Here is a 115343-nt window from a genome sequence, read left to right as displayed (position 1 = left end):
CTACGGGCGCTTCCTGATCCGCCTGGAGGAGATGCGCCAGTCGCTGCGGATCATCGAGCAGTGCCTGGACCGGCTCCAGCCCGGCCCGGTCATGGTCGCCGACAAGAAGATCGCCTGGCCCGCCCAGCTCGCGCTCGGCCCCGACGGTCTCGGCAACTCCCTCGACCACATCAAGAAGATCATGGGCACCTCCATGGAGGCCCTGATCCACCACTTCAAGCTGGTGACCGAGGGCTTCCGCGTCCCGCCGGGGCAGGCCTACGTGGCCGTCGAGTCGCCCAAGGGCGAACTCGGGGTGCACGTCGTCTCCGACGGAGGCACCCGCCCCTACCGGGTCCACTTCCGCGACCCGTCCTTCACCAACCTGCAGGCCATGGCGGCGATGTGCGAGGGCGGCCAGGTCGCCGACGTCATCGTCGCCGTCGCGTCCATCGACCCCGTGATGGGAGGCGTCGACCGGTGACCACCACCCCCGAGGGCGTCAGCCTGGGCATGCCCCAACTGCCCGCGCCCGACTACCCGGCCGACGTCCGGGCCCGGCTCGAGGAGGACGCGCGCGAGATCATCGCCCGCTACCCCGACTCCCGCTCGGCGCTCCTTCCGTTGCTGCACCTCGTGCAGTCGCAGGAGGGCCACGTCACGCGCACGGGACAGCGGTTCTGCGCGGAGGTACTGGGCCTGACCACAGCCGAGGTCGCCGCGGTCGCGACCTTCTACTCGATGTACCGGCGCAGGCCGAGCGGTGACTACCAGGTGGGTGTCTGCACCAACACCCTGTGTGCCGTGATGGGCGGCGACGCCATCTTCGAGGCCCTCCAGGACCACCTCGGCGTCGGCAACGGGGAGACCACCGGTGACGGCAAGGTCACCCTGGAGCACATCGAGTGCAACGCGGCCTGCGACTTCGCCCCGGTCGTGATGGTCAACTGGGAGTTCTTCGACAACCAGACCGTGGACTCGGCCAAGCGGCTCGTCGACGACCTGCGCGCGGGCGCCGACGTCGACCCGACCCGCGGCGCCCGGCTGTGCACGTTCAAGGAGACCGCCCGGATCCTGGCGGGCTTCCCCGACGAGCGCGAAGGCGCGGTGGAGGCCGGCGGCAGCGCGGGCCCCGCGTCCCTGGTGGGCCTGCGTCTGGCCAAGGGGGAGAGCGCCCCCGCGCGCGTGGTGCATCCGCGGGGCGGAGGAGCACCTCAGAACCAGCGGCCCGCCGAGCACCCCAGCTCGCACGACGCGCCGCAGGACACGTCGGCCTCCGACCCGTCCCACCCGGCGGGTCCCGTGGCAGAGGAGGGGGAGTGATGACCTTGGCAGCCGAGATCAACGAGACGAGTCCCGAAAAGCTGCTCGCACCCGTGCTGTCGGCCTTCTGGGACGAGGACAGGTCCTGGTCGCTGGACGTCTACCGGAGGCACGAGGGGTACGAGGGCCTGCGCAAGGCACTCGCCATGTCGCCGGACGACCTGATCGCCTACGTCAAGGACTCCGGACTGCGCGGCCGCGGCGGTGCCGGCTTCCCGACCGGAATGAAATGGCAGTTCATTCCCCAGGGAGACGGCAAACCTCACTATCTAGTTGTCAACGCCGACGAATCCGAGCCGGGAACCTGTAAAGACATCCCGCTCCTCTTCGCGAACCCGCACAGCCTCATCGAGGGCATTGTGATCGCGTGCTACGCCATTCGGTCTTCGCATGCCTTCATCTATCTCCGTGGTGAAGTCGTCCCCGTACTGCGGCGGTTGCACGAGGCCGTACGCGAGGCCTACGCCGCCGGCTACCTCGGCGAGAACATCCTGGGCAGCGGGCTCGACCTCCAGCTCACCGTGCACGCGGGCGCGGGCGCGTACATCTGCGGTGAGGAGACCGCGCTGCTCGACTCGCTCGAAGGCCGCCGTGGTCAACCGCGGCTCCGTCCCCCTTTCCCTGCTGTCGCTGGCCTCTATGCGTGTCCGACTGTTGTGAATAACGTCGAGTCCATCGCGTCAGTTCCCGCAATTCTGCAAAAGGGCAAGGAATGGTTCAGGTCGATGGGCAGCGAGAAGTCCCCGGGCTTCACGCTGTACTCGCTCAGCGGCCATGTCGCCAGCCCCGGCCAGTACGAGGCGCCCCTCGGCATCACCCTGCGTCAACTCCTCGACATGAGCGGCGGGATGCGCCCCGGCCACCGGCTGAAGTTCTGGACGCCGGGCGGCTCCTCGACCCCGATGTTCACCGACGAGCACCTCGACGTCCCTCTTGACTACGAAGGAGTGGGCGCCGCGGGTTCCATGCTCGGCACCAAAGCACTCCAGTGCTTCGACGAGACGACCTGCGTCGTCCGCGCCGTCACCCGCTGGACCGAGTTCTACGCCCACGAGTCCTGCGGCAAGTGCACGCCCTGCCGCGAAGGCACCTACTGGCTCGTGCAGTTGCTGCGCGACATCGAGGCCGGCAAGGGCGTCATGTCCGACCTCGACAAGCTGAACGACATCGCCGACAACATCAACGGCAAGTCCTTCTGCGCCCTCGGCGACGGCGCCGCCTCGCCGATCTTCTCCTCGCTCAAGTACTTCCGCGAGGAGTACGAGCAGCACATCACGGGCCGCGGCTGCCCCTTCGACCCCGCCAGGTCCACCGCCTGGGCGGACAAGCACACGGAGGTGAACGCATGACAGTGACCACCAGCGCTCCCTCCGGAGGCGGGGAAGCACCGGTCCCGCCGGAGGATCTCGTCTCGCTGACGATCGACGGCATCGAGATGAGCGTGCCCAAGGGCACCCTGGTCATCCGGGCCGCCGAACAGCTCGGCATCGAGATCCCCCGGTTCTGCGACCACCCGCTCCTCGACCCGGCCGGCGCCTGCCGCCAGTGCATCGTCGAGGTCGAGGGCCAGCGCAAGCCCATGGCGTCCTGCACGATCACCTGTACGGACGGGATGGTCGTCAAGACTCAACTCACCTCCCAGGTCGCCGAGAAGGCCCAGCACGGTGTGATGGAGCTGCTGCTCATCAACCACCCGCTGGACTGCCCGGTCTGCGACAAGGGCGGTGAGTGCCCCCTGCAGAACCAGGCGATGTCCCACGGCAACGCCGAGTCCCGCTTCGAGGGCAGGAAGCGGACGTACGAGAAGCCGGTCCCGATCTCCACGCAGGTCCTGCTCGACCGCGAGCGGTGCGTCCTGTGCGCCCGCTGCACCCGCTTCTCCAACCAGATCGCGGGCGACCCCATGATCGAACTGGTCGAGCGGGGCGCGCTCCAGCAGGTCGGCACCGGTGACGGCGACCCCTTCGAGTCGTACTTCTCCGGCAACACGATCCAGATCTGCCCCGTGGGCGCGCTCACGTCGGCGGCCTACCGCTTCCGCTCGCGGCCCTTCGACCTCATCTCCTCGCACTCCGTGTGCGAGCACTGCTCCGGCGGCTGCGCGACCCGCACCGACCACCGGCGCGGCAAGGTGATGCGACGGCTCGCGGCACCGGACCCCGAGGTCAACGAGGAGTGGGTCTGCGACAAGGGCCGGTTCGGGTTCCGGTACGCGCAGCAGCGCGACCGCCTCGACACCCCCCTGGTGCGCAACGCCGACGGTGTCCTCGAACCCGCCTCCTGGCCGGAGGCCCTCGAGGCGGCCGCGCAGGGACTGACGGCGGCCCGTGGCCGCGCCGGCGTCCTCACCGGCGGCCGGCTCACGATCGAGGACGCCTACGCGTACAGCAAGTTCGCGCGCGTGGCCCTCGACACGAACGACATCGACTTCCGCGCGCGCGTGCACAGCTCCGAGGAGGCCGACTTCCTGGCCGCCCGGGTCGCCGGGCACGGCCGGGACCTCGACGGCACCGGTGTCACGTACACCTCCCTGGAGAAGGCGCCGGCCGTCCTGCTGGTGGGCCTGGAGTCGGAGGAGGAGGCCCCTGGCGTCTTCCTGCGGCTGCGCAAGGCCTGGCGCGGGCACGGCCAGAAGACCTTCTCGCTCGCCACGCACTCCACCCGCGGCCTGGAGAAGGCGGGCGGCACGCTGTTGCCGGCCGCGCCCGGTACCGAGACCGAGTGGCTGGACGCGCTCGCCAGCGGCGTCGGCCTGGACGAGGACGGGGTCAGGGCCGGCGAGGCGCTGCGCACCGAGGGCTCCGTCATCGTCGTCGGCGAGCGGCTGGCCGCCGTGGCCGGCGCCCTGACCGCCGCCGTGCGGACCGCCACCGCCATCGGCGCCCGGCTGGTGTGGATCCCGCGCCGCGCCGGGGACCGCGGCGCGATCGAGGCCGGCGCGCTTCCCTCGCTGCTGCCGGGCGGACGTCCGGCCACCGACCCGCGCGCACGCGAGGAGGTCGCGGCCGCCTGGGGCGTCTCCGAACTCCCGCACCGCTACGGCCGCGACACCGGCCAGATCGTGGAGGCCGCCGCCGGCGGCGAACTGCGGGCGCTCGTCGTCGCGGGCGTGGAGGTCGCCGACCTCCCCGACCCGGCACGCGCGCGTGAGGCCCTGTCGGAAGTCGGCTTCCTGGTGTCGCTCGAACTGCGGCCCAGCGAGGTCACCGAGTACGCGGACGTCGTCCTGCCGGTCGCCGCGGTCGCCGAGAAGGCCGGAAGCTTCCTCAACTGGGAAGGCCGCGTCCGCTCCTTCGAGGCCGCCCTCAAGCCCGACCAGATGACCCGGCGCCTTGCACCCGCCGACGCGCGCGTCCTGCAGATGCTCGCCGACGCCATGGACGTGCACCTGGGGCTGCCGGACCTGCGCACCACACGCGGGGAACTCGACCGCCTCGGCGCCTGGGACGGCCCGCGGGCCGACGCACCCCGCGAGACCGGCGTGCAGATGCCCCGCCCGGACGCCGGCGAGGCCGTACTGGCCGGACACCGCCTGCTGCTCGACCAGGGGCGGCTCCAGGAGGGCGACACCGCGCTCGCCGGGACCCGGCACGCGGCACGCGCGCGTGTCTCGGCCGCCACCGCCGCCGAGGCCGGGGTCAAGAACGGCGACGTCCTCGCCGTGACCGGTCCCGCCGGAACGGTCGAACTCCCGCTCCAGATCACCGAGATGCCCGACCGTGTGGTCTGGCTCCCGCTGAACTCGACCGGTGGGGGCGTCGCCTCCGACACCGGGGCGCTGCCCGGCGCACTCGTCCGCATCGGCCCGGCGACGATCGCCGCCGAGGCCCCCAAGGAGGTGGAGGCATGACGCCGTACCTCGCCGCTGAAGACCTGTCGATGTTCGGCCACGACCCCTGGTGGCTGGTCGTCGTCAAGGCGGTGTTCTGCTTCGCCTTCCTGATGGTGACCGTGCTCTTCTCCATCGTGTGGGAGCGCAAGGTCGTCGCCTGGATGCAGCTGCGCATCGGCCCCAACCGGCACGGGCCCTGGGGCATGCTCCAGTCCCTCGCCGACGGCGTGAAGCTGATGCTCAAGGAAGACGTCATCGTCAAGCGCGCGGACAAGGTGGTCTACGTCCTCGCGCCGATCGTCGCGGCCATCCCGGCCTTCATGGCGATCGCGGTGATCCCCTTCGGGCCCGCCGACAACGAGGTCTCGATCTTCGGCCAGCGCACCACGATGCAGCTCACCGACCTGCCGATCGCGATGCTCTACATCCTCGCGGTGGCCTCGGTGGGCATCTACGGGATCGTGCTCGCCGGCTGGAGCTCCGGATCCACATATCCGCTGCTGGGCGGACTGCGCTCCTGCGCCCAGATGATCTCCTACGAGATCGCCATGGGCGCCGCGTTCGCCTCGGTGTTCCTCTACTCCGGTTCGATGTCGACCTCGACGATCGTCGAGCAGCAGCAGGACCGCTGGTACATCGTCCTTCTCCCGGTCTCGTTCCTCATCTACATCGTGACGATGATCGGCGAGACCAACCGCGCCCCGTTCGACATGCCGGAGTCCGAGGGCGACCTCGTCGGCGGCTTCAACACCGAGTACTCGTCGATCAAGTTCGCGCTGTTCATGCTCGCCGAGTACGTGAACATGGTGACCGTCTCGGCCGTGTCCACGACGCTCTTCCTCGGCGGCTGGCGGGCACCGTGGCCGATCAGCAGCTTCTGGGAGGGCGCCAACCACGGCTGGTGGCCGATGCTCTGGTTCGTGGTGAAGGTGCAGCTGCTGCTGTTCTTCTTCATCTGGCTGCGCGGCACGCTGCCGCGCGTCCGCTACGACCAGCTGATGAAGCTCGGCTGGAAGGTGCTCATCCCGGTCTCCGTGGTCTGGCTGATGCTCGTCGCGACGGTGCGGGTCCTGCGCAACGAGCACTACGGCTTCTCGGACATCGCGCTGTACGTCGGCGGAGGCGTCCTCGTCCTGCTGCTCCTGTCGTTCGTGGCGGACATCTTCCGCGACAAGCAGGGCCAGGAGACGCCCGCCGAGCCCGCCGCCTTCGACCCGATGGCCGGCGGATTCCCCGTGCCCCCGCTGCCCGGCCAGGAGCTGCCGCCGGTACCCCGGCGCCGCCCGCGCCGGGAGCGGGAGCTCATTGTCAGTGGCGGGTCCGATACTGCGAGTGATGGAACGGTCACCGGATCTCGTGACGGAAAGGAGGGGTCCGATGGCTGAGGAGCCGAAGGAGACCAAACCCGGTTTCCAGAACCCCGTCGCCGGCTTCGGCGTGACCTTCAAGGCCATGTTCAAGAAGCGGCTGACCGAGCAGTACCCGGAACAGCAGAAGACCACCGCACCGCGGTTCCACGGCCGGCACCAGCTCAACCGCCATCCGGACGGCCTGGAGAAGTGCGTCGGCTGCGAGCTGTGCGCCTGGGCCTGTCCCGCGGACGCCATCTACGTGGAGGGCGCGGACAACACCGAGGAGGAGCGCTACTCCCCGGGCGAGCGCTACGGCCGCGTCTACCAGATCAACTACGCCCGCTGCATCCTGTGCGGCCTGTGCATCGAGGCGTGCCCCACGCGCGCGCTGACGATGACGAACGAGTTCGAGCTCGCGGACAGCAGCCGCGCCAACCTCATCTACACCAAGGAGCAGCTGCTCGCCGGACTCCAGGAAGGCATGGTCGACACACCGCACTCGATCTTCCCGGGCACGGACGAGCAGGACTACTACCGGGGTCTGGTGACCGAGGCGGCGCCCGGCACCGAGCGCCAGGTGGCCGTCTCCAAGGGCGAGTTGCACCCCTCGGCGAGCCCCTCGGGCCCGTCGGGCACGCCCGCCGGAGAGGGGGCGGAGGCATGACCGCCAACCTGGCCGCGTACTCCACCTCCACCGGCGAGGCCTTCCAGTTCTGGGTCCTCGGCACCGTCGCGGTGATCGGCGCCCTGTGCACCGTCTTCATGCGCAAGGCCGTGCACAGCGCGCTGTGCCTCGCCGGAACCATGATCGTCCTGGCGGTGTTCTACCTCGCCAACGGCGCCTACTTCCTGGGCATCGTCCAGATCGTCGTCTACACCGGCGCGATCATGATGCTGTTCCTCTTCGTCGTCATGCTCGTCGGTGTCACCGCGGCGGACTCGCTGAAGGAGACCATCAAGGGGCAGCGCTGGCTGGCCCTGCTCTGCGGGCTCGGCTTCGGCATCCTGCTGTTCGCCGGCATCGGCCACGCCTCCATCCAGGACTTCGACGGCCTGGCCAAGGCGAACGCGGGCGGCAACGTGGAGGGCCTGGCGGCCCTCATCTTCACGAAGTACGTCTTCGCCTTCGAGATCACCGGCGCCCTGCTCATCACGGCCACCATCGGCGCCATGGTGCTCACGCACCGCGAGCGCACCGAGCGGGCCAGGACCCAGCGCGAGCTGTCCGAGCAGCGCGTGCGCGAGGGCAAGCACGTCCCGCCACTGCCGGCGCCGGGCGTCTACGCCCGGCACAACGCGGTGGACATCGCGGGCCTGCTGCCCGACGGCACCCCCTCCGAGCTCACCGTCAGCAAGACGCTGCGCGACCGCGGCCAGATCCGTGACGTGTCGGCCGACGCGCTCAGGGACCTGAAGGCGCTGGAGCAGCGTGCCGAGGAGCGCCTGGAGCGCACGAAGCCGGAGGAGGCGTCCAAGTGAATCCGGTCAACTACCTCTACCTCGCCGCTCTGTTGTTCACGATCGGCGCCACCGGCGTCCTGATCCGACGGAACGCGATCGTGGTGTTCATGTGCATCGAGCTCATGCTCAACGCCTGCAACCTCGCCTTCGTCGTCTTCTCCCGGATGCACGGCAACCTCGACGGCCAGATCATCGCCTTCTTCACGATGGTCGTCGCCGCCGCGGAGGTCGTGGTCGGGCTCGCGATCATCGTGTCGCTGTTCCGTTCCCGCCACTCGGCCTCGGTCGACGACGCCAGCCTGATGAAGCTGTAAGGGGTCGCTGAATCGTGGAGAACCTGATTGCGCTGCTCATCGCGGCGCCTCTGCTCGGAGCGGCCGTCCTGCTGTGCGGCGGACGGCGGCTGGACGCCGTCGGCCAGTGGATCGGCACCGTGCTCGCGGCCGCCTCCTTCGTGGTCGCGGTCGTGCTCTTCGCCGACATGCTGGGCAAGAGCCCGGAGGACCGGACGTTCACCCAGCATCTGTACAGCTGGATCGCCGTCGGCAACTTCCGCGCGGACGTCGGCTTCCAGCTCGACCAGCTGTCGATGACGTTCGTCCTGCTGATCACCGGCGTCGGCTCGCTGATCCATGTGTACTCGATCGGGTACATGGAGCACGACGAGCGCCGCCGCCGTTTCTTCGGCTATCTGAACCTGTTCCTGGCGGCGATGCTGCTGCTCGTCCTCGCCGACAACTACCTCCTGCTGTACGTCGGCTGGGAAGGCGTCGGTCTCGCCTCCTACCTGCTCATCGGCTTCTGGCAGCACAAGCCCAGCGCGGCCACCGCCGCGAAGAAGGCGTTCCTGGTCAACCGCGTCGGCGACATGGGCCTGTCCATCGCCATCATGCTGATGTTCACGACCTTCGGAACCTTCGCCTTCGGGCCGCTGCTCGGCACCGAGGGGCACCCCGGGATTGCCGGGGACGCCACCGAGGGCAAGCTCACGGCCATCGGGCTGATGCTGCTGCTCGCCGCGTGCGGCAAGTCGGCCCAGGTGCCGCTGCAGTCCTGGCTCGGGGACGCGATGGAGGGCCCGACCCCGGTCTCGGCCCTCATCCACGCCGCCACCATGGTCACCGCGGGCGTGTACCTGATCGTGCGCTCGGCCGCCGTCTTCAACGCGGCGCCCGACGCACAGCTCGTCGTCACCGTCGTCGGAGGCGTCACGCTTCTGTTCGGTGCGATCGTCGGTTGCGCCAAGGACGACATCAAGAAGGCGCTCGCCGGCTCGACGATGTCGCAGATCGGCTACATGGTGCTGGCCGCCGGCCTCGGCCCCATCGGCTACGTCTTCGCCATCATGCACCTGGTGACGCACGGCTTCTTCAAGGCCGGGCTCTTCCTCGGCGCCGGTTCGGTCATGCACGGCATGAACGACGAGGTCGACATGAGGAAGTTCGGCGGCCTCAGGAAGTACATGCCGGTCACCTTCGTGACCTTCGGTCTCGGCTACCTCGCGATCATCGGCTTCCCGGGCCTGTCCGGCTTCTTCTCCAAGGACAAGATCATCGAGGCGGCCTTCGCCAAGGGCGGCACCGAGGGCTGGATCCTCGGCGGCGTGGCCCTGCTGGGCGCGGCGATCACCGCGTACTACATGACGCGCGTGATGATCATGACCTTCTTCGGCGAGAAGCGCTGGCAGCCCGACGCGGAGGGCCACGAGCCGCACCCGCACGAGTCGCCCAGCTCGATGACCATCCCGATGATCGTGCTGGCCTTCGGGTCGGTGTTCGCGGGTGGCTTCTTCAGCATCGGCGACCGCTTCCTGCACTGGCTGGAGCCGGTCACCGGGCACTCTGAGGGCGACTCGCCCGTCAGCGCGCTCACCGTCACCCTGGCCACCATGGTGCTCCTGGTCGTCGGCGCCGGCATCGCCTACCTCCAGTACGGACGCAGCTCCGTCCCGGTCACCGCCCCGCGCGGCTCCCTGCTCACCCGCGCCGCCCGGCGCGACCTCTACCAGGACGACTTCAACCACGTCGTGCTGGTGCGCGGCGGTGAGCACCTCACCCGCTCCCTGGTCTACGTCGACCACACCCTGGTCGACGGAGTCGTCAACGGCACGGCGGCCTCCGTGGGCGGCCTCTCCGGACGGCTGCGCAAGCTGCAGAACGGCTACGCGCGCAGTTACGCGGTCTCGATGTTCGGCGGTGCGGCGATCCTCGTCGCCGCGACCCTGCTGATGAGGGCGGTCTGATACCGATGTCCTTTCCCCTCCTGACAGCGACGGCGGTGCTCCCGGCCCTCGGGGCGATCGCCACGGCCGCCGTGCCGGCCGCGCGGCGCGTCGCCGCCAAATGGCTGGCGCTGCTCGTCTCCCTCGGCACCCTGGCGCTCGCCGCGGTCACCCTCGCGCGGTTCGACCCGGACGGCGCCCGCTACCAGCTCACCGAATCCCACGCCTGGATCCCGGACTTCGGGGTGCGCTACCAACTGGGCGTGGACGGCATCGGGGTGGCGCTCGTCGCGCTGACCGCGCTGCTGATGCCGTTCGTGATCCTGGCCGGCTGGCACGACGCCGACCCGCACGAGACCGGAAGCAGGCGCTGGCGCCCGACCCAGGGCTTCTTCGCCCTGATCCTGGCCGTCGAGGCGATGGTGATCATCTCCTTCGAGGCCACCGACGTCTTCCTCTTCTACATCTTCTTCGAAGCCATGCTGATCCCGATGTACTTCCTCATCGGCGGCTTCGGGGACCGTGCCCACGAACACGGCGACGAGGCGGCGGCCACGCAGCGCTCGTACGCCGCGGTGAAGTTCCTCCTCTACAACCTGGTCGGCGGCCTGATCATGCTGGCCGCCGTGATCGGCCTCTACGTGGTGGCCGGAAGCTTCTCCCTCCAGGAGATCGTCCACGCGCGGGCCGACGGCTCGCTGCACATGGCGACCAGCACCGAGCGGTGGCTGTTCCTCGGCTTCTTCTTCGCCTTCGCGGTGAAGGCGCCGCTGTGGCCCCTGCACACCTGGCTGCCCAACGCCATGGGCGAGGCCACCGCGCCGGTCGCCGTGCTGATCACGGCGGTCGTCGACAAGGTCGGCACCTTCGCGATGCTCCGCTTCTGCCTCCAGCTCTTCCCGGAGGCCAGCAAGTGGGCGACGCCCGCGATCCTCGTCCTGGCGCTGATCAGCATCGTCTACGGGGCGCTGCTCGCGGTCGGCCAGCGCGACATCAAGCGGCTGGTCGCCTACGCGTCGATCTCCCACTTCGGGTTCATCATCCTGGGCATCTTCGCGATGACCACCCAGGGCCAGTCCGGCGCGACGCTGTACATGGTCAACCACGGGATCTCGACCGCCGCCCTCATGCTGGTGGCCGGCTTCCTGATCTCGCGCCGCGGCTCGCGCCTGATCGCCGACTACGGAGGGGTGCAGAAGGTCGCCCCGGTGCTCGCCGGCACCTTCCTCATCGGCGGCCTCGCGACCCTCTCGCTCCCGGGCCTCGCGCCCTTCGTGAGCGAATTCCTGGTCCTGGTCGGCACGTTCACGCGCTACCCGGTGGTCGGCATCATCGCCACCTTCGGCATCGTCCTCGCCGCGCTCTACACCCTCGTCCTCTACCAGCGGACGATGACCGGCCCGGTCAAGGCCGAGGTGGCCGAGATGCCCGACCTCAGGGTGCGTGAGCTCCTGGTGGTCGCCCCGCTGATCGCACTGCTGATCTTCCTGGGCGTCTACCCGAAGCCGATCACCGACATCGTCAACCCGGCGGTCAAGCAGACCATGTCAGACGTCCAGAAGAAGGACCCCCAGCCCGAGGTGGAGGCGGCCAAGTGAGCGCATCAGCCGTCCACAGCCTGTGGACAACAGCGGCCGAGCCGATCTCCAAGATCGACGCACCGAAGATCGAGTACGCGCAGCTGTCGCCCACTCTGATCGTCATCGGCGCGGCGGTCGTCGGGGTCCTGATCGAGGCCTTCGTGCCGCGCAAGTCCCGTTACTACGCGCAGGTGTTCGTCGCCGTCGTCGCGCTCGCCGCCGCGTTCTCCGCGGTCGTCGCGCTCGCGGCGAGCGGATACGGCACCACCAAGGCGCACATCGCTGCCATGGGCGCGATCGCCGTCGACGGACCCGCCCTGTTCCTCCAGGGCACGATCCTGCTCGCCGGAATCCTCGGCGTCTTCACCTTCGCCGAACGGCGCCTGGACCCCCAGGCCCACGGAAACCGGGTCGACGCCTTCGCCGCGCAGGCCTCGGCCGTGCCCGGCAGCGACACCGAGAAGGCCGCCGTGAAAGCCGGGTTCACCACCACCGAGGTGTTCCCGCTGCTGCTCTTCGCGATCAGCGGCATGCTGGTCTTCCCCTCGGCGAACGACCTGCTGACGCTGTTCGTCGCCCTGGAGGTCTTCTCCCTGCCGCTGTACCTCCTGTGCGCCGTGGCCCGCCGCAAGCGGCTCATGTCGCAGGAGGCCGCCGTCAAGTACTTCCTGCTCGGCGCCTTCGCCTCCGCGTTCACCCTCTTCGGCATCGCCCTGCTGTACGGCTACGCGGGTTCCGTGTCGTACGCGACCATCGCGCACGTCGTCGACGGCACGATCACCAACGTCGACCCCGCCCTCGCCGGCACGATGGGCAACGACGTCCTGCTGCTCATCGGCACCGCCCTGGTCGTCATGGGCCTGCTCTTCAAGGTCGGCGCGGTGCCCTTCCACATGTGGACGCCCGACGTCTACCAGGGCGCACCGACCCCGGTCACCGGCTTCATGGCGGCCGCGACGAAGGTGGCGGCGTTCGGAGCGCTGCTGCGCCTGCTGTACGTCGTCCTGCCCGGACTGCGCTGGGACTGGCGGCCGGTCATGTGGGCCGTCGCGGTCGTCACCATGCTGGGCGGCGCGATCGTCGCGATCACCCAGACCGACATCAAGCGGCTCCTGGCCTACTCGTCGATCGCGCACGCCGGCTTCATCCTCGCCGGTGTCATCGCGACCTCGCCGGACGGCGTCTCCTCCGTCCTCTTCTACCTCGGCGCGTACTCCTTCGTCACGATCGGCGCCTTCGCCGTCGTCACACTCGTACGCGACGCGGGCGGAGAGGCCACGCACCTGTCCAAGTGGGCGGGTCTCGGACGCAGGTCCCCGCTGGTGGCCGCGGTGTTCGCGGTCTTCCTGCTGGCCTTCGCCGGCATCCCGCTCACCTCGGGATTCGCCGGTAAGTTCGCCGTGTTCAAGGCGGCGGCCGAAGGCGGCGCGGGCGCGCTGGTCGTGGTCGGTGTGATCTCCTCGGCGATCGCCGCGTTCTTCTACATCCGCGTGATCGTGCTGATGTTCTTCAGCGAGCCGAAGCCCGAGGGGCCGACGGTCGCCGTGCCGTCGCCGCTGACGATGACGGCGATCGCGGCGGGTGTCGCGGTCACGCTGGTGCTCGGTGTGGCGCCGCAGTACTTCCTGAACCTGGCGAGCCAGGCGGGCGTCTTCGTGCGCTGATCAGGACCCGCGACGGCCTGGGCCCCGTTCCCTTCGAAGGGAGCGGGGCCCGAGTCGTTCTCAGTGGCCGGAGTGGGCCATGCCCATGGAGCCGGTGTGGGCGGTCCCGGAGGAACCGGCCGGCTTCTTGCCGGACGAGCCCGCGGGCGCCTTGCCCGACGAACCGGTGTGGCCGGTCCCGGAAGAACCCGTGTGGGAGGTCCCGGACGAACCGGTGTGGGCCGTGTCCGTCTTGCCGGGGTGGGTCGTGCCCGCCGGACACTTCACCGTGGGGTTCCAGCGGTCGAACAGCCCGTTGGGGTTGTCCTTCCACAGCCAGACGTGTAGGTCGTAGTGGATCGGCATGCCCGGGTAGTGGCCCGGCATCGGCCCGTCGAACTTCTGCCCGCCGAACATCGACGGCCGGTCCTTGCTCGTCTTCAGGTTCTGGTCGGAGTCCAGCACGATCCACTCGACCCCGGCGAGCCTGCGCCTCCCGTCCTTGCCGTCCTCGAACAGGAGCGCCGAGGGCTTCGCCGGATCGAGTGAGCCGTACCGGGCTTCGTTGAAGTAGTGGTAGCCCATGCTTCCGTGCCCCGCGGGATCCGAGGAGCACTGGTGGGGCACGTAGCCGTCGGCGAGAGCGGTCTTCTCGTCGAGGTACTTGGCGCTGGCCACGTACGCCCTGACCAGATCCCGAACGGTTCTCGGATCGGACGGACGGGCCGTGGCCGGGGCGGCGGAGAGGGTGAGCGACGCCGCGGCGGCCGTCATGAGGGTGAGGGCGGTCCTGAGAGGACGCTGGGACATGCGAAGACTCCTAGCGGAACGAGAGAGGCGTACGGACTGCACGGGTCCGTCGGCTGCGGGCCCCCCTCCTCCCGCCCGAGCAGCATGGCCCTCGGCTCCGAAACGCCGCCATGCGAGCGGGGCCAACGGGTTGAACCCCGCCGGGGCGCGCCGCGCAGCGGAGTGAGACGGGACGAGCACCGATACGTAGGGAAGCCGGTCCCTCGCAGCCTGTGGACAACTCTCGGACTGTCGGCGCGGCCCCCTATCGTGGACGCAGTGGTCGAGGCGCGACGTACGGGGGACAGGACGATGGGCGGGACGGGTGTGATGACCGAAGCGGACGCGACGGAGACGCTGGGCGAGAGCGAGGCACTGGCCACCCTCCACCGGGTCTTCGGATACGACGCCTTCCGCGGCGAGCAGCAGGCGATCATCGAGCATGTGGTGGCGGGCGGTGACGCCGTCGTCCTGATGCCGACCGGCGGCGGAAAGTCCCTCTGCTACCAGATCCCCTCCCTGGTCAGACCGGGTACGGGTGTGGTGGTCTCCCCGCTCATCGCGCTCATGCAGGACCAGGTGGACGCGCTGCGCGCGCTGGGCGTGCGCGCCGGGTTCATGAACTCCACGCAGGACTTCGACGAGCGGCGCGTGGTCGAGGCGGAGTTCCTGTCCGGCGAGCTCGACCTGCTCTACCTGGCCCCCGAGCGGCTGCGACTCGACAGCACGCTGGACCTGCTGTCCCGCGGGAAGATCTCCGTCTTCGCGATCGACGAGGCGCACTGCGTGGCCCAGTGGGGCCACGACTTCCGTCCCGACTACCTGGCGCTCTCCCTGCTCGGCGAACGCTGGCCCGACGTCCCGCGGATCGCGCTGACGGCCACCGCCACCCGCGCGACGCACAAGGAGATCACCCAGCGCCTGGGCATGCCCGCCGCCCGCCATTTCGAGGCGAGCTTCGACCGGCCCAACATCCAGTACCGGATCGTCCCCAAGGCCGACCCGAAGAAGCAGCTGCTGACCTTCCTGCGCGACGAACACGCGGGCGACGCGGGCATCGTGTACTGCCTCTCCCGCAACTCCGTGGAGAAGACGGCCGAGTTCCTCACCCGCAACGGCATCGAGGCCGTGCCGTACCACGCGGGCCTGGACGCCGGCACCCGTGCCGCGCACCAGTCCCGCTTCCTGCGGGAGGAGGGCCTCGTGGTCGTCGCCACGATCGCCTTCGGCATGGGCATCGACAAGCCGGACGTCCGGTTCGTCGCCCACCTCGACCTGCCCAAGTCGGTAGAGGGCTACTACCAGGAGACCGGCCGCGCCGGCCGCGACGGACTCCCCTCCACGGCGTGGATGGCCTACGGCCTCCAGGACGTGGTCCAGCAGCGCAAACTGATCCAGGGCTCCGAGGGCGACGAGGCGTTCCGGCGCCGTGCCGCCTCCCATCTGGACTCGATGCTCGCCCTCTGCGAGACGGCCCGGTGCCGGCGCTCACAGCTCCTGGCCTACTTCGGCCAGGACCCGGACACCCCGGCCTGCGGCAACTGCGACACCTGTCTGACGCCCCCCGAGACCTGGGACGGCACCGTGGCGGCGCAGAAGCTGCTGTCCACCGTCGTACGGCTCCAGCGCGAGCGGGGGCAGAAGTTCGGGGCGGGACAGATCGTCGACATCCTGCTCGGTCGCAAGACCGCCAAGGTGATCCAGTTCGACCACGACCAGCTGTCCGTCTTCGGTATCGGCGAGGAACTCGCGGAAGCCGAATGGCGCGGGGTCGTACGGCAGTTGCTGGCCCAGGGACTGATCGCGGTCGAGGGCGAGTACGGCACGCTGGTGCTGACCGACGCGAGCGGGACCGTGCTGCGGCGCGAGCGGGACGTGCCGCTGCGCAAGGAGGCGCCGAAGCCGGCCTCCTCCCGGTCGTCGGGGTCCAAGGGCGAGCGCAAGGCGAAGGCGGCGGCGGCCGAGCTGCCCGCCGAGCTGGTTCCGGCGTTCGAGGCGCTGCGCGCCTGGCGCGCGGAGCAGGCACGGGAGCAGGGCGTCCCCGCGTACGTCATCTTCCACGACGCCACGCTCCGGGAGATCGCCACGGTGTGGCCGACCTCCGTGAAGGACCTGGGCGGCATCAGCGGGGTGGGCGAGAAGAAGCTGGCGACCTACGGGGAAGGGGTTGTCGGGGTGCTCGCCTCGCTGGGCGGCGGCACGCCCGCGGAGCAGCCCCCCGCCGGCAGACCCGAGGCGGCGCCGAGTCCGTCGGCGGCCGCGGAACCGGACCCCGACTGGCCCGAGCTGGACCAGGAGCCGGAGCCCGACGACTGGTTCTAGCGGGCCCGGAGCGACGTCCGAGCGCCCGGGGATTCCGCGGGGCACGGTGGCCAGGGCCCTGGCCACCGTGACACGGACCCCTACACGGAGACGGCCGGCGTGATCCGGCCCCGGACCTCGCCGAGGCCCACCCGGGTGCCGCCGGGACCGGGGGCCCAGGCCGTCAGGGTGACCTCGTCGCCGTCCTCGAGGAACGTGCGCTTGCCGTCGGGCAGCTCCAGCGCGTCGCGGCCGTTCCAGGTGAGCTCGAGCAGGGAGCCGCGCTCGCCCTCGGAGGCACCGCTGACCGTCCCGGAGCCGTAGAGGTCGCCGGTGCGCAGGGAGGCGCCGTTGACCGTCATGTGGGCCAGCTGCTGGGCGGCAGTCCAGTACATGGTGGAGAAGGGGGGCTCGGAGACGACGTGGCCGTTGATGGCCACGGAGATCCGGAGGTCGTAGCCGCCCGGCTCCTCGGAGGCGTCGTCGAGGTAGGGGAGAAGGGGGTGCGTGCGGACGGGCGGGGCCACCAGAGCGTCGTCCAGGGCGTCCAGCGGGGTGATCCACGCCGACACCGAGGTGGCGAAGGACTTGCCGAGGAACGGGCCGAGCGGGACGTACTCCCAGGCCTGGATGTCGCGGGCCGACCAGTCGTTGAGGAGACAGAGGCCGAAGACGTGGTCGCGGTAGTCGCCCAGCGGCACCGGGCGGCCCTGCTGCGAGGGGGTGCCGACCACGAAGCCGACCTCCGCCTCGATGTCCAGGCGGATCGAGGGGCCGAAGACCGGGGCGGCGTCCGCGGGGGCCTTGCGCTGGCCCGACGGGCGGACGACATCCGTACCGGAGACCACGACCGTGCCGGAGCGGCCGTGATAGCCGATCGGCAGGTGCTTCCAGTTGGGCGTGAGGGAATCGGCGGCGTCCGGACGGAAGATCTGCCCGACGTTCCGGGCGTGGTTCTCGGAGGCGTAGAAGTCCACGTAGTCCGCGACGGTGAACGGGAGGTGCATCGTCACATCGGAGAGCGGGTGGAAATGGGGGGCGAGGGTCTCCCGGTGGGCGGGGACGGTCACCCAGGCCGTCAGCGCGCGCCGGACGTCGGACCAGGCGGTGCGGCCCGCGGCGAGCAGCGGGTCGAGGGACGGCTGGGCGAGCAGCCCGGCGTAGGGAGAGCCGAGCGCACGGGCCGCGGCACCCGCGTCGAGCACGTGGTCGCCGAGCCGTACGCCGACGCGCCGCTCGGAGTCGCCGCCCGGGCCGGCCAGGGAGAACACGCCGTACGGCAGGTTGTGCGGACCGAAGGGATCGCCCTCGGGGACATCGAAGGGGGGCATCGGTTGGTGCCTCGCTTTCGGATTCGTACTCGCCATGTGGTGCATGCGTTCCACGCGTTTTATGTGGTCGGGGCCCACGTTACGGGGGAGGGGCCCTGCTGTGGCAGGGCCTAAAGGGTTTGTGATGTCCGTATTGTTCTTGCGCGTTCGGTAATTCCCGGTTGGGGTTGTTCGGGGGTGGGGGAGGGGTTGGGGGGTGGGGGGGAGGGGCCCCCAAGGCCCGGTTTCCCGAGCTCGCCCCGCGTGACCCACCGGCCCGCCCCGCGCAACCGACCGCTCCGCCCGACGCGCCCCATCGGCTCGCCTCAAGCGCACGTCGGTTGGAATTCCGGTCGGCGCAGGCGCCCGTACTGAAACCGAGTTGGAGGCGCTGAGCTCAACACCCCTGTCTCGTGCCCCACTTGTGCCTGCCGCCGGCGTCCGCCCCGACATGTACCGGCGCCGCACCGGCTCGTTGGCGAGTTGGCCTTTTTTCAGGGGGTGTTGGGGTGTTGTGGTGGGTCGTGTGCGGGAAAGTGGGTGTGGGCGGAAGCGGAGCCTGGGTGATCCAAAATGGTCGCAACGCGCCTACCACCGTGCGGTGAACGGCGTTGCTGACGGGATACCGGACGTCGTCCGGTTCACGCCGGGCCGATGAGTCGTTCGATCCGTATTCTTCGGATCATGGCCGCTCCGACTGCATATTCACTCATCGCCACTGACCTGGACGGAACGCTGCTGCGCAGCGATGACACACTCTCCGACCGGACCCATACCGCGCTGGCGAAGGTGACCCGGGCAGGTGCCCGGCATCTCGTGGTCACGGGCCGACCCGCACCACGCGTGCGACCGCTCCTGGACGAACTCGGCGGCGAGGGGCTGGCGGTGTGCGGTCAGGGGGCGCAACTCTACGACGCAGGCGCGGACCGCATGCTGTGGTCGGTGACCCTGGACCGGGAACTGGCGGAGACGGCGCTCGGCAAGATCGAGGCCGAGGTCGGGATGCTGTACGCGGCGGTCGACCAGGACGGGGTGGACGGGCTGACGCTCATCGAGCCGGGGTACGTGATGCCGCATCCGACGTTGCCGGCGGTGCGGGTGCCGCGCCGGGACGACCTCTGGGCGGAGCCGATCAGCAAGGTGTTGCTCCGTCACCCGTCTTTGTCCGACGACGAGTTGGCGTCGGCGGCACGAGGAGTGGTCGGTTCGCTGGCGACGGTCACCATGTCTGGGCCGGGGACCGTCGAACTCCAGCCATGCGGGGTGACCAAGGCGACGGGGCTCGCCCTCGCCGCGGCGCACCTCGGACTCATGCCGTCCGAGACGCTCGCGTTCGGTGACATGCCCAACGACATCCCGATGTTCGACTGGGCGGCCCGGGGGGTCGCGATGGCCAACGCGCATCCGGAACTGAAGGCGGTGGCCGACGAGATCACCCTGTCCAACGAGGACGACGGGATCGCCGTGGTCCTGGAGCGCCTCTTCGGCTTCTGTACGCACTCTCGCCTCACCGGGCGAAAGCCCAAGTACATCCAGTACGAGGGCTTCCGCCCGGCACGCCGAGAGCACGCACCTGACGCCGCCCGGCCCGCCCTTCGGGCGAACGGCGGGACTTTCGCAACACGCCCTAGCGGAGGGTGCCGGCGGCGGGTGGCACCGCGCCCACCTGCCACCAGCCGGCGAGCACCAACACCGGCACCCGCCCCCCACGCACCCGCCCCCCCACGCACCCGCCCCCCACGCACCCGCACCCGCCGACGGGCCGGATGGGCGCCGTGGGCGGGTGCGGGGTGAAGACCGGGGGTGCGGGGTGGATCAGTAGGCGCCGTTGACGTTGTCGATGGAGCCGTAGGTCTTGGCCGCGTAGTTGCAGGCGGCGGTGATGTTCGCGACCGGGTCGTAGATGTTCATCGACGTGCCGGCGACGTGGTACGCCTGGAAGGTGGGGTCAATGACCTGGAGCAGACCCTTGGAGGGGATGCCCGCGGCGGCGTTGGAGTCCCAGTTGTTGATGGCGTTGGGGTTGCCGGAGGACTCGCGCATCACGTTGCGGTAGATGCCGTCGTAGCTGCCGGGGATGCCGGCCTTGGCCATGACGTCGAGGGATTCCTTGATCCAGCCGTCGAGGTTGTTGGTGTACGTCTTCGCGGCGGCCTGGGTGACGGTGGTCACCTTGGACTTGGCGACGGCGGCGGTCGCGTTGGCCGTGGTGCGGACGGTCGTCGACTTCAGCGTCTTCGTGCCCACGGTCAGCTTCGTGCCCGGACGGATCAGGGCCGGGTTGTCGCCGATGACGGCGCGGTTGGCCGCGTACAGCTTCTTCCAGCCGCCGCTCTTGGGGTACTTCTGCGCCACCTTGGAGAGGGTGTCGCCCTTGACCACCTTGTAGGTGACGAGCTGCACGTTGGGGACCACCGCGGTGTGGGCGGCCTGGGGGGCCTGCGCCGGGGTGGCGGCGCTGGCGCCGGTCGCGCTCACGAGGGGGAGGGCGAGGGCGATGCCGCCGGTGCCGGCGGCGATCATGCCCCGGGTGATGACGTTGGTCTTCATGCGGCGGTGCTTGCCTCGTACGGGCATGACGAATTTCCTCTCCGACGCCTGCGAGGTGAGCTGTCGGGTTCGGGCGGGAGATGCCCGGCCGCGCTGTGAGCGCGGCTTCACCCCAAGCCGGTCCGGTTTGTCCGGATCGGCGGCTTACCTGTGGTTCCCCCGCTCCTGCCGTGCGTGGGTCGATGGGTTGCCGGGCGGCGGCAGGATTCGGCGATCCGCCCGGGGTCGACCAGAACGTATGCGAGAGCACATGTCCGAAACAAGGCGAGATTTGCCTGCGAAGATCGCTTTCTCCTGGTTAAAGCGACGTCGAAAAGTCCGATTGTGCCGGAATTGGATCCTCAACTTGCCTTTGGCAAAGGGGTTGGTCGAGGGGGAGGGTGTGGCTGCGCCCTGACGTGCCGGTGACCCAACTCACGAGACCAAAGGCCATCAAGGAGGCATGCAGGGTAAATCGGGCATTGCGACACGGGTGGAGGGGGTCTCAGGGCGCTCCGAAGGATGCCGAGCAGCCCCTCGGGCGGGGCGAATTGTGGCGCGGGACACGTCGGGGGGTGTCGGGTCGCGGACGGGCGGGAGACGTCCCGGTCCAAGGCGAGACCACGCCCCGGCGTCGTGAAATCCCTTACCCATCAATGGAGTTCGTCATCGTGCGAGGCCGACCCGTCTGAACTCGCCCGCCCGCGAACCCCGTAGGGCGCCCGGCAGCCCAGGGCTCCGGGCACCCTCCGCACCCCCGGCGCACCAGCCCCACGCCAGGTCCCCAACTCCCAACCCCCAGCCCCAGCCCACCAAAGCCGGACCCCCCAACCCGGACCCCCCGAACCCGGACCCACGAAACCCGGCCGGCCGCCCCCTCACCCCGCCGTGCGCGGAATCCGCTTCTCCCAGGTCCGGTGGAAGACGACCTCGTCGCCGTCCCGGCAGACGAGCTCGTCGGTCGTGACGAAGTCGCGTGCGTCGCAGGTGACGGCGGAGACCGTCTCGACGCGGGCGTCCCACGGCAGGTCCGGGCGGTGCAGCCGGATCGACCACGTCGAGTCGGTGCGGGCGGACAGCGGGTCGGAGGCGCCGATCGTGTACGTCTCCCGGGCGTCCTCGGTGTACTCGAGACCGTCGGGGTGCACCTGGGTGCCGCCGCGCCCCGGGTTCACCTCCAGGCGCCAGGTCCCGGCGGCCACGTCCCGTACGACCAGGCGCTGCGGGCGGGGTTCGTCCAGGGTCGCGGAGACGGTCACACCGAGGGGCTCGGACTCCTCCGGCTCCCCGAAGACGATCGAGGGGTCCGACTCCCGTGTCCGTACCGGGAGTTCCAGGACGCTGCCGGCCGGGTCCAGGGTGAAGCCCGCCTCCGAGCCGGGCTGGGGCCAGATCCAGGGCCAGTACGCGGAGGAGACGCCCAACCGGACGCGGTGGCCCGCAGGGAAGGCGTAGCCGATGGGGTCCAGGTCGAGGACGACGGTCTCCGTGGTGCCCGGGTCCCAGGGGTCGGTGCGGCCGGGACCCCGGCGTGCCGACAGGTTGAGGGCGCCCCGGGTGACGAGCGTGGACGCCCCGTCCGGGGCCACGTCGCAGAGCCGGGCGATCACCTGGCCCCGGGGCGAGGCGGACGTCAGCCTCAGCCGGACCCGGGGCCGGCCCAGTACCCCGGTCTCCTCCGGCACCTCGAACTCGAAGCAGGCCGAGCGGGCGTCCTCCTCCCGCTGGTCCGGCGGGAGGTCGGCGTCGTCGCCGAGGGGGACGAGGCGGCCGGCGTCGACCCCCGTGTACTGCGGGGACCGCACGGGTACCGGCTCGCCCCGGAGGGCGTACGCCACCGGGGTCACCGAGGGCGACGGCCACGAGGGCTCGCCCACCCAGTGGCCGGGGATCCGCGCGTACACGGTCGCCGGAGGATGCCCGTCCATCACGTACGAACGCAGCAGGGGGGTGGCGAGCGCGTCCGTCTCCTCCTCCCTGAGCCAGTGGTCCCACCAGCGGAGCGTCTCCTGGAGGAAGCCGATCGCCGGACCGGGCGGCCGCCCCTCCCGGTCCGGGTACTGGCGCGGCCACGGGCCGAGGAGGCCGCGTACGCGGTCCGGCGGCAGGTCCGCGACCAGGCGCAGCACCGTGTCGCGGTGCGGGTCGTGCCAGCCGCCGACCGCGAGGACCGCCGCGCGGATGTTCCCGTACTCCTCGCGGACGCCGCCGGGATGCCAGTACGCGTCCCTGGTCTGGTGGGCCAGCCAGGTGTGGGCCGGGGGGACGAGGGCTTCCAGCCGTTTCTCCCACATGTCCCGCCACATTCCCTCGCCCACGTGCGCGGGGTCCGGCGGGCGGGCGGCGAGGGCGAGCAGGGCGGCCGACCGGGCGGGTGCGCCGACGGCGAGGACGGAGCCTCCCGGGTGGTGGACGTCGTCGGCGTAGAGGTCGTCGGCCGAGCAGACCGTGACGACCGCCTTGAGCGGCTCGGGGGCGCGGGCCGCGATCCTGAGGGAGTCGAGGCCGCCCCACCCGATCCCGAACAGGCCGACCCGGCCGGTGCACCAGGGCCGGGCGGCCAGCCAGGAGACGATTTCCACCCCGTCGTCCGGTTCGGTCCCCGGGTGCTCGTCCCCCGGCAGCCCCTCGGAGTTTCCGTGGCCGCGGGCGTCCACGCGGACGGAGGCGTAGCCGTGTCCGGCGTACCAGGGGTGGCGTTGCCGGTCGCGCGGTGCCGTCGCGTCGGTGAGACGGTGCGGGAGGTATTCGAGGAGCGCCGGCACGGGCTCCTCGGTCAGCGGCCTCCAGACGCGGGCGTACAGACGGGTGCCGTCCGAGAGAGGGACGAGGACGTCCTCGTGAGTGATCTCGTGGGGGAAGGACGTACGGATGTGCATGAGCGTCACCTCGGCGGACGGAATGCGTCGTGCGGCGCGGCCGGAGGGCGGGAGGGGTCCCGTCCCGGCCGGGTGCGGGTGGGGCGCGGCGGTGACGTGGTCACCCCTTCCGGGTACTTCGCCGCATGTCGTCGCAAGTCGGGTCACATCGTCTGATCATGAACATACTGTCGGCGATCGGGTGGAGCCCGCGAGCCGGGGTACCCGCCTTTGGGGCACGCAGGTGCTTCGCGTGTGCCTTCCGGGTGTACTCGTGCATACCTCCTGGCGGAGCGAAGTGGGCCGGGGGACGGTGGGCGCTCGCGGTGATCGAAACCTGACCGGATACGCTGACTTGAGTGATGGCAGCGACACATCGACAAACCGTGTCATCGACCGAATGATCGACCGAGTTCGCCATGTGATCGTCAGCAGACAGGAGAACCTCTCGTGACCGTCGTCGGGCCGTTCGGGCTGAGCGTGCGGGACCAGGCTCTCGAAGCCGATGTCCAGGCCGGATTGGCGGCTGTCGAGGAGGGTTTGCTCGAAGCCACCAAGAGCGAGGTCCCGTTCATCACGGAAGCCGCCCAGCACCTGGTGCGGGCCGGCGGGAAGCGGTTCAGGCCGCTGCTCGTGATGCTCGCCGCCCAGTTCGGTGACCCCTACGCGCCGGGTGTCGTGCCCTCGGCCGTGGTCGTCGAGCTGACCCATCTCGCCACGCTGTACCACGACGACGTGATGGACGAGGCGGAGGTCCGCCGCGGGGTGGCCAGCGCCAACGCCCGCTGGGGCAACTCGCTGGCCGTCCTCACCGGCGACTTCCTCTTCGCCCGTGCCTCCTACATCCTGGCCGACCTCGGGCCCGAGGCCGTCCGGATCCAGGCGGAGGCGTTCGAGCGGCTGGTGACCGGGCAGATCCTGGAGACCGCGGGGCCGCGCGACGGCCGCGATCCGGTGGACCACTACCTCGACGTGCTCGGCGGCAAGACCGGCTCGCTGGTCGCGGTCGCGTGCCGGTTCGGCGCGATGATGTCGGGCGCCGACGAGACGGTCGTGGACGTGCTCACGCAGTACGGCGAGCGGCTCGGCGTCGCCTTCCAGCTCGCGGACGACGTCCTCGACATCGCGTCCGACTCGCACGAGTCCGGCAAGACGCCGGGCACGGACCTGCGCGAGGGCATCGCCACGCTGCCGGTGCTGCGGCTGCGCGAGCGCGCCGAGCGGCTGGGGCTCACCGAGGACATCGCGCTGTGCGAGCTCCTCGAGTCCGACCTGACGGACGACGCGCGGCACGCGGAGGCACTGGCCCGGCTGCGGGAGCACCCCGCGCTGGAGCAGGCGCGCCGGGACACCGTGCGCTATGCGGAGGAGGCGCGCGCCGCGCTGGCCCCGCTGCGTGAGTGCGACGCGAAGGCCGCGCTGGTCGAGCTGGTGGACGCGGTGGTGCACCGGGCCGGCTGAGAGGCCGTACCCGTGGGGCGCCGCACTCACCGGACCGGCTGAGAGGCCGTACCCGTGGGGCGCCGCACTCGCCGGACCGGCTGAGAGGCCGTACCCGTGGGGCCCCCGCACCCACCGGACCGGCTGAGAAGCCGTGCTCGCAGGGCGTCGCGCCTGACGGGGACCCCTCGTAAGCCTCCGCCGGAGGTCCCTCGCACAGGTCACCGGCGACGGCCTCCGCCGGAGGTCACTCGCACAGGTCACAGGCGACGGCCTCCGCCGGAGGTCGCTCACAAACGTCTCCGGCCATGGCCTCCGCCGGAGGCCGTGTCCGCGAGGGCCGGAGCCACTCTCAATGGCCCCGGCCGCTTCCCGCTTCCCGCTTCCCCGTCCCCCTGTCACTGCTGGTGGCCGGAACCGGCTGTCAGTAGCCACCCATGCCGCTGCTGGTGGCCGGGGCGGGTGCCGAGGACGTCGAGGCGGGGGTGGTGATCTTCGCTCCGCTGGGCGTGACGGCCCACCACGTTCCGTCCACTCCCTGACCGTAGGGCTCCTTCGGTTCGTCGTCCTTGGAGTACCGGTACAGGGGCCAGCCGGCGAGGGTGATCTGGGTGGTGCCGTCGTTGCGCTTCACCGTGGAGACCAGGCTCTTGTCGATGCCCTTCGTGGTCACCGAGCTCGCCGACGTGGTCGTGGCCGCGGGCCAGAGCGCGGCGCAGGTGCTGTAGCAGGAGACCTTGGTCGGGTTCGCGGAGTCCGTGTCGAAGCGGTACAGGACGAATCCCTTGCCGTCGGTCACGACCGTGCCGAGCTTCGCGACCTTGGCGGTGGTCAGCATCGACGTCGCCGATCCGCCTTTGGCGTTCTGTGTCGAGCCGCCCTGTGCGGAGCCGCTGTTCTGCGGGGTGCTGGTCCCGCTGCCGCTCCCGCTTCCGCTGCTTCCGCCACCGCTTCCGCAGCCGGCGAGCGTGAGCGCCAGGACGGCGGCGCCCATGGCGGCGTATCCCGTGACGTGCTTGATGGCGACCATGGCGATCCCTCGATCCTTCGGTCCCTGGAGTGCTGGACGATCCGATCGCTGCCACCCGTAAGTACGGACGGGAGCCGCCATCTACTCGACCATTCGCCACATTCGCGATATTTACCGTCTTTCACCCACTGTGGGGCGACCCTGAGGCGTGGACAGCGACCCCTACGGGTCCGACGCAGACACCACCCTCCGGCGTCATACCGCAGGACTACGCGGAGTTGAGTCCGCGGGTTGACGCTTTCATCCGGCGTATTTGGTCAGATGGAGAACACCACTCCTCACCGGACCGGGTGAGAATGGCGGCTTAGGGGTGGAGCACGGAACGAGGGCAGGGCCGCCGCCGACGACGGAGGTAAGGCACACATGGCACCGTACGAATCCGACGACAGCACGAGGGCCGCGGAGGCCGACGACAGGCTCGCCGGGCGACGCAAGGCCGCTCGGTACGTCGTTCCGGTCGCGGTGGTGGGGGTGGCGGCGGCGACGATCGGACTCGTCCCGGCGCTCGCCGACTCCGGGGACCCCGATCTGCCGAAGATCACCGCACAGCAACTCATCGAGAAGATCGCCAAGTCGGACGTCCAGCAGCTGTCCGGCACCGTCAAGGTCAGCACCGACCTGGGACTGCCCGACCTGGGCGGCCTGGAGAGCGGCCTGCTGTCCGGCGCGGCCAAGGGGCACGGGGACTCCTCCGCAGACCCGCAGTCCAAGCTCCTCGAACTGGCCTCCGGCACGCACACGCTGCGCGTCGCGGCCGACGGCCCGGACCGCGGCAAGGTCTCCCTGCTGGACGACGCCGCCGAGTACAGCGTCATCCACAACGGCAAGGACGTGTGGGGGTACGACAGCAAGTCCAACGAGGTCTTCCACTCGACGTCCGCCGCGTCCGGACACGCCGATGAGGGCAAGGGCAAGACGCCCCGGGACGTCCCGGCCACGCCCAAGGACTTCGCCGACGAGGCCCTCAAGTCCGTGGACGACACGACCTCCGTCACCGTTGACGGCACCGCGCACGTCGCGGGCCGCGACGCCTACAAGCTGGTGATCAAGCCCCGGCAGTCCGGCACCACGGTCGGTGCGATCAGCATCGCGGTGGACGCGAAGACGGGGCTCCCGCTGAAGTTCACGCTGACCCCGTCGAGCGGCGGCGCGGCCGTCGTGGACGCGGGCTTCACCCAGGTCGACTTCTCCCGGCCGGCCGCGTCGACGTTCTCCTTCACCCCGCCGAAGGGCGCGAAGGTCACCGAGGGCGACGACCTGAAGGGCGCCGACGGCGACACCTTCAAGGGCCCGAAGGGCGCCGACCCGAAGCACCTGGAGAAGCAGTGGCCGAAGGGCCACGAGGGCGCGTCCGGCGAGGCCGGCGGTCCGAAGACGATCGGCAAGGGCTGGAACTCGATCATCGTGCTCGACACGGGCGGCAAGGGCATGCCGACCGGCGGTTCGGGTTCGACCGGCAACGGCGACGTCGACGGATTCCTGAACTCCCTCGGCGACCACGTCAAGGGCAAGTTCGGCTCGGGCACGGTCTTCTCGACCCGCCTGGTCAACGCCCTGATCACCGATGACGGCAAGGTGTACGCCGGTGCCGTGACCAAGGCCGCGCTGGTGAAGGCCGCGAACGCGGCGAAGTAGGCGCGGCCCGGAGAACCGAACCGAGGGAGCCCATGGAGGAGCTGTCCGCCGACGAGCCCGATCCGGCGCAGGATGCGGGCGTCCCCGTCCCCACAGGACGGACGGGAGGCGCCCGCACGGAGCCGGCCCGGGCGCCGGGAAGCGCGTCCGCCGCGTCCGCCGAGGATGCGGTGATCGCCACCCGTGCGCTGACCAAGCGCTACCGCGGCGGACAGCTCGCCGTGGACGGTCTGGACCTCACCGTCCCGGCGGGCAGCGTCTTCGGCTTCCTCGGACCGAACGGCTCGGGCAAGACCACCACCATCCGGATGCTGATGGGCCTGATCGAGCCGACCTCGGGCACGGCGAGCGTGCTCGGCCGGCCCATGCCGCGGTCCGCGCGCACGGTGCTCCCGCACGTCGGGGCGCTGATCGAGGGCCCCGCCCTGTACGGCTTCCTGTCCGGGCGGGACAACCTCCTGCGGTACGACGCCGCCGACCCGACCGCCGACCCCCGCACCCGGCGGACCCGCGTCGAGACGGCCCTGGAGCGGGTCGGACTGTCGGCGGCGGCGGGAAAGAAGGCGAGGGCGTACTCCCTGGGCATGAAACAGCGGCTCGGGCTCGCGGCCGCGCTGCTGCAGCCCCGCCGGCTGCTCGTCCTGGACGAGCCGACCAACGGTCTCGATCCCCAGGGCATGCGGGAGATCCGCTCGCTGGTCAGGGAGCTGGCCTCGGACGGCACGACCGTCTTCCTCTCCTCACACCTGCTCGACGAGATCGAGCAGGTCTGCACCCACGCGGCCGTGATGGCCCAGGGGCGGCTCGTCGTCCAGGGCCCGGTGGCCGACCTCGCGGCCGGTGCGCGGGGCCGGCTGGTGGTGAACACCCCGGACACCGGGGACGCGGCCCGGATCCTCAAGGAGCAGGGCGTCACCGATCTCGTCGTGACGGACACGGGAGTGAGCGCGGAGGCTCCCGAGCGTGAACTCGCCGAACTGAACACGGCGTTGGTCATGGCGGGCGTCCGCGTCCGCGGCTTCGGGGTCGAACGGGCCTCACTGGAGGACGCGTTCGTGGCGCTGACCGGGGAGGGTTTCGATGTCGCGGGCTGAAGGACGGCCGAACCAGTACGCACAACCGGCTCCGGAGCCGAAGCAGGCCCCGGCGCTGGATCCGTCGCCGGCCCCCAAGCCGGAACCGGAACCACCCACGGGACGGGAGCCGCACCCGGCATCGGTCACCGGACGGGACCCGCACCCGGCAGATCCGCCGACACTCCACCGCGCCCCCGTCCCTGTCCCCGTCTCCGCCCCTGTCCCTGCCCCCGTCCCTGTCCCCGTCTCCGCCCCCGTCCCTGCCCCCGTCCGGGTCCCGAGCCCGATGTGGACCCTAGGCCTCTTCCGCGACGAACTCGTCACCACGTTCCGGCGCTGGCGCACGATCGCGCTGCTCGGCGTGCTCGCGGCCGTGCCGATCCTCATCGGCGTGGCCGTCAAGGTCGAGACGAGCGGCGGTTCGAGCGCGGGCGGCGGCGGGGGCGAGGGCCCCGCGTTCATCGCGCAGATCACCAACAACGGCCTGTTCCTGGTGTTCACAGGGCTGGCCGCGACCCTCCCCTTCTTCCTGCCGATGGCGATCGGCGTCATCGCGGGCGACGCGATCGCCGGCGAGGCCAACGCCGGAACCCTGCGCTATCTGCTGGTCGCTCCTGCGGGCCGGACCCGGCTGCTGCTCACGAAGTACGCGACGACCATGACGTTCTGCCTGGTGGCGACCCTGGTGGTGGCGGTCTCGGCGTTCGCCGTGGGCGCCCTGCTGTTCCCGCTGGGCGAGCTGACGACCATCTCCGGGACGCGGATCACGTTCGCCGAGGGGCTCGGCCGGGCGCTGCTCATCGCGCTGGTCGTCGCCGCGTCCCTGACCGGGGTGGCCGCGCTCGGCCTGTTCGTCTCCACACTCACCAACAGCGGCATCGCGGCCATGGCGACGACGGTCGGCCTCCTGATCACGGTCCAGATCCTCGACCAGATCCCGCAGTTGCACGCACTCCAGCCGTACTTCTTCTCCCACTACTGGCTGTCCTTCGCCGACCTCATGCGCGACCCGGTCTACTGGGACGAACTGGTCCGCAACCTAGAACTCCAAGCCCTTTATGCCGCCGTGTTCGGGACGGCCGCGTGGGCGCGGTTCACGACGAAGGACATCACCGCCTGAGCGGGGGCGTCAGCGCTCGTACGGGAAGCGGGCGAGCGGTGCCTCCTGGGCGAAGAAGGTCTTCGCGCGTGTCAGCGCCTCGGTGTCGTTCAGCACGTCGCCGCGCTTGCTGCCGTTGCCGAGGAGGACTCCGCCGAAGCGCATGCCCATGTACGCCGCGGTGTGGTTCAGGGTGCCGATGAGCGGGTCGGCGACCTCGGGCTGCTCGTGTGCGAGCGCGGTGACGCCCCAGAGCGTGCGGCCGGCCAGGGTGGCCTTGAAGTCGACACCGGGGGTGCGGAGCCAGCCCGACCAGTAGTCCAGGTAGCGCTTGGTCAGTCCGGACACCGAGTACCAGTACAGCGGTGAGGCGATCACGATGTCGGTGGCGGCGAGGGTGGCGTCCAGCAGGAGGGCCTCCGTGCCGGAGGCGGGCGGGCGGACGTGGTCGGCGTCGCGGCGGAGGTCGGTGAAGTCCGGGAGGGCGTGGTCTGCCAGGGGCAGCCAGTGCTGGTGGGTGTCCGGGGGGAGTTGTTCGGCGGCCCTGCGGGCCAGGGTCTCGGTGTTGCCGGACTCGCGGCTGCTGCCGAGCACGAACAGGAATCGGCGGTTCATGGTCTTCCCCAGGGGTGCGGCGTCCTCTACAACTTGCACAAACAATATATGCACACGCATCTACCGACCTCAACCCCGGACCCCCTCCCCCTCACCCCGGACCCTTCTGCGCTCACCCCGTCGCCCCAACAGCCTTTTCTCGCCCCCTCCGCCCCTACCCGACCCGTAACCAGGGGCTCCGCCCCCGGACCCCCGCTCCTCAAACGCCGGAGGGGCTGAAGGGTCCCCCCCCCGCACCTGAAAGGTGAACCGGGAGGAAGGCCACCCCTGGGGCTCCGCCCCGGACCCCGCTCCTCAAGCGCCGGAGGGGCTGAACTTTCCCCGGCCGGGGCCGGCAGGTTGCCGGGGTCGGGGCTGGGGCGTTGGCGGGGCGGAAATGGTCAGGCGCCACCGGGCACCCGCAGGTGAGGGGACGTGCCGGTACATCGATGCCCGTCGCCACTAACGTCCACATCCCTGTCCAACGGCGACGGGCTGATGCACCGGCACGGCCCCGACCCACCCACCGGGCCGGGCCCGTCCGCTCTAGCGCGTCGGTCGAGGCGGGCGCGGCGTCCGGGGGACCGGGCCCGTCGCACCTCCGCCGGGAAGGGCGCCCGGCGTGGCTCCTCCCGGGGCCGCCGAACGCCGGCCCGACTGGAGACGGGCCGCGTTCGCAACAGGGTTGCCGGGACCGGCCGGGCCGCCGGGGGCTGTTGCTCCGGCCACCGCAGGGCGCCCCCAGCTCTCCGGAACGGAAGCATGCCGCTCCACCGTCCCCCGCCCCCGAGCCTCCGCAAGCCGAGCCGCCTGCTCCGCCACCGGAGCGAACCCCGGCGCCGCATTGCCGCTCTGCGACGGCACCTGCCGCACAGCCATCGCCGTCAGCGCGGCCTGCGTGTCCCGCGGGAACACATCCCGCGGCAGCAACTGCGACGCCGCACCGGTCACCTCGACCCGATGCTGCCGACCCCCCGCCTCGAAGGTGACCCCGTACCCCAGGTACTGCCGGTCCCGGTCGAACATCAGGTCCCCCCGCACCTGCCCACCCCCGGCCCGCGTCCCCTCACTCAACCCCCGGAGGGCCTCCGGCATCGGCGCGGTCCTCCCGAGGCTCGCCACATAAGCGTCCGCCTCCACCCGCCCCTCCCGGAACCGCGGCCTCCCATCGGCCCCGAGGGACATCTGCACGGCACCGACCCGGTTGTCGGGGTGGATGTCGATGGTGAGCCGCCCGTCACCCCCGTACTCGCTGACGAACCGCTCGCGCAGCGCCGTGAACTGCACCTGGTTCTCCAGCGCCGGAGGCAGGTTCGGCCCGTAGATGGTGACGCGGGCCTCGGGGTCGGCCTCCAGGATGAGCTCGGCGTTGGCCACCCCGGTGCCGCCGGCCCCCGCGACGAGCCAGGTCTTCGGCGCCCCCTCCGCCGCAGCGGCGCGCGCGTCGAAGCGCCCCTCGGCGATCTCGTCGCCGATGAAGACGCGGCCGGGCGCGTCGGCCCGGGCCCGCTCCCACTGGGCGGTGGCGTCCAGCGTCTGGAGGGCGGCCCGCGCCCCGCCGTCCGCGCGGAGCCCGTCCAGCACACCTTCCTCCCGCAGGGTCTGGAGCGCCCGCTCCGCGCTGACCTCCCCGGCCAGCCGGGCGTGCGCCGGCGATCCGGCGGGCAACTGTCCGCGGACGGCGTCGAGGGCCTCCGGTACGTCCACCGCGTCCCGCCGGTCGACGCCCGGGACCATCTCCGGCGGCAGCCCGGTGGCCACGGTCGGCGTGCCCTCGACCTTGACGTAGAGGTCGGGGGAGCCGTCGCCGGGCCGGATGTGGGCGTAGAGGTGGCCGTCCTGGCCCGGGACGAGGGCGGCGGTCCCGTCGACGACCGGTCCGCGTACGGCGAGCTGGTCCTCCCACAGGCGTACCGCGTCGCGCGGGACCCGAGAGGTCGGGTCGGCGAACTGGTGGGCGTCGCCCATGCCGCTGGCCCGCATGTCCCTCGTCTGGTCGGGGGACTGGACGATGCCCTGGCCGGGGTCGAGGTGCCAGCGGCCGCGGGCGTCGACGAGCAGCGCCTCGGGGTCGCGTCCGACGAGGCTGGCGCCGCCGCCGACGACGACCTGGCGGGTGGGCCACTCGCCGGTGGCGGCGATCTCCGCGCGCAGCTGGTCGAGGGTGGCGGCACCGGTCCGGGTGCGCTGGTCGGCGGCCTGGGCGGCCGCCGCGGCGAGCTCCTCGCGCGGGAGGGGGGACCCGTCGGGCCGGAGTCCGGGCAGGACCTGGGCGGTGCGCACGGACTCCCCGAGGGGGCGGGCGTGTTCGGCCCGCGACCGGAACTCCCGCAGCTCGACGGCATCGGCGGCGCTCAATTGCTCGACGGGAACGGCCAGTTCACGCAGGGCGCCGGCCGCGGCGGGGGACAGGTGCGGGTCGATGATGTCGCGGCGGATGTCGGCGGCCTGGAGCTCCGGCGCGTGACGGTCGGAGTCGGCCGGGGCCTGCGGGCGCAGCCCCAGGTGATCGACCAGGGCGGACAACTCGCCGCGCGACTCGGCGCGTTGGGTCGCGTCGAGGGTGGCGTCGTTCATGCGGCCGGCCAGATGGTTCAGCTCGCCGACCCGGCCGAGGTCCTCCTCGGTGAGGCTCAGACGCCGCTCCGTACCGCCCAGCCCGCCGCGGGTCAGCAGGTCGACGCGGTTCGGGGCGATGCCCACGACCTCGGGGTCGCCGGCGGCGGCCCGGGTGGCCCGGTCGCGCACGCCGATCAGTTCGCCGAGCTCGTGGCTCAGCGCGCGGCCCACCTGGCGCGGGTCCATCCGGTCGGAGAGCTGGACGACGTGCTGGTCGGAGGTGGTGTTGACGTGGGTCCGGGCGACGGTGCCGGAGGGCAGCGGTACGGCGTCGAGGCGGAGCGTGAGGTCCCGGCCCCGGTCGTCGGTGAGTGCGAAGAAGCGGTCGCCGGCGGCGCCGGACCGCAGCTCGACGGAGGTCAGCCGCTGCCCGTAGAGGCTCTGCACGACCATCGGCAGGGTGCTCTCCGCCTGAGCGACGACGGCCGCCTGGCGTCCGGGGTCGGGCGCGGGGCCGGTGCCGGAGACGAAGCGGCTGCCCGCGACGTCGGTCGCGGTGATGACAACGGGCTCACCCGGAGCCATCCCCGAACTCCCGCCAGGGCCAACCGAGTTGCTCCCCGAACGATCGGCCTGGCTGTCCCGCCGGACATCGGGACCCCGCCGGTCGTCCGTCCGGTCGGACCGGCCGGCGTCGGAGCGGTCGAGCGGTTCCTGGTCCACTGGCACTTTCCCCCTTGAACGGCCTCGTGGCACGTAAGATCTTGGCATGCTGATCGCCCGTTCGACGCAGGAAGCACACCTCTACATGGACCTGCACGCGTGCGCGTGCGGGGCGGAGGGCTTCGAGCGCGAGCACCGTCTCGACGAGCGTGACGGTGTCCTGGTCGCGGTGTACGAGGGCGTCTGCCCCCAGTGCGGCCGCGCCCGCTCCTTCACGTTCCGGCTCACCGACGAACTCCCGCCCGCGCCACCGGCGTTCGGCGGGCCCGGGCCGTCGAGGATCATCGACCCCGGGGAGTTCCTGTGGGTCAGTGACCAGGTCGCCACGGACACGGGGCTGCGGTTGCTGCACACCCCGCCCGCCGAGCGGCACGAGCAGCGCGAGGGCTCGGCGTTCGCGCTCGCGGCGGTCGAGGAGGTCCTCAAGTTCGTTCCGCCGGGCCTCGATCGGGTTCCCGGGGAGCTGTTCACCTCGGAGCGCGGACGGGAGCTCTTCGAGAAGAGCCCGCACCGGTTCGAGCGGGCCGCGCTCCTCGAGAACATCGCCCGCAAGCGCCGCATCCTGGACAGCATCGACACCTAGCCGCCCCCGCTCCCACCGCCCCCAGGGCGGACAACGTCGCGAAGCCCGACCCACCCCGCACCCCCGACCCACCCCACACCCCCGACCCACCCCACGCCCCCGATACGCCCCGCGCACCCGGTACTCACCACACCACCGGCGCACCCCGCACCCCCGAAACCCACCACACCCCCACCCCTCACGGCGCCCGAGGCGGCCGAGGCGCCGGCCTCGACCCCACAGCGGCGCCCGGCGAAGCAGGCCCGGTCGCCCCCGGCCCCCGACCGGCCGCCGCCGCAGGGGCGGCGCTCCCCGTGCCGGACCGCAGCCGTGCCGCGGTGGACACCCGGATCGTGGCATCCCCCTGCACATGGGCAGGCGAAGCCCCGAGCCCGGAGCCCGGTGCCGCACCCGCACCCGAGGCCGGTGCCGTACCCGGTGCCGCACCCGACGCCAGGCCCGCCCCCGACGCCAGGCCCGCCCCCGGAGCCCGCCCAGCCGGGAACGCCCCCCGCTCCGAAGTGATCAGCGCGGTCGCCAGACCCCCCTCGACCAGCTTCTCCGCGTTCTCGCGGCCGACGGAGAACCCGCGCCCCGAGGTGCTCCGCGCGTACAGGTCCTCGATCATGACCTCGGGGGCCATGCGTCCGCCGTACCGGTCACGGCCCGCGTCGAACTTGACGCGCCCGTCTTGCCAGCGTGCCGCGTTCTGGGCGAGGCACTGCTCGACGGGCACCTCGACCGAGAGCAGGACGCGCCGGTCGTAGCCGTCGGCGCGCAGGTCGCCGAGGAGCTTCTCGTTCCACTTCTGGTCGCGCAGGGTGGCGTCGTACAGCAGGTTGTAGCCCTGGGCCCGCGCCCACTGCTCGAAGACGTCCTGGAGGAAGGCCGACTCGCGGTGGGTGAGCGAGGCCGTCTCGGACGGAGCGACCGGCCGCCCGTCGGACAACTCGCGTGCATGGGAGGGCAGATGAGGCGAACCGCCGTGTTCGAAGATCGCGACCTTGAACTGGTCGGGGTCCAGGACCACGTAGTCGCGTACGTCGATGCCGTGCGCCCGCGTCAGGGCCCGCCCCAGTTCGTCGTCGCGCCCCTGCCAGTCGCCGAGGCCGCGCAGCGCGCCGCCCTTCCCGGCGCCGGGCGCCCCGGCGGTGAGCAGGGCGGCGTGCCCGTCGCGCGGCAGGTGCGCGCAGCGTGCCGTGAACTCCTCCAGGATCGCGGAGTGCATCCGTTCGCGGTCCGGCGTCCACAGCGCGCCGCGCCGGAACTGTCCGAAGGTGTCGGTGCCGCCCGGTGCGAGGTCGCCGCCGGGGGACATCCGGGTCTGCAACTCCCGGTACAGCGCGCGGTATTCGGGTCTGAGCCCCGCTTCCGGCCTCTCGCCCGTGGTCATGGCCGCCGCGCCGCCCCGTCCGCCGGGCCGTCCGGCCCGCCGTCGATCCTGCGCTGGATCTCCTCCACGTCCTCGCGGGTCACCTGCCCGAGCAGCCGGGCCGCGGCGAGGACGGAGAGGGTGTTGTCCTGGTGGGTCGGCTCGGGGTGGCCCTCGTCCATGCCCTCCTCGGCCTCGAAGGGCCAGGCGGCGACGGTGGCGATCATCTGCTCGCGGTCCACGAAGCCGGCCGCGTAGAGGCCGAGGAAGGCACGCAGGGAGGGAGTCTGACCGGGGCCGGTGCCGGGCTCGCCGGGTGCGGGGGTGTCGTTCATGGGCGGAGTGTTCCTCCTCTACCAGAGACTGGTCTCGTACGGATCCGGGTCGGGCCGTGGCCGGGACACGGCGACCGCGTCCTCGTACGACTCGGCCGCGGGGGGCGTCTTCGGCCGGTGGCTGCCGCTCTTGCAGCCCGCGAACGGGCCGCTGGGGGAGCGTAGTTCGGACAGTACGGCGCCGAGGTGGTCCCGGTGCCAGACGGCGGGGCCGGACGCGCCGGCCGCGGGGTCGGTGTACTCCTGCCAGGCCAGCCACAGCCCGTGCAGCCGGGCGACCGCCTCCGGGTGTTCCCACCAGCGGGGGCACCAGGGCTGTTGCGAGGTGACCTCGCGGCCGTAGACGGGAAGGAGGAGGTCGGCGACCCAGACGGCCAGCCGGCTCATCTCCCCGGCGTACTCGGGGCCGTCGAGGAAGAGGATGAACGGCGGTGCGTCGGGCGGCTGTTGCATGGTCGCGTCGGTCGTCATCGGGTGGTGATCCTCTCGGTCGCGCGGGCCGTGATGGCCTTCACCTCGGCCTGGGCCGCCGTCGCGATGCGGTCGGCGCCCGGTTCGGCGTACCAGGGCCGCAGCCGGACCAGGGCGGGCCTGATGCCGGTGGCCAGGAGCAGGGCGGTGCCCTTGGGCAGCGCGCGGATGCGGTCGGCGGGCAGGATGCGTTCCAGCCGGTACGAGGTCGACCGGGAGCGTCCGTCCTTGCTGCGCGACCAGCTGACGGTCGACACGTCGTGCTCGCCGACGAGGCGGGAGACCTTCTCGACGAAGTCGGCGTCGTCCAGTCCCGCGCCGAGCAGTTTGATGGTCGCGGCCGACCAGAGGGCGTCCATGCCCGCCTCGCCCCAGACCCGGGCGCCCTGCCGGTAACTCTGGAGCAGGGTCACGATGTTGATGCCGCGGGAGCCGAAGTGCGAGTACAGGTCCGGGAGATCGGAGATGCGGCAGACGTTCGCCGCCTCGTCCAGGACCGCGGTCATCGGCGGTTCCAGGCGCCCGCCCATGCGTTCCGCGGCGACGACGCCCGCGCGCAGCACGGAGTCCGCGGCGGCGGCGACGACACCGGCCGCCGATCCGCCGCCGTCCTTGGACAGCAGGTAGAGCGTGTCGTGGGACAGGACGTGCCGGTCGGGGAAGAACTGGGGCAGTGACGGGTCCGGGGTCACCCAGGCCGCGATCGCCGGGTCGAGGAGACAGGCCACGCACTGGCGGCTGGTCTCGTAGATGCCGTCCCGGGTCTCCACCGCGCCCTGCACGGTTCCTTGCAGCTGGTCCGCGAGGGCCGTCATCCCGGCATCGCGCAGCAGGTCGACGGGGGTGCGGTCGGCCGGGTCGGCCAGCCAGGCGAGGACCTCGCCGATCGGCCGGCCGCCGCGCTGGGCCGCGTGGAAGAGGGCGGTGAGGGTGTTCTGGGCGGCCGAGATCCAGAAGTCGCGGCGGGAGGCGTCGTCGTTGACGGCGCCGACGAAGTGCCCGGCCAGCCGGCGGGCACCCTCGATCGTGGCCGCCTCGGCGAGCATGTCCCACCACAGGCCGCGCGGGCTGTGGGCGATGCCCTGGGGGTCGAACGTCCAGACCCGGCCCACCCGTTCGCGTTCCGCCCGGGTCACGCTGTACACGTCCGCCTTGTTCGACGTCAGCAGGACGCTGCCGCGGGCGCGCAGGACGCGCGGGACCGCGATGCCGGTTGACTTGCCCGCGCGGGGCGCCATCAGGTCGAGTTCGACGTCCTCGTAGCTGGAGCGCAGTTCGGGGCCGCGGGGTTCCAGGTTGCCGAGCAGGTTCCCGGTGTCGTCCGGGGTGACCTTCCCCAGCTTCGCCAGGCCCGGCCGCAGTTCGCGGGCCCGTCGTGCGGCGCCCTTGGGCAGCAGGCCGGCCAGTTCCTTGCGTCCGGCGAGACCGGTGGGGGCGGTCAGCCGGCGTCGTACGAGCGCGATCAGGACGGTGATCACCGCCACGACGGCCCCGAAGACCGTGGCCATGCCCGCGGCGAGCGCGGTGGGTGAGGCCGTCGGCCACAGCGGGCCGGGGCCGTCCTTGACCAGGGTCGAGAGGGTGGACAGCGCGAAGGGTGGCGGGTGCCAGCCGGCTCCGCTCACCGCCGCGCCCAGGGTTCCGCCCAGCCATGCCCCGAGGAACACCGTGCCGATGAGGAACGCGGCCCCCGGCACGATCCAGGGGAGGAGGTCCTCCCCGGCTCCGGGTCCGGCCCCGGGTCCCGTCCTGCGTGTGCTGCTCATCTCTGCTCCCCCCGTTGGATGTCTCTCGCCCCCGCCGCCCCTACCCGTCCCGTCCCGGGGCGGCGCCCCCGCGCCCCCCGCCGCGCTCCGCGCGGGTCCTCAAACGCCGGACGGGCTGGAATGTCCCCTCGGCCGTCAAGTCCCGGACGGGCTGGAATGTCCCCCCTGCCCTCAAGTCCCGGTGGCCTTCTGCAGGGACGGCTTGCCCGCCTCCGTCCAGCGGGTGTTCGTGTTGTGCAGGGCCCGTTCGGTGTCGGTGATGGACACCTTGATCGGGATGCCGGGGCGTCCGCCGACCTTGATCAGGAAGCGGCCGCGCCCGGGCGGCTCCTCGTTGCCGCCGGTGCTGGCCCAGCCGGGCGGTGACGACCAGGACGACACCAGCTCGATCTCGCGCTCGGACATGCCGACGATCTCGCCGAGCTCCCGCATCTCCGACCGCGGCAGCCCCGCGCAGACGACCATGCCGGCCCGCTCCACGAAGCCGCGCGCCTTCGCGCGGTCGGACTCGCTGCCGAGGGCCTCGGCGTCCTTGAGGGTGTGGGTGATCTTCGCGTCGCCTAGGCCGAGCGAGCGGTTCAGCCGGGTGAGGGCGTCGATGCGCTCCACGATGCCGGAGGCGGCGCGCAGCGGGCGCCACAGCTCGTCGAGGACGGTGAAGAACCAGCGCTGCGGGGCGAGTCCGGCATCCGCGAGGGCGTGCGCGGCGGCGACCGTGCCGAGCCCGTCGGACCAGGCCGCGAGCATGGCGGCGGCGGTGAGCTGGGTGTCGGCCTCGCCGATGCGGGAGATGTCCACGCAGACCGCGGGCGAGGCCGGGTTGATCCGGGTGGACGTCTCGCTGGCGAAGGTGTCGCCGAGCGGGCCGTCGAGCACGCCGAGCAGCGAGCGGTGCAGCGGGTCGACGGCCTCCTGGTAGCGGGCCTCGTTGCCGCGGTCCAGCGTCACCGCGCGGACCCGGTCGGGGCCCTCGTCCAGCACCTTCAGCAGGTCCGGCAGGAGCGGCGCCCGCCCCGGCTTCGTCCGCTCGGCGAGGTGGTGCAGGCACGCGGACAGCACCGACTGCTCGTGGTCGTCCATCGGCCGTCCGCGGACGATGGTGATCAGCGCGGCGACCATGTTGAGCACGCGGCCGTGCGCCTCCGCGGCCAGGATGCGGCCGCGTTCGCCGCCGATGCGGGCGGCGGCCTCGCCCATCGCGCCCGGGTCGAGGACGTTGATGCCGCCGACCCCGCGCCCGATGGAGATCACCTGGCCGCCCAGCGCCCGTACGGTGTCGGCGTAGTCGGGCTTCAGGTCGCCGAGGACCAGCGGGGTGATGCCGGTCGCGGACATGCCGATCAGCATGCGGTTGACCAGCGTCGACTTGCCGAGGCCCGGCATGCCGAGCATGAACAGCGACGGGTTGGAGATGTAACGGGCCCGGGTGAACCAGGAGATGGGGTCTCCGCACACGGTCGCCCCGGTGTGCAGGTGCTGTCCGAGCGGCACCCCGGTCATCGGCGCGCCGGAGCCGGCCGCGAACGGCCACAGCCCGCACGCCTGCACGGTGGTCGCGCGCCACAGCGCGGGCGGGTCGACGTGCCCGACCTGGCCGCCCGCGGGGCCGTACCAGCCGCGCGGCGGCGCGGTGAGCGGGGTCGCCCGGGTCTGCTGCCTGCTCACAGTGCCTCCCTGATCTGGTACGGAACGAGGGTGTGCTCCCAGGGGAGCAGGCCCACCGGCAGCGTGCAGGTGAAGGCCGAGGCCTGCATGCGGTCGGCGGGGCGCATCAGGATGCGGGACGAGGCCTGGAGGTTGCGGACGGTGATGCCCGCGTCCTGCAGCTGCTCCTCGTCGTCGACGGTGACGGTCACCATCAGCGAGAACTCCACGAGCCCGGCGCCCGCCGCCTCCTCGGCCGCGGTCTGCTCGGCGGCCTGCATCTCCGAACTGGCCCGCGCCTGCACGAGACCGCGCCGGGAGCCCGCCATGAAGTGCGCGGTGCGCCGGTCGGACTCGACGATGCGGGCCGAGGTCGCCGGGTCGATGGGCCGGTAGATCAGCGAGACCCGCTTGCGCCGGGTGCCGGGGGCCGGCTCGAGGAGTCCGCGCAGCACGCTGGAGCGGACCGTGCCGCGCGGGGCGAGCGTCAGCATCCAGGTGCGCGAGACACCCGAGTCGTGCTTGTACGAGGTGACGGTCTCCACGGCCGCGGCCGGGCCCGCGTCGGCCCACTCGACCCCGGTCTCGGCGTGCTCGGCGCGGGCGCTGAGCACATCGGGGGCGATGGCGGGGTCGTACGCCACCCGGACGATCTCGGCGAGCCGGTCGGCGGGCAGCGGGTAGGCGCTGCCGCCGCCCGCGGCGACCAGGCCGGACAGCAGTCCGGGCAGCCGCATCGACAGATCGGTGACGATGTCGTCGGTGCCGCGCTTGGGGCCGCCGGTGGGGCCGTAGGTCAGGGCGATGTAGGTGTGCATCTCGGAGGACGCCGACGGATAGCGCTCGACGACCTCCTCCATCACCGCGCGCGCGGCGGCCGGGGCGTCGGGCGAGATCCGGGGGAGCACCTCGGCCGCGAGCCGGGTCCCGGTGTCCGGGGCGGTCTCCACGACCACCTGGGCGCCGCGCAGGCCCGGTTCGTGCGAGAGCCGCGCCAGCCAGTCGCCCCAGGAGGCCACCCAGATGTCGACCTGGGAGGGGTCGACGAGCGAACCGCCGTCCGGTTCGCAGGCAAGCACCACCGTGTACAGGCCGCGGCCCGGGTGGTGCAGCACGCCGAAGGGACGGTTGTAGGCGTCGCGGCCCTCGTGCATCCGGGTGCGCGCGAGCAGTCCGGGCGGCTGGTAGCGGCCGCCGGGGCGCTTGGACAGCGGTCCGGAGAGGTAGGTGTGCGAGCCGGACGACTTGCGCCGCGTCCAGCCGACGCGGATCGCCAGGACCTGGTAGACGTTGCGGCCGTCGACGGTGCGCAGCGCCAGCGGGGCGAGGAACAGGCCGACGGGGACGAGGACGACGATCGCGGCGCTGAGCGAGACCAGCGATGCCAGCAGTGCCACCAGCAGTCCGCCGAAGGCGACGACGGTGCCGAGCAGACCCAGCGGACCGAGTCCGGGACGGCGGGGCCTGCGCCAGTTCCCGTACGTGGGACGCGTCATGGCGTCGGTGGACATGGGGTTCCTTCTTCCGGCTCGAAGCGCTGGATACGTGACTGGGGTGGGGTTCCGGGGCGGTGGCGGACCCTGTCGCGGCGGCCCGCGCGCCGCGCCGGAACTCCCGGAGCCTCCCGGCTCCACGGCCTGGCGGCCTGATGGCCCGACGACCCGGCCGCCCGATGGCTCGGCGGCCCGACGGCCGGGTGGGCTCCTACTGGTTGTGGCCCTTCATCCCGTCGTTGTCGTTCAGGGAGTTGGCCACTTCGCTCGCCGCGGCGACACCGGTCTGCACGGCGACCGCCGCCGCCTGGACGGCGAGGGTCGCGCCGCCCGTGGCCGCGCCCGCGGCGGCCGCACCACCGGCGGCCGCGGCGCCGCCCGCCGCACCGGCACCGCCCGCGCCGCCGCTCGCCGGGGCTCCGGCGCCCGCGGACGGCGAGCCCTGGGGACCCGCGCCCCCGCCGCCCCCGCCGGCACCGCCCGCGGCGATGCTGACGGCGCCGGTGGCGACGTTGTTGACCGCGTTGAGGGTGACCGTGCCGCCCGAGGTGCCGCCGAGCGCCGCCGTCGCCGGGACGATCAGCTTGAGCAGGGCGGGCAGCGCGAACACCGCCATGATCAGCATGCCCAGACCGGCGATGGTCTGGTCGAGGTTCTTGGTGTCCTTGGTCATCGACGTGGCCGAGTAGATGATCAGCGCGGCGGCCGGCTTGTACAGCAGCCAGGCGGCGAGCCAGCCGATGTGCTTCTTCCACCAGCCCTCGCCCCATCCGGTCATGGACGAGGCCGCGGCCAGCGGCAGGGTGCCGACGAGCATGATCAGGACGCCGATGCGGATGTACATCAGACAGATCTGCACGAAGCTCGACAGCATCACCAGCAGGCCGAAGATCAGGATGAGACCCGGCTGGTCGAGGGTCAGCACACCGAGCATCGTCGACGCCTGGTCGCCCAGGTTCGACTTGGCGTAGACCTCCTGCGCGTACAGGTCGGAGGCGGTGGTGAGGGCCTGCACCACGGGTACGGCGACGGCGCCGACGAGGATGACCTTCCACATCCCCATGAACGCCTGTTTCATCGGCTGGCCCTTGCGCTCCAGCGCCATGCGGATCGCCGCGACCAGCAGCGAGGCCACGGCGACGTAGCCGACGAGCCAGTTCACCTCTCCGTTGATCGAGGAGATGGGCCCGGAGGTGTTGCCCGCGTCGACGTGCATCCACACGCCGTTGAGCGCCTTGAGCACGTCCGAGGTCGCGTCGCCGATCGCCTTGGCGAAGGCCACCACGGCACCGTCGGTGAACTGGGAGCCGACCTCGTCGATCACGCAGTCGTACACCCGCCAGGAACAAGACATCTCACACCTCCCAGGTGACGAAGCCCTTGGTGCCGCTGATCTGCGACATGCCGGAATAGACGGTCCCGTCGGCGTCGGGCGCGAGTTTCCAGTCGCCGTCCTGCCACCGCAGCGTCACCGACGCGGTGCCGTAGGCGTTCTTGCCGGGGACCCGGACGACGAACATCACGGTCGACTTCGCCTTGTCGTACGACAGGACGGTGAAGCCGGCGTAGCCGCCGCCGTCGGGCTCGCCCGAGGTCGGCTTGTCGCCCGCCGCGGTCCGGCTCGCGACGAGGGCGTCACGGCCCGCGCCGGGCACGACCTGCCGGTCGACGACCTCGCGCCAGCCCGGGTAGCTCAGATGGTCGGTGATGGCGTGGGCGGCCATCACCGAACCCATCGGCGTGTGGGCGAAGCAGGACCACACCGGCCCGTCGTAGGTGCGCGGGCCCACCGTCTTCGAGACCGGCACCAGGCCGGTCCCGTCGGCCTTCCACTTGAAGTCCTTCGGGGCCGTGGTGGGCTTGGCCTGGTCGCTGTCGTCGGTGCGGCAGCCGGCGGGGCGGGCGTCCGGCCGGCCGCCGCGGTCCCGGTCCGGGGCCGCGGACGGGGCCGGCTTGTCGCCGCCCGACGCGTCCGCCGGCGTTCCGTTGCCTCCGCTGATCATCGTGAAACCGGCGAGGACGAGCAGCACCAGCAGGAAGCCGGCCGACAGGATCCAGCCTCGCTGCTGCCAGAACGGCTGCTCCCACTCCCCGCTGCCCCCTTGGGGCCGACCGGAGTTCAGCATGGTTGCGCTCCCTTCGCTCAGGCTCTGACGGGGCGTCGGTCAGGCGAAGACGAAGGTGACGACGGGGCCCGCGGTGGCCACCAGGACACAGCCGCCGAGCACCATGCCGAGGCGGCCCATGTGCTCCGAGCCCTCGCCGCGGCGCATGGAGATCGCCATCATGGCGCCGGTGATGAGGACACCCGCGACCCCCGCCGCGGTGCCGGCCCAGGCGAGGATGCCGAGGACGGTGTCGACCTTGCCGGTCAGCGCGCCCGGCGCGTCACGGTTGGGGTCGGGGATCTTTCCGTCCGCCAGATACACGGCACGGTGGGCCTGGGCTGCTATCGACTTGAACATGGTTTCTCCCCGATATGGCCGGCGGTCCGCGCCCGCGTCCTGGACGCGGGGCGGAACTCGCCGGGTCTGAGCGGCACTTGCCCGGTACGAGCGGTACGTGCTTGCTGTGAGCGGTACTTGGGGGCGATGAAGATCCGTGGGACGCCCCGTGTTTCCCGGTGCACAGTGAGCTTGGCGACTCCTGTGGGCCGGGGCCAAGCGATGTGGGAACTCAGCACCTGTCGGTGACGTGTCCGTGACACACGGGAAGAGACCGTCACGAAAGGCGAGGTGGGAGGCCCGAAAAGAACTGAGGCACCATCAGATGCGATGGTGCCTCGGGGTGTTCGCGCGGGGCGCGCGACGGCGCGCGAGCGATCGGTGCGCGTTCGTCCGGCGAGCGTGGGTGTCCGTACGGTGGCGGATGTGCGGGTCCGCCCGACGGGGGTGCGTGTCCGTCCGATGGCAGGCGTGCGTGCCCGTCCGACGGGGGTGCGTTTCCGTTCGGTGGCAGGTGTGCGTGTCCGTCCGGCGGGAGTGCGTCAGAGCACGAAGCCGACGATCGGTCCCGCCGTGGCGCCGATGACACAGGCGCCCAGCACCATCAGGAACTCGTTCAGATGCTCCTCGAACTCACCGGTCTTGACGGCCAGGGCCATCCGGGAGCCCACGATCATCAGGCCCGCGACCCCGGCGGCGGTGACGAGCCAGGCGATGATGCCGAGGACGAAGTCGAGCTGGCCGGTGACCCTGCCGTCGACGGCCAGCCGGGCGGCGGCGAGCGTGTGCAGGGTGGTCATGGCGTCGCCCTTCCGGTCAGCCGGGCCAGCGAGGCCGCCTCACGCGGCAGGGGTCCGTTCAGGTCGCCGGTCCGCCACGCGGGCATCCACGGCACCCGGTAGACGTCGATGACCGAGTTGATCACCTTGATGCGCTGAGTGAGCTGACGCGGCAGCCTGCCGGGCGCGTCCGCGACCAGGACGATGGCGTCGAGGTCCAGTCCCGGCGGGGCGTCGCCCCGCCGGAAGATGTCCAGGGTGTGCGACACGGCGTCGAGTCCCGCCGCGTGCGTCCGCCCGACGAGCAGCACCGAGGCCGGCTCGCCCCGGTCCGGCCGGGGCCAGTCGCGGCCCGCGTCATGACCGCCGAAGACGGTGGCGAGCGTGGAGGAACCGGCTCCGCCGTGCGTGGCGATCCAGGAGAACTCCCTTGCCCGTGCGAGGAGTTGGTGCTCCTCCTCGTATCGGGGCTCCGGGTCGGCCTCCCCGACCGCCCCGCGTATCCATATCTCGGGCCCGCCCGGGCCGCCCGGCCCGTGGGACGCGCCCCCGCCCGGCACCGTGCCGTCGCTCCCGCGCACGGCCGCCGTCTCGTTCGCCCGCATCGCCACCCCCTCCATCCCCTGCATGGGTGCTCTCTCTCCTCGTCGGTGCCCCGATCCTCCCGGCGCGGGGGCCCGTTGGGTAACGGGGCGTGAGTTTTAGGGACGAGCCTGTGACGCCTCGGTGACGCGGGAAGCGGGTGGGAACCGAGAGACTCGACTGCATGTACACGACTGGAACATGAGGCTGAGGGGGGCCGATGTCCAACGGGGGCGGATCCACCATGACCTGGGTGGTCGGCGGCTGCCTGGCCGCCGTGATGCTGCCGGTGGTCATGATGGTCGGGGTGAGCGGGGCGTCGAGCGAGGAGGACCCGGGACCGGGCGGGGCCGGCGGCGGACTGAAGGACGGTTCCGTGCCGCAGAGTTACGTCCCCTGGGTGCTCAAGGCGGGTGCCATGTGCGACGTCATCAAGCCGGCGGTCATCGCCGCGCAGATCGAGGCGGAGTCGGGCTGGAACCCCAACGCCCGTTCTCCCGTGGGCGCCGAGGGGCTGTCGCAGTTCATGCCGGGGACCTGGCCCAACTGGGGCAAGGACGACGACGGCAACGGCCGCGCCTCGCCGTACGACCCCGGCGACGCGATCATGGCCCAGGGCCGTTACGACTGCGCGCTCGCCAAGACGGTCGAGGGGTACAAGAACCGCGGCGAGGCGAGCGGGGAGACGCTCGACCTGGCGCTCGCGGCGTACAACGCGGGACCCGGCGCGATCCACCAGTACCACGGCATGCCGCCGTACACCGAGACCCGGAACTACGTCGCCCGCATCAAGTCCCTGATACCCAAGTACGAGTCGGTGGACGATCCGCCCGGCTCGATCCCGGCCGGACGGGAACTGGCGATGCCGCTGTCCGGGAACCCGCGCGTGACCTCGCCGTTCGGGATGCGCATGCATCCGATCCTGCACGTCTACAAGCTGCACACCGGCATCGACTTCGCCGCCGCGGCGGGCACGCCGTTCAAGGCGGCCCGGGACGGCGTGGTCACCTTCGCGGGCTGGTCCAACGGGTACGGGAACCGTGTGGTCATCTCGCACGGGACCATCAACGGCGACCAGATCTCGACGACTTACAACCACATGAGAAGCCGTCCCTTCGTGAACGTCGGCGATCATGTGCGGGTGGGCCAGCGGGTCGGCGAGGTGGGCTCCACCGGCTACTCGACCGGACCGCACGCGCACTTCGAGGTCATGCAGAACGGCAAGTACGTGGATCCGGCACCCTGGCTGGGACTGAAGTGAGGAGGGAGGCGAGGATGAGGACGACACGGACGGGTACGAGTACCGGAAGGAACCGCGGGAGGACGTTCACCGCGCTGGCGATCGTGTCCGTGACCGGGATCCTGACGTTGACGGGCTGTGGCCTGCGGGATCATCGTGACGACGTGGGCGTGCCGGGTTCGTCGCCCTCCGGGGTGCCGTCCGTGGCACCGAAGGCCTCCCTCCCGCCGGGAAGGAAGCTGGGAGCGGACGCGCACGTGCCGAGCCCGTCGGGAGTCGACGGGACGGACGCGACGGCGGTATCGGAGGCGTGGGTGGAGGTGGCGTACGGCTATGACACGAAGTACGACTACGGTCCGCACGACGCCGTGCTGCGCTCCGCCCGCTGGTTCACCCCGGCGAAGGCCGCGGCCGAGCGGTCGTACCACCCGGCGAGCGGGGCGGGCGCCCAGTGGAACACCTGGGCCGGCCACCGGGCCTGGACCACGGTGGACGTGACCGTGGACGACGACGCCGACGGCCCCGCCGACACGGCCGTCCTGGCCTACCGTGCCTACTACGTGGACGGCACGGCGCACGGCCGCGACGGCTGGACGGGCACGGGCCCGCGCGCGAACGTCTACCTCAAGCTCACCCGGGCGGCCGGCGGCCGCCCCTGGCGCGTCGCCGAGGTGACGACGGTGGAGGCGGCGGACGCCGCGTCCCCGCCGGCCTCGTCCGCGCCCCCGGCCTCGCCCTCGATGCCGTCCCCGACCCCGTCCTCGACCACCCCTTCGTGAGGGAACCGATGTCTCGACTCAGCCGCGAACAGAAGCGGGAACTCAAGCGGCAGCGCTCGGCGGCCGGTGCCGGAGGGCAGCAGGCCGCCGGGGCCACGCCGATCGAGGTGCACGTGCCGGCGTCCGCTGACACGGCGACGGGGGCCGTGATGCCCGGCGCCGTGGGGGCGCAGGGCTGTGCCACGGTCGGCGGGATGCCGGTCGTGGCCGCGCCCGGGGAGACGGTCCAGGGCGCGATCCTGAACTACCTCCACCGTCTCGCGCTCGCCACCGGGCACCCGGTCCTGGCCAGCATCCACGACGAGCGCATCGGCTACGTCGTACCGCTCCAGGTCCACGTCGACGGCTCCAGCCGCTATACGGCGGAGCCGGTGCAGGTGGCGCCGCCGGCGCAGGTGCCGCACGCGTCGCGCCCGCACCTGCCGTCCCAGGACCACCGCCACCCCGCCCCGGCGAGTCGCCGCGCCCCCGACTTCACGGACCCCGCGGCCCACCCGTTCACCGAGCCCCGGCCCGAGGAACACCCGCAGGCCCTCACCCCGGAACAGGGCGCCCACCGTCGTCCGCAGCCGCCCGTCCAGGAGCACCCGCGCTTCAGCGCCGACGAGCACCATCGGCAGCCGCAGCCGCCGGAACACCGGCCGCAGTCGCAGGCTCCTGGGCAGCGCCCGCACGGGCAGGCTCCTCCGTCGTCCGCAGCCGCCCGTCCAGGAGCACCCGCGCTTCAGCGCCGACGAGCACCATCGGCAGCCGCAGCCGCCGGAACACCGGCCGCAGTCGCAGGCGCCCGAGCAGCGCCCGCAGGCCCCCGAGCAGCACGCGCAGTCGCAGGCGCCCGAGCAGCGCCCGCACGCGCCCGAGCAGCGTCCGCACGCGCAGGCACCCGAACACCGCTCGCAGCCGCAGGCCCCGGAGCAGCGTCCGCAGGCGCCGGTCGGGGACGTCCCGCAGGCGCCGGGCCAGAGGGCGCCTCAGGGGCGCCCCGAGACGCCGGCTCCGCCGCTTCCGCCGGTCCCGGTGTCCGCCGAGGCGCAGGCTCCGGAGGCACCGGCCGCGCCGCGTCGGGACAAGGCGACGTACGTGCTGCGCGCGGTACCGGAATCGGCCGCAGGAACCCTCCCGGAACCGGAGAGCGGGACACCGTCGGCGCCGGCCCCGGCATCCGCGACGACGCCCGATGCGGCGCCCGCACCCGACTATCCGCCCATGGCCCCGCCCGCGCCGCCGGCCCGCCCGGAGTCCGCTCCCCGGCCCGCGCCGGTGCGCGGGCCCGAGCCCGCTGTGACGGCCGAGTTCGTGCCGCAGCCGGTCTCGGAGGCGCCGGTGCGCCCGGAGGCGCGGCCCGAGGCGGCGGGGTTCGCGGCGCAGGCCGCGTCCGAGCCATCCGTACGTCCGGAGCCGGGGCCCGCACCCGTGCGCAGGCCCGAGCCCGCGGTGACCGCCGAGTTCGTGATGCAGCCCGTGCCGGAGCCGGTCGTGCGCCCCGACGCGCAGCCCGTGCCGGAGCCGGTCGTGCGCCCTGAGGCGCGGTCCGTGCCCCGGCCCGAGGCGGGGGCGCGGTCCGTGCCCCGGCCCGAGGCGGCGGGGTTCGCGGGTCAGTCCGCGTCCGAGCCGTCCGTGCGTCCGGAGCCGGGGCCCGCACCCGTGCGCAGGCCGGAGCCCGCGGTGACCGCCGAGTTCGTGGCCCAGCCCGCACCCCCGGCACCCGTACCCCCGGTCCCCGCGCCTCCGGCGGCCGTGCCCGCACCCCCCGTACCCGCGCCCGTCGCGGGGGCCGAGCCGGCTTCCGCCGGGGAATCCGGCAGGGACGCCGGTCCGGCGCACGGCGCCCTCGCTCGCACCCCGGATCCCGCACCGGTGCCCGAGGCCGAGTCCGTGGAGCCCGGCGTCCCCACTCCGTCCACCTTCGTGCTGCGGGCCGTCCCGGAGCCGAAGCCGTTGCCCGGGTCCGCCTCGACGCGTGTCCTGCGCGCCGTGCCGGAGTCGGCGGCCGGATCGGTGGCCGCTCCCACCGGGGAGTTCGGCCCGGCCCCGGAGGCCACCCCCGCCCCCGAGGCGAAGCAGGCCGCCCCGGCGCGGAAGCCCTCCTCGCCGATGGAGGCCCTGTCGCTGCTGGGCCCCGAGCCGGAACCGGACCCGAAGCCCACGCCCGCGCGCGGCTTCGACGCCGTCGCCGAGGCGGTGCTCGCGCCGAGCCCGCAGGAGCCGGCCGCCGACCGGGACGCCGCCTCGGCGTTCCTCGCGGAGCCCGTCGCCCGGATCAACGAGGCCGTGAAGATGGGCCGGATCGAGGCCGCGGCGGGCATGGCGGAGCGCGCCGTCGCGGAGGCGGCGCAGTCGCTGGGCCACGAGCACCCCGAGGTGCTGAAGCTGCGCGAGCTGACCGCGTACATCGCCTACCTGGCCGGTGACGCGCTCCGCTCGTTCCACCTCTCACTGGAGCTCGCGCGGGTCCGACGGCGCCACCGTGACAACGGAGCCGCCTACGGCAACGTCCAGAGCGCGGCCGCCGCGTGGCGCGCCGTGCGCGATCCCCTCCAGGGACTGCACCTCGGACGCGATCTGATCGGACTGTGGACCGAGCTCACGGCCGACGAGGGGCCCGCCGCCGACGACCTGGAACAGCTCGAGTCGGCCCGCACCCGCATGGTCCGCCTCGCGGAGCGCGCCCGGCTCGCCGGGGACATGCCGTACAACCGGCCGTCCCGCGCGCACGGCGAGTGACGGCCACGGCGGCCGGGGCGAACCGCGGCGAGCGGTGACCGGAGAGCGGTGACGAGGAGCGGCCGGGCCCACCGGGCCCGGCCGCTTCCTTCGTCAGTGGACGCAGAACTCGTTCCCCTCGGGGTCGGTCATCACGGCCCACGCCCCCGAAGGTTCGTTCACCTCGCGCAGCACGCCGGCCCCGAGCGCCGTCAGCCGCTCGACCTCCGCGGCGCGGCGCCCCTCGCCGGGGTGCAGATCGAGGTGGAGCCGGTTCTTGGCCGACTTGGGCTCGGGAACCCGCTGGAAGAGCAGGCGCCGCCCGAGACCGGTGCCGCTGTCCTTGTCGTACGGGTCGTCGGGATGCCGTACGGCGATCAGGTCCCGGAAGGCGGGGCGGCCGTGGAAGTCGACGGTGGCCTCGGCCGGCAGGGCGCCGAGCCCCAGCAGCCGCTCGACGAGGGCGCTGTTGTCCTCGACCGTGTAGCCGAGCGCGGCGGACCAGAAGTCGGCCTGCGCGTGCGGATCGGCGGAGTCGATGACGAGTTTCCAGTGGACGGGTGCGGGCGCGGGCACGGGAGTCGGCGTCATGGTGCCACTCATAGTGTCCGCGGCCCGGACGGGCAAGGTCATTCACCGGGACGGCCCCGCGAGCCTGCCCTGTGCGAGGGAGACGAGCCCGAGCATGCGAAGGGGGCCCGTACAGGCAGTACGGGCCCCTTCGCATGTACGGGCTACCCCGGTGTTCCCGGAACGCGGCGGCCCGCCCCTTCGTCAGGTTGCGGGGTGCGTACCCGCCTGACCGGTGGACCCCACGGTGTCGGCGGCGATCCCCGCCGCCTCCGTGGCGGTGCCCGCCGCGACGACGGCGATCCCCGTCGCCTCGGCCCCGGTGGAGCCCGGGGTGACCGCCCCGGAGGCCGGGAAGCCCGGAGCCGCCGCGGCCGCTGCCGCCGCGGCCCTCAGGGCCCGCGCCCCGCGCCGCGCCGCGCGCAGCGCGTCGAACGTCAGGAGCGAGAGCGCGAGCCACACCAGCGCGAACCCGGCCCACCGCTCGGCCGGCATGGCCTCGTGGAAGTAGAAGATGCCGAGGAGGAACTGGAACACGGGGGCCATGTACTGGAGCAGGCCCAGGGTGGACAGCGGCACCCGGATCGCGGCGGCGCCGAAGGCGATCAGCGGGATCGCGGTGACCACGCCGGTCGCCGCGAGCAGCGCCGCGTGTCCCGGCCCCTGCGCGGTGAACGTCGCGTCGCCGCGGGAGCCCAGCCACAGCAGGTACGCCAGTGCCGGCAGGAACTGGATCGTGCTCTCGGCGGCGAGCGACTCGAGGCCGCCGAGGTTGACCTTCTTCTTCACCAGGCCGTACGTGGCGAAGGAGAAGGCGAGGCAGAGGGAGATCCACGGCGGGCGGCCGTAGCCGATCGTCAGGACGAGGACGGCGGCGGCGCCGACGCCCACGGCGGCCCACTGCACGGGACGCAGCCGTTCCTTGAGGAGCAGCACGCCCATGGCGATGGTGACCAAGGGGTTGATGAAGTAGCCCAGCGAGGCCTCGACCACGTGACCGGAGTTGACCGCCCAGATGTAGACGCCCCAGTTGACCGTGATGACCGCCGCGGCGATCGTGATCAGTCCCAGCTTGCGCGGCTGGCGCAGCAGTTCGCCCGCCCAGGCCCAGCGCCGCATCACCACCAGCAGCACCCCGACGACCGCCAGGGACCACACCATCCGGTGGGCGAGGATCTCGATCGCGCCGGCGGGCTTCAGCAACGGCCAGAACAGGGGGACGAGCCCCCACATCCCGTACGCCGCGAAGCCGTTCAGCAGACCTATCCGCTGCTCACCCCTCGACTTGCCGGCCACCGGCGTCTCCTTCTCCCACGGTCTCCCGGACGCCCGTCGCGCCCCGCGCTCCGGAGCTCCCGTGCGGACGGGGACCTTCCGTGCGGCATGGAAGAAGGTAGCGCCGCGGACCCCCGCCTGTCATGCCCGTATCGCCATACGGTCATGACAAGCGGGGTGGGCGGGACGCGAGGGGTCCGGCGTCCGTCGGCGGCTGGGGTGCCTCAGCCCTTCAGCGCCGCCGCGACGGCCTCGGCGACGGGCGTGGTCGGGCGGCCCGTGAGGCGGGACAGGTCGCCGGGGGTGCCGGCCAGCTCGCCCTTCTCGATGGAGACGTCGACACCCGCGAGGATCCCGGCGAAGACCTCGGGCAGCCCGGCGCCGGTCAGGATGGAGGTGAAGGTCTCGGGGGAGACGGAGTTGTAGACGATCTCCTTGCCGGTCTGCCGGCTCAGCTCGGCGGCGTACTCGGCGAAGCCCCACGCCTCGTCACCGCTCAGCTCGTACGTCGTGTTCTCGTGCCCCTCGCCGGTCAGCACCGCGACCGCGGCGGCCGCGTAGTCGGCGCGCGAGGCGGAGGCGATCCGGCCCGCGCCCGCCGCCTGGACGACGGCGTCGTGCGCCAGCACCGGGGCGAGGTTCTCGGTGTAGTTCTCGTGGTACCAGCCGTTGCGCAGCAGCGAGTAGGGCAGTCCGGAGGAGAGCAGGACCTCCTCGGTGGCGCGGTGGTCGTCGGCGAGCGCGGCCGTCAGGCTCCCGGGGGCGCTGGTGTAGGCGAGCAGCGAGACCCCGGCCGCCTTCGCCGCCTCGATGACGACCCGGTGCTGCTGGACGCGGCCCTTGTCGAACTCGTTGCCCGAGATCAGCAGCACCTTGTCGCCGGCCTTGAAGAGGCCGTCGAAGGTGCCGGGCGTGTTGTAGTCGGCGACCGCGAGCCGTACGCCGCGGGCCGCGAGGTCGGCGGCCTTGGACTCGTCGCGCACGACGGCGGTGACCTCCCCGGCGGGGACCTTCTCCAGCAGCTGCTCGATCACGTGACGGCCGAGGTGTCCGGTGGCTCCGGTGACGACGATGCTCATGGCGTACATCTCCTTGTGGGGTGCGGATGACACTCACCCTAAGAGCTGCACTAACTGTTGGAAAGTACCCACCTTGAAGTAAGGTACTGGCATGGCCGTAAGTGTGAAGACGACGACAGCGGGCGGATACGACGCCGGCGAGGCGATGTGTCCCTACCGTCTGGTCCTGGAACACGTCACCAGCCGCTGGGGCGTCCTCGTCCTGATCGAGCTGCTGGAACGCTCGTACCGCTTCAGCGAGCTGCGCCGGGCGATCGGCAGGGTCGGCAAGGGGGTCAGCGAGAAGATGCTCACCCAGACCCTCCAGACCCTGGAGCGGGACGGGCTCGTCCACCGCGACGCCAAGCCGGTCATCCCGCCGCGCGTCGACTACTCCCTGACCGAGCTGGGCCGCGAGGCCGCCGAGCAGGTGCGCTCGCTGGCGCTGTGGACCAGCGACCGCATGGCCGACGTCGAGAAGGCCCGCGCCGCGTACGACGAGGCCCGCACCGCGTAGAGCCGGGTCCCCACCGCGTACGACGAGGCCCGGGGACTCGAGTCCCCGGGCCTCCTTCGTGAACGTCCGCCGCGGGTCAGCCGACGACGGTCCAGGTGTCGCCGCCGGCGAGCAGGGAGGCGAGGTCGCCCTTGCCGTTCTGCTCGATGGCGGCGTCGAGCTGGTCGGCCATCTGGGTGTCGTAGACCGGCCGGTCGACCGAGCGGAACACGCCGATGGGCGTGTGGTGCAGGGTGTCGGGGTCGGCGAGGCGGGACAGCGCGAACGCGGTCGTCGGCGACGCGGTGTGGGCGTCGTGGACGATGACCCGGGAGGCGTTGTCGGGGGTGACGGTGACGACCTGGAGGTCGCCGGTGTGCGGATCGCGGACCACACCGCGCGAGCCGTCCGCGCCGAACCGGATGGGCTGTCCGTGTTCGAGGCGGATGACGGCCTCCTCGGCCTGCTGCCGGTCCTTGAGGACCTCGAAGGCGCCGTCGTTGAAGATGTTGCAGTTCTGGTAGATCTCCACCAGCGCGGTGCCGGGGTGGGCGGCGGCCTGGCGCAGCACGTCGGTGAGGTGCTTGCGGTCGGAGTCCACGGTCCGGGCGACGAAGGAGGCCTCCGCGCCGATGGCCAGGGACACCGGGTTGAAGGGCGCGTCCAGGGAGCCCATGGGCGTGGACTTGGTGATCTTGCCGACCTCGGAGGTGGGGGAGTACTGGCCCTTCGTCAGGCCGTAGATCCGGTTGTTGAACAGCAGGATCTTCAGGTTGACGTTGCGGCGCAGGGCGTGGATGAGGTGGTTGCCGCCGATGGACAGGGCGTCGCCGTCGCCGGTGACGACCCAGACGGACAGGTCGCGGCGCGAGGAGGCGAGTCCGGTGGCGATGGCGGGCGCCCGGCCGTGGATGGAGTGCATCCCGTAGGTGTTCATGTAGTACGGGAAGCGGGAGGAGCAGCCGATGCCGGAGACGAAGACGATGTTCTCCTTCGCCAGGCCGAGTTCGGGCATGAAGCCCTGCACGGCGGCGAGGATCGCGTAGTCACCGCAGCCGGGGCACCAGCGCACTTCCTGATCGGACTTGAAGTCCTTCATGGACTGCCTGGCCTCGGCCTTGGGGACGAGAGAGAGCGCCTCGACCGTCCCCGGGCCCTGTGCCGACGTGTCAGCCATCGATGGCCTCCTTGAGAGCCGTGGCGAGCTGCTCAGCCTTGAAGGGCATGCCGTTGACCTGGTTGTACGAGTGCGCGTCCACCAGGTACCTGGCCCGGACGAGGGTGGCGAGCTGGCCGAGGTTCATCTCGGGGATCACCACCTTGTCGTAGCGCTTCAGCACGCTCTCGAGGTTGCGCGGGAAGGGGTTGAGGTGGCGCAGATGGGCCTGTGCGATGCGTTCCCCGGCGGTGCGCAGCCGACGGACCGCGGCGGTGATCGGACCGTAGGTCGAACCCCAGCCGAGCACGAGCGTGCGCGCGCTGTCCGTGGGGTCGTCGACCTCGAGGTCCGGCACGTCGATGCCGTCGATCTTGGCCTGCCGGGTGCGGACCATGAAGTCGTGGTTGGCGGGGTCGTAGGAGATGTTGCCGCTGCCGTCCTGCTTCTCGATCCCGCCGATGCGGTGCTCCAGGCCCGGGGTTCCGGGGATGGCCCAGGGGCGGGCGAGGGTCCCCGCGTCGCGCTTGTAGGGCCAGAACACCTCGGTGCCGTCGTCCAGGGTGTGGTTGGGGCCCTGGGCGAACTGCACGCGCAGGTCCGGGAGTTCGTCGAGTTCGGGGATGCGCCAGGGCTCGGAGCCGTTGGCCAGGTAGCCGTCGGAGAGCAGCAGGACGGGCGTGCGGTAGGTCAGCGCGATCCGTGCCGCCTCCATCGCCGCGTCGAAGCAGTCGGCCGGCGTCCTCGGCGCCACGATCGGCACCGGCGCCTCGCCGTTGCGCCCGTACATCGCCTGGAGCAGGTCGGCCTGTTCGGTCTTGGTCGGCAGGCCGGTCGAGGGGCCGCCGCGCTGGATGTCGATGACGAGCAGGGGCAGTTCGAGGGAGACGGCGAGTCCGATCGTCTCCGACTTCAGCGCCACACCGGGACCGGACGTCGTGGTGACCGCCAGCGAGCCGCCGAACGCCGCCCCGAGCGCCGCGCCGATGCCCGCGATCTCGTCCTCGGCCTGGAAGGTGCGCACACCGAAGTTCTTGTGCTTCGACAGTTCGTGCAGGATGTCGGAGGCCGGGGTGATGGGGTAGGAGCCCAGGTAGAGCGGCAGGTCGGCCTGCCGGGAGGCGGCGACCAGGCCGTAGGACAGGGCGAGGTTCCCGGAGATGTTGCGGTAGGTGCCGGTCGGGAACGTCTTCGAGGCGGGCGCGACCTCGTAGGAGACGGCGAAGTCCTCGGTCGTCTCGCCGAAGTTCCAGCCCGCGCGGAACGCGGCGAGGTTCGCCTCCGCGATCTCGGGCTTCTTGGCGAACTTGGTCCGCAGGAACTTCTCGGTGCCCTCGGTCGGCCGGTGGTACATCCACGACAACAGGCCCAGCGCGAACATGTTCTTGGAGCGCTCGGCTTCCTTACGGGAGAGCTCGAAGTCCTTCAGCGCCTCGACGGTCATCGTCGTGAGCGGGACGGGGTGGACGTTGTAGCCGTCCAGCGAGCCGTCCTCCAGCGGGCTCGCGGCGTAGCCGACCTTCTGCATCGCCCGCTTGGTGAATTCGTCGGTGTTGACGATGATCTCGGCGCCCCGCGGCACGTCGGCGATGTTCGCCTTCAGAGCCGCCGGATTCATGGCCACCAGGACATTGGGCGCGTCGCCCGGCGTCAGGATGTCGTGGTCGGCGAAGTGCAGTTGAAACGACGAAACGCCCGGCAGGGTGCCTGCGGGCGCGCGGATCTCGGCGGGGAAGTTCGGCAGGGTCGAGAGGTCGTTGCCGAAGGAGGCCGTCTCGGAGGTGAAGCGGTCGCCGGTGAGCTGCATACCGTCACCGGAGTCCCCCGCGAACCGGATGATGACCCGGTCGAGCCGGCGGACGTCCTTCGCCCCCGGCGGTCTGCGCTGTTCTCCTACGACGGCTTCGTCGGCCTGTTCCGCTGGGCTGCTGACCTTGCTCGTCACTGAACTGGACCTCCTTTGAGGCGGCTGTCCGGGAGTGGCCTTCCCGCAGACCCTTCCTTTTCCAACCCTACGTCGGTAAGGGTCGCCTTCCTTGGGCCATTCGCATGATGGACACCGTCTTGAGACGTCTTGATATCATGATGTGTCACGATTTTTACCGCCCCCGGTCCCTTCCTCGAACGACGTTCCCCGCTCGGCCTTTGGTTCCGCTCAACAACTGACAGACTGTCAGTTCCTCACGAGTTCAGATACGTGAGGACGGCCAGAACACGCCGGTGATCCCCGTCACTCTGCGACAGGCCGAGCTTCTGGAAGATGTTGCTGACGTGCTTCTCCACGGCGCCGTCGCTGACCACCAGCTGCCGGGCGACGGCGGAGTTCGTCCGGCCCTCGGCCATGAGTCCGAGGACCTCCCGCTCACGCGGGGTCAGCCCGGCGAGCACGTCCTGCTTGCGGCTGCGGCCCAACAGCTGCGCCACCACCTCGGGGTCCAGCGCGGTACCCCCCTGGGCCACCCGCACCACCGCGTCCACGAACTCGCGCACCTCGGCGACCCGGTCCTTGAGCAGATAGCCGACGCCACGGCTGGAACCGGCCAGCAGTTCGGTGGCGTAGCGCTCCTCCACGTACTGTGACAGCACGAGCACGCCGAGTCCCGGATGGGACTTGCGCAGCTGCACGGCCGCCCGCACCCCTTCGTCCGTGTGCGTCGGCGGCATGCGCACGTCCGCGACGACGACGTCCGGCAGCGCGTCCTGCGCCGCGAACTCGGTGATCGTCTTGATCAGCGCCTCGCCGTCCCCGACCCCTGCCACGACATCATGTCCGCGGTCGGTCAGCAACCGGGTCAGGCCCTCCCTGAGCAGCACTGAATCCTCGGCGATGACCACCCGCACCCTGTCCTCCACGATTTCTCGGCCCCCCAGAGCCCGCCCCCGGCCGCCCCCGGCTCCACCGGGTTCGTGCCCGCTCGTACGACAGACCCCAGCATTCCAGCATTCGGATCGGGGCGCGCCCGAGCGGCGAGAAGAGGGGCGCTGCCACCCCGGTGGGGTATCGGCCGCCGCCACCCCGGTGGGGTATCGGCCGCCGCCACCCCGGTGGGGTATCCGGGGCGGGCGCCTCGGTGGGGTCTCCCCGAAGAGGCGGCGCGCGGCGCACTCATCGGCGCGCGGGGACCCCGGTGAGGTGCACCGGGGTCCCCGCGCGCGTGTTCGTCCGCCGCTCAGCCCCGCCAGGGCAGCTCCGCCGTGATCCGCGTGGGGCCGGCCGGCGGCGAGTCGACCACCAGGATCCCGTCCACCGCGTCGAGCCGTTCCGCGAGCCCCGCGAGGCCCGACCCCGCGGTGACGTCGGCGCCGCCGACCCCGTCGTCGCCGACCTGGATCATCAGCCGGTTCTCCACCCGCCACACGTCCACGGTCGCCCGCCGTGCCCGGGAGTGCTTGCTGATGTTCTGCAGCAACTCGGAGACGGTGAAGTAGGCGATCCCCTCGATCGCGGGCGCCGGCCGCGCCGTCAGGTCGACGTCCACCTGCACCGGCACCGTGCACCGCGAGGCCACCGCGGACAGCGCGGCGTCGAGCCCGCGGTCGGTCAGCACCGCCGGATGGATCCCGCGCGCCAGGTCCCGCAGCTCCTGCAGCGCCGTCTTCACCTCGCCGTGCGCCTCGTCCACCATCCGCGCCGCGGCCCGCGGGTCCTCGGCCAGCTTCTCCTTGGCGAGCCCCAGGTCCATCGCCAGGGCGACGAGCCGGGCCTGCGCCCCGTCGTGCAGATCGCGCTCGATCCGGCGAAGGTCTGCGGCGGCCGTGTCGACCACGACCCCCCGGTCGGACTCCAGCTCCACCACACGCGTGGCCAGCCGCGAGGGGCCGAGCAGCCCGTGCACCATCAGCCGGTCCACGGTCGTCAGCGCCCGCACGATCCACGGCGTCGCCACCGTGAAGAGCAGACCCACCAGCGCGGTCACCGTGATCTCGAACGGGTTGTCCAGGTAGATCGAGTGCGTGCCGTCGCCGTACAGCTGCAGACCGTCCTGGCCGCCGTACATCGGGAAGACCCAGAACCACAGCGGATACGTCAGCAGCGCCCACCCGTACGCCCAGAAGTTCAGCGCCACGACGAAGGAGAACACCGACCAGGGGAACTGGATCACCGCGTACAGCAGGTGCCGCCAGGACGTACCGCTCTTGAGCACGGCCCCCATCCAGGCCATCGCCCCGTGCTTCTTCACCGTGAGCGGCTCGGGCTCGGCCACCTCCAGGCCGAGCAGCCCGCGCGCCCGCGCCCGCTCCAGCGAGCCGAGCCCCCGGCAGCCCGCCAGGGCCGCGGCCAGCACCGGAACGCCGAGGAAGGTGACCAGCAGGCCCACGCCGAGCGAGACCATCGTGACGGCGAACGTGAACATGAGGATCCCGAGCGGCAGGCCCAGCAGCACATAGCCGAACTCCCGCCAGGTGCGGGCCTCGAACGGTGCGCGCAGCGGGGCCGGCACACGGTGCCGCCGGCCGTCGGCGCCCGTCCCGTCGAACCCGGACCCGCCCCGGTGCCCGTATCCGTGTCCGTACTCGGTCGCCATGGGTCCGCCCGTTCCTCTCGTCCGGTCCTGCGTCTCGGCTGCTTCCGCGCGTCCATTCGCCCCGCGCGTCGGCTGCTGACTCAAGCCTGCCGTCCGGGGCGCCCGCGGGACATGGAGCGGATCGGCGTCTTGAACGGGGGGTTTTCCCTACCCCGCCGGGTGCGCGGCCCGAGTGAACGGGAAAGGGCCCGGGACCGGGGACCACCGTTCGGGGTCCTCGGTCCCGGGCCCTGCGCCCGCGGCCCGTACGCCGGAGGTCTCCATCGAGTGAACCCCGGGCTGCTCGCGACGGTCGACGTTTACCGCGCGGGCTCGTTCCGGCGGTCCCGCCACGGCAGTTCGGCCGTGATGACGGTCGGGCCGCCCACAGGCGAGTCGACGACGAACAGTCCGTCCACCGCGCCCAGCCGGTCCGCGAGCCCCGCCATCCCCGTACCGCCGTCGACCCCCGCCCCGCCGCGTCCGTCGTCCCGGACCTGGATCAGCAGACGTTCGTCCGTCCGCCAGACGTCCACGGAGGCGGACCGCGCCCCGCTGTGCTTGCTCACGTTCTGCAGCAGCTCGGAGACGGTGAAGTAGGCGATGCCCTCGATGGCCGCGGCCGGGCGGGTCTCCAGCTCGGTGGTCACCTTCACCGGCACGGTGCACCGCGAGGCGATCGCGGACAGGGCCGCGTCCAGTCCCCGGTCGGTGAGGACCGCGGGATGGATCCCGCGGGCCAGATCGCGCAGCTCCTGAAGCGCGAGCTTCACCTCGCCGTGCGCCTCGTCGACCATCGACGCCGCGGCGTCCGGGTCCTCCAGGAGCTTCTCCTTCGCCAGGCCGAGCCCCATCGCCAGGTTGACGAGCCGGGCCTGCGCCCCGTCGTGCAGATCGCGCTCGATCCGGCGCAGATCTGCCGCGGCCGTGTCGACCACCACCCCGCGGTCCGACTCCAGTTCGGCGATGCGCCGCTCCAGCTCGTCGGAGGGGGACAGCAGCCCGCGCACCATCGCCCGGTCCACGTTCGTCAGCCCGCGCGCGATGAACGGCAGCACGGGCCACAGCACGAACAGCGACACGAGCGTGATCGTGAAGGTGGCGATGCCCCAGGGCAGCCGTATCAGGTCGTACAGCACCGCCCGCCAGCCCACCGGGTCCTTCAGACTCGACCACAGCCAGCCGAAGAAACCGGTCCTGCGCACCGGCAACGGGCTCGGCTCGTCGATCCGCAGCCCCAGCAGCCGCCGCGCCCGCTCCCGCTCCAGCTTGCCGAGCTGCCGCGAACCGCGCAGCCCGGCGGCGAGCAGCGGCAGTCCGACGACGGTCACGGCGAGCCCCGCGCCCGTGGCGAGCATCGTCACCGCGTACACGAACCCGACGATCGAGGCCGGCAGGTTCACCAGGAGATGGGAGATCTCCTTCCAGGTCACCGGGTCCAGGGCGAGGCGTACGGCGGGCGGCCGGTCGCCGTCGGACGAGCCGTCCGACGCGGCGGCGGGCGGGATGCGTTCGGTCATATCCGCTAGCCTGCCCGGCGGCGCGCCGCCGCGCCATGAGGTGGGCCGCCGCGATCCACTGGGGTTAACCCCACCCTCAGGAGTGAGGGCCCGGCGCACCGGCGAGCCGGCACGCGAGGGGGAGACGGGGTCCCACCGGTCCGTGTTCACACCGTGAGACGCGGACGCGTCACGGAGGGCCGGGGCCTGGTCGAGGTGTGACGGGCTGCTTACGCTCTCTTTAGCAGGCCCTAGACTCCCGTCCGTACAGATCGTCGAACACGGCGCATCACAGAGTGCGCGACGGCGCACGACGGGGCGCAACGAGGTCAGGGAGCGAGGGGCTGACGTGCCGGAACCGACCGTTGTCACGGCGACCGGGGCCGTCGTCGCGGCGGACTACTTCCAGTCCTACTCGGTCGTCGGACTGCTCGCCGTCGTGGGCGTGCTGTTCGTCGCCGTCGCCTTCGGAGCCGGCCGCCTGCTCCGGCCCGTGGTGCCGACCCCCGAGAAACTCCTGACCTACGAGTGCGGCGTCGACCCCGTGGGCGAGGGCTGGGCCCACACCCAGGTCCGCTACTACGTCTACGCCTTCCTGTACGTCATCTTCGCCGTCGACTCGATCTTCCTCTTCCCCTGGGCCACGGTCTTCGCCGCTCCCGGCTACGGCGCGGCGACGCTCGTCGAGATGTTCGTCTTCCTCGGCTTCCTGGCCGTGGGCCTGCTGTACGCATACAAGAAGGGCGTCCTGACATGGACGTGACCCCGTCCGCCCCGGAGCAGCCCGCGTCGTCGCCGGTGCCGCTGCCCGAGCCCCAGCGGCTCGGTGTGCTCGCCCGCCTCGCCCCCGAGCCCATGAAGGTGGTCCTGAACTGGGGCCGCCGCTACTCGCTCTGGGTCTTCAACTTCGGCCTCGCCTGCTGCGCGATCGAGTTCATCGCCGCGTCGATGGCCCGCCACGACTTCATCCGCCTCGGCGTGATCCCGTTCGCACCGGGCCCGCGCCAGGCCGACCTGATGGTGGTCTCCGGCACGGTCACCGACAAGATGGCCCCCGCCGTCAAGCGCCTGTACGAGCAGATGCCCGAGCCGAAGTACGTCATCTCCTTCGGCGCCTGCTCCAACTGCGGCGGCCCGTACTGGGACTCGTACTCCGTCACCAAGGGCGTCGACCAGATCATCCCCGTCGACGTCTACGTCCCCGGCTGCCCGCCCCGGCCCGAGGCGCTGCTCCAGGGCATCCTCAAGCTCCAGGAGAAGATCGCCCGGGAATCGCTGGGGGAGCGCTACGGGTCCGGCGCGGCGCGCCCGTCGGCCGCCGCCCTCCAGAGCGGCCTGGTGAAGCCGCCGGCCCCCGCGGCGACGACCGTTCCGGACCCGGATCAGGCCGCCCCCGGCGAGGAGGACCGATGACCGTCGGCTGGCTGCCCGGCCCCGCCGAGGAACTCTTCGGCCCCGACGCCACGGCCGAGGAGTCGTACGAGGTCCTGACCGTCGACGTGCCCCCGGCCTCCTGGACCGCGGCCCTTCAGACGGCCCGCGACACCCTGGGCTGCACCTACTTCGACTGGCTGAGCGCCGTCGACGAACCCGGCACGGGCTTCCGCGTCTCGGCGCACGTCGTGGCCCTGTCCCCGCTGCACCGCCTCCTCGTCCGTACGACCGTCCCGCACACGGCCCCGGTCCTGCCGTCCGCCGTCTCCGTCTACGCGGGCGCCGCCTGGCACGAGCGCGAGACCCACGAGATGTTCGGCGTGGCCTTCGAGGGCCACCCCGGCCTCGACCCGCTGCTGCTGCCGGAGGGCTTCGAGGGCCACCCCCTGCGCAAGGACTTCGTCCTGGCCGCCCGCGTGGCCAAGGCCTGGCCCGGCGCGAAGGAACCCGGCGAGTCCGAGCACGGCGGGCCCAAGCGCCGCCAGATGCTGCCGCCCGGCGTCCCCGACCCCAACGAGTGGGGCCCCCTCAAGGGCCAGCTCCCCCCGGCTCCGGCCCGCCCGGCCCGAGGCGCCGCCCGCCCCGCCCGCGACCGCCCGGTCCGCAGAACCCGCACCGCGGGCGAGGGCTCGGCCAGCCAGACCGCCCCGACCGCGGCCACCCCGACTCCGACCGCGGCCACCCCGACTCCGGCCGCGGGCACCGCTGGAGCGGAGGCCGCATCCGGTACCACCGGTGCCGAGGCAGCGCGCCCGGTACGCCGCTCGCGCAGCGCGAGCCAGGGCTCGGCCAGCCAGCGCGCCCAGGAGACACCCCCGCCTGCCCTGACGCCCACGCCTGCCGCGGAGCCGACGCCTGCCGCCGAGCCGACGGCGGAGCCGACACATGCCGCGGAGCCGACGGCGGGCAGCGAGCCGACGCCCGCACCGGAACCGACGGCCGACCCGGAACCGACGGCCGACCCGGGCCCGGCGACCAGGCCCGCCAGAAGGCCCGCCACGCCACGCGGCTCCGACGCGCCCTGGCACCAGCCGAAGCCCGCGTTCGACGACGCGGAACCCAAGCCGAAGCCAGTGCCGGAATCGGCACCGGAGACGAAGTCGGCGCCTCGGCCGGAGCCCACGTCTGAGTCCCAACCGGAGCCGGACGCGCAGTCCAAGACCGAGCCTGACCCCCGGTCCAAGCCGGACGCGCAGTCCGCGCCGGAGCCGGACTCCCGGACCGAGCCCGAGTCCCAGCCCGCTCCGGAGCTCCGGACAGAGCCCGAGCCCCGGCCCGAGCGGGAACCTCAGCCCGAGCGGGAGCCCCATCCCGAGCAGGACCCCACCCCGGAGTCCGCGCCCGGCTCGGACTCGACCCCCGCCCCCAGCCCCGACGACCCCTCCGGAGGCACGCAGTGAACGACGCTCTCGACGTCGCCCTCCGCCTCCTCGTCGTGTTCGTCGTGTTCCTGACGTTCCCCCTGATCGTCGGTCAGACCGAGCACAAGGTGATGGCCCACATGCAGGGCCGCCTCGGCCCGATGTACGCGGGCGGCTTCCACGGCTGGGCCCAGCTCGTCGCGGACGGCGTGAAGTTCGCGCAGAAGGAGGACGTCGTCCCCACGGGCGCGGACCGGCGCATCTTCCAGCTCGCCCCCGCCGTCGCGCTGCTCCCGTACCTCCTGGTCCTCGTCGTCATCCCGATCGGTCCGGGCGAGGGCGCCGTCGGACAGGTCGTCGACGCCGGCATCTTCTTCGTCCTCGCCGTCATGGGCGTGGGCGTCCTCGGCTCGCTCATGGCGGGCTGGGCCTCGGCCAACAAGTTCTCCCTCCTGGGCGGTCTGCGCACCGCCGCCCAGCTCCTCGCGTACGAGCTCCCGATGCTCCTGACCGCGGCCTCGGTCGCGATGGCGGCGGGCACGGTCTCGCTCCCCGGCATCGTGGACGCCTTCCGCTGGTGGTGGCTGCCCTGGCAGATCGTCGGCGCGATCGTGTTCTTCGTCGCCGGCCTCGCCGAACTCCAGCGGCCCCCCTTCGACATGCCCGTCGCCGACTCCGAGATCATCTTCGGCGCGTACACCGAGTACACGGGCCTGCGGTTCGCCCTGTTCCTGCTCGCCGAGTACGCCGGGATCGTCGTCCTGTGCGGACTGACCACCATTCTCTTCCTGGGCGGCTGGCACGGCCCCTGGGGCGCCGACGGCCTCGGCTGGGTCTGGACCCTCCTGAAGGCCGCGATCCTCGCCTTCGTCGTCATCTGGCTCCGCGTCACCTACCCGCGCCTGCGCGAGGACCAGCTCCAGAAGCTCTCCTGGACCCTTCTCGTCCCCCTGTCCCTCGCCCAGATCGCCCTCACCGGCATCGTCAAGGTGGTGATCGCGTAACCATGGCCCCCATTCCTGGCTCCGGCCTCGCCAAGGGCCTGGCCGTCACCCTCCGCACGATGACGAAGAAGACCGTCACCGCGCAGTACCCGGACGTCCAGCCCGACCTCCCGCCCCGCACCCGTGGAGTCATCGCCCTCTTCGAGGAGAACTGCACGGTCTGCATGCTGTGCGCCCGCGAGTGCCCGGACTGGTGCATCTACATCGACTCCCACAAGGAGACGGTCCCGCCCGCCGCCCCCGGCGGCCGCGAGCGCAGCCGCAACGTCCTCGACCGCTTCGCCATCGACTTCTCCCTGTGCATGTACTGCGGTATCTGCATCGAGGTGTGTCCCTTCGACGCCCTGTTCTGGACTCCGGAGTTCGAGTACGCGGAGACGGACATCCACGAACTCACCCACGAGCGCGACAAGCTCCGCGAGTGGATGTGGACCGTCCCGGCCCCGCCCGCCCTGGACCCCGGCGCCGAGGAGCCCAAGGAGATCGCGGCCGCCCGCAAGACCGCCGACAAACTCGCCGCCGAACAAGCGGCCGAGCAGGACCGGGCCGAGGCCTCCGACCCGCAGGAGGGACAGCCGTGATCCTCGCAGCAGCCCCGACCGCAGCCACGGCCACGGCGGCCCGCGCGGCCACCACCGTCGCCGCCGAACACCACGGCTTCCTCTCCCCGACCGGCGTCGAGATCGCCTTCCTGCTCGTCGGCCTGCTCACCTTCGGCGCCGCGGTCGTCACCGTCACCACCAAGCAGCTGGTGCACGCCGCCCTGTGGCTGGTGGTCGCCCTCGGTGGCCTGGCCGTCGAATACCTCCTGCTGACGGCCGAGTTCATCGCCTGGGTGCAGGTCCTCATCTACGTCGGTTCCGTGGTCGTCCTCCTCCTGTTCGGGCTGATGCTCACCAGGGCCCCGATCGGCCGGTCCCCGGACGCCGACTCCGGCAACCGCTGGGCGGCCCTGACCGTGGCCGTCGCCTCGGCCGGAGCCCTGGTCTGGGTCGTCGTCGACGCCTTCCGCACGACCTGGGTCGAGCTGGACGGAGCCGCGTCCGGTTCCACCGAGGTGACCGGAGCGAGCCTCTTCCAGAACTGGGTCCTTCCCTTCGAAGCGCTCTCCGTCCTCCTCCTCGCCGCCCTGGTCGGCGCGATCGTCCTCTCCCGCAAGGCGAAGGCGGACAGCGCCGCCGGGGGCATGAAGGCCGCCGCCCCGCGCGTCCCCGGAAGCCGCGACGGCGAGCAGGACAAGGAAGGTGTCCGCTGATGCACCTCGCCTATCCCGCCGTGCTCGCGGCCCTGCTGTTCTGCACGGGCCTGTACGGAGTCCTGGCGCGCCGCAACGCGATCCTGGTCCTGATGTCGGTCGAGCTGATGCTCAACGCCGTCAACCTGAACCTCGTCGCCTTCGACGTCTGGCTCTCCCGGGCCGCCCGCGACACCCTGCACTCCGGCCAGGCCCTGACCCTGTTCACCATCGCCATCGCCGCCGCCGAGATCGGCATCGGCCTGGCGATCGTCCTCGCCGTGTACCGCAACCGCGGCACCTCGGACATCGACAAGCTCCGCGACACCGCCGAGGGCCACGGCCCCGACAGCGACGCCCCCGCGGCCGAGAAGGCTGAGGCCACCGCGTGACCACGACCACCCTCGCCGTCCTCGTCCCCCTCCTTCCGTTCCTCGGCGCCGTCGCCGGACTCCTCCTCGGCCGCACGGCCCCGGGCTTCGTCCGCCCGCTCGCCGTCCTGCCGGTGCTCGCCTCGCTCGTCCTCGCCGTGACCGTCGCGGTGCACCAGGGCGGCGGCCGGCCCATCGACTCGCACACCGAACTCACCCCGACGGGCTCGGTCCCCATCGAACTCGGCCTGCACATCGACGGCTTCGCCGCCCTCGTCGCCGTCCTCGTCGGCGTCGTCGCCACCTGCGTGCAGATCTACTCGACGGGCTACCTGCGCGACGACCCGCGCTACCCCTCGTACGCCGCTCTCGTCTCCCTGTTCACCTCCGCGATGCTGCTCGTCGTCTACTCCAGCGACCTGATGGTGCTGCTGGTCGGCTGGGAGATCATGGGCATCTGCTCGTACTTCCTCGTCGGCCACTACTGGGAGACCCCGGAGGCCCGCGCCGCCTCCCTCAAGGCCTTCCTGGTCACCAAACTGGGCGACGTCCCCTTCCTCATCGGTCTGTTCGCGCTGGCCACCGACGCCGGCTCGTTCCGGATCCCCACCGTCCTCGGGGCCGTGGCGAGCGGCGGACTGCACCACCCGACCCTGGTCGCCCTGCTGCTCCTCGCGGGCGTGGCGGGCAAGTCGGCGCTGTTCCCGCTGCACACCTGGCTGCCCGACGCGATGGCGGGCCCCACGCCCGTCTCCGCGCTGATCCACGCCGCGACGATGGTCGCCGCCGGTATCTACTTCGTCGCCCGGCTCCTCCCCGTCTTCCAGGCCTCCACGGCCGCGATGATCGTCCTCGCCGTCATGGCCGGCGTCACGATGGTCGGTTCGGGACTCGCCGCGCTCGCCCAGGACGACATCAAGCGGGTCCTCGCCTACTCGACGATCGGTCAGCTCGGCTACATGGCCGGTGCCCTCGCCGTCGGCGACCGCGGTGCCGCCGTCTTCCACCTCCTCGCGCACGGTGCCTTCAAGGCGCTGCTCTTCCTCGCCGCCGGCGTGATCATCCACGCCACCGGCACCAACTCGCTGGCCGCCATGTCCCGGATGAAGGACCTGCGCGCCCGGGTGCCCGACGCCTTCTGGACGATGACCGTGGCGCTCCTCGCGCTCGCCGCGATCCCTCCGTTCAGCGGCTTCTTCTCCAAGGAGGCCGTCCTCGGCGCCGCGGAGCATGTCGCCACCGGTCACACCGAGCAGGCCCCCGGCGCCGCGGGCTGGATCGTCCTGCTCACCGGTCTGGTCACCGCCGTCCTCACCGCCGCGTACGCGACCCGGCTGTGGCTGCTGGCCTTCCGCGGCCGCGGGGCCGAGGCCCCCGACCACGGCCGGCAGCCGGTCGTCATGACGGCCGTGCTGTGGGTGCTCGCCATCCCCTCGCTCGCGTTCGGCCTGGCGTTCGGCCCGCTGCCCGACTGGTTCGACGGCCGCGACCTGACGCCCGTCCTCACCACCTCCGTACTCGGCACCGGACTCGCCCTGGTCGGCGGGATCGTCACCTATGGAGCCTGGCGGCACACCACCGCGCTGGCGGCCCGCTTCCCCCTGGGAGCGGTCGCGGCCCACCCGGACGCCGACGCCGGACACGTCGAGGCAGAGGCCATCGCCACCCACGAACCCGCCTACGGAGACGTCGCGGGAGCCCCCGACCCGGCGGACCCGGGCCGGCTGCTGCTCGGCCCGCTGCACCGCCACGCGGCCGTCGGCTTCCACCTCGACACCGTCTACTCGGTGCTGTTCGTCCGCCCGGTCCAGGCTGGAGCCACCCTCGTCCGGTTCCTCGACCGCGAGGTCGTCGACACCTACGTACGCGGCGCGGGTGCCCTACCCCGCTGGCTGGGCACCGCCGTACGGCGGGCGCAGACCGGCAATGTGCAGACCTATGTGAGCGCGCTGCTCGCCGGCACCGTCGTCCTGGTGGTCGCCGCCCTCCTCGTCGCCACGGGAGCGTGAGCAGGCGTGATCGATATCAGTGAATCCGTGATGCAGATTCTTCTCGCGTTGATCGTCGTCGGCCCGCTCATCGGGGCCGCCGCCGCCCTTCTCCCGGCCCCGCCCGGACTGAAGGGGAAGTCGCCCGAACAGGCGGTGCTGCGGCACGGCGTGATCGTCACGGGCGTGGTCCTCATCGCCGCGATCGTCCTCGCGCTCGGCTTCGACCACGACCACCCGTCGAGGATGCAGGCCACGACGGACATCAGTTGGATCCCCGCACTCGACGTGCGGATCCACCTCGGCATCGACGGCATCTCCCTCCCCCTTCTGGTCCTGACCGCGCTGCTGACCTTCCTCTGCGCGCTGTACTCCTACTTCAAGATGCCCGCGGGCCCGACCCCGAAGGCGTTCGTCGCCCTGCTGCTCGTCCTCGAGTCCGGCACCCTCGCGACCTTCGCCGTCCTCGATCTGCTGCTGTTCTTCCTCGCGTTCGAGACGGTCCTCGTCCCGATGTACTTCCTCATCGCACGGTGGGGAGGCGCCCAGCGCCAGGCCGCGGCCTGGAAGTTCATCCTCTTCACCCTGCTCGGTTCCGTGGTCATGCTGCTCGGCCTGCTCCTGATCGGAATCAAGGCGGGCACATTCGACATGGTGGCACTCGCCACTGACAACGGCCGCGGCTTGAGCACATCCGTGCAGGTCACCGCCGTTCTGGCGATCGGGATCGGGCTCGCGGTCAAGACGCCGATGTGGCCGCTGCACAGCTGGCTGCCCGACGCCCACACCGCCGCCCCGACCGTCGGCTCGGTCCTGCTGGCCGGCGTCATGCTGAAGATGGGAACGTACGGGTTCGTCCGGATCCTGCTGCCCATCACCCCCGACGGCTTCCGGACCTTCGCCCCCTACCTCGCCGCCTTCGCCGTGGTCGGAATCATCTACGGTTCCCTGGCCTGCCTGGCCCTCGCCAAAAAGGGCGCGAAGGGCGACCTCAAGCGGCTCATCGCCTACTCCTCCGTCGGCCACATGGGCTTCGTCCTGCTCGGCATCTCGACGATGGACGCCACCGGCGTGAACGGCGCGCTGTTCGCCAACATCGCCCACGGCCTCATCACCGGCCTCCTCTTCTTCATCGTCGGGGCGCTGAAGGACCGCACGGGCACCACCGATCTCGACACCCTCGCCGAGGAGTCCGGCGCCGCGCTCTACGGCAAGGCACCGCGCCTCGGCGGCCTGCTGGCCTTCGCCGCCGTCGCCTCGCTCGGGCTGCCCGGCCTCGCCGGGTTCTGGGGCGAGATGCTCGCGATGTTCGGCGCGTTCGAGCCCGCCGCCGGCCTCAACCGGTCCGCCTATCTGACGTTCATGACGATCGCCGCGTTCGGCACCCTGCTCACCGCCGCGTACATGCTCATCGTCGTACGCCGCGTCTGCATGGGCGCCACGCCCCGCGAGTCGCCGCGGCTCCTCGACGTCCAGACCTACGAGTTCGCCGCATGGACACCGCTCGTCGCCCTCACCGTCGTCGCGGGCCTGTGGCCCCGGGCCCTGCTCGGCCTGACCGACCCGGCCGTACAGCAGCTCCTCGCAGGAGGCACCCGATGAGTTCCCTGGTCCAGTCCGTCGACTGGCTCGCCATCGCGCCGCCCACGCTCGCGGCGGTCGTCGGACTCGTCGTGCTCGTCGCCGACCTCTTCATCGCCGACGCGAAGAAGGCCGTACTCGGCTGGACGTCGGTGGCGGGCCTCGCCGCGTCCGCCCTGTTGCTGCTGCCCCTGCGCGCGGGCGACCGGGCCACGTTCTGCCTGGCGGACGCGACCGACACCTGCAGCTATGTGGCGGACACCTTCACCCTGGTCATCCAGCTCCTGGTCCTCGGCGGCGCGCTCCTCGTCGCCCTGCTGTCCGTCACCGCGCTGAAGGACGCCGACCGGGAACTGCCCGAGGGGGAGTACTGGTTCCTGCTGCTCTCCTCGGCCGCCGGCGCCGCCCTTCTGCCCGCCTCCCGCGACCTCGCGACCCTCATCGTCGCCCTCGAGGTCGCCTCGCTGCCCGCCTTCGCCCTCGTCGGCATCAAGCGCGGCGACAAGAAGTCCTCCGAAGCCGCCCTGAAGTTCTTCCTGTCCTCCGTCACGGCCACCGCCGTCAGCCTGATGGGCGTCAGCTTCGTCTACGCGACGACCGGCACCCTCCACCTCACCCGGATCGCGGACCGGATCCAGCAGGTCGACGGCCAGTTCCACACCCTCGCCCAGACGGGCGTCGTCCTCACCCTGGTCGGCTTCGCCTTCAAGACGGCCGCCGTGCCCTTCCACTTCTGGGTGCCCGACACCTACGTGGGAGCGCCCCTGCCGATCGCCGCCTATCTGTCGGTCGTCGGCAAGGCGGTCGGCTTCTCCGGACTCATCCTCGTCACCGTCGTCGCCTTCCCCTCGTACGCGGACGTCTGGGGTCCGGCGCTGGCCGCGCTGGCCGCCCTCACCATGACGGTCGGGAACGTCGGCGCCCTGCGGCAGCGGTCCACGCGCGCGTACAGCGCCGTACGGCTGCTCGCCTGGTCCTCCGTCGGCCAGGCCGGCTACCTCCTGGTCCCGATCGCGGCCGCCGCCTACTCCGAGGACGCCCGGAAGGCCATCGGCTCGACCGTCGCGTACGCCCTCATGTACGCGGCCGTGAACCTCGGCGCCTTCGCCGTGGCCGCCCTGGTGGCCCGCCGGAGCCCGCTGAACCGCATCAGCGACTACCGCGGCCTGTACGCCGAGAGCCCCCTGTCCGCGCTCGTCCTCGGCTTCTTCCTGCTCTGCCTCGCCGGTCTGCCGCCGGGCGTCATCGGCCTCTTCGCCAAGGTGACCGTCTTCTCCGCGGCCGTCGACGCCGGGCTCGGCTGGCTGGCCGTCGTCATGGCCGTCAACGTGGTCATCGCGCTCTTCTACTACCTCCAGTGGACGGCGCTGCTCTTCCGCGCCCCCGAGGGCGAGCCGGCCCCGCACCGGATCCCGGCCCCGCTCACCGCGGCCATCGCCCTGACGGCCGTCCTCGGCGTGGTCCTGTCCGGAGCGCCCCAGCTGGTCCTCCGCTTCTCGGGATCCGTTCTGTTCTGAGGTCCGTTCCGTTCCGGGACCCGCTTCCCGGGACGGCTCACGCGCGCGTGGACGCGTCCGAATCACCCGGACGGCCCACGTGCCGGGCCGTGCGCACAAGGGAACTAGTGCCTCCCGTCTGGCGTTGACCAGTACGGGAGGGTCCACTGAAGAGTGGAAGCAGAGCATCAGCAAGCAATGGGTTCCCCCGCCGCACGACTTGGAGGGCTACCGTGCACCGCCGGCACAATGGGCTCAGGACAGCCGTACTCCTCGGGGGACTGTCCGCACTCATCATCGTCATCGGCAGCTTTTTCGGGCGCACAGGCCTGATCGTCGCGCTGTTCATCGCGATCGGCACGAACGCCTACGCGTACTGGAACAGCGACAAGCTGGCTCTACGCGCGATGCGCGCCCGCCCGGTGAGCGAGTTCGAGGCCCCGGCCCTGTACCGCATGGTCCGCGACCTCTCGACCCAGGCCCGCCAGCCCATGCCGCGCCTGTACATCTCACCGACGGAGGCGCCCAACGCCTTCGCGACGGGCCGCAACCCGCGCAACGCGGCCGTCTGCTGCACCGAGGGCATCCTGCGCATCCTGGACGAGCGCGAGTTGCGCGGTGTCATCGGCCACGAGCTCAGTCACGTCTACAACCGCGACATCCTGATCTCGTCCGTGGCCGGAGCCCTGGCCTCCGTGATCATGTTCCTGGTGAACTTCGCCTGGCTGATCCCGGTCGGCCGGTCCAACGACGACGACGGCCCCGGCATTCTCGGAATGCTCCTGGTGATGATCCTGGGCCCGATCGCCGCTTCCCTCATCCAGCTCGCCATCAGCCGCTCCCGGGAGTACGAGGCGGACGCGTCCGGTGCCCAGCTCACCGGCGACCCCCTCGCCCTCGCGAGCGCGCTGCGCAAACTCGACGCCGGAACGAAGCAACTCCCGCTGCCCCCCGAGCCGCGCATCGAGACCGCGAGCCACATGATGATCGCGAACCCATTCCGCCCGGGACAGGGAATGTCGAAGATGTTCTCTACGCATCCGCCGATGGCGGAGCGCATCGCCCGGCTCGAGCAGATGGCAGGTCGTCAGCAGTGAAGACAATTCTGAACGTCATTTGGCTCATCCTGAGCGGCTTCTGGCTGTTCCTCGGGTATCTCGCCGCAGGCATCATCCTGTGCATCACCATCATCGGCATCCCGTTCGGCATCGCCGCGTTCCGCATCGGCATCTACGCCCTGTGGCCGTTCGGCTATACGACGGTGGAGCGCCACGACGCCGGGGCGCCGTCCTGCGTCGGCAACGTGCTGTGGCTCGTGCTCGCCGGCTGGTGGCTCGCCCTGGCCCACATCGTCACGGGCATCGCCATGTGCATCACCATCATCGGGATCCCGTTCGGCATCGCCAACTTCAAGCTCATCCCGATCTCGCTGTTCCCGCTGGGCCGCGAGATCGTGCGCACCGACGAGCCGTTCGCGGGGCGCTAGGCACACCGCACCACCCCGAACCCCGCGGCGGGAAAGGGCCCGAGCCGGCCTTGCGGCAGGGTTGTCCACAGGCCTGCCCGATTGTCGGTGGCGCGCTGCATCATGAAGCCATGACCGCAATCGAGCAGTTGCTGGCACGGGTGGCCACCCAGGCCCATAACACCCGCCCGTGGGGCTGGCCTTCGCTCCCCGCGCCCGCGGGCACCGCCGAGGTCGCCCGCGCCGAGGCCGTCCTCGGCTTCCCCCTGCCCGCGCTGCTCGCCTCGCTGTACCTGCGGATAGGGGACGGCGGATTCGGTCCGGAATACGGCCTGTTGCCCCTGCTCGAAGGCCAGCCGTCGGGTGAACCCGCGGCCGTCCAGCAGTACCTCGCGAGCCGCGAGGGCGGCCGCAAGGACCCCGACTGGCCGTGGCCCGAGGGCGTCCTGCCGATATCCCACTGGGGCTGCGGAATGTACGCCTGCGTGGACTGCCAGAGCCCGGACGGCACGGTCCTGCTCTTCGACCCGAACGCCCACCGGGCCGACCATTCCTGGTTCGTGGACGCCCCCGATCTCGCGACCTGGCTGCGCACATGGCTGGAGGGAACGGGCTGGTACGAGGAGTCCAACGACGGCGCCGACCTGCCGCCTTGGCCCGACTTCTCCGTGCGCACGACGGAGATACGGGCTTCCTGACCCGCCAGGCCCGGGCCCATCGTCCGTCGGTCCCGTACTAGCGGGCGGCGGCCCACAACCGTACGCCGTACGCGGCGGCCCCCACCGCCAGGACGGCCGCGCCCACGATCACCGAGACGGCCGGCAGGGCGAAGGCCAGCGTCACACAGCCGAGCAGTCCGAGCACCGGCACGATCCGCGAGGCCGGGACCGGACTCAGCGTCCACGCGGAGGCGTTGGCGATCGCGTAGTAGGCCAGCACACCGAAGGAGGAGAAGCCGATCGCGCCCCGCACGTCCACGGTCGCGGCCAGCACGGCGACCACCGCGCCCACGGCCAGTTCGGCCCGGTGCGGAACCTGGAAGCGCGGATGGACCACGGCCAGGGCGCCCGGCAGATGACGGTCGCGGGCCATGGCCAGCGTGGTCCGTGAGACACCCAGGATCAGGGCGAGGAGCGAGCCGAGCGCGGCTACGGCCGCCCCCGCCCGTACGACCGGCACGAGCCCCGGCAGCCCGGCCGCCCGTACGGCGTCCGCCAGCGGAGCCGGGGCGAGCCCCAGCCCGGTCGGTCCGAGCACCGAGAGGACGGCAACGGCGACCGCCGCGTACACCGTGAGCGCGATGCCCAGGGCCAGCGGGATCGCGCGCGGAATGGTGCGCGCCGGATCGCGCACCTCCTCCCCGAGCGTCGCGATCCGCGCGTACCCGGCGAACGCGAAGAAGAGCAGACCGGCCGCCTGGAGCACCCCGCTCACGCCGGAGGACAGTCCGATGCCCAGCCGTCCGGCATCGGCCGCGTCGGAGCCGAGGCACCCCACGACCACGGAAGCGAGGACCGCCAGGACCACCGCCACGATCACCCGTGTCACCCAGGCCGACTTCTGCACGCCGCCGTAGTTCACGGCCGTCAGCGCGACCACCGCGGCGACCGCCACCGCGTGCGCGTGGGACGGCCAGACGTACGTGCCCACGGTGAGCGCCATCGCCGCGCAGGAGGCCGTCTTGCCGACGATGAACGACCAGCCCGCCTGGTATCCCCAGAAGGCCCCCAGCCGCTCGCGCCCGTAGACGTACGTGCCGCCGGAAGCGGGGTAGAGGGCCGCAAGCCGGGCCGAGGACGTCGCGTTGCAGTAGGCGACCACCGCGGCGACCGCGAGTCCGGCCAGGAGCCCGGAGCCGGCCGCCCGCGCGGCCGGGCCGAGCGCCGCGAAGACACCGGCGCCGATCATCGAGCCGAGCCCGATGACCACGGCGTCGCCGAGGCCCAGCGTGCGGCGCAACTCGGCGCCGGAGGAGGTCATGTGCCGCACCCTACTGATCGTCGCAACCGTCCGGAGCGTCGCGACGTCCTGTTCATCGGCACGACGCCGAGACGGCATCGGCTCCGTGTCCCGCTGCGCGACCGGACAGCGCGGACACGGCCCGCCCGGACCGAATTCACAGGGACGGGACAGCGTGAGGACAGAACGGAAGGGCAGGCTCAGAACATGGGCATCATCAGCTGGATCATTCTGGGGCTGCTGGCCGGCGCCATCGCCAAGTTCCTGCTCCCGGGGCGCGACCCGGGCGGTTTCATCGGGACGACCGTCATCGGCGTCGTGGGCGCGTTCGTCGGCGGCTGGATATCCGCCCGCTGGCTCGACCACCCCATCAGCAAGCACTTCTACGACGGAGCCACGTGGGTCGCGGCCATCGGCGGCTCGCTCGTCCTGCTGATCCTCTACCGCATCTTCTTCGGCGACTCGCGCCGCTGAGGCCGCGTCGCCGGGGCCCTGGCAGACGTGCGAGGAGGGCTGGACACCACACGGTGTCCAGCCCTCCTCGCACGGTCGGCACGCCGCCGTCGCAGATGCCCCGGCGGGCGCTCCGCCCGTCGTCCTAGCGGTAGTTCACGAACTGCAGGGCGAAGTCGAAGTCCTTGCCCTTGAGGAGGGCCTGAACGGCCTGCAGGTCGTCGCGGCTCTTCGAGCTGACGCGCAGCTCGTCGCCCTGCACCTGGGCCTTCACGCCCTTGGGGCCCTCGTCGCGGATGATCTTCGCCACCTTCTTGGCGTTCTCCTGGGAGATGCCTTCCTCGATGGTCGCGAAGATCTTGTACTCCTTGCCGGAGAGCTGGGGCTCACCGGCGTCCAGCGACTTCAGCGAGATGCCCCGCTTGATCAGCTTGGTCTCGAACACATCGAGGATGGCCTTCACCCGCTCCTCGGAGTTCGCCTCCATGAGGATCTTCTCGCCGGACCAGGAGATGGAGGCGCCGACGTTCTTGAAGTCGTAGCGCTGCGAGATCTCCTTGGCGGCCTGGTTGAGGGCGTTGTCGACCTCCTGCCGCTCGACCTTCGAGACGATGTCGAAACTGGAGTCGGCCATGTCCTGTGGCTCCTTGTATCGGGGTGCGTAGGGGCGGCCGTCCGGCCCGGCGTGGGCCTCCGGCAGCATCCGCATAAGCCTAGCCACCCCCCTCCCCCCGAGCGTCGATCAATTGGGTGGCGAAGCATCCCCGAGCATCAGGTATCGTTTACGTCGTTGCCAGGGAGCACCGCGAAAGCGAGGCTCAGGGGCAGCATCCCAGGCGGTGTGCCCGAGCGGCCAAAGGGAGCAGACTGTAAATCTGCCGGCTTCGCCTTCCCAGGTTCGAATCCTGGCGCCGCCACACTGGGGAAAACCCCCTTCGATCAGCCTCACGGCAGATCGGAGGGGGTTTCTTCGTTTTCGGTCCCGGGCGGGCCGGTGTGTCGTGCGGTTCCGGGGGCGGCCGGGCGGCCTGGGTGCGCCGGTTCGGGGTGGCTGGTCGTGGCGGGTGTGGGCGTTGTTCCGGTCGTCGGGGCGTGCTGAACTGGCCCCCGCACGTCGCCGGAGAAGGGGCTGATAGATGACCGCGGTGCTCAGCACGGGGTGGGACAGCGTCAGGCAGCGGGCCAGGCTGAGCGGCCAGGGGCCCGGCGCCACCGCCCCGATGGAGCGACTGACCGCGCTGGAGCGGGCCGAACTGCTCGGGCGGCTGCGGTGGGAGGTCATCCAGGGCGGCGCCCTCTTCCTGACCTACCCCCAACTGCTCGACGGCGCCGTCTTCGCGGCGCTGCGGCCCGCCGCCCTGCTCGACGAGCTGGCCGTCCGGGCGATCGGCGGCGGCGCGGTCCTGCCGATCCGGGTGAACTCCCGCAACGCCGACCTGGCCGGACAGCTCATCGCGATGCTCTCGACCGGCTTCCTCTTCTCCTCCCTCCCCGTCCCCGACGAGCAGTGCCTGCGACTCCAGCGGGAACTCGCCGTCCGCGCGGACGGCGAGGCCGCGGGCGCGGCCCTCACCGCGGAGGGGCCCCTCGGTGCGGCGGACCGTCTGCTCGCGGAGACCGGGGTCCTGGACACGCCGCTGCGGCGGCGCACGGTCGCCCGCTGGGGTGCCTGGCTGGAGGCCGCCGAGCACGGACTGCTGGAGGTCAGCCCCCTCGCGCCGGCCGACTACGCGACCGCGTTCGCGATGCGTCCCCTGCCCCGTCCGCAGGACGCGGCGAGCGACCAGGGCAGGGCGGTCCTCGCCGCCTGGACCGGCGGCGAGTTCGACGAGAACGGCCTGCCCAGCCGCAGCCGCCTGTACGAGCGCCTCGACCCGCTGCAGCGCTCCGGCGACTCCGCGGTACGGACGGACGCCCAGACGCTGCGCGACTACTTCGACGAGACCTACTACCGGGCCATAGCGGCCAGCGAAGGCTGCCTGCTCGGGCTGACCTCGCCGCGCCGCGGTGTCCGGCGCCGGGAGGCGTCGGCGCTGGTGGAGCAGACTCCGGTCGTGATCTATCCGACCCGGTTCGAGCTGCGGCTCGGCCTGATGAGCGGTGCGCAGTGGCAGCGGTACACGGACGACGCGGCCGACGCCCTGGGCAACTGGTGGCACCGACGTGACCTCGCCGCGCTCCAGGAGGTGGGCGATCTGCTCGCGGAGCGGACCAAGGAGCCGGCGGCCGGTGGGCACGAGGTGCCGGTGACCCGTCTCCAGCGGTTCGCGCGGTCCGCGAGGGGGGTCACCAGTCAGACGGTGGCGGCCGGCGGAATGAGCCTGGCGACCAGCCTGCTCGGCCAGGGGACGCCCGAGGTGTTCGCCGCCGGGGCGGGAGGGGCGCTCGCGCCGGTCGTCGTCGCGGCCGTGTCGGCGGGCGTGACCCGCCTGAGCGACTTCCGGGGGCGGTACGACGTCATCGAGCTCCCCGGAGTGGCGGGAGGAGGCCCCGATGGAGGCTGAGGCGCCCCGCACGCACACCCGCACGGCCTACACCGACGCCGACGGCGGACGGTGGTGCGAGGTCCACCTGGACACCTACCGCCTTCCCTCCGGGGCGGAGACCGTCCGGCACCGGATCCGCGTCGGCGGCGGCCGTACCGGAGTGGTGGTCCTGGCCCGACGCGGCGACGACATCCTGCTGGTCCGCCAGTGGCGGCCCACGATCGGCCGGTGGGCCTGGGAACTCCCGCGCGGCTTCGGCGAGACCGATCCGGTCGCGGACGCGCTGCGCGAACTGGCCGAGGAGGCCGGGCTGGTCGGCACCGCCGCGGCCGTGGTGGCGTACCTGGACGTCGACTCCGGCCTGCTGGAGAGCGAGGTCGCCGTCGTCGAGGTCTCGGTTCCCGACGACGCCCCCCTGCGCCCCGACGCGGCCGGCGACGGCGAGATCGCCGCCGCCCGCTGGTGGAGCCCCGGCGACATCGCCCGGGCCATCCGTGCGGGCGAGCTGCGGGACGCCTTCACGATGGCCGCCCTGGGGGCATCGGGCGCGGCGCGCGGCTAGGGCCTGTCCGGCGAGGAACCCGGCTTGGGCCTGTCTGGCGTCGGCGCGGGCCACGGCTCAGGCTTGTCCGGTGCGGCTTGGGGCTTGGGCCTGCTTGCACGGCCCGCGGCCAGGGCCCGTGCGGCGCGGCCCCCGGTTCCGGACTGTCCGGCGGGGACCGCCACTGAGGGTTGTCCGGAGCGGGCCCCGGCTTGGGCCTGTCGGGCGTGGCCCGCAGCTTGGGCCGGTACGGGCGGCTCGCGGCGCGCGGCTTGGGCCCGTCCCACCAAACCCACCTGTTCGTAACCAGTCCCGTCTGCCCACGACCATCCCCGTCTGCCCACGACCATCCCCGTCTGCCCGACGACGACCGACGGAGCTACGGGCAGGCAGGCGTCGGGCCATGGCGCGGGTCGGCCGGCAGGCCCCGGGCGGGGTACCGCCGCGTACAGGCCCCCGGCGGTAGCCGCCCGCACGACTTTCCCGCGCGGCGACGGGACGCGTGATCCACGGGGCACACTGATCCCATGTCGTCGCGTCGCAGGAACTGCCCCGAGTGCCGTCGGGAGATCGCCGTCGTCGCCGGGCGGTTCGCCCGGCACGATCCGCCCGGCGTGCGCGGAAGCGCGCGGGGGAGCGGGGAACTGGTCTCGTGCGCCGGTTCGCGCCGGGAGGCGTTCCTCGGGGCGGCGCAGCCCACGCTGGACGGCTACGCCGTGCCCGACTTCCCCGGCCAGCTCCCGCTCTTCTGAAGCGGGCCGGGGACCGACAAGAAGCGGGCCGGCCAGCTGCTAGTTGCCCGCCACCGACTTCACCGCGACCGAGATCGGCGTCGAACCGCTGACGGCCTCCAGGGTCAGTCCCGCCGTCGCCGGGGTGTCGACCAGCTCCGCGAGGACCGCGGCGACGTCGTCGCGGGGGATCATGCCGCGCCCGGTCGACGCCTCCAGGCGTACGAGCCCGGTGCCGGCGTCGTCGATCAGCCCGCCGGGCCGCAGGATCGTCCAGTCCAGGCCCGCCCGGCCGCGTACGTAGTCGTCGGCCTCGCCCTTGGCGCGCAGATACGCGTCGAAGATCTCGTCACCCTGGTGGGCCGCGTCCGCACCCATGGAGGAGACGACCACGTGCCGGCGTACGCCCGCGCGCTCGGCCGCGTCCGCGAACAGGATCGCCGCGCCCTTGTCCACCGTCTGCTTGCGGTCCGCACCGCTGCCCGGTCCCGCGCCCGCCGCGAAGACGGCGGCGTCCGCGCCCTGCAGATGCGCGGCCACCTCCTCCACCGACGCCGACTCCAGATCGCACAGGACCGGCTCCGCACCGGCCGCCCGCAGATCGTCCCCCTGTTCGGCGCGGCGGATGAGCCCCGCGACCTCGTCCCCGCGCGCGGAGAGCATTCGCTCCAGCCGCAGCGCGATCTGACCATGACCACCAGCGATGACAATGCGCATGTTTCCGACCGTACGCCCGGATGACCGCGTTCGCCGCACAACCCTGTGCACAACTCATGAGTCACTTGAATGATCACTGTGAACGCGTGGGTGATCGCCGCGAGAACGCCGTTGGTACGAGTGAACACGCGAACGAGGCAACGTCGTGCGGGATTCGTACGGCGTCGTAAGAGGAGATCATCATCAGCGTCATACGCAAGACCGTCACCGCGGTCGGCTGCACCACCGTCCTCCTCACCGCGGCGGCCGCCTGCGGCACCGTCCAGAACCTCACCGCCGGACAGAAGGTCGACCACGCCGTCGAGGGCCTCGGCGAACAGAAGTCGCTCGCCTTCCGGTTGGACCTCGACGCCGACGCGAAGACGATCGACGCCCTTTCGGACGAGGGTGGTCCGGACGACGCGATGCCGCCGGAGTTCGGCAAGTTCGTCAGCGACCTGCACGTCGACGTGTCCGTCAAGTCCAGGAAGAAGCTGGCGGATTCGGGCCAGAAGGACCTCGTCGGCACGAGCGTGAAGGTCGCCGGCGCCGACGGCGTCCTGGCCGAGTACCGGGTGGTCGGCGACTTCCTGTACTACCGCACCGACATGAAGGCCCTCGGCAAGGCGATGGGCGTTCCCATGCCCTCGGTCGACGATCTCCCTCCGAGCGAGAAGGAGTTCAGGAAGCTCCTCGAGGGCGACTGGGTCAAGGTCGACACCAAGGCGATGGAGAAGGCGGGCAAGGCCGCCGGAGGCACCTCGAAGGGCGCCTCCGGGGACATCGACGCCAAGACCCAGAAGAAGATCCTCGACGCCGTGAGCGGTGTCGTCAGCCGTGACGTCACGTTCCGGACCGAGGGCGGCTCGGACGGTGTCGAGCACGTCGTCGCCACCGGCAACCTCCGCACCCTGCTCACCGGCGTCTTCGACAAGCTCCGTCCGCTCCAGGGCGACCTTCCCGCGGGCGCGGAACTCCCCACGGCCAAGGACCTCAAGGACGCGCCGAACAAGAAGGTCGCCGTCGACTTCACCCTGAAGAACGGCGACCTCCGGCAGATCCGGGTCGACCTCGGCGTCCTCGCCGACAGCAAGAAGAAGGTCAAGCTGCCCCTCGTCCTGAAGTTCTCCGAGGCGGGCGACGTCAGCGCGCCGTCCGGGGCCACGGAGATCCCCGCGGGCAAGGTGTCCCCGGGCAGCCCGCTGGGCGGCGCGTTCATGGGCGGCGGGTTCTAGGGCCTGTCTGACGGGGCCGGTTCCTCACACCCTGGCCGGGACGGTTTCTCCCGTCCCGGCCAGGACGGCTCTTCCCGTCCCGGCTAGGACGACTCTTCCCGTCCCGGTCAGGGCGGCTCCTCCCGTCCCGGCTAGGACGGCTCCTCCCGTCCCTGCCGGGGCAGTTCCAGCCCCGATTCGGTCTCCGAGTCGCAGTACTCCCGCACCGCGCTCGTCCGCGCCACCACGCGCCCGCGGTGGATCACGATCCGGCTGTACGCGAGGGACAGCGCCCCCGCCAGCCCGTCCCCGCGCACGGCGAGCAACTCGGCCGGGAAACCCGCCTCCACGCGCACCTCGGGCAGCCCCAGGGCGTCTCGGGCGGCACAACTCACCGTGTCGTACGCCTCCTCGGGCCGCAGCCCGCACCGGGAGGCCAGCAGGTACGCGGCCTCCAGCGGGTCCCCGCGTCCCACCGGGTTGGACACGTCGCGCAGGGCCCCGCTGCCCGCCGCGATCCGCACCCCGGCCGCCCGCAGCAGCCGTACGGGAGCGGTGCCGCGCCGGTCGGCCGAGCCGCAGCCGCCCTGCGGCAGACACATCACCGTCACCCCCGCCGCGGCGAGTTGGTCCGCCGCGCGCGAGGCCACGGCGGAGGGCAGCCGGCCGAGCCCGCCGCACGGGCCGAGGGCCACCCCGGGCCGCAGCCCGCCCGCCATCGCGGCCAGCCGGGCGAGCCGGGCGGGATCGGCGGCGTCCGTGTGCAGGTCGACCGCACAGCCGTGTTCGGAGGCGAGCTCCAGGACGGCCTCCACGTACCCCGTCGGATCCGGGTCCGCGTCCGGGCAGCCGCCCACCACGGACGCGCCCATCTTCAGGGCGTCGCGCAGCATCGCCAGACCGTCGGCACCGGCCGCGCCGGTCAGCACCCGAGGCATGGCCACCGTCGCCAGTTCGGCGAGCCCCCGCAGCGACCGCCGGACTTCGAGTACGGCCGCCAGCGCGTCCAGCCCCAGAACGTCTCCCACGCGTACGTGGGACCGCAACGCCGTGGCCCCGTGCCCGAGTTGCAGCAGGGCCGCCTCGGTGGCACGGCGCCGGATCGACCGGTCGTCGTACGCGAGCGGTCCGTGGCCGTCGGCCGTCAGGGCGGTGTCGCTGTGGGCGTGGGCCTCGGCGGGGGCCGGCAGGAGGAGGTAGCCGCGCAGGTCCACCTTCGCGGCGCGAGCCCCCGAGGCCCCCGCCGCCAGGCTTCCCGCGGTGCCGACCGCCTCGATGCGGCCACCGCCGAGCCGTACGTCCACGGTCCGGCCGTCCGTGAGCTGCGCCCCGCACAGCAGGAGAGCGGCCGTGTCGGTCTGCCCCGAGGGGGAGCGGGGCGGCTGCTGCTGACGGTCGGGCATCGCGCTCCTGTGGCTCGGGGGCGGCTGCGGGAGGGACGACTGCGGAGCGTGGGGACACAAGATCACGCAGCGTGAGTCGAGCCTAGGACGGAGACCCGTCGACGTCGGGGAGGAACGCAATAGTCGTACCGGCGTGGCCCGCCGGCCGACCGGGGGCGGCCGGCTCCTGGATTGTCCGCCGACCGAGGAACGGCCGGGTCTTGGACCCGACTGGAGCCGGCCTGCTCCGGGCCGCAGCGGGACCCTGCCGTCGCCCGGAGGCTGATCCCCGCAGGGACCGCCCCCCGCCTCCGGCAGCGCCCCCTCCGCAGCCTGCCGGCGCGGACCTCGCCGCCCGTGATTCACGTGCCCCCAGGGGCGCCCGACGGCTTCCGGGAACGGGCGGGGAAACGCCTGGGATCGGGCCCGGGCGGGTGCCGCGAAACGGATTTGGGCGATCGGCGGCGGACCGTGTAATGTCTTCATCGCTCGCCCCAATAGCTCAGTCGGCAGAGCGTCTCCATGGTAAGGAGAAGGTCTACGGTTCGATTCCGTATTGGGGCTCTGGTGTGAAAGGTTCCCGTCGCAAGGCGGGGCCCGATCGCATCTCAGCGGTGTAGCTCAGTCGGTAGAGCAAGCGGCTCATAATCGCTGTGTCACCGGTTCAAGTCCGGTCACCGCTACAGACAGTAGCCGATTGTGGGGTCGGTCCTTCGATCGGCTACTCTTCTATGCGTTAATGTCCCATCCGTTCGTCAAGGAGCACTCCTGTGGCTGCCACCGACGTCCGCCCGAAGATCACGCTGGCCTGCGTGGAGTGCAAGGAGCGGAACTACATCACCAAGAAGAACCGGCGTAACAACCCGGACCGACTGGAGATGAAGAAGCACTGCCCGCGTTGCAACGCGCACACCGCGCACCGCGAAACGCGATAATTCAGGCTCGTACACGAGGCCGTCCCCCTCACGGGGGGCGGCCTCGCGTCGTTGTGGAACCGATGTCCGGCGCGGACCGGTCGTCATAGGCGGACCGGCGTTTTCGAGCGAAGATGAGCCGTCCGACCAGGACGACCCGACGGCCAGAGCGCCAGAGGGCCGGACGGTCAGAACGGCCAGGACGGCCGGCCCGGCCGTGACAGCCGGTACGGCGAAGACATCGCACGCGGCCAAGGCGACGCGGCCAAGGCATACGCGGCCAAGACACACGCCGGCCAGGACACCAGGCCGGCGAAGACAATCAGGAGGTGCCGAGCCCATGGCGCTCGACCAGTCCTTCGTGGGGCGGACCTACCCGCCCACCGACCCCTACGAGGTCGGTCGGGAGAAGATCCGCGAGTTCGCGGAGGCCGTCGGGGACGGCAACCCTGCGTACACGGACCCCGAGGCCGCACGTGCTCTCGGTCACCCCGACGTGATCGCCCCGCCCACCTTTGTGTTCGCCATCACGTTCAAGGCCGCGGGCCAGGTCGTCCAGGACCCGCAACTGGGCCTCGACTACAGCCGCGTGGTGCACGGCGACCAGAAGTTCGCCTACACCCGCCCGGTGCGCGCCGGGGACCGGCTCACGGTCACCTCGACCATCGAGTCGATCAAGTCCCTCGCGGGCAACGACATCCTGGACGTGCGTGGCGAGGTCCACGACGAGGCGGGCGAGCACGTCGTGACGGCTGTCACGAAGCTCGTGGCCCGCGCGGCGGAGGTGGGCTGACATGGCGGCGAAGATCTCTTACGCGGACGTCGAGGTCGGCACCGAGCTGCCGGCCCAGACGTTCTCCGTGACGCGTGCCACGCTCGTGCAGTACGCGGGAGCCTCCGGGGACTTCAACCCGATCCACTGGAACGAGAAGTTCGCGGTCGAGGTCGGCCTTCCCGACGTCATCGCGCACGGCATGTTCACCATGGCCGAGGCGATCCGTGTGGTGACCGACTGGGCCGGCGACCCGGGTGCGGTCGTCGAGTACGGCGTCCGCTTCACCAAGCCGGTCGTCGTCCCGAACGACGACAAGGGCGCCACCGTCGAGGTCAGCGGCAAGGTCGCCGCCAAGCTCGACGACAACACCGTACGCGTCGACCTGGTCGCGACCTGCGCCGGCCAGAAGGTGCTGGGCATGTCCCGCGCGGTCGTACGACTGGCCTGACCTCCGAGGTCACCGGTGAGGGGCGCCCGTCCTGGAGGACGGGCGCCCCTCACGCGTTCCGTCCCTCACCCCAGCTCTTGCATAGTTAGTGATTGAGTACTAACTTGGATGCATGGTCAGGATGAGCGCGGAAGAGAGACGCGAGAGCGTCGTTCGCGCGGCGATGAGCGAGTTCGCCCGCGGTGGCTATCACGGCACGTCCACCGAGGCGATCGCCCGGCGCGTGGGCGTCTCCCAGCCGTATCTCTTCCGGCTCTTCCCGGGCAAGAAGGCGATCTTCCTGGCCGCCGCCGAGCGCTGCATGGAGCTCGCCCGGCAGACCATGGTCGGCGCCGCCGAGGGGCTGGAGGGCGAAGAGGCCCTGCGTGCCATGGCGAACGCCTACGTGCAGGTCATCGCGGAGCATCCGGAGCGGCTGCTCATGCAGATGCAGACGTACGTGGCGGCCGCGGCGGCCGAGGAGGCCGGCGACCACGAGTTCGGCGAGACGATCCGGGCCGGCTGGATGGGCCTCTGGGACGCCGTGCACGTGCCGCTCGGAGCCGACGCGGACGAGACGACGACGTTCATGGCGTACGGCATGCTCATCAACTGCCTGGTGGCGATGGGATTTCCGCCCGAGCACCGGGTCTGGGAAGGGCTCTACCCGTCGGCCCGGGTCACCGGCCGGCTGGAGAAGTAGGGCGATGGAGAAGGCCGAGGCCCGGCCTTTTCATGGGCGCAAAAGTTAGTCATCAATAACTAACGAACTCGCCATCAACGGTAGAACGCATCACTCTGGGGGAGCGATGTCCGAGCGGACGGCAAAGACAGCACGGGACGCGGCACCGAACGCCGCAGGGAACGCGGCACCGAACGCCGCACGGAGCGACGCCCGGAACGCGGCGCCGGGCGCCGCACCGGACGTGGTGCCGGACGCATCGGCGCCCGAGACCGAGCAACCGGCCGCGCGGCGCGGCGGAGCCGCCTGGGCCCTCGTCATCACGAGCGTCGCCGGATTCATGGCGGCCCTCGACAACCTCGTCGTCACCACCGCGCTGCCCTCCATCCGCAAGGATCTCGGAGGAGCGCTGGGCGACCTGGAGTGGACCGTGAGCGCCTACACGCTCACCTTCGCCGTCCTGCTGATGTTCGGCGCCGCGCTCGGTGACCGGTTCGGCCGCCGCAGGCTCTTCATGATCGGCCTGACCGTCTTCACCGGCGCCTCCGCCGCCGCGGCCATGGCCCCCGGCATCGACTCCCTGATCGCCGCCCGAGCCGTCCAGGGCGTCGGCGCCGCGATCATGATGCCGCTGACGCTGACCCTGCTGACGGCGGCGGTTCCCGTCGCCAAGCGGGGGATGGCCTACGGGATCTGGGGCGCCGTCAACGGACTCGCCGTCGCCTCGGGACCGCTCATCGGCGGCAGTCTCACCGAACACGTCTCCTGGCACTGGATCTTCTGGCTGAACGTCCCGCTCGGTCTCGCGGTGCTCCCGCTCGCCCGGCTGCGCCTGTCCGAGTCGTTCGGAGCCGGTGCCCGGCTCGACTTCCCCGGCACCCTGCTCGCCAGCGGTGGCCTCTTCGGGATCGTCTACGGCCTGGTCCGCGGGCCCTCCGACGGCTGGACCAGCGGGCTCGTCCTGACCGGTCTGATCGCCGGCGGCGTCCTCCTCGCCGGCTTCGTCGTCCACGGCACCCGGGCGAAGAACCCGATGCTCCCGATGCGCCTCTTCCGCTCCCGCGCCTTCGCCGGGATCAACGCGGCCAGTCTGCTGATGTTCCTCGGGATGTTCGGCTCGATCTTCCTGCTCAGCCAGTACATGCAGGGCGTGCTCGGCTACTCGCCGACCGAGGCGGGGCTGCGGATGCTCCCCTGGACCGGTATGCCGATGCTCGTCGCGCCGATCGCTGGCATCCTGTCCGATCGCATCGGCGGCCGCCCGGTCGTCGCCACGGGCCTCTTCCTCCAGGCCGTCGGCCTCGGATACATGGCCGTCGTGGCCACCGCCCACGCCTCGTACGGCGCTCAACTGCCCGCTCTGATCATCAGCGGTATCGGCATGGCGCTGTACTTCGCCCCGGCCGCCAACCTGGTCATGTCCAGCGTCCGGCCGCAGGAGCAGGGCATCGCCTCGGGCGCCAACAACGCGCTGCGCGAGGTGGGCGGCGCGCTCGGTGTCGCGATCATGTCGTCGATCTTCGCCGCCCAGGGCGGATACGAGTCCGGGCAGGCCTTCGTGGACGGACTGCGGCCCGCGCTCGTGGTCGGCGCCTCCGTCGTGGCCCTCGCGGGCGTCGCGGCCCTGGTCATCCCGGCCGCCCGGCGCACGACGGGCGTCACGAGCGCCACCACGGCCGAGGCTCCGGAGCACGCCCGGGACGTGGACGCGGGGGCCTCCCCGAAGACGGCCTCTCCGGAGACCGCACCGCTCGAAACCGCTCCCCTGGAAGCCGCCTCCCGCTGACGGGCGATACAGGGGACACGGAACAGCGGACACGAACAGGAGACACGAACCGAGAACACGGACCAGGGATCACGGAACGCGCTACGGCCCCGCCCCACCGGCGGGGCCGTCCGCATGCGCGGAGCGCACCGGTGGCCGGGCCTCCCCGCCCCTTCTCGTAGTCTTGGGCCCGTGCAGGAACTCCACGATGCCCCGCTCGCCCCGCTGACCACCTTCCGGCTCGGTGGCCCGGCCGCCCGGCTGATCACCGCCACGACCGACGCCGAGGTGATCGCCGCCGTGCGCGAGGCCGACGACGCCGGTACGCCGCTGCTGCTCATCGGCGGCGGATCGAACCTCGTCATCGGCGACAAGGGCTTCGCCGGGACCGCCCTGCGCATCGCCACGAAGGGCTTCTCCCTCGACGGCACGAACCTGGAACTGGCCGCGGGCGAGGTGTGGACCGACGCGGTCGCGCGCTCCGTGGAGGCCGGGCTCGCCGGGATCGAGTGCCTCGCCGGCATCCCCGGGTCCGCCGGTGCGACGCCGATCCAGAACGTGGGCGCGTACGGCCAGGAGGTGTCGTCGACGATCACCGAGGTGGTCGCCTACGACCGCAGGACCCGCGAGACGGTCACGCTGACCAACGCCGAGTGCGCATTCTCGTACCGCCACAGCCGCTTCAAGGCCGACCCCGAGCGCCATGTGGTGCTGCGGGTGCGCTTCGGCCTGGAGGACGCGCAGGGACTGTCGGCGCCGCTCAAGTACCCGGAGACGGCCCGTGCGCTCGGTGTGGAGGCCGGGGACCGCGTCCCCCTCGACACCGCCCGCGAGACCGTCCTCAAGCTGCGTGCCGGGAAGGGCATGGTGCTCGACCCCGAGGACCACGACACCTGGTCGGCCGGGTCGTTCTTCACCAACCCGATCCTCACGGACGAGGCGTTCGCCGCGTTCCACGCGCGCGTGCGGGAGCGGCTCGGCGCCGAGGCCGTGCCCCCGGCGTTCGCGGCGGGCGACGGCCACACCAAGACCTCCGCGGCCTGGCTCATCGACAAGGCCGGCTTCACCAAGGGCTACGGCACCGGCCCGGCCCGTATCTCCACCAAGCACACCCTCGCCCTGACCAACCGGGGCGCGGCGACCACCGAGGACCTGCTCACGCTGGCCCGCGAGGTCGTCGCCGGCGTCCACGAGGCCTTCGGGATCACGCTCGTCAACGAGCCGGTGACGGTGAACGCGAGCCTCTGAGCGGCTTGAGGGGCGCGCCCTAGTAGGCGACCCCCACCCCCTGCTTCACGGTCGCCGGATCGTCGATCATCGCGAGCATCGCGTGGGCCACGTCGGCGCGCGCGATGAAGCGGCCCCGGGGCGGGGAGCCTCCGACGACCGTACGGTACGAGCCGGTCAGCGGCTTGTCCTGGAGCCGGGGCGGCCGGACCGCGGTCCAGTCCGTGGCACTGGCAGCCAGCGCGCCCTCCATCTCCCGAAGGTCGGCGTAGACGTCCTTCAGCAGCGCGGAGATCAGCCGCAGCATCGCGCGGTCGAGAAGTGTGTCGTCCTGCGCGGCGGGTCCGACCGGGGCCGCGCTGACGACCAGCAGCCGCCGGGTCTGTTCCGCCTCCATGGCGGCCAGCACCGTACGGGTGAGCCGGGCCGCGACCCCGGCGTCCTTGCGGCTGCGCGCGCCGAGGCCGGAAAGGACCGCGTCCCGGCCCGCGACGGCGGGGCGCAGCGGCCCCGGGTCGGCGAGATCCGCGCGGACGACCTCCAGGCCCGCGCCCGTGACGCTGAGCCGCGCGGGATCGCGGACGACCGCGGTGACCTGGTGGCCCGCGCCCAGGGCTTGGCGGACGATCTCCTGGCCGATGCCTCCGGTGGCACCCAGAACGGTGAGTTTCATGACCTGCTCCGCAACGCATGAGAGGGGCGATGGGGTGGACGGAGGACGGGACGCCGGGTAGGCCGTCGGTCCGTCCGGCCGGCCTCCGTTCGACCGGTTTCCGTCCGGGTGGGTGAGTGTTCACTCACCCCTGCTCCTTCTAGAGTGAGTAAGTACTCACCCACTCGTCAACCCCAAAAGGGCGGGTCATGGAATCCTTGGGCCCCATACAGCAGAAATCCGCCACGGAGGCCACAGAGGCCACGCCGTCCGAGCCGTCGAAGCCGTCGAAGCCGGCCCGGATCCGCATCCTCGACGCGGCGCACGAGCTCATGCTCACGCTCGGCCTCTCCCGGACCACCACCAAGGAGATCGCCAGGGCGGCCGGCTGCTCCGAGGCGGCGCTCTACAAGTACTTCGCGAGCAAGGAGGAGCTGTTCATCCGGGTCCTCCACGAGCGGCTGCCCCGGCTGGGCCCTCTCCTTGAGCGGCTGACGGCCGAGCCGCGGGAGCACTCCCTGGAGGAGAACCTCACTCAGATCGCCCGCCAGGCGGCGCTCTTCTACGAACAGAGCTTCCCGATCGCCGCCTCGCTGTACGCGGACCCGCAGCTCAAGCGCCGCCACGACGACGCCGTGCGGGCCATGGGCGCGGGGCCGCACATGCCGATCCGGGGCGTCGCCGCCTATCTGCTGGCGGAGCAGCGGGCCGGGCGCGTCCAGCCGGACGCCGACACCTACGCGGCCGCCTCCCTGCTCCTCGGGGCCTGTGCGCAGCGGGCCTTCGCCTACGACGCCACCGAGGAGGGCACGCCGCCGCCCCTGGACACCTTCGCCCCGGCGCTGGCCCGCACCCTGCTGGCCGGGATCGCGCCCCGGGACACGGGCGCCGCGGCCGCCGACGCGCGATAGGCAGGGCGGAGGGGCCGGCGGGGGCGGGCTGCCCTCAGGCGGTCAGCCAGTCGTCGACGCCGGCCAGCAGCTTCGCGCGGGCGTTCTCGGGCGCGGCCGAGGCGCGGATCGACTGCCGGGCCAGTTCGGCCAGTTCCTGGTCGGTGAAGGCGTGGTGGCGGCGGGCGATCTCGTACTGGGCGGCGAGCCGGGACCCGAACAGCAGCGGGTCGTCGGCGCCGAGGGCCATCGGCACCCCGGCTTCGAACAGAGTGCGCAGGGGGACATCGGCGTGCTTCTCGTAGACGCCGAGGGCGACGTTCGAGGCGGGACAGACCTCGCAGGTCACCCCGCGGTCCGCGAGGCGCTTCAGCAGCCGGGGGTCCTCGGCGGCCCGCACGCCGTGGCCGATCCGGGAGGCGTGCAGGTCGTCCAGGCAGTCGCGGACCGAGGCGGGGCCGGTCAGCTCGCCGCCGTGCGGGGCGGACAGCAGTCCGCCCTCGCGGGCGATGGCGAAGGCCCGGTCGAAGTCGCGGGCCATGCCCCGGCGCTCGTCGTTGGAGAGGCCGAAGCCGACGATCCCGCGGTCCGCGTAGCGGACGGCGAGCCGGGCCAGCGTGCGGGCGTCCAGGGGGTGCTTCATCCGGTTGGCGGCCACCAGGACGCGCATGCCGAGGCCGGTGTCCCGGGCGGCCGACTCGACCGCGTCCAGGATGACCTCCAGCGCCGGGATCAGACCGCCGAGGCGCGGCGCGTACGACGTCGGGTCTACCTGGATCTCCAGCCAGCCGGAGCCGTCCTTCAGGTCCTCCTCGGCGGCCTCGCGGACCAGGCGCTGGATGTCCTCGGGCTCTCTCAGGCAGGATCGCGCGGCGTCGTACAGGCGCTGGAAGCGGAACCAGCCGCGCTCGTCGGTCGCCCGGAGCCTCGGCGGCTCCCCGCTGGTCAGCGCCTCGGTCAGTGTTTCGGGCAGCCGCACGCCGTACTTGTCGGCGAGCTCCAGCACGGTGCCGGGCCGCATCGACCCGGTGAAATGCAGGTGCAGATGGGCCTTCGGAAGTTGACTGACATCACGTACGCGCTCCATCCAAAGATCCTGCCCCACCCGCGGCACGTGCCGGTAGGGCTTTCCCTGATCGGGCGCTTGCTCGAACAGACGAACGGGGGCCGGCCGCTCCATGGAGTGGCCGGCCCCCGCACGCGCGCGTGAAGCGCGGTGACGTCACCGGTGCGCCCGAGGGCGCGTCAGGGCGCCGTGGATCAGTCCGTCGCCTCGGCCAGCAGCTTCTGGATCCGGCTGACGCCCTCGACGAGGTCCTCGTCACCCAGGGCGTACGACAGCCGCAGATAGCCCGGCGTACCGAAGGCCTCGCCCGGGACGACCGCGACCTCGGCCTCCTCCAGGATGAGCGCGGCCAGCTCGACGGTGTCCGCGGGACGCCTGCCGCGGATCTCCTTGCCGATCAGGGCCTTCACCGAGGGGTAGGCGTAGAAGGCGCCCTCGGGCTCGGGGCAGAGCACGCCGTCGATCTCGTTCAGCATGCGCACGATGGTCTTGCGGCGGCGGTCGAAGGCCTCGCGCATCTTCGCGACGGCCGCGAGGTCGCCGGAGACGGCGGCGAGCGCGGCGACCTGGGCCACGTTCGAGACGTTCGAGGTGGCGTGCGACTGGAGGTTGGTCGCGGCCTTGATGACGTCCTTGGGGCCGATGACCCAGCCCACGCGCCAGCCGGTCATGGCGTACGTCTTGGCGACGCCGTTGACGACGATGCACTTGTCGCGCAGCTCGGGCACCACGACGGGCAGCGAGTGGAACTCGGCGTCGCCGTAGACGAGGTGCTCGTAGATCTCGTCGGTCAGGACCCACAGGCCCTTCTCGGCGGCCCAGCGGCCGATCTCCTCGATCTGCTCGCGGGTGTAGACCGCGCCCGTCGGGTTGGACGGGGAGACGAACAGCAGCACCTTGGTGTTCTCGGTGCGGGCGGCCTCGAGCTGCTCGACCGAGACGCGGTAACCGGTGGTCTCGTCGGCCACGACCTCCACCGGGACACCGCCGGCCAGGCGGATGGACTCCGGGTAGGTGGTCCAGTAGGGCGCCGGGACGATGACCTCGTCGCCCGGGTCGAGGATCGCGGCGAAGGCCTCGTAGATGGCCTGCTTGCCGCCGTTGGTGACCAGGACCTGGGCGGCCTCCACCTCGTAGCCGGAGTCGCGCAGGGTCTTCGCGGCGATCGCGGCCTTCAGCTCGGGGAGCCCGCCGGCCGGCGTGTAGCGGTGGTACTTGGGGTTGGAGCAGGCCTCGATGGCGGCCTGGACGATGTAGTCCGGGGTCGGGAAGTCGGGCTCACCGGCGCCGAAGCCGATCACCGGACGTCCGGCGGCCTTGAGTGCCTTGGCCTTGGCGTCCACGGCGAGGGTGGCGGATTCGGAGATCGCGCCGACTCGGGCGGAGACCCGGCGCTCGGTGGGAGGGGTTGCAGGGCTCATGGGTCCCATCGTTTCAGACCGGAAACACCCCCGGCACGCGGGTTTCACGGACTGAACAACGGCAGAACATCCGTCCGGATCCGCGCGCCCCACCAGTGGATCTTCAGCAGAGGGGACCCGTGCGGGCACTTTCTGTTCGACGCCCGGCCCCGGACCACGTACACTCTCACCTCGTTGGCCTTCAACGGCCGCACCCGACCAATGCACATGGAGCATCCGGTCGGATGCGGTAGGTTGGGGGAAATCAAAGGGTCGTAGCTCAATTGGTAGAGCACTGGTCTCCAAAACCAGCGGTTGGGGGTTCAAGTCCCTCCGGCCCTGCTACACACACCTTTCGCCAGGATGTGTGCGCATGTACGTACTGCAATGCACCGCCGTGCGGCTCAACCGGGCGCGGCACGGTCACGACCCGGGAATCAGGTGAGGACGAGTGACGGACGCCGTGGGCTCCATCGACATGCCTGATGCCGAGGCGCCGGAGTCCAAGAAGAAGGCCCGCAAGGGCGGTAAGCGTGCCAAGAAGGGCCCGCTGAAGCGCCTTGCCACCTTCTATCGCCAGATCATCGCGGAACTCCGCAAGGTCGTCTGGCCGACTCGCAGTCAGCTGACGACCTACACCACCGTGGTGATTGTGTTCGTCGTCATCATGATCGGCCTGGTGACCGTGATTGACTATGGGCTCAACCACGCCGCCAAGTACGTCTTCGGCTGAGCCGAGAGCGAAGGGCGCCGACACCGGCGCCCCTTTCGCGCGTTCCACCCCCATGTATCCAGGAAGAAGCAGCCACCGTGTCTGACCCGAACCTGAACGATGCCTCCGAGTCGGTCGAGTCCGTTGACGACGAGCTCGAGATCGTCGAGGGAGCGGACGTCGAGGACGAGTTCGAGGCTGCCGATGCCGCCGCCGGCGAGAACGCCGAGGACGCGGCCCTGCACGTCGAGGACGAGTCCGGTGAGGACGCCGAGGGCGTCGAGGACGAGGACGCTTCCGCCGAGGCCGAGGCCGAAGAAGAGGCCGAGCCCGTCGACCCCGTGACCGCCCTGCGCGACGAACTGCGTCTGCTCCCCGGCGAGTGGTACGTCATCCACACGTACGCCGGTTACGAGAACCGCGTGAAGACCAACCTCGAACAGCGTGCCGTCTCGCTGAACGTCGAGGACTTCATCTTCCAGGCCGAGGTGCCGCAGGAAGAGGTCGCGCAGATCAAGAACGGCGAGCGCAAGACGATCAAGCAGAACAAGCTCCCGGGCTACGTCCTGGTCCGCATGGACCTGACGAACGAGTCCTGGGGTGTCGTCCGCAACACTCCCGGTGTCACCGGCTTCGTGGGCAACGCCTACGACCCGTACCCGCTGACCCTGGACGAGATCGTCAAGATGCTCGCCCCCGAGGCCGAGGAGAAGGCCGCCCGCGAGGCCGCCGAGGCCGAGGGCAAGCCCGCTCCGCAGCGCAAGGTCGAGGTCCAGGTGCTGGACTTCGAGGTCGGCGACTCGGTCACCGTCACCGACGGCCCGTTCGCCACGCTGCAGGCCACGATCAACGAGATCAACGCCGACTCGAAGAAGGTCAAGGGCCTTGTCGAGATCTTCGGCCGCGAGACCCCGGTCGAGCTCTCCTTCGACCAGATCCAGAAGAACTAGCTCCTTCTGGCGTACGTCTTCCGAACAGGTCAGACGGGCTGTCGCAGCCGGTCTGACCTGCTCGGTTTTTAGCCGCGCACAGATACCCGTTATCGTTGTGCGGTATGCCTTCATCCGGATCTTTCCTGGTTGAAGGCAGCCGTCCGGGGCGACTCGGACGTAGGAAGGCGAAAACGAAAGAGGACCCGGAATGCCTCCCAAGAAGAAGAAGGTCACGGGGCTTATCAAGCTCCAGATCAACGCCGGTGCGGCGAACCCGGCCCCGCCGGTCGGCCCCGCGCTCGGTCAGCACGGCGTCAACATCATGGAGTTCTGCAAGGCCTACAACGCCGCGACCGAGTCGCAGCGTGGCTGGGTCATCCCGGTGGAGATCACGGTCTACGAAGACCGTTCCTTCACCTTCGTGACCAAGACTCCGCCGGCCGCCAAGATGATCCTCAAGGCCGCGGGTGTCGAGAAGGGCTCCGGCGAGCCGCACAAGACCAAGGTCGCCAAGATCACCGAGGCGCAGGTCCGCGAGATCGCCACGACCAAGATGCCCGACCTCAACGCCAACGACCTGGACGCCGCTGCGAAGATCATCGCCGGCACCGCCCGTTCCATGGGCATCACGGTCGAGGGCTGACACCCACCTTCGTAGGAACCATGCGGCCTCGGCCGCACGTGGCGGGGCCTGCTCGGCCCGTACCACGACTCCTCAGAACACATCAGGAGCAGTAGTGAGCAAGCGCAGCAAGTCTCTCCGGGCTGCGGACGCCAAGGTCGACCGGGACAAGCTCTACGCCCCGCTCGAGGCCGTCCGTCTCGCCAAGGAGACCTCCACCTCGAAGTTCGACGGCACCGTCGAGGTCGCCTTCCGCCTGGGTGTCGACCCGCGCAAGGCCGACCAGATGGTCCGTGGCACCGTGAACCTGCCGCACGGCACCGGCAAGACCGCCCGGGTCCTGGTCTTCGCGACCGGTGACCGTGCTGCGGCCGCGGAGGCCGCGGGCGCCGACATCGTCGGCTCCGACGAACTGATCGACGAGGTCGCGAAGGGCCGTCTGGACTTCGACGCCGTCGTCGCCACCCCGGACCTCATGGGCAAGGTCGGCCGCCTCGGCCGCGTGCTCGGTCCCCGTGGTCTCATGCCGAACCCCAAGACCGGCACCGTGACCCCCGACGTCGCCAAGGCTGTCACCGACATCAAGGGCGGCAAGATCGAGTTCCGCGTCGACAAGCACTCGAACCTGCACTTCATCATCGGCAAGGTGTCCTTCGACGACGCCAAGCTGGTGGAGAACTACGGCGCCGCGCTCGACGAGATCCTTCGTCTGAAGCCGTCGGCCGCCAAGGGTCGCTACATCAAGAAGGCCGCGATCAGCTCCACGATCGGCCCCGGCGTTCCGGTCGACCCGAACCGCACCCGCAACCTCCTCGTCGAGGAGGACCCGGCCGCCGTCTGAGCCTTCCGCTCACCCCGGTGACCGCGTCGCGCACGCGTATCTGAACGGGCCCCGCAACCTTTCGAGGTGCGGGGCCCGTCCTCATGTCCGGAGGGTTTTCCCGGGCGCCGTCCGAGGCCCTTCCGGGCGTCGGCCCGGCCGGAAACCCGGGTACGGGTGTCAGTGGGCCGCGCTAGCGTGCGGTTCACCGAGTTCGCATAGGGGTGGGACGAATGAAGAGCACCATGGTGCGCCGAGTCACGGTCTCGATCGCGCTGACGACCGCGCTGGCGGGAGTGGCGGCCTGCAACTCCTCGGATTCCTCCGGGAGTTCGGGCAAGGGCGACAAGGCGGGCCACCGCAGTGCCACACGCGTCAGCTCCATCGCGGCCCTGCGCTCCGCGGAGAAGTCCACCGACGGCGCCGACTCCGCGCGGATCGAGTCCACGACGACCCTGGGCACCCTGATGTCCATGAAGTCGGGCGGCGTGATGGCCTGGGGCGACGGCTTCACCGGCGACATGACGATCACCTACACCGGCGGCACCATGGCCGACACGATGCGCCAGATGGGCAGCGACTCCATGGAGGCCCGCTATCTGTCCGACGCCTACTACGCGAAGATGGGCGACGCCTTCGCCCGGCAGGCCGGCGGCAAGCACTGGATCCGGTACGGGTACGACGACCTGGCGAAGTTCGGGGGCGGCTCCGGTGCGCTCCTGAAGGACCAGATGCAGAACAGCTCGCCGAACCAGTCGGTGAAGCTCCTGCTGGCCTCGGGCGACGTCAAGAAGGTCGGCGAGGAGACCGTCCGCGGGCAGCGGACCACGCACTACGCGGGCACGGTGGACGTCGGCGACCTGGCGGCCCGCAGCTCCCACCTCACCGCGGGCCAGCTCGCGGACATGAAGAAGCAGTTCACGACGGCCGGCATCACGACCGAGGACGTGGACATCTGGGTCGACGCCAAGGACCTGCTCATCAAGGCGGTCTCCAAGGCGGCGATGTCCAGCGGCACGATGTCCTCCACGACGTACTACAGCGACTACGGGGTGAAGGTCTCCGCCGCAGCGCCCCCGTCGGGCGACACCGAGGACTTCAAGGACCTCCTGAAGACGCAGGGCATGACGCCGGGCAGTGGCGACACCGCCACCGGTTCGTCGAGCGAATCGCCCTCCTGAGCGTCCCCGCGCCCCGGCGCACGTCCTCTCACCGCCCGGTGCGAGCCCCGGGCCCGCACCGTTCCAACTCCGCCCGCGGGTAAGAAGGTTGCGTGAAAACGCAGGTGATCATTCCGGTCTCCTGGGCTACGCTCGCGCCCAATCTGTGAATCGGGCATCTGTTCCTTGGGGGGAACCTTGAAGCTTTCTGTGAACACCCTGGCGCGGCACCGGGCGGCCGGAGCGGCCTTCGCGGCCCTGGCCCTCGGCGCCGGCGCGGTCGGCTGTTCGAAGGGCGCGGGCGACGAGTCGCCGGCGCTCACGCCCGCCGCGGCCGTGGCGAAGGCGGCGAAGAAGACCGACGAGATCACCTCGCTGCACTACCGGATGAAGGGCCAGGTCCCCGAGGAGGGCCGGGTCACGGGTGAGGCGTCGATGAGCATGAAGCCGCTGGCCATGAGCATGAAGATGACCGCCGAGGACCAGGCGACCGACGGGCCGGTCGAGATCCGGCTCGTGGACAAGGCGATGTACATCGGCGGGGGCGCCAAGGCCGCCAAGGAGATGGACGGCAAGAGCTGGATCAAGTTCGACATGTCCGCCCTGGGCGCGGACAAGGAGCTGAGCGCGAACCAGCTCGGGGGCGGCCAGGCCGACAAGAACCCGGCCACCGACTCCACCTTCCTCACCGGCTCCAAGGACCTGAAGAAGGTCGGGACCGAGACCGTCGACGGCGTGAAGACCACGCACTACAAGGGGACGGTCCCGCTCGACGCGTTCCGCAAGTCGCTCAAGAGCCAGGACAAGGACACCCGTGAGAAGCGGGAGAAGGCCCTCGACCAGTACACGAAGATGGGCATCGACTCGCTCACGATGGACATGTGGATCGACGGCCAGGACCACACCAAGCAGTTCCGTATGCGCGGGACCGCCGACAAGGGCCCGCTCGACCTGACCATCACCTTCCTGGACTACAACAAGCCGGTGACCGTGACCGCCCCGCCGGCCAAGGACACCGTCGACCTCGCCGAGATGATGAAAGGCGCCCAGCAGGGCTGATGCGCGACGCCGGCGTCCGCGAGGGCGGCCGCCGGCAGAGCCGTTCGGACGGATTTGCTTGACGCCGTCCCCTTCACGTACTCTCCTCGAGAAGCCAAAGACCGCTGGTCGTTGCCACGTGCTCGCAAGAGGACGGGGTGACCGAAGGATCCGCACTGCGGACGACCCGCGCAGGTGATCGTGGATGTGTTCCCGGTGTTCGCACGCCCCGCGTGCGGAGGAATCCGGTCGAGCTACGCCCCGTGCGCCTGCGCCGGGGCGTTTTTGTTGTGCCGGCCCCTTCTGAGCGGTCCTCATCACCCGGAAGGAGGCCACGCTTATGGCAAGGCCCGACAAGGCTGCCGCGGTAGCCGAGCTCGCGGACCAGTTCCGCAGCTCGAACGCCGCCGTGCTGACCGAGTACCGGGGTCTCACCGTGGCGCAGCTCAAGACGCTGCGCCGTTCGCTCGGTGAAGACGCCCAGTACGCCGTGGTGAAGAACACGCTGACCAAGATCGCGGCCAACGAGGCCGGGATCTCCACGCTCGACGACCTGTTCAACGGTCCGACGGCGGTCGCCTTCATCTCCGGTGACCCGGTGACGTCGGCGAAGGGTCTTCGTGACTTCGCCAAGGACAACCCGAACCTCGTCATCAAGGGCGGTGTCCTTGACGGCAAGGCGCTGTCCGCCGACGAGATCAAGAAGCTTGCGGACCTCGAGTCCCGCGAGGTTCTGCTCGCCAAGCTGGCGGGTGCCTTCAAGGGCAAGCAGACGCAGACTGCTCGCCTCTTCCAGGCCCTGCCCTCGAAGTTCGTCCGCACCGCGGAGGCGCTTCGGGTCAAGCAGGCCGAGCAGGGCGGTGCCGAGTAATTCGGCTCGCGCATTGACCGCCGCCTGAGGCGACGGTCGTAGCGGGCCGAACGTACGCCCGCCTCACCAGTACATCCGGCACCTGCCGATTTAGTGGAAGGACGCCATCATGGCGAAGCTGTCCCAGGAAGAGCTGCTCGAGCAGTTCGAGAACCTCACCCTCATCGAGCTCTCCGAGTTCGTGAAGGCCTTCGAGGAGAAGTTCGACGTCACCGCCGCCGCCGCGGTCGCCGCTGCCCCGGTCGGCCCCGCGGTCGCCGCTGAGGCCGCCGAGGAGCAGGACGAGTTCGACGTCATCCTCACGGGTGCCGGCGAGAAGAAGATCCAGGTCATCAAGGTCGTGCGCGAGCTCACCTCCCTGGGTCTGAAGGAGGCCAAGGACCTCGTCGACGGCGCTCCGAAGCCCGTCCTCGAGAAGGTCGCCAAGGAGGCCGCCGAGAAGGCTGCCGAGTCCCTCAAGGGCGCCGGCGCCTCCGTCGAGGTCAAGTAACTCGACGAGTCCCCCGAGGACTCCTGTGAAGCCGACACAGCCGCTCTCGTAGCGCTGTAACGCTGACGCACCGAAGAGCGATCACCCAACTGGGTGGTCGCTCTTCGGCGTTCAGGGGATCCTTCCGGGGGCCTGAAGCGGCAGCCTTGCGCCGGTGGCCGCGACGAGTATGGTGATCTTCGTTGTGCGCCTCCGACCACCCTGTGACAGGCAGAGGGACGGGTTGCAAGACGGGCCGCACGTGACGATCGCGGCACTTGCTCAGGGCATGGGGGGCCTTGACGAACCGCACGCAGCGCGCAATTCTCAGGACGCGTCGTCACAACGATCCGTATCCGAGGCATGGATCGCCGACGAAGAGGGCAGTATCGATGTGCATTGAGGGCGTGGCTTGCCGCAGGTGTTGAGAGCAGTGAAGGTCTCAAAAAACAGGGACTGGACATCAGTGGGCCTAGTGGCTACACTGACCCTTTGCGCTGCCTGTTAGCTGCCTCCTGCCCGTCACCAGGGGCATGCCCGTGTTGAAGCATCGATAGTCGGACCAACTCTGACCTGGCCTTTATCCGGCCGGATCGGGTACGGCCCGACGCTATGTCCGACATGGGACCGGTACGCGCGTAGTGAGTCCGAGCCCTCGGAAGGACCCCCTCTTGGCCGCCTCGCGCACTGCCTCGACCGCGAATACGAACAACGGCGCCAGCACCGCCCCGCTGCGCATCTCCTTTGCAAAGATCAAGGAGCCCCTCGAGGTTCCGAACCTTCTTGCGCTGCAGACCGAGAGCTTCGACTGGCTGCTCGGCAACGACGCGTGGAAGGCTCGTGTCGAGGCGGCTCTGGACAGCGGACAGGACGTCCCCACCAAGTCCGGTCTGGAGGAGATCTTCGAGGAGATCTCCCCGATCGAGGACTTCAGCGGGTCGATGTCCCTGACGTTCCGCGACCACCGCTTCGAGCCCCCGAAGAACTCCATCGACGAGTGCAAGGACCGCGACTTCACGTACGCGGCCCCGCTGTTCGTCACCGCCGAGTTCACCAACAACGAGACCGGCGAGATCAAGTCCCAGACGGTCTTCATGGGCGACTTCCCGCTCATGACCAACAAGGGCACCTTCGTCATCAACGGCACCGAGCGTGTCGTGGTGTCGCAGCTGGTCCGCTCGCCGGGTGTCTACTTCGACTCCTCCATCGACAAGACGTCCGACAAGGACATCTTCTCGGCCAAGGTCATCCCCTCCCGGGGTGCCTGGCTGGAGATGGAGATCGACAAGCGCGACATGGTCGGTGTCCGCATCGACCGCAAGCGCAAGCAGTCCGTCACCGTTCTCCTGAAGGCTCTCGGCTGGACCACCGAGCAGATCCTCGAGGAGTTCGGCGAGTACGAGTCCATGCGCGCCACCCTGGAGAAGGACCACACCCAGGGCCAGGACGACGCGCTGCTGGACATCTACCGCAAGCTGCGTCCGGGCGAGCCGCCGACGCGCGAGGCCGCGCAGACGCTTCTGGAGAACCTCTACTTCAACCCGAAGCGCTACGACCTCGCCAAGGTCGGCCGTTACAAGGTCAACAAGAAGCTGGGCGGCGACGCCCCGCTCGACGCCGGGATCCTGACCGTCGAGGACATCATCTCGACGATCAAGTACCTGGTGAAGCTGCACGCCGGTGAGACCGAGACCGTTGGCGACAACGGCACCTCGATCGTCGTCGAGACCGACGACATCGACCACTTCGGCAACCGTCGTCTGCGCAACGTCGGCGAGCTCATCCAGAACCAGGTCCGCACGGGTCTGGCTCGTATGGAGCGCGTCGTGCGCGAGCGCATGACGACCCAGGACGTCGAGGCGATCACGCCGCAGACCCTGATCAACATCCGGCCGGTCGTCGCCTCCATCAAGGAGTTCTTCGGCACCAGCCAGCTGTCGCAGTTCATGGACCAGAACAACCCGCTGTCGGGTCTCACCCACAAGCGCCGTCTGTCGGCTCTTGGCCCGGGTGGTCTCTCCCGTGAGCGGGCCGGCTTCGAGGTCCGTGACGTGCACCCGTCGCACTACGGCCGCATGTGCCCGATCGAGACCCCTGAAGGCCCGAACATCGGTCTGATCGGCTCGCTCGCCTCCTACGGCCGCGTGAACGCGTTCGGTTTCGTCGAGACGCCCTACCGCCGGGTCACCGACGGTGTCGTCACCGACGAGGTCGACTACCTCACGGCCGACGAAGAGGACCGGTTCGTCATCGCGCAGGCCAACGCGCCGCTGACGGACGAGCTCCGCTTCGAGGAGTCCCGCGTCCTGGTCCGCCGTCGTGGCGGCGAGGTCGACTACGTCCCCGGTGACGACGTCGACTACATGGACGTCTCCCCGCGCCAGATGGTGTCGGTCGCGACCGCGATGATCCCGTTCCTGGAGCACGACGACGCCAACCGTGCCCTCATGGGCGCGAACATGATGCGCCAGGCCGTTCCGCTCATCAAGTCCGAGGCGCCGCTGGTCGGCACCGGCATGGAGTACCGCTGTGCGGTCGACGCCGGTGACGTCCTGAAGTCGGAGAAGGACGGTGTGGTCCAGGAGGTCTCCGCGGACTACATCACCACCGCCAACGACGACGGCACGTACACCACGTACCGCCTGCACAAGTTCTCCCGGTCGAACCAGGGCACCTCCGTCAACCAGAAGGTTGTCGTGGACGAGGGCGCCCGCGTGATCGAGGGCCAGGTCCTGGCCGACGGTCCCGCGACCGAGGACGGCGAGATGGCCCTCGGCAAGAACCTGCTCGTGGCGTTCATGCCGTGGGAGGGTCACAACTACGAGGACGCGATCATCCTGTCGCAGCGCCTCGTGCAGGACGACGTCCTCTCCTCGATCCACATCGAGGAGCACGAGGTCGACGCCCGTGACACCAAGCTCGGCCCCGAGGAGATCACCCGGGACATCCCGAACGTCTCCGAGGAGGTCCTCGCCGACCTCGACGAGCGCGGCATCATCCGTATCGGTGCCGAGGTCGTCGCCGGCGACATCCTCGTCGGCAAGGTCACGCCCAAGGGTGAGACCGAGCTGACGCCGGAGGAGCGCCTGCTGCGCGCGATCTTCGGTGAGAAGGCCCGTGAGGTCCGTGACACCTCGCTGAAGGTCCCGCACGGCGAGATCGGCAAGGTCATCGGCGTCCGCGTCTTCGACCGCGAGGAGGGCGACGAGCTGCCCCCGGGCGTGAACCAGCTGGTTCGTGTCTACGTGGCGCAGAAGCGCAAGATCACGGACGGTGACAAGCTCGCCGGCCGTCACGGCAACAAGGGTGTCATCTCGAAGATCCTGCCGATCGAGGACATGCCGTTCCTGGAGGACGGCACCCCGGTCGACATCATCCTCAACCCGCTCGGTGTCCCGTCCCGAATGAACCCGGGACAGGTGCTGGAGATCCACCTCGGCTGGCTCGCCAGCCGCGGCTGGGACGTCTCCGGTCTCGCGGACGACTGGGCGAAGCGCCTCCAGGCCATCGGTGCCGACCAGGTCCCGCCGCGGACGAACGTCGCCACCCCGGTCTTCGACGGTGCGCGCGAGGACGAGCTCGCGGGTCTGTTCGAGCACACCCTGCCCAACCGCGACGGTGACCGTCTGGTCCTCCCGTCCGGCAAGGCGAGGCTGTTCGACGGCCGCTCCGGCGAGCCGTTCCCGGACCCGATCTCGGTCGGGTACATGTACATCCTCAAGCTGCACCACCTGGTCGACGACAAGCTCCACGCCCGCTCGACCGGTCCGTACTCGATGATCACCCAGCAGCCGCTGGGTGGTAAGGCTCAGTTCGGTGGCCAGCGCTTCGGTGAGATGGAGGTGTGGGCGCTGGAGGCGTACGGCGCCGCTTACGCCCTCCAGGAGCTGCTGACGATCAAGTCCGACGACGTGACCGGCCGCGTGAAGGTCTACGAGGCCATCGTCAAGGGCGAGAACATCCCCGAGCCCGGCATCCCCGAGTCCTTCAAGGTGCTCATCAAGGAGATGCAGTCCCTGTGCCTCAACGTGGAGGTGCTGTCCTCGGACGGCATGTCCATCGAGATGCGCGACACCGACGAGGACGTCTTCCGCGCGGCGGAGGAGCTCGGCATCGACCTGTCCCGGCGCGAGCCGAGCAGCGTCGAAGAGGTCTGACGGGAGTCCGGCCGGGCCTTGGCCACCTGTGGAAAAGGTGATCAAGGCCCGCCGGCCCCAGGACCCCCGTATCAGACCCCAAAGACTTACAACCCTGAGAGGGATTGACGCATAGTGCTCGACGTCAACTTCTTCGATGAGCTCCGGATCGGTCTGGCCACCGCTGACGACATCCGTCAGTGGAGCCACGGCGAGGTCAAGAAGCCCGAGACCATCAACTACCGCACGCTCAAGCCCGAAAAGGACGGACTCTTCTGCGAGAAGATCTTCGGTCCGACCCGGGACTGGGAGTGCTACTGCGGCAAGTACAAGCGTGTCCGCTTCAAGGGCATCATCTGTGAGCGCTGTGGCGTCGAGGTCACGCGCGCCAAGGTGCGCCGTGAGCGGATGGGCCACATCGAGCTCGCCGCTCCCGTCACCCACATCTGGTACTTCAAGGGCGTTCCGTCGCGTCTTGGCTACCTGCTCGACCTCGCCCCGAAGGACCTCGAGAAGGTCATCTACTTCGCGGCCTACATGATCACGTTCGTCGACGAGGAGCGCCGCACCCGCGACCTGCCCTCGCTGGAGGCCCACGTCTCCGTCGAGCGCCAGCAGGTCGAGAACCGCCGCGACGCCGACCTCGAGGCCCGCGCCAAGAAGCTCGAGACCGACCTGGCCGAGCTCGAGGCCGAGGGTGCCAAGGCCGACGTGCGCCGCAAGGTGCGCGAGGGCGCCGAGCGCGAGATGAAGCAGCTGCGCGACCGCGCGCAGCGCGAGATCGACCGTCTCGACGAGGTGTGGACCCGCTTCAAGAACCTCAAGGTCCAGGACCTGGAGGGCGACGAGCTCCTCTACCGCGAGCTGCGTGACCGCTTCGGCACGTACTTCGACGGTTCGATGGGTGCCGCGGCGCTGCAGAAGCGCCTGGAGTCCTTCGACCTGGACGAGGAGGCCGAGCGCCTCCGCGAGATCATCCGCACCGGCAAGGGCCAGAAGAAGACCCGTGCGCTCAAGCGCCTCAAGGTCGTCTCCGCGTTCCTGCAGACCAGCAACAGCCCCAAGGGCATGGTGCTCGACTGCGTGCCGGTCATCCCGCCGGACCTTCGTCCGATGGTGCAGCTCGACGGTGGCCGCTTCGCGACCTCCGACCTGAACGACCTGTACCGCCGCGTGATCAACCGCAACAACCGCCTGAAGCGGCTTCTCGACCTCGGCGCGCCCGAGATCATCGTGAACAACGAGAAGCGCATGCTCCAGGAGGCCGTCGACGCGCTCTTCGACAACGGCCGTCGTGGTCGCCCGGTCACGGGCCCCGGCAACCGTCCGCTGAAGTCGCTGTCCGACATGCTCAAGGGCAAGCAGGGTCGATTCCGTCAGAACCTGCTCGGCAAGCGCGTGGACTACTCCGCGCGTTCCGTCATCGTCGTCGGTCCGCAGCTGAAGCTGCACCAGTGCGGTCTGCCCAAGGCCATGGCGCTGGAGCTCTTCAAGCCGTTCGTGATGAAGCGCCTGGTCGACCTGAACCACGCGCAGAACATCAAGAGCGCCAAGCGGATGGTCGAGCGCGGCCGCACGGTCGTGTACGACGTCCTCGAAGAGGTCATCGCCGAGCACCCGGTTCTGCTGAACCGTGCGCCCACGCTGCACCGCCTCGGCATCCAGGCCTTCGAGCCGCAGCTGGTCGAGGGCAAGGCCATCCAGATCCACCCGCTCGTCTGCACCGCGTTCAACGCGGACTTCGACGGTGACCAGATGGCCGTGCACCTGCCGCTGTCCGCGGAGGCGCAGGCCGAGGCCCGCATCCTGATGCTGTCCTCGAACAACATCCTCAAGCCGGCCGACGGCCGCCCGGTCACGATGCCGACCCAGGACATGGTCCTCGGTCTGTTCTTCCTGACCACCGACGGCGACCTCAGGAACGTCAAGGGCGAGGACCGCTCCTTCGCGTCCGTGGCCGAGGCGATCATGGCGTTCGACGCCGGCGAGCTCTCGCTCCAGTCGCAGGTGGACATCCGCTTCCCGGTGGGCACCATCCCGCCGCGCGGCTGGACCCCGCCGGCGCAGGAGGAGGGCGAGCCGGAGTGGCAGCAGGGTGACACCTTCCGCCTGCGGACGACCCTGGGCCGCGCGCTCTTCAACGAGCTGCTGCCCGAGGACTACCCGTTCGTCGACTACGAGGTCGGCAAGAAGCAGCTCTCCGAGATCGTCAACGACCTCGCCGAGCGCTACCCCAAGGTCATCGTGGCGGCGACGCTCGACAACCTGAAGTCCGCGGGCTTCTTCTGGGCGACCCGTTCCGGTGTCACCGTGGCCATCTCCGACATCGTCGTTCCCGACGCCAAGCGCGGGATCGTCAAGGGCTACGAGGACCTGGACGAGAAGGTCCAGAAGCAGTACGAGCGTGGTCTGATCACCAAGGAAGAGCGCACTCAGGAGCTCATCGCGATCTGGACCAAGGCGACCAACGAGGTTGCCGAGGCGATGAACGCGAACTTCCCGAAGACCAACCCGGTCTCGATGATGGTGAACTCGGGCGCCCGAGGCAACATGATGCAGATGCGTCAGATCGCCGGTATGCGTGGTCTGGTGTCCAACGCCAAGAACGAGACCATCCCGCGTCCCATCAAGGCCTCGTTCCGTGAGGGCCTGTCCGTGCTGGAGTACTTCATCTCCACCCACGGTGCCCGTAAGGGTCTGGCCGACACCGCCCTGCGTACCGCCGACTCGGGTTACCTCACCCGTCGTCTGGTGGACGTCTCGCAGGACGTCATCATCCGCGAGGAGGACTGCGGCACCGACCGCGGTCTGCGTCTGGCCATCGCCGAGCGCGGCGAGGACGGCGTGCTGCGCAAGACGGAGAACGTCGAGACCAGCGTGTACGCACGTGCGCTGGCCGAGGACATCACCGTCGACGGCAAGGTGCTGGCCCCGGCCAACACCGACCTCGGCGACGTCCTCATCGACGAGCTCGTCAAGCACGGCATCGAGGAGGTCAAGACCCGCTCGGTCCTGACCTGTGAGTCCGCCGTCGGCACCTGCGCCATGTGCTACGGCCGCTCGCTGGCCACCGGCAAGCTGGTCGACATCGGTGAGGCGGTCGGCATCATCGCCGCCCAGTCCATCGGTGAGCCCGGTACCCAGCTGACGATGCGTACCTTCCACACCGGTGGTGTGGCCGGTGACGACATCACCCAGGGTCTGCCCCGTGTCGTCGAGCTCTTCGAGGCCCGTACCCCGAAGGGTGTCGCCCCGATCTCCGAGGCCTCCGGCCGCGTGCGGATCGAGGAGACCGAGAAGACCAAGAAGCTCGTCGTCACCCCGGACGACGGCAGCGACGAGACGGCGTTCCCGATCTCGAAGCGCGCCCGTCTCCTGGTGTCGGAGGGCGAGCACGTCGAGGTGGGCCAGAAGCTCACCGTGGGTGCCACCAACCCGCACGACGTGCTGCGCATCCTGGGTCAGCGTGCCGTCCAGGTCCACCTGGTCGGAGAGGTCCAGAAGGTCTACAACTCGCAGGGTGTGTCGATCCACGACAAGCACATCGAGATCATCATCCGGCAGATGCTGCGCCGTGTGACGATCATCGAGTCGGGCGACGCGGAGCTGCTGCCCGGCGAGCTGGTCGAGCGCTCGAAGTTCGAGACCGAGAACCGTCGTGTGGTCACCGAGGGCGGTCACCCCGCCTCCGGCCGTCCGCAGCTGATGGGTATCACCAAGGCCTCGCTGGCGACGGAGTCCTGGCTGTCGGCCGCCTCCTTCCAGGAGACGACCCGAGTTCTGACGGACGCGGCGATCAACGCCAAGTCCGACAGCCTCATCGGCCTCAAGGAGAACGTCATCATCGGTAAGCTCATCCCGGCCGGTACGGGTCTGTCCCGCTACCGCAACATCCGGGTGGAGCCGACCGAGGAGGCCAAGGCCGCGATGTACTCGGCCGTCGGCTACGACGACATCGACTACTCGCCGTTCGGCACGGGCTCCGGCCAGGCCGTCCCGCTGGAGGACTACGACTACGGTCCGTACAACCAGTAAGCGGTAGTACGAAGGGCGGTCACCCCCACCAGGGGGTGGCCGCCCTTCGGCGTTCCCGGTCTCAGCGCGGGAGCTGGAGGTAGGGCTCCAGGGCGCGCAGGCGGGTGTAGTTGTCGGGGTGGGTGGACAGCAGTCTGGCGAGTCCGGTGGGCTCCTGGAGCTTCTTGCCCTGGGCGGCGGCCGCCGACTTCGCCGCGTCCTCCTCGGCCTGGAAGTGGCGCAGGACCTCGGCCATCTCGGGCGCAAAGCCGAGGGCGGCGGACTGCTGGTCGGCACGCAGTTCGCCGAGCCGGCCCGCCCAGGCGAGGAGGTAGGGCGCGACGACCAGGGGGACGGTGATGTACCAGGCGACGAGGAACCCGGCGAGCACGAACATCCCCATGAAGAGGATCAGCAGCCCGGTCGCGGCCGCCGAGAAGACCCCCGCGACGGCGAGCGCGATCCTGGCCAGGGCGCGGGTGAACGCCCAGGCGAGCCGGCCGGGCAGCGAGTACCAGTAGCCGAGGAGACCGGCCCAGGCGTGGCCGCCGGTGTGGTGGCCGAGCTCATGGGCGAGGACGGCGGCGAGGTTGCTGCTGGGGATCTTGTTGAGGGAGTACGTGGTGACACCGACGACGTGACCGGCGACGGCGACGGCGTTCAGGTCGTCGCTGTTCTCCACCATCAGCTCGTAGGTGTTCGCCTCGATGCCGGCCCGTGCGGTGACCTCGCGCCAGATCGGCTCCAGCCGGGCGCGTTCCTCGGCCAGCGGCTCCCGCAGCTTGAGCACGTGCCGGGCGAAGCGCAGCTCGGTGGGCCGGTGGAAGACGAGCGCTCCGGAGGCCACCCAGGCCACGACGACCAGCCAGCCCACGACCGTGCCGCAGATGCCCAGCGCGAGGGCGGACACCACGGCGAGGCTCACCAGCGCCCCGGGGATCTGGGTGGCCAGCTGTCCGATGGCGGTGGCGTCGGCGCCGCGCTGGTGGCTCGCCAGATGGACGCGGGAGCCCTGGTGCCGGTAGTCGAGGTCGTCGGCGGCGACGGCGGGCCGCGGGATGAACGGCCTGGCGTCCGCCTGCGACTGCCCGGCGCCCTGCGGATCGGCCCCCTGCCCGTGCGGACCGGGCTGCGCCGTCCCCGGGTACTGCGCCCCGGGCTGCATCGCCCCCGGGTACTGCGCCCCGGCCTCGGCCGTCCCCGGGTACTGCGCCCCGGGCCCACCGGGTCCGGGACTCCCCGGGTACTGCGGTGCCTGAGTCCCGGTCCCCGGGTACTGGGGGGACTGGCCGCCGGGCCCCGGATGCTGCGGTGGCTGACCTCCCTGCCCCGGGTACTGCGGGGTCTGAGCCCCGGGCCCCGGGTAGTGCGGGGACTGGCCGCCGGGTCCCGGGTACTGGGGAGCCTGCCCCGTGCCGCCCGGATACGAGGGTGCGGCGCTTCCGGGCCCCGTACCCGGGTACAGCGGCGCCGCGCTCCCGGCTCCCGGGTACGTCGGCGCGGCGCTCGCGGCCGCCGCTCCGGGGTACTGAGGTCCGGGTCCACCAGGTCCGGGAACGCCGGGGTACTGCGGAGAGGAGCCGGCCGTCCCGGGGTGGTGCGGCGCGGGGCCCGTGCCGCCCGGGTACGTGGGCGCTGCGCCCGCCGCTGCCCCGGGGTACTGCGCTCCCGGGCTGCCGGGGTGGTCGGGCGGGGGAGCGGAAGCCCCCGGGTACTCGGGCGGCGGGGTCGCGGCACCCGGATACGGGAGTCCTGGATACGAGGGTTCGTGGGCCGGGCCCGGAGGCTGGGACATGACGGCTCCTTCGGTGGGACGGGTGGCTGTGCGGCGACGGGGACGTCAGCCGGGGAGCGGTGGGGAGCGGTGGGGGGCGGCCGCGGGACGACGGATGCCGGCCGGGCCGCGCGGACGCGGCCGGCGGTGCCCCGGCGGGCGGTGTCACGGGCGGAACCCCCGGCCGGGGGCTCACACGTGGCGCCCAGGCGCTGCCGGGGTTACGCGGGGGTGTCCGCGGCGGCGCCGTCCGGCGGTACGGCGGGCTGCGCGCCGTCGGGGCGGCCGGGTGCCCGGGGCACGGCCGGGGCGGGCCCGACGGCCGGGTAGGGCGTCGTCGCGGGAGGTCCGTACGGGTCCGCCGGGCTCTCGGGCCGCCCCGGTACCGCCGGGGCCTCGGGACGACCCGGTACGGCCGGACCCCCGGCGTAGGGACCCGAGGCGTCCGGCGCCCCGGTGTACGGCGGCCGGTCGCCCGCGTGGGCGGAAGCCCCGGCGTAGGGCTGCTGCTGCCCGCCCAGGCCGCCCAGGCCGCCCGTGTCGCCCGTGCCGCCCCCGTACGGAGGCTGCCCCGCGTGGGGCGGCTGCTGTGGGCCCGCGTAGGGGGGCCGGTCGTCGGCGTACGGAGGCCGGCCCCCGTCGTAGGGGGGACGCTCGCCGTACGGTGCCTGGCCCGCGTACCCGGGCCGGCCCGGGTACGGGGACTGGCCCGGATAGGGCGGCTGGGGCGGCGTGTACGGCTGTCCGGGCGCGGCCCCGGCGGGCAGCGCCCCCTGCGCCGGAGGCGCCTGCTGCTGGATCAGCTCGTCGACGGCCCGCAGGGTCGATCGTGCCGACTCCGCCTTCTGGAAGTCCTCCAGGCTGTCCCCGGCGAGGACCTGGAGCTGGCCCCTGATGATCGACAGCTGGTCCTTCTGGATGGACCCGATGACCATCTTGGTGTCCTCGGGGTGCTGGGACAGGTGCAGGGCCCAGGCGGCGACGCCTCCGTGCTGGAGGTGGTACTGGTAGAAGTTGATCTTCTCGGTGATCAGATGGTGGTCCTGCTGCTGGCGCAGCATCTCCAGCTCGTGCTGCTGCCGGGCCAGCCGGAGCCGGAACTCGTGCTCGGGGTCGAGCATGTCGGACTCGTAGCGCAGGCTCCGCTGCCGCCGCCGGTGCGCGATCGCCTCGTCGTCGAGCCGCAGCCGTACCGCGCAGGTCACGGCCAGCCCGATGCCCGCGGCGAAGCCGCCGTCGTCCACGGCCCGCTGGACCGCGCGCTCGGCGGCGGGGCTGTCCTCGATGGAGAAGGCGCGGCTGACCGGCCGCGCGAGCTGGTGCAGTTCACGGGTGAGCCGGGTCGGCACGTCCCGCTCGCCGCTGGCCACGTAGGCGATCGGGTCCGCGACCCGCCAGGTGAGATCGGCCGTGGCGCCGAAGGCGAACGCGTCGTCGTCGCTCGGCATCTCCAGCGCGAGCTGGACGGGGTGGCTGCCCATGTCCACCTCGTAGACGGAGGTGTAGCGGCGGGTGGCCGCGTCCGAGCGGCTCGGCCGGTGCGGGGGTGTGTAGACGTCGTACGAGCCCTTCGCGGTGACGAAGACCAGCGCGTGGTCGATCGCGGTCACCGACCGGCGGACGGTGTAGTCGAAGCGCGCTATCGGCCGCACGGTGAGCACCGGGTCGATGAGCGTGCTGTGCCGGTTGGCGTCCTGCTGCCACTCCGGCTGACGGCGGAACTCCGCCATGGTTCAACTCCTCGATGGATCTGGGGTGGAGGGGGTCAGAAGGGCGAGCAGCCGGTCGGCCACGGGCGGGCGCGGTCCGCCGTCCGGGGCCCGCAGGCCGGCCAGTTCGTGGCCCAGGCGTTTGCGGTCGTCCGCCGTCACGACCAGCGCGGGCAGCAGCAGCTCCAGGGCCTGGGCGACGTCCGCCCGGTGCTCGGCCAGCCGCACCCAGGTGTGCAGGGCGTTCAGGGCGCCCCGGGTGTGCCCGCGGTCGCCGAGCGCGGTGCGCCACAGGGTGGCCAGGTCGCGGGCCGAGTCCGCCTCGTACATGCCGGTGTCGGCGTACCACTCGACGAGCGCGCCCTCCTCCGCGTTGTCGCAGGAGCGGACGAACGCGGCCAGCGCGAGCGCCCGCACGGAGGCCGTGTCGTGGTGGAGCAGGCGCACCAGCTCGGAGAGCATCTCGCCGCGCCGGGTGCCCACCGAGAGCAGCAGGGCGGTGGAGTCGACCAGGTTCTTGGACTCCGTCTTGCTGCTGCCTCCGGCGCGGGCGCGGGCGGCGAGCGCGCTGAGCGCCGGGCCCGCGAGGTCGGGGCGCAGCGGGGTGAGCAGGCCGAACGCGCGGATCGCGGTCCAGCGGCGGGCCCAGTGGCCGTCCGTGCACCACTGGGTGAGCAGGCGCAGGACGACGGGTGCGTCGAGGAGCTGGGCGAGCGTGAGGGTGTTGGCGGCGGTGACCCGGGGGCCGAAGGCCTTGGACACGGCCCAGCCGTCGATCAGCAGCGCCATCGCCGAGGGCAGGTCGGCGCGGGCCAGCAGCGCGGCGGCCGCGGCGGCCCGGGTCCGTACGACGGGACGGCGGTCGCGGGCCAGTTCCCTGAGCCAGGCGACCAGCGCGGGCCGTGCCGACGGATGGCCCGTCCAGACCTCGCCGAGCAGCACCCGGGGGGTGGTCTCCTTCTTGAAGCGGGCCGTGAACTGGGGGACCGGGCCCCAGTCGGTCTCCTCGGTGCGTAACTCGCCCTCGGCCCGTGCCCGCTCCAGCCGGGTCTCGGCGGAGAGCCCGAACACCGGGATCTCCGGCGGCTGCTCGGGGTGCTGGAGCCGCTGGAAGTGCACGAACAGCGTGTCGGCGAGTTCCGCGGCGAGCACGTACGGAGCCTGGTCGAAGACGGCGAGAGAGATGAGGAACGCCTTGTCGCGCAGGGTGGACTCGGGGTCGCCGAGCCATTCCCGGCACTGCTGCTCGACCGCCGCGTGCCCGAAGTCGGCGAGGCGGGCCGCCGCCTCCTCGCCGCCGTCGTAGCGGGCGACCTCGGCGGCGAAGCGGGCCGCCTCTGCGGGGCGGTGGGCGTCGCGGGCGAGGAAGTCGCGGACGGGGCCGAGGGCGAGCAGTCCCGCGCCGGCGTCGGGATCCTCGCGCAGGTCGGCGAGGTGGGCGCGCAGCACGGCGGCCGCGTCCGGGGGCTCCCAGGGGCAGGGGGTGACTCCCGGCAGGAAGGGGGAGTTCTCGACGGTGACGACCAGGTGGCCGCCGGTCTTCGCGAGCCGGTCGCGGGCCGCGTAGAGGTGGGTGTCGCGCAGCGGGCGGTTGCGGCTCAGCGGCAGGTCCCGCAGGACGTAGCCGCCGGGCGCGGTGAGCTGGGCCGCCAGGTTCGCCGGTCCGGTCTCGGCGGACAGCGCATGGACGGCGGGCGCGCCCAGGCGGTGCAGCAGCATCAGGGCGGCGGCGTGGCGGCCGGTGGAGTGGGCGCCGGCCAGGACCAGGACGCGCTCCTCGCGCAGCCGGGCCAGGGCGGCGCCGAAGGAGGGGCCCTCGGCGAAGACCGCGGCGAGCGCGTCGAGCCGCTGCTCGGGTATCTCCCCGGAGGCGTACTCCGCGGTGGCCGTCCCGTGGTGGTGGATCTCCGTCTTGCCGCCGAGGAACACGTCACGGGCCGAGCCGCCCGCCGAGACGCCGTGCTGCGCCCCGGCGACCACGCTGCCGCCGAAGGAGGCGGCCTCGCCGAAGATGAATCCCGGGGTGTGCGCGACGAGTTCGCGCTGGGCGGCTCTGGCCTCCTGGGTGTCCTCCTCGGGCTCGGCGGCGTCGGTACCCGCCCCGGCCTCCGGGCGGAGGCCGTCCGGCCAGGACGCGTCAGCCGGTGGTACGTCGTCGGGGCCGCCCCGCGTCGGGGGCGCGGACACCGTCACTTCGCCCCACCCCCGCTGCCGCCCAGGTGGACGTCGCCGGTGACCTGGCCGCCGGACACCCCGTGCTGGTCCCCGCCGACGAGGCTGCCGCCGAAGCTGGGCGAGCCCCCGCCGAAGTCGAAGACGACGCCTGCGGCGGGCGCGCCGGGCCGGGTCCGCGGGGCGGCCTCCTGCTCGGGCTGCTCCGCCGGAGTGGGCCGCGGGGGCTGCTCGGGCTGCTGGGGCTGCTCGGACCGGGCCGGCTCGTGCGGGCCGGACCCGCCCGCCGCCGCCCCGGCGGGCCCTGCCGCTCCCGCCGTGCCGACCGACTGCGCAGCTCCCGCCACCCCTGCCGCTCCCGCCGGCTGCGCCGCCGCCCCTGCCGCTCCCGCCGGCTGCGCCGCCGCCCCTGCCGCTCTCGCCGGCTGCGCCGCCGCCCCTGCCGCTCTCGCCGGCTGCGCCGATTCCGTCGCCCCTGCCGTCCCCGTCGGCTGTGCCGTTCCCGCCGCTCCCGACGGTCCCGTCGACTCCGCCGCTCCCGTCACCCCCGACGGTCCCGTCCGCTCCGCCGCTCCCGGTGATGGCGTGCGGGGCGTCGGCGAGGCTGCCCCCGGCGCCGGGCTCTCCCCCGAGCAGTCCGGCGCCGGGGCTCCCCCGCCTTCACCGTGGTCGTCCGCCCCGTGCGGGACCGGGCCGTGCAGCCAGGCCCGCAGGGGTCCGTTCTTGCTGTCCACCGTCACCGGGTGGAAGTCGTCCGCCGGGATGCCCGGGTGGCCGTGCCGCACGATCCCCGTGTGCACCCCCTCCGAGACGCACAGGGCGAAGTCGTCCGGCCGCTCCCGCAGGGCCGCCCGCAGCAGGCGGGCGTCCAGGAGCCGGCAGGCGTGGTTGAGGTCGGAGCCGACCCAGCCGTCGAGCTCGTCGACGGCGACGTAGCCGGTGGCGACGACACCGCGCAGCCGGATCTGGGCTGAACTGGACGCCGTCCGGTTGACCGAGCGCAGCAGCTCGGGCACCTCGGTGAGCAGGGCGCGCAGCAGGGCGGTGACGGAGGCGTTCGCGTCGATCAGCTCCATCACCGAGTCGCCGCGGTCCGCCCGCAGCCGCAGCCGCTCGTCGATGCCGGCGCTCTCCAGCGCGCGGTCCGTGATGTCGTAGAGCATCCGGCGCAGATAGGCCTGCTCCACGTCGTCCCGGTCGCTGTACTTCTCGATGTCCAGCAGAAGGATCGTCCGGTTCACGGGGTCGGTCATGGTCGCCTTTCGGTGGGGGCCTCGCCTGGCAAGCAGGGTGGCGGCACCGGTGGGCCGGGTGGGAGGTCGGATGTCCCACTCGAAGTGTGACCGTGTGCACAGAAGCGATCCGCCGTCACGGCCGCCCCGGCGGTGAGCGGCCGCCCCGGCCGCCCCGGGCGCCCCAGGCCCGTGAGCGCGGCCCGGCAGGGGCCGGGGGACGGGGTCCGGAGGCGTGCCTCGCGGCGGCCGACCGAGGGCGGAGGAGTGCCTCCGTACCGGGCGTCGGACCGGAGCTGCCGGGAGCCGTCGGACCCGAGCGGCCGGAAGCGGTCCGGCCGAAGTGGTCGGGAGGTGTCGGACCGGAGCTGCCGGGAGCCGTCGGGCCCGAGCGGCCGGAAGCGGTCCGACCGAAGTGGTCGGGAGGCGTCGGATCGGAGTGGTCGGGAGCCGTCGGGCCCGAGCGGCCGGGAGCCGTCCGGCCGGAGCGGTCGGGAGGCGTCGGGCCGGAGTGGTCGGGGGCGGTGGATCATCCGCGGGCGATCCGCCGCAGGACGTCCATGCGCAGGATCACCATCGTCCGCCGCCCCGTCAGCACCGCGTCCCGCTCCCGGAGTTCCTTCAGCAGCCGCTGGACCATCTCCCGGGACGCGCCCACCGAACCGGCGAGCTCCTGCTTGCTGAGCGGGACGGAGAGTTCGACGCCCGCCTCGGTGCGCCGGCCGTTCGTGCGGGCCAGGTCGAGCAGCAGCGCCGCGAAGCGTTCGCGGACGCTCATCGAGGCGAACTCCAGCCGGCGCCGGTCGGCGGCGCGCGTGCGGTCCGAGGTGAGACCGAGCAGGGCGAAGGAAACAGCGGGGGAGCGGGCCAGGAAGTCCCGGAAGTGCTCGCGCACGAGCGCGACCGTGCGGACCGGCTCCAGGGCCGTCACCGTCGCGGAGCGCGGCCGCCCGGTGAGCGCCGCGGACTCCCCGACGATGTCGCCGGGGCCGCGCAGCGCGAGCAGCGCCTCGTAGCCGTTGGCGGCGGCGGCCGTCACCTTCGTCCAGCCGTGCGTGACGATCAGGACGTGCGAGGAGGGCTCGCTCTGGTGCAGGAGCACCATCCGGGGCGCGAAGGACAGCTCGCGGCCGAGCGCCAGCAGCGAGGAGCGGTCCTCGCTCTCCAGCCGGGCCAGGAACGGCACCCGGTCGTCCAGGCTCTCGTCCCCGCCTAAGGATCCAGCCGCCATGAGTCCATCCCCCGTCCCCCGGTCGGGCCCGCCGGCCGACGCACGGTGATCGGTGCGCGGCAACGGGTCACCGTACTCACTCAGTGTGTGCGGTGCGGACCCGTTCGGAGACTTTCATCGCGGAACCGATGACAAGCTGCGCCAAGTGTGAAGTACCCCGAGAATGGATCGGGAGAAGTCCGGCGTGTCGGGCACCACGGCATTTGTTTTGACCGAAGTCCGTGAGGTAGGTACGCTCATACCTTGTGCCTGGGGTGTGCCCTGGCTCTCGTGCGTGCCTTCAGACCGCAAGGGGAGCCGTAAGCGGCCACCGCAATCTGCGCCCTTTCCGCCTTGCGGCGAGGGGTTCGCAGCATTCGACACACCCGACCGCGTGGGTCGGTGGCGTTTCAGGTTAGCTTCACCATTCGGCACACAGAAACCGGAGAAGTAGTGCCTACGATCCAGCAGCTGGTCCGGAAGGGCCGGCAGGACAAGGTCGAGAAGAACAAGACGCCCGCACTCGAGGGTTCGCCCCAGCGTCGTGGCGTCTGCACGCGTGTGTTCACGACCACCCCGAACAAGCCGAACTCGGCCCTGCGTAAGGTCGCGCGTGTGCGTCTGACCAGCGGCATCGAGGTCACGGCCTACATTCCGGGTGAGGGACACAACCTGCAGGAGCACTCCATCGTGCTCGTGCGCGGCGGCCGTGTGAAGGACCTGCCGGGTGTTCGCTACAAGATCATCCGCGGTTCGCTCGACACCCAGGGTGTCAAGAACCGCAAGCAGGCCCGCAGCCGCTACGGCGCCAAGAAGGAGAAGTAGAAATGCCTCGTAAGGGCCCCGCCCCGAAGCGCCCGGTCATCATCGACCCGGTCTACGGTTCCCCTCTGGTGACCTCCCTCATCAACAAGGTGCTGCTGAACGGCAAGCGCTCCACCGCCGAGCGCATCGTCTACGGCGCCATGGAGGGCCTGCGTGAGAAGACGGGCAACGACCCGATCATCACGCTGAAGCGCGCGCTGGAGAACATCAAGCCGACCCTCGAGGTCAAGTCCCGCCGCGTCGGCGGTGCGACGTACCAGGTGCCGATCGAGGTCAAGCCCGGTCGCGCCAACACGCTCGCGCTGCGCTGGCTCGTCGGTTACTCGCGCGCCCGTCGCGAGAAGACCATGACCGAGCGTCTGCTCAACGAGCTTCTCGACGCCTCCAACG

At 71.4% G+C, this 115343-nt stretch carries 97 protein-coding genes, 4 tRNA genes, 1 pseudogene and 1 riboswitch (2 of these 103 cut by a window edge); of the genes and pseudogenes, 63 read left to right on the top strand and 39 right to left on the bottom strand.

Features of this window, described 5'->3' with window-relative positions; all coding sequences use genetic code 11:
* The 11 genes in view from IO36_RS37930 to nuoN are tightly spaced (at most 29 nt apart) and all read left to right on the top strand, a layout consistent with a single transcriptional unit that may run on beyond the window.
* Positions 1-463, top strand: the final stretch of a protein-coding gene (locus IO36_RS37930) for an NADH-quinone oxidoreductase subunit D (RefSeq protein WP_037627171.1). The gene continues 878 nt to the left of window position 1, outside the view; only the last 463 of its 1341 coding nucleotides appear in the window; its start codon lies off the left edge, out of view; it ends in the stop codon at positions 461-463.
* Between the two features lie 29 nt (positions 464-492).
* Positions 493-1302, top strand: coding sequence for an NADH-quinone oxidoreductase subunit NuoE (gene nuoE / locus IO36_RS37925; RefSeq protein WP_051901268.1), 810 nt, complete (start codon positions 493-495; stop codon positions 1300-1302).
* A complete protein-coding gene (nuoF, locus tag IO36_RS37920; RefSeq protein WP_209441327.1) occupies positions 1299-2651 on the top strand; it encodes an NADH-quinone oxidoreductase subunit NuoF in 1353 nt (450 codons plus the stop codon). Before nuoE ends, nuoF begins: the two co-directional genes overlap by 4 nt.
* Positions 2648-5152 carry an NADH-quinone oxidoreductase subunit G gene (locus tag IO36_RS37915; RefSeq protein WP_037627166.1) on the top strand — a complete coding sequence of 835 codons (2505 nt, stop codon included), beginning with the start codon at positions 2648-2650 and terminating at the stop codon, positions 5150-5152. Before nuoF ends, IO36_RS37915 begins: the two co-directional genes overlap by 4 nt.
* Positions 5149-6519, top strand: a complete 1371-nt coding sequence (gene nuoH / locus IO36_RS37910; RefSeq protein WP_037627164.1) for an NADH-quinone oxidoreductase subunit NuoH — start codon at positions 5149-5151, stop codon at positions 6517-6519. The genes IO36_RS37915 and nuoH overlap by 4 nt, the downstream gene beginning before the upstream one ends.
* Positions 6512-7150: an NADH-quinone oxidoreductase subunit NuoI gene (nuoI, locus tag IO36_RS37905; protein WP_051901239.1), complete on the top strand. Its 639-nt coding sequence runs from the start codon at positions 6512-6514 to the stop codon at positions 7148-7150. Before nuoH ends, nuoI begins: the two co-directional genes overlap by 8 nt.
* Positions 7147-7965: an NADH-quinone oxidoreductase subunit J gene (locus tag IO36_RS37900; protein ID WP_037627162.1), complete on the top strand. Its 819-nt coding sequence runs from the start codon at positions 7147-7149 to the stop codon at positions 7963-7965. Before nuoI ends, IO36_RS37900 begins: the two co-directional genes overlap by 4 nt.
* Positions 7962-8261, top strand: coding sequence for an NADH-quinone oxidoreductase subunit NuoK (nuoK, locus tag IO36_RS37895; RefSeq protein WP_009190046.1), 300 nt, complete (start codon positions 7962-7964; stop codon positions 8259-8261). The genes IO36_RS37900 and nuoK (IO36_RS37895) overlap by 4 nt, the downstream gene beginning before the upstream one ends.
* Before the next feature lie 14 nt (positions 8262-8275).
* The gene (gene nuoL, locus IO36_RS37890; RefSeq protein WP_037627160.1) at positions 8276-10189 is read left to right on the top strand and encodes an NADH-quinone oxidoreductase subunit L; all 1914 of its coding nucleotides are present in this window, start codon (positions 8276-8278) and stop codon (positions 10187-10189) included.
* Positions 10190-10194: 5 nt separating this feature from the next.
* Complete coding sequence (locus IO36_RS37885; RefSeq protein ID WP_037627159.1) at positions 10195-11766, top strand: NADH-quinone oxidoreductase subunit M; 1572 nt, start codon at positions 10195-10197, stop codon at positions 11764-11766.
* Positions 11763-13412 (top strand): NADH-quinone oxidoreductase subunit NuoN, encoded by a 1650-nt coding sequence (nuoN, locus tag IO36_RS37880; protein WP_037627156.1) that lies wholly within the window; start codon positions 11763-11765, stop codon positions 13410-13412. The genes IO36_RS37885 and nuoN overlap by 4 nt, the downstream gene beginning before the upstream one ends.
* Before the next feature lie 60 nt (positions 13413-13472).
* Here nuoN and IO36_RS37875 read toward each other — a convergent pair whose 3' ends face one another.
* Positions 13473-14201: a hypothetical protein gene (locus IO36_RS37875; RefSeq protein WP_063764945.1), complete on the bottom strand. Its 729-nt coding sequence runs from the start codon at positions 14199-14201 to the stop codon at positions 13473-13475.
* A 291-nt stretch (positions 14202-14492) separates the two neighbouring features.
* Between IO36_RS37875 and recQ the strand changes: the two genes are divergently transcribed.
* The gene (gene recQ, locus IO36_RS37870; protein ID WP_037627154.1) at positions 14493-16502 is read left to right on the top strand and encodes a DNA helicase RecQ; all 2010 of its coding nucleotides are present in this window, start codon (positions 14493-14495) and stop codon (positions 16500-16502) included.
* A gap of 80 nt (positions 16503-16582) precedes the next feature.
* Here recQ and fahA read toward each other — a convergent pair whose 3' ends face one another.
* A complete protein-coding gene (gene fahA, locus IO36_RS37865; protein ID WP_037627153.1) occupies positions 16583-17812 on the bottom strand; it encodes a fumarylacetoacetase in 1230 nt (409 codons plus the stop codon).
* 663 nt (positions 17813-18475) lie between these two features.
* Between fahA and IO36_RS37860 the strand changes: the two are divergent.
* Positions 18476-19276, top strand: a pseudogene (locus IO36_RS37860) (HAD family hydrolase); the annotation flags it as partial.
* 330 nt (positions 19277-19606) lie between these two features.
* Here IO36_RS37860 and IO36_RS37855 read toward each other — a convergent pair.
* Together IO36_RS37855 and IO36_RS37850 are read right to left on the bottom strand one after the other, a co-directional pair.
* A complete protein-coding gene (locus IO36_RS37855; RefSeq protein ID WP_037627151.1) occupies positions 19607-20368 on the bottom strand; it encodes a transglycosylase SLT domain-containing protein in 762 nt (253 codons plus the stop codon).
* A 3-nt stretch (positions 20369-20371) separates the two neighbouring features.
* Positions 20372-20532, bottom strand: a riboswitch (cyclic di-AMP (ydaO/yuaA leader).
* Between the two features lie 666 nt (positions 20533-21198).
* Positions 21199-23199: a CocE/NonD family hydrolase gene (locus IO36_RS37850; RefSeq protein ID WP_037627149.1), complete on the bottom strand. Its 2001-nt coding sequence runs from the start codon at positions 23197-23199 to the stop codon at positions 21199-21201.
* Positions 23200-23628: 429 nt separating this feature from the next.
* On the opposite strand from IO36_RS37850, the gene IO36_RS37845 reads away from it, so the two are divergent.
* The gene (locus IO36_RS37845; protein ID WP_037627147.1) at positions 23629-24639 is read left to right on the top strand and encodes a polyprenyl synthetase family protein; all 1011 of its coding nucleotides are present in this window, start codon (positions 23629-23631) and stop codon (positions 24637-24639) included.
* A 403-nt stretch (positions 24640-25042) separates the two neighbouring features.
* Here IO36_RS37845 and IO36_RS37840 read toward each other — a convergent pair whose 3' ends face one another.
* Positions 25043-25648: a hypothetical protein gene (locus tag IO36_RS37840; RefSeq protein WP_051901238.1), complete on the bottom strand. Its 606-nt coding sequence runs from the start codon at positions 25646-25648 to the stop codon at positions 25043-25045.
* 363 nt (positions 25649-26011) lie between these two features.
* On the opposite strand from IO36_RS37840, the gene IO36_RS37835 reads away from it, so the two are divergent.
* The 3 genes from IO36_RS37835 to IO36_RS37825 all read left to right on the top strand — a co-directional run bounded on the left by IO36_RS37835 (position 26012) and on the right by IO36_RS37825 (position 29479).
* The gene (locus IO36_RS37835; protein ID WP_037627145.1) at positions 26012-27283 is read left to right on the top strand and encodes a LolA family protein; all 1272 of its coding nucleotides are present in this window, start codon (positions 26012-26014) and stop codon (positions 27281-27283) included.
* 32 nt (positions 27284-27315) lie between these two features.
* Entirely contained in the window at positions 27316-28377 is a 1062-nt protein-coding gene (locus IO36_RS37830) for an ABC transporter ATP-binding protein (protein WP_037627143.1), read from the top strand.
* A gap of 268 nt (positions 28378-28645) precedes the next feature.
* Entirely contained in the window at positions 28646-29479 is an 834-nt protein-coding gene (locus IO36_RS37825) for an ABC transporter permease (RefSeq protein WP_037627140.1), read from the top strand.
* A gap of 9 nt (positions 29480-29488) precedes the next feature.
* On the opposite strand, the gene IO36_RS37820 is transcribed toward IO36_RS37825, so the two are convergent.
* Both IO36_RS37820 and IO36_RS37815 read right to left on the bottom strand, forming a co-directional pair.
* Entirely contained in the window at positions 29489-30073 is a 585-nt protein-coding gene (locus IO36_RS37820) for a flavodoxin family protein (protein ID WP_037627138.1), read from the bottom strand.
* Positions 30074-30598: 525 nt separating this feature from the next.
* On the bottom strand, positions 30599-33196 hold the full coding sequence (locus tag IO36_RS37815) for a hypothetical protein (protein ID WP_037627135.1): 2598 nt from the start codon (positions 33194-33196) through the stop codon (positions 30599-30601).
* Positions 33197-33380: 184 nt separating this feature from the next.
* On the opposite strand from IO36_RS37815, the gene IO36_RS37810 reads away from it, so the two are divergent.
* Positions 33381-33917 carry a hypothetical protein gene (locus tag IO36_RS37810; RefSeq protein WP_051901237.1) on the top strand — a complete coding sequence of 179 codons (537 nt, stop codon included), beginning with the start codon at positions 33381-33383 and terminating at the stop codon, positions 33915-33917.
* 178 nt (positions 33918-34095) lie between these two features.
* Here IO36_RS37810 and IO36_RS37805 read toward each other — a convergent pair whose 3' ends face one another.
* The 11 genes from IO36_RS37805 to IO36_RS37755 form a co-directional block, all read right to left on the bottom strand.
* Positions 34096-35289, bottom strand: a complete 1194-nt coding sequence (locus IO36_RS37805) for a zeta toxin family protein (RefSeq protein WP_037627133.1) — start codon at positions 35287-35289, stop codon at positions 34096-34098.
* A complete protein-coding gene (locus IO36_RS37800; RefSeq protein ID WP_037627131.1) occupies positions 35286-35603 on the bottom strand; it encodes a hypothetical protein in 318 nt (105 codons plus the stop codon). Before IO36_RS37800 ends, IO36_RS37805 begins: the two co-directional genes overlap by 4 nt.
* 18 nt (positions 35604-35621) lie before the next feature.
* Positions 35622-36074 (bottom strand): DUF4913 domain-containing protein, encoded by a 453-nt coding sequence (locus IO36_RS37795; protein WP_078943688.1) that lies wholly within the window; start codon positions 36072-36074, stop codon positions 35622-35624.
* Complete coding sequence (locus tag IO36_RS37790) at positions 36071-37840, bottom strand: type IV secretory system conjugative DNA transfer family protein (protein WP_037627129.1); 1770 nt, start codon at positions 37838-37840, stop codon at positions 36071-36073. The genes IO36_RS37795 and IO36_RS37790 overlap by 4 nt, the downstream gene beginning before the upstream one ends.
* A 171-nt stretch (positions 37841-38011) precedes the next feature.
* On the bottom strand, positions 38012-39505 hold the full coding sequence (locus tag IO36_RS37785; protein WP_245173628.1) for an ATP/GTP-binding protein: 1494 nt from the start codon (positions 39503-39505) through the stop codon (positions 38012-38014).
* Entirely contained in the window at positions 39502-40995 is a 1494-nt protein-coding gene (locus IO36_RS37780; protein ID WP_037627127.1) for an SCO6880 family protein, read from the bottom strand. Before IO36_RS37780 ends, IO36_RS37785 begins: the two co-directional genes overlap by 4 nt.
* A gap of 193 nt (positions 40996-41188) precedes the next feature.
* A complete protein-coding gene (locus tag IO36_RS37775; RefSeq protein WP_037627125.1) occupies positions 41189-42331 on the bottom strand; it encodes a hypothetical protein in 1143 nt (380 codons plus the stop codon).
* A gap of 1 nt (position 42332) precedes the next feature.
* Positions 42333-43103: a DUF8175 domain-containg protein gene (locus tag IO36_RS37770; RefSeq protein ID WP_037627122.1), complete on the bottom strand. Its 771-nt coding sequence runs from the start codon at positions 43101-43103 to the stop codon at positions 42333-42335.
* 39 nt (positions 43104-43142) lie between these two features.
* Positions 43143-43442 carry a hypothetical protein gene (locus IO36_RS37765; RefSeq protein WP_037627120.1) on the bottom strand — a complete coding sequence of 100 codons (300 nt, stop codon included), beginning with the start codon at positions 43440-43442 and terminating at the stop codon, positions 43143-43145.
* Positions 43443-43963: 521 nt separating this feature from the next.
* On the bottom strand, positions 43964-44221 hold the full coding sequence (locus IO36_RS37760) for a hypothetical protein (protein ID WP_037627118.1): 258 nt from the start codon (positions 44219-44221) through the stop codon (positions 43964-43966).
* On the bottom strand, positions 44218-44820 hold the full coding sequence (locus IO36_RS37755; RefSeq protein WP_425535572.1) for a DUF6668 family protein: 603 nt from the start codon (positions 44818-44820) through the stop codon (positions 44218-44220). The genes IO36_RS37760 and IO36_RS37755 overlap by 4 nt, the downstream gene beginning before the upstream one ends.
* A gap of 182 nt (positions 44821-45002) precedes the next feature.
* Between IO36_RS37755 and IO36_RS37750 the strand changes: the two genes are divergently transcribed.
* Together IO36_RS37750 and IO36_RS37745 are read left to right on the top strand one after the other, a co-directional pair.
* Positions 45003-46043, top strand: coding sequence for a peptidoglycan DD-metalloendopeptidase family protein (locus IO36_RS37750; protein WP_037627116.1), 1041 nt, complete (start codon positions 45003-45005; stop codon positions 46041-46043).
* A 14-nt stretch (positions 46044-46057) separates the two neighbouring features.
* Positions 46058-46801, top strand: coding sequence for a hypothetical protein (locus IO36_RS37745; protein ID WP_209441326.1), 744 nt, complete (start codon positions 46058-46060; stop codon positions 46799-46801).
* 594 nt (positions 46802-47395) lie between these two features.
* Here the strand turns inward: IO36_RS37745 and IO36_RS37740 are convergent.
* A complete protein-coding gene (locus IO36_RS37740) occupies positions 47396-47674 on the bottom strand; it encodes a hypothetical protein (protein ID WP_158997730.1) in 279 nt (92 codons plus the stop codon).
* Positions 47675-48007: 333 nt separating this feature from the next.
* On the opposite strand from IO36_RS37740, the gene IO36_RS37735 reads away from it, so the two are divergent.
* Positions 48008-49525 carry a tetratricopeptide repeat protein gene (locus IO36_RS37735; RefSeq protein ID WP_158997728.1) on the top strand — a complete coding sequence of 506 codons (1518 nt, stop codon included), beginning with the start codon at positions 48008-48010 and terminating at the stop codon, positions 49523-49525.
* 93 nt (positions 49526-49618) lie between these two features.
* On the opposite strand, the gene IO36_RS37730 is transcribed toward IO36_RS37735, so the two are convergent.
* The 3 genes from IO36_RS37730 to IO36_RS37720 form a co-directional block, all read right to left on the bottom strand.
* Positions 49619-50095 (bottom strand): VOC family protein, encoded by a 477-nt coding sequence (locus IO36_RS37730; protein WP_037627114.1) that lies wholly within the window; start codon positions 50093-50095, stop codon positions 49619-49621.
* A gap of 183 nt (positions 50096-50278) precedes the next feature.
* Positions 50279-51370 (bottom strand): EamA family transporter RarD, encoded by a 1092-nt coding sequence (rarD, locus tag IO36_RS37725; RefSeq protein ID WP_051901234.1) that lies wholly within the window; start codon positions 51368-51370, stop codon positions 50279-50281.
* A 203-nt stretch (positions 51371-51573) separates the two neighbouring features.
* Positions 51574-52428, bottom strand: coding sequence for an SDR family oxidoreductase (locus IO36_RS37720; protein WP_037627494.1), 855 nt, complete (start codon positions 52426-52428; stop codon positions 51574-51576).
* A gap of 91 nt (positions 52429-52519) precedes the next feature.
* Here IO36_RS37720 and IO36_RS37715 point away from each other — a divergent pair, with 91 nt between their 5' ends.
* Positions 52520-52924, top strand: coding sequence for a winged helix-turn-helix transcriptional regulator (locus IO36_RS37715; protein ID WP_037627113.1), 405 nt, complete (start codon positions 52520-52522; stop codon positions 52922-52924).
* 76 nt (positions 52925-53000) lie between these two features.
* On the opposite strand, the gene IO36_RS37710 is transcribed toward IO36_RS37715, so the two are convergent.
* The 5 genes from IO36_RS37710 to IO36_RS37690 all read right to left on the bottom strand — a co-directional run bounded on the left by IO36_RS37710 (position 53001) and on the right by IO36_RS37690 (position 60084).
* A complete protein-coding gene (locus IO36_RS37710; protein WP_037627112.1) occupies positions 53001-54080 on the bottom strand; it encodes a 2-oxoacid:ferredoxin oxidoreductase subunit beta in 1080 nt (359 codons plus the stop codon).
* Positions 54073-56004 carry a 2-oxoacid:acceptor oxidoreductase subunit alpha gene (locus IO36_RS37705; RefSeq protein WP_037627109.1) on the bottom strand — a complete coding sequence of 644 codons (1932 nt, stop codon included), beginning with the start codon at positions 56002-56004 and terminating at the stop codon, positions 54073-54075. The genes IO36_RS37710 and IO36_RS37705 overlap by 8 nt, the downstream gene beginning before the upstream one ends.
* A gap of 236 nt (positions 56005-56240) precedes the next feature.
* Positions 56241-56900: a LuxR C-terminal-related transcriptional regulator gene (locus tag IO36_RS37700; RefSeq protein WP_280923774.1), complete on the bottom strand. Its 660-nt coding sequence runs from the start codon at positions 56898-56900 to the stop codon at positions 56241-56243.
* Between the two features lie 329 nt (positions 56901-57229).
* Positions 57230-58585, bottom strand: a complete 1356-nt coding sequence (locus tag IO36_RS37695; RefSeq protein ID WP_037627105.1) for a sensor histidine kinase — start codon at positions 58583-58585, stop codon at positions 57230-57232.
* A 299-nt stretch (positions 58586-58884) separates the two neighbouring features.
* On the bottom strand, positions 58885-60084 hold the full coding sequence (locus IO36_RS37690; RefSeq protein ID WP_037627103.1) for a sensor histidine kinase: 1200 nt from the start codon (positions 60082-60084) through the stop codon (positions 58885-58887).
* Between the two features lie 328 nt (positions 60085-60412).
* Between IO36_RS37690 and IO36_RS37685 the strand changes: the two genes are divergently transcribed.
* From IO36_RS37685 to IO36_RS37625, 13 genes are all read left to right on the top strand, one after another.
* Positions 60413-60826, top strand: coding sequence for an NADH-quinone oxidoreductase subunit A (locus IO36_RS37685; protein ID WP_037627100.1), 414 nt, complete (start codon positions 60413-60415; stop codon positions 60824-60826).
* Positions 60817-61476, top strand: coding sequence for an NADH-quinone oxidoreductase subunit B (locus tag IO36_RS37680; protein ID WP_037627098.1), 660 nt, complete (start codon positions 60817-60819; stop codon positions 61474-61476). The genes IO36_RS37685 and IO36_RS37680 overlap by 10 nt, the downstream gene beginning before the upstream one ends.
* Positions 61473-62897: an NADH-quinone oxidoreductase subunit C gene (locus IO36_RS37675; RefSeq protein WP_037627097.1), complete on the top strand. Its 1425-nt coding sequence runs from the start codon at positions 61473-61475 to the stop codon at positions 62895-62897. Before IO36_RS37680 ends, IO36_RS37675 begins: the two co-directional genes overlap by 4 nt.
* Positions 62894-63862, top strand: coding sequence for a complex I subunit 1/NuoH family protein (locus IO36_RS37670; protein ID WP_037627094.1), 969 nt, complete (start codon positions 62894-62896; stop codon positions 63860-63862). The genes IO36_RS37675 and IO36_RS37670 overlap by 4 nt, the downstream gene beginning before the upstream one ends.
* A 2-nt stretch (positions 63863-63864) precedes the next feature.
* On the top strand, positions 63865-64443 hold the full coding sequence (locus IO36_RS37665; protein WP_037627091.1) for a NuoI/complex I 23 kDa subunit family protein: 579 nt from the start codon (positions 63865-63867) through the stop codon (positions 64441-64443).
* Entirely contained in the window at positions 64440-65117 is a 678-nt protein-coding gene (locus IO36_RS37660) for an NADH-quinone oxidoreductase subunit J family protein (protein ID WP_037627089.1), read from the top strand. Before IO36_RS37665 ends, IO36_RS37660 begins: the two co-directional genes overlap by 4 nt.
* Positions 65117-65488, top strand: coding sequence for an NADH-quinone oxidoreductase subunit NuoK (gene nuoK / locus IO36_RS37655; RefSeq protein ID WP_037627087.1), 372 nt, complete (start codon positions 65117-65119; stop codon positions 65486-65488). The genes IO36_RS37660 and nuoK (IO36_RS37655) overlap by 1 nt, the downstream gene beginning before the upstream one ends.
* Positions 65485-67476: an NADH-quinone oxidoreductase subunit 5 family protein gene (locus IO36_RS37650; protein WP_037627085.1), complete on the top strand. Its 1992-nt coding sequence runs from the start codon at positions 65485-65487 to the stop codon at positions 67474-67476. Before nuoK (IO36_RS37655) ends, IO36_RS37650 begins: the two co-directional genes overlap by 4 nt.
* Positions 67477-67482: 6 nt before the next feature.
* The gene (locus IO36_RS37645; protein ID WP_037627083.1) at positions 67483-69057 is read left to right on the top strand and encodes a complex I subunit 4 family protein; all 1575 of its coding nucleotides are present in this window, start codon (positions 67483-67485) and stop codon (positions 69055-69057) included.
* The gene (locus tag IO36_RS37640; protein WP_037627081.1) at positions 69054-70553 is read left to right on the top strand and encodes an NADH-quinone oxidoreductase subunit N; all 1500 of its coding nucleotides are present in this window, start codon (positions 69054-69056) and stop codon (positions 70551-70553) included. Before IO36_RS37645 ends, IO36_RS37640 begins: the two co-directional genes overlap by 4 nt.
* A 212-nt stretch (positions 70554-70765) precedes the next feature.
* Entirely contained in the window at positions 70766-71629 is an 864-nt protein-coding gene (gene htpX, locus IO36_RS37635; RefSeq protein ID WP_037627079.1) for a zinc metalloprotease HtpX, read from the top strand.
* The gene (locus tag IO36_RS37630; protein ID WP_037627077.1) at positions 71626-72018 is read left to right on the top strand and encodes a YccF domain-containing protein; all 393 of its coding nucleotides are present in this window, start codon (positions 71626-71628) and stop codon (positions 72016-72018) included. Before htpX ends, IO36_RS37630 begins: the two co-directional genes overlap by 4 nt.
* A gap of 110 nt (positions 72019-72128) precedes the next feature.
* Positions 72129-72695 (top strand): SMI1/KNR4 family protein, encoded by a 567-nt coding sequence (locus IO36_RS37625; protein ID WP_037627075.1) that lies wholly within the window; start codon positions 72129-72131, stop codon positions 72693-72695.
* 37 nt (positions 72696-72732) lie between these two features.
* On the opposite strand, the gene IO36_RS37620 is transcribed toward IO36_RS37625, so the two are convergent.
* Entirely contained in the window at positions 72733-73977 is a 1245-nt protein-coding gene (locus IO36_RS37620; RefSeq protein ID WP_037627073.1) for an APC family permease, read from the bottom strand.
* Positions 73978-74163: 186 nt separating this feature from the next.
* Between IO36_RS37620 and IO36_RS37615 the strand changes: the two genes are divergently transcribed.
* On the top strand, positions 74164-74430 hold the full coding sequence (locus IO36_RS37615; RefSeq protein WP_037627072.1) for a GlsB/YeaQ/YmgE family stress response membrane protein: 267 nt from the start codon (positions 74164-74166) through the stop codon (positions 74428-74430).
* Positions 74431-74554: 124 nt separating this feature from the next.
* Here the strand turns inward: IO36_RS37615 and IO36_RS37610 are convergent, their stop codons facing one another.
* Entirely contained in the window at positions 74555-75043 is a 489-nt protein-coding gene (locus IO36_RS37610) for a YajQ family cyclic di-GMP-binding protein (protein WP_037627493.1), read from the bottom strand.
* 201 nt (positions 75044-75244) lie between these two features.
* Here IO36_RS37610 and IO36_RS37605 point away from each other — a divergent pair.
* The 4 genes from IO36_RS37605 (at position 75245) to IO36_RS37590 (ending at position 78188) form a co-directional block, all read left to right on the top strand.
* A tRNA-Tyr gene (locus IO36_RS37605) sits at positions 75245-75326 on the top strand.
* Positions 75327-75545: 219 nt separating this feature from the next.
* Positions 75546-76913: a hypothetical protein gene (locus IO36_RS37600; RefSeq protein WP_037627071.1), complete on the top strand. Its 1368-nt coding sequence runs from the start codon at positions 75546-75548 to the stop codon at positions 76911-76913.
* A complete protein-coding gene (locus IO36_RS37595) occupies positions 76903-77457 on the top strand; it encodes an NUDIX hydrolase (protein WP_051901233.1) in 555 nt (184 codons plus the stop codon). The genes IO36_RS37600 and IO36_RS37595 overlap by 11 nt, the downstream gene beginning before the upstream one ends.
* Positions 77458-77963: 506 nt before the next feature.
* A complete protein-coding gene (locus IO36_RS37590; protein ID WP_037627069.1) occupies positions 77964-78188 on the top strand; it encodes a hypothetical protein in 225 nt (74 codons plus the stop codon).
* Between the two features lie 39 nt (positions 78189-78227).
* Here the strand turns inward: IO36_RS37590 and IO36_RS37585 are convergent, their stop codons facing one another.
* The gene (locus tag IO36_RS37585) at positions 78228-78884 is read right to left on the bottom strand and encodes an SDR family oxidoreductase (protein WP_037627067.1); all 657 of its coding nucleotides are present in this window, start codon (positions 78882-78884) and stop codon (positions 78228-78230) included.
* A gap of 338 nt (positions 78885-79222) precedes the next feature.
* On the opposite strand from IO36_RS37585, the gene IO36_RS37580 reads away from it, so the two are divergent.
* Positions 79223-80098 carry a hypothetical protein gene (locus tag IO36_RS37580; protein ID WP_245173626.1) on the top strand — a complete coding sequence of 292 codons (876 nt, stop codon included), beginning with the start codon at positions 79223-79225 and terminating at the stop codon, positions 80096-80098.
* A gap of 131 nt (positions 80099-80229) precedes the next feature.
* Here IO36_RS37580 and IO36_RS37575 read toward each other — a convergent pair whose 3' ends face one another.
* Positions 80230-81480 carry an amidohydrolase family protein gene (locus tag IO36_RS37575; RefSeq protein WP_037627065.1) on the bottom strand — a complete coding sequence of 417 codons (1251 nt, stop codon included), beginning with the start codon at positions 81478-81480 and terminating at the stop codon, positions 80230-80232.
* 470 nt (positions 81481-81950) lie between these two features.
* On the opposite strand from IO36_RS37575, the gene IO36_RS37570 reads away from it, so the two are divergent.
* The 8 genes from IO36_RS37570 (at position 81951) to IO36_RS37535 (ending at position 87270) form a co-directional block, all read left to right on the top strand.
* Positions 81951-82023, top strand: a tRNA-Thr gene (locus IO36_RS37570).
* 46 nt (positions 82024-82069) lie between these two features.
* Positions 82070-82142, top strand: a tRNA-Met gene (locus IO36_RS37565).
* An 87-nt stretch (positions 82143-82229) separates the two neighbouring features.
* Entirely contained in the window at positions 82230-82394 is a 165-nt protein-coding gene (gene rpmG / locus IO36_RS37560; RefSeq protein ID WP_003948671.1) for a 50S ribosomal protein L33, read from the top strand.
* A 319-nt stretch (positions 82395-82713) separates the two neighbouring features.
* Positions 82714-83166 carry a MaoC family dehydratase N-terminal domain-containing protein gene (locus tag IO36_RS37555; protein ID WP_037627062.1) on the top strand — a complete coding sequence of 151 codons (453 nt, stop codon included), beginning with the start codon at positions 82714-82716 and terminating at the stop codon, positions 83164-83166.
* A 1-nt stretch (position 83167) separates the two neighbouring features.
* The gene (locus IO36_RS37550; RefSeq protein ID WP_037627060.1) at positions 83168-83596 is read left to right on the top strand and encodes a MaoC family dehydratase; all 429 of its coding nucleotides are present in this window, start codon (positions 83168-83170) and stop codon (positions 83594-83596) included.
* Positions 83597-83708: 112 nt separating this feature from the next.
* A complete protein-coding gene (locus tag IO36_RS37545) occupies positions 83709-84278 on the top strand; it encodes a TetR/AcrR family transcriptional regulator (protein ID WP_209441325.1) in 570 nt (189 codons plus the stop codon).
* Between the two features lie 319 nt (positions 84279-84597).
* A complete protein-coding gene (locus IO36_RS37540) occupies positions 84598-86043 on the top strand; it encodes a DHA2 family efflux MFS transporter permease subunit (protein WP_107065909.1) in 1446 nt (481 codons plus the stop codon).
* A gap of 171 nt (positions 86044-86214) precedes the next feature.
* Positions 86215-87270, top strand: a complete 1056-nt coding sequence (locus tag IO36_RS37535) for a UDP-N-acetylmuramate dehydrogenase (RefSeq protein WP_037627058.1) — start codon at positions 86215-86217, stop codon at positions 87268-87270.
* A 19-nt stretch (positions 87271-87289) separates the two neighbouring features.
* Here IO36_RS37535 and IO36_RS37530 read toward each other — a convergent pair whose 3' ends face one another.
* A complete protein-coding gene (locus tag IO36_RS37530; RefSeq protein WP_037627057.1) occupies positions 87290-87922 on the bottom strand; it encodes an NAD(P)-dependent oxidoreductase in 633 nt (210 codons plus the stop codon).
* Between the two features lie 311 nt (positions 87923-88233).
* On the opposite strand from IO36_RS37530, the gene IO36_RS37525 reads away from it, so the two are divergent.
* Positions 88234-88812 (top strand): TetR/AcrR family transcriptional regulator, encoded by a 579-nt coding sequence (locus IO36_RS37525; protein WP_051901264.1) that lies wholly within the window; start codon positions 88234-88236, stop codon positions 88810-88812.
* Positions 88813-88846: 34 nt separating this feature from the next.
* Here IO36_RS37525 and IO36_RS37520 read toward each other — a convergent pair whose 3' ends face one another.
* Both IO36_RS37520 and IO36_RS37515 read right to left on the bottom strand, forming a co-directional pair.
* Positions 88847-89878 carry an adenosine deaminase gene (locus IO36_RS37520; RefSeq protein WP_037627055.1) on the bottom strand — a complete coding sequence of 344 codons (1032 nt, stop codon included), beginning with the start codon at positions 89876-89878 and terminating at the stop codon, positions 88847-88849.
* Positions 89879-90051: 173 nt separating this feature from the next.
* On the bottom strand, positions 90052-91278 hold the full coding sequence (locus IO36_RS37515) for a pyridoxal phosphate-dependent aminotransferase (protein ID WP_037627051.1): 1227 nt from the start codon (positions 91276-91278) through the stop codon (positions 90052-90054).
* Positions 91279-91526: 248 nt separating this feature from the next.
* Here IO36_RS37515 and IO36_RS37510 point away from each other — a divergent pair.
* The 11 genes from IO36_RS37510 to IO36_RS37460 all read left to right on the top strand — a co-directional run bounded on the left by IO36_RS37510 (position 91527) and on the right by IO36_RS37460 (position 106052).
* Positions 91527-91599: transfer RNA gene (locus IO36_RS37510), tRNA-Trp, on the top strand.
* Positions 91600-91708: 109 nt separating this feature from the next.
* On the top strand, positions 91709-91990 hold the full coding sequence (gene secE, locus IO36_RS37505) for a preprotein translocase subunit SecE (RefSeq protein WP_037627049.1): 282 nt from the start codon (positions 91709-91711) through the stop codon (positions 91988-91990).
* Positions 91991-92067: 77 nt separating this feature from the next.
* Positions 92068-92919 carry a transcription termination/antitermination protein NusG gene (gene nusG / locus IO36_RS37500; RefSeq protein WP_037627048.1) on the top strand — a complete coding sequence of 284 codons (852 nt, stop codon included), beginning with the start codon at positions 92068-92070 and terminating at the stop codon, positions 92917-92919.
* 190 nt (positions 92920-93109) lie between these two features.
* Entirely contained in the window at positions 93110-93544 is a 435-nt protein-coding gene (rplK, locus tag IO36_RS37495) for a 50S ribosomal protein L11 (protein ID WP_037627044.1), read from the top strand.
* A 94-nt stretch (positions 93545-93638) separates the two neighbouring features.
* On the top strand, positions 93639-94364 hold the full coding sequence (rplA, locus tag IO36_RS37490) for a 50S ribosomal protein L1 (protein WP_037627042.1): 726 nt from the start codon (positions 93639-93641) through the stop codon (positions 94362-94364).
* Between the two features lie 212 nt (positions 94365-94576).
* Positions 94577-95524 (top strand): SCO4651 family lipoprotein, encoded by a 948-nt coding sequence (locus tag IO36_RS37485; RefSeq protein WP_037627040.1) that lies wholly within the window; start codon positions 94577-94579, stop codon positions 95522-95524.
* Between the two features lie 177 nt (positions 95525-95701).
* The gene (locus tag IO36_RS37480) at positions 95702-96562 is read left to right on the top strand and encodes an SCO4651 family lipoprotein (protein ID WP_245173625.1); all 861 of its coding nucleotides are present in this window, start codon (positions 95702-95704) and stop codon (positions 96560-96562) included.
* Positions 96563-96881: 319 nt separating this feature from the next.
* Complete coding sequence (rplJ, locus tag IO36_RS37475; protein ID WP_037627039.1) at positions 96882-97412, top strand: 50S ribosomal protein L10; 531 nt, start codon at positions 96882-96884, stop codon at positions 97410-97412.
* A 109-nt stretch (positions 97413-97521) separates the two neighbouring features.
* Positions 97522-97902: a 50S ribosomal protein L7/L12 gene (rplL, locus tag IO36_RS37470; RefSeq protein ID WP_037627037.1), complete on the top strand. Its 381-nt coding sequence runs from the start codon at positions 97522-97524 to the stop codon at positions 97900-97902.
* Positions 97903-98552: 650 nt separating this feature from the next.
* Positions 98553-102038 carry a DNA-directed RNA polymerase subunit beta gene (gene rpoB / locus IO36_RS37465; RefSeq protein ID WP_037627035.1) on the top strand — a complete coding sequence of 1162 codons (3486 nt, stop codon included), beginning with the start codon at positions 98553-98555 and terminating at the stop codon, positions 102036-102038.
* 114 nt (positions 102039-102152) lie between these two features.
* The gene (locus IO36_RS37460; RefSeq protein WP_037627033.1) at positions 102153-106052 is read left to right on the top strand and encodes a DNA-directed RNA polymerase subunit beta'; all 3900 of its coding nucleotides are present in this window, start codon (positions 102153-102155) and stop codon (positions 106050-106052) included.
* Between the two features lie 61 nt (positions 106053-106113).
* On the opposite strand, the gene IO36_RS37455 is transcribed toward IO36_RS37460, so the two are convergent.
* The 5 genes from IO36_RS37455 to IO36_RS37435 form a co-directional block, all read right to left on the bottom strand.
* Positions 106114-107196 carry a M48 family metalloprotease gene (locus IO36_RS37455; RefSeq protein ID WP_107065895.1) on the bottom strand — a complete coding sequence of 361 codons (1083 nt, stop codon included), beginning with the start codon at positions 107194-107196 and terminating at the stop codon, positions 106114-106116.
* An 830-nt stretch (positions 107197-108026) separates the two neighbouring features.
* Entirely contained in the window at positions 108027-109535 is a 1509-nt protein-coding gene (locus IO36_RS37450; RefSeq protein ID WP_051901231.1) for a hypothetical protein, read from the bottom strand.
* A gap of 3 nt (positions 109536-109538) precedes the next feature.
* Positions 109539-111701 (bottom strand): hypothetical protein, encoded by a 2163-nt coding sequence (locus IO36_RS37445; RefSeq protein ID WP_051901230.1) that lies wholly within the window; start codon positions 111699-111701, stop codon positions 109539-109541.
* A 2-nt stretch (positions 111702-111703) separates the two neighbouring features.
* Positions 111704-112939 carry a hypothetical protein gene (locus IO36_RS48740; RefSeq protein WP_037627027.1) on the bottom strand — a complete coding sequence of 412 codons (1236 nt, stop codon included), beginning with the start codon at positions 112937-112939 and terminating at the stop codon, positions 111704-111706.
* Positions 112940-113447: 508 nt separating this feature from the next.
* On the bottom strand, positions 113448-114149 hold the full coding sequence (locus IO36_RS37435; RefSeq protein ID WP_037627026.1) for a Crp/Fnr family transcriptional regulator: 702 nt from the start codon (positions 114147-114149) through the stop codon (positions 113448-113450).
* Between the two features lie 432 nt (positions 114150-114581).
* Here IO36_RS37435 and rpsL point away from each other — a divergent pair, with 432 nt between their 5' ends.
* Entirely contained in the window at positions 114582-114953 is a 372-nt protein-coding gene (gene rpsL, locus IO36_RS37430; protein WP_037627024.1) for a 30S ribosomal protein S12, read from the top strand.
* Between the two features lie 2 nt (positions 114954-114955).
* Positions 114956-115343 carry the 5' portion of a 30S ribosomal protein S7 gene (gene rpsG / locus IO36_RS37425; protein WP_003992340.1) on the top strand. Its footprint extends 83 nt past the window's final position, so the window shows 388 of its 471 coding nt (coding positions 1-388); its start codon is at positions 114956-114958; its stop codon lies beyond the right edge, outside the window.

The organism is Streptomyces aureus (assembly GCF_000725495.1).
In the GTDB taxonomy this organism is placed as follows: Bacteria; Actinomycetota; Actinomycetes; order Streptomycetales; family Streptomycetaceae; genus Streptomyces; species Streptomyces aureus_B.
This window is presented reverse-complemented; position numbering and strand designations above follow the sequence as displayed.

What these genes read in the sequence shown, in the direction of transcription:
- fahA (WP_037627153.1), bottom strand. Translation starts at nt 17,812, where the DNA reads ATGCCCCCCTTCGATGTCCCCGAGGGCGATCCCTTCGGTCCGCACAAC.
- recQ (WP_037627154.1), top strand. Translation starts at nt 14,493, where the DNA reads ATGGGCGGGACGGGTGTGATGACCGAAGCGGACGCGACGGAGACGCTG.
- rplJ (WP_037627039.1), top strand. Translation starts at nt 96,882, where the DNA reads ATGGCAAGGCCCGACAAGGCTGCCGCGGTAGCCGAGCTCGCGGACCAG.
- IO36_RS37520 (WP_037627055.1), bottom strand. Translation starts at nt 89,878, where the DNA reads ATGGAGCGCGTACGTGATGTCAGTCAACTTCCGAAGGCCCATCTGCAC.
- IO36_RS37625 (WP_037627075.1), top strand. Translation starts at nt 72,129, where the DNA reads ATGACCGCAATCGAGCAGTTGCTGGCACGGGTGGCCACCCAGGCCCAT.
- IO36_RS37745 (WP_209441326.1), top strand. Translation starts at nt 46,058, where the DNA reads ATGAGGACGACACGGACGGGTACGAGTACCGGAAGGAACCGCGGGAGG.
- nuoI (WP_051901239.1), top strand. Translation starts at nt 6,512, where the DNA reads ATGGCTGAGGAGCCGAAGGAGACCAAACCCGGTTTCCAGAACCCCGTC.
- IO36_RS37875 (WP_063764945.1), bottom strand. Translation starts at nt 14,201, where the DNA reads ATGTCCCAGCGTCCTCTCAGGACCGCCCTCACCCTCATGACGGCCGCC.
- IO36_RS37640 (WP_037627081.1), top strand. Translation starts at nt 69,054, where the DNA reads ATGAGTTCCCTGGTCCAGTCCGTCGACTGGCTCGCCATCGCGCCGCCC.
- nuoH (WP_037627164.1), top strand. Translation starts at nt 5,149, where the DNA reads ATGACGCCGTACCTCGCCGCTGAAGACCTGTCGATGTTCGGCCACGAC.
- IO36_RS37840 (WP_051901238.1), bottom strand. Translation starts at nt 25,648, where the DNA reads ATGGTCGCCATCAAGCACGTCACGGGATACGCCGCCATGGGCGCCGCC.
- IO36_RS37595 (WP_051901233.1), top strand. Translation starts at nt 76,903, where the DNA reads ATGGAGGCTGAGGCGCCCCGCACGCACACCCGCACGGCCTACACCGAC.
- IO36_RS37755 (WP_425535572.1), bottom strand. Translation starts at nt 44,820, where the DNA reads ATGGAGGGGGTGGCGATGCGGGCGAACGAGACGGCGGCCGTGCGCGGG.
- IO36_RS37825 (WP_037627140.1), top strand. Translation starts at nt 28,646, where the DNA reads ATGTGGACCCTAGGCCTCTTCCGCGACGAACTCGTCACCACGTTCCGG.
- IO36_RS48740 (WP_037627027.1), bottom strand. Translation starts at nt 112,939, where the DNA reads ATGACCGACCCCGTGAACCGGACGATCCTTCTGCTGGACATCGAGAAG.
- IO36_RS37695 (WP_037627105.1), bottom strand. Translation starts at nt 58,585, where the DNA reads ATGGCGACCGAGTACGGACACGGATACGGGCACCGGGGCGGGTCCGGG.
- IO36_RS37450 (WP_051901231.1), bottom strand. Translation starts at nt 109,535, where the DNA reads ATGGCGGAGTTCCGCCGTCAGCCGGAGTGGCAGCAGGACGCCAACCGG.
- IO36_RS37750 (WP_037627116.1), top strand. Translation starts at nt 45,003, where the DNA reads ATGTCCAACGGGGGCGGATCCACCATGACCTGGGTGGTCGGCGGCTGC.
- IO36_RS37815 (WP_037627135.1), bottom strand. Translation starts at nt 33,196, where the DNA reads ATGGCTCCGGGTGAGCCCGTTGTCATCACCGCGACCGACGTCGCGGGC.
- IO36_RS37900 (WP_037627162.1), top strand. Translation starts at nt 7,147, where the DNA reads ATGACCGCCAACCTGGCCGCGTACTCCACCTCCACCGGCGAGGCCTTC.
- IO36_RS37525 (WP_051901264.1), top strand. Translation starts at nt 88,234, where the DNA reads ATGCTCACGCTCGGCCTCTCCCGGACCACCACCAAGGAGATCGCCAGG.
- IO36_RS37610 (WP_037627493.1), bottom strand. Translation starts at nt 75,043, where the DNA reads ATGGCCGACTCCAGTTTCGACATCGTCTCGAAGGTCGAGCGGCAGGAG.
- IO36_RS37850 (WP_037627149.1), bottom strand. Translation starts at nt 23,199, where the DNA reads ATGCACATCCGTACGTCCTTCCCCCACGAGATCACTCACGAGGACGTC.
- IO36_RS37550 (WP_037627060.1), top strand. Translation starts at nt 83,168, where the DNA reads ATGGCGGCGAAGATCTCTTACGCGGACGTCGAGGTCGGCACCGAGCTG.
- IO36_RS37885 (WP_037627159.1), top strand. Translation starts at nt 10,195, where the DNA reads ATGTCCTTTCCCCTCCTGACAGCGACGGCGGTGCTCCCGGCCCTCGGG.
- IO36_RS37720 (WP_037627494.1), bottom strand. Translation starts at nt 52,428, where the DNA reads ATGAGCATCGTCGTCACCGGAGCCACCGGACACCTCGGCCGTCACGTG.
- IO36_RS37540 (WP_107065909.1), top strand. Translation starts at nt 84,598, where the DNA reads ATGGCGGCCCTCGACAACCTCGTCGTCACCACCGCGCTGCCCTCCATC.
- rplK (WP_037627044.1), top strand. Translation starts at nt 93,110, where the DNA reads ATGCCTCCCAAGAAGAAGAAGGTCACGGGGCTTATCAAGCTCCAGATC.
- IO36_RS37835 (WP_037627145.1), top strand. Translation starts at nt 26,012, where the DNA reads ATGGCACCGTACGAATCCGACGACAGCACGAGGGCCGCGGAGGCCGAC.
- IO36_RS37770 (WP_037627122.1), bottom strand. Translation starts at nt 43,103, where the DNA reads ATGCTGAACTCCGGTCGGCCCCAAGGGGGCAGCGGGGAGTGGGAGCAG.
- IO36_RS37615 (WP_037627072.1), top strand. Translation starts at nt 74,164, where the DNA reads ATGGGCATCATCAGCTGGATCATTCTGGGGCTGCTGGCCGGCGCCATC.
- IO36_RS37805 (WP_037627133.1), bottom strand. Translation starts at nt 35,289, where the DNA reads ATGACCACGGGCGAGAGGCCGGAAGCGGGGCTCAGACCCGAATACCGC.
- IO36_RS37760 (WP_037627118.1), bottom strand. Translation starts at nt 44,221, where the DNA reads ATGACCACCCTGCACACGCTCGCCGCCGCCCGGCTGGCCGTCGACGGC.
- nuoK (WP_037627087.1), top strand. Translation starts at nt 65,117, where the DNA reads ATGCACCTCGCCTATCCCGCCGTGCTCGCGGCCCTGCTGTTCTGCACG.
- IO36_RS37600 (WP_037627071.1), top strand. Translation starts at nt 75,546, where the DNA reads ATGACCGCGGTGCTCAGCACGGGGTGGGACAGCGTCAGGCAGCGGGCC.
- IO36_RS37435 (WP_037627026.1), bottom strand. Translation starts at nt 114,149, where the DNA reads ATGGCGGCTGGATCCTTAGGCGGGGACGAGAGCCTGGACGACCGGGTG.
- IO36_RS37830 (WP_037627143.1), top strand. Translation starts at nt 27,316, where the DNA reads ATGGAGGAGCTGTCCGCCGACGAGCCCGATCCGGCGCAGGATGCGGGC.
- IO36_RS37690 (WP_037627103.1), bottom strand. Translation starts at nt 60,084, where the DNA reads ATGACCGAACGCATCCCGCCCGCCGCCGCGTCGGACGGCTCGTCCGAC.
- IO36_RS37810 (WP_051901237.1), top strand. Translation starts at nt 33,381, where the DNA reads ATGCTGATCGCCCGTTCGACGCAGGAAGCACACCTCTACATGGACCTG.
- IO36_RS37545 (WP_209441325.1), top strand. Translation starts at nt 83,709, where the DNA reads ATGGTCAGGATGAGCGCGGAAGAGAGACGCGAGAGCGTCGTTCGCGCG.
- IO36_RS37735 (WP_158997728.1), top strand. Translation starts at nt 48,008, where the DNA reads ATGGCCCCGCCCGCGCCGCCGGCCCGCCCGGAGTCCGCTCCCCGGCCC.
- IO36_RS37915 (WP_037627166.1), top strand. Translation starts at nt 2,648, where the DNA reads ATGACAGTGACCACCAGCGCTCCCTCCGGAGGCGGGGAAGCACCGGTC.
- IO36_RS37485 (WP_037627040.1), top strand. Translation starts at nt 94,577, where the DNA reads ATGAAGAGCACCATGGTGCGCCGAGTCACGGTCTCGATCGCGCTGACG.
- IO36_RS37530 (WP_037627057.1), bottom strand. Translation starts at nt 87,922, where the DNA reads ATGAAACTCACCGTTCTGGGTGCCACCGGAGGCATCGGCCAGGAGATC.
- IO36_RS37620 (WP_037627073.1), bottom strand. Translation starts at nt 73,977, where the DNA reads ATGACCTCCTCCGGCGCCGAGTTGCGCCGCACGCTGGGCCTCGGCGAC.
- IO36_RS37855 (WP_037627151.1), bottom strand. Translation starts at nt 20,368, where the DNA reads ATGCCCGTACGAGGCAAGCACCGCCGCATGAAGACCAACGTCATCACC.
- IO36_RS37555 (WP_037627062.1), top strand. Translation starts at nt 82,714, where the DNA reads ATGGCGCTCGACCAGTCCTTCGTGGGGCGGACCTACCCGCCCACCGAC.
- rplL (WP_037627037.1), top strand. Translation starts at nt 97,522, where the DNA reads ATGGCGAAGCTGTCCCAGGAAGAGCTGCTCGAGCAGTTCGAGAACCTC.
- IO36_RS37790 (WP_037627129.1), bottom strand. Translation starts at nt 37,840, where the DNA reads ATGAGCAGCACACGCAGGACGGGACCCGGGGCCGGACCCGGAGCCGGG.
- IO36_RS37765 (WP_037627120.1), bottom strand. Translation starts at nt 43,442, where the DNA reads ATGTTCAAGTCGATAGCAGCCCAGGCCCACCGTGCCGTGTATCTGGCG.
- IO36_RS37590 (WP_037627069.1), top strand. Translation starts at nt 77,964, where the DNA reads ATGTCGTCGCGTCGCAGGAACTGCCCCGAGTGCCGTCGGGAGATCGCC.
- IO36_RS37455 (WP_107065895.1), bottom strand. Translation starts at nt 107,196, where the DNA reads ATGCAGCCCGGGGCGCAGTACCCGGGGACGGCGCAGCCCGGTCCGCAC.
- IO36_RS37710 (WP_037627112.1), bottom strand. Translation starts at nt 54,080, where the DNA reads ATGGCTGACACGTCGGCACAGGGCCCGGGGACGGTCGAGGCGCTCTCT.
- IO36_RS37775 (WP_037627125.1), bottom strand. Translation starts at nt 42,331, where the DNA reads ATGTCTTGTTCCTGGCGGGTGTACGACTGCGTGATCGACGAGGTCGGC.
- IO36_RS37795 (WP_078943688.1), bottom strand. Translation starts at nt 36,074, where the DNA reads ATGACGACCGACGCGACCATGCAACAGCCGCCCGACGCACCGCCGTTC.
- IO36_RS37675 (WP_037627097.1), top strand. Translation starts at nt 61,473, where the DNA reads ATGACCGTCGGCTGGCTGCCCGGCCCCGCCGAGGAACTCTTCGGCCCC.
- IO36_RS37585 (WP_037627067.1), bottom strand. Translation starts at nt 78,884, where the DNA reads ATGCGCATTGTCATCGCTGGTGGTCATGGTCAGATCGCGCTGCGGCTG.
- IO36_RS37575 (WP_037627065.1), bottom strand. Translation starts at nt 81,480, where the DNA reads ATGCCCGACCGTCAGCAGCAGCCGCCCCGCTCCCCCTCGGGGCAGACC.
- nuoE (WP_051901268.1), top strand. Translation starts at nt 493, where the DNA reads ATGCCCCAACTGCCCGCGCCCGACTACCCGGCCGACGTCCGGGCCCGG.
- IO36_RS37665 (WP_037627091.1), top strand. Translation starts at nt 63,865, where the DNA reads ATGGCCCCCATTCCTGGCTCCGGCCTCGCCAAGGGCCTGGCCGTCACC.
- IO36_RS37515 (WP_037627051.1), bottom strand. Translation starts at nt 91,278, where the DNA reads ATGAGCCCTGCAACCCCTCCCACCGAGCGCCGGGTCTCCGCCCGAGTC.
- IO36_RS37820 (WP_037627138.1), bottom strand. Translation starts at nt 30,073, where the DNA reads ATGAACCGCCGATTCCTGTTCGTGCTCGGCAGCAGCCGCGAGTCCGGC.
- IO36_RS37730 (WP_037627114.1), bottom strand. Translation starts at nt 50,095, where the DNA reads ATGACGCCGACTCCCGTGCCCGCGCCCGCACCCGTCCACTGGAAACTC.
- IO36_RS37715 (WP_037627113.1), top strand. Translation starts at nt 52,520, where the DNA reads ATGGCCGTAAGTGTGAAGACGACGACAGCGGGCGGATACGACGCCGGC.
- IO36_RS37800 (WP_037627131.1), bottom strand. Translation starts at nt 35,603, where the DNA reads ATGAACGACACCCCCGCACCCGGCGAGCCCGGCACCGGCCCCGGTCAG.
- IO36_RS37780 (WP_037627127.1), bottom strand. Translation starts at nt 40,995, where the DNA reads ATGTCCACCGACGCCATGACGCGTCCCACGTACGGGAACTGGCGCAGG.
- IO36_RS37680 (WP_037627098.1), top strand. Translation starts at nt 60,817, where the DNA reads ATGGACGTGACCCCGTCCGCCCCGGAGCAGCCCGCGTCGTCGCCGGTG.